Origin of the sequence: Halioglobus sp. HI00S01 (genome assembly GCF_001635445.1) — a bacterium.
GTDB classification, from domain to species: Bacteria; Pseudomonadota; Gammaproteobacteria; order Pseudomonadales; family Halieaceae; genus Halioglobus; species Halioglobus japonicus.
The window spans coordinates 1-114,747 of record NZ_LWEE01000110.1 but is presented as its reverse complement, the minus strand read 5'-3'; the positions used below and the strand labels follow the sequence as shown (position 1 = coordinate 114,747).

At 58.8% G+C, this 114,747-nt stretch carries 110 protein-coding genes and 1 pseudogene (1 of these 111 only partly in view); 49 read left to right on the top strand and 62 right to left on the bottom strand.

Features of this window, described 5'->3' with window-relative positions:
• From A3709_RS13225 to A3709_RS13200, 6 genes are all read right to left on the bottom strand, one after another.
• Positions 1-1,728, bottom strand: the beginning of a protein-coding gene (locus tag A3709_RS13225; protein WP_066055310.1) for a pilus assembly protein. Its footprint begins 2,235 nt before the window's first position; 1,728 of the gene's 3,963 nt are visible here — the first part of the coding sequence; the start codon lies at positions 1,726-1,728; its stop codon lies off the left edge, out of view.
• Positions 1,729-1,793: 65 nt separating this feature from the next.
• Positions 1,794-2,306 carry a PilX N-terminal domain-containing pilus assembly protein gene (locus A3709_RS13220; protein ID WP_066055308.1) on the bottom strand — a complete coding sequence of 171 codons (513 nt, stop codon included), beginning with the start codon at positions 2,304-2,306 and terminating at the stop codon, positions 1,794-1,796.
• Positions 2,303-3,304, bottom strand: a complete 1,002-nt coding sequence (locus A3709_RS13215; RefSeq protein WP_066055305.1) for a PilW family protein — start codon at positions 3,302-3,304, stop codon at positions 2,303-2,305. Before A3709_RS13215 ends, A3709_RS13220 begins: the two co-directional genes overlap by 4 nt.
• Positions 3,304-3,924: a type IV pilus modification protein PilV gene (gene pilV / locus A3709_RS13210; RefSeq protein WP_066055303.1), complete on the bottom strand. Its 621-nt coding sequence runs from the start codon at positions 3,922-3,924 to the stop codon at positions 3,304-3,306. Before pilV ends, A3709_RS13215 begins: the two co-directional genes overlap by 1 nt.
• Complete coding sequence (locus tag A3709_RS13205; RefSeq protein ID WP_156507758.1) at positions 3,908-4,483, bottom strand: GspH/FimT family pseudopilin; 576 nt, start codon at positions 4,481-4,483, stop codon at positions 3,908-3,910. Before A3709_RS13205 ends, pilV begins: the two co-directional genes overlap by 17 nt.
• A gap of 124 nt (positions 4,484-4,607) precedes the next feature.
• The gene (locus A3709_RS13200) at positions 4,608-5,675 is read right to left on the bottom strand and encodes a sensor histidine kinase (protein WP_082850104.1); all 1,068 of its coding nucleotides are present in this window, start codon (positions 5,673-5,675) and stop codon (positions 4,608-4,610) included.
• A gap of 169 nt (positions 5,676-5,844) precedes the next feature.
• Between A3709_RS13200 and A3709_RS13195 the strand changes: the two genes are divergently transcribed.
• A complete protein-coding gene (locus A3709_RS13195; protein ID WP_066055299.1) occupies positions 5,845-6,099 on the top strand; it encodes a DUF6316 family protein in 255 nt (84 codons plus the stop codon).
• Between the two features lie 3 nt (positions 6,100-6,102).
• Here the strand turns inward: A3709_RS13195 and A3709_RS13190 are convergent, their stop codons facing one another.
• Positions 6,103-6,834, bottom strand: a complete 732-nt coding sequence (locus tag A3709_RS13190; protein WP_066055296.1) for a LytTR family DNA-binding domain-containing protein — start codon at positions 6,832-6,834, stop codon at positions 6,103-6,105.
• 4 nt (positions 6,835-6,838) lie between these two features.
• Positions 6,839-9,685 carry an excinuclease ABC subunit UvrA gene (uvrA, locus tag A3709_RS13185; protein ID WP_066055293.1) on the bottom strand — a complete coding sequence of 949 codons (2,847 nt, stop codon included), beginning with the start codon at positions 9,683-9,685 and terminating at the stop codon, positions 6,839-6,841.
• Between the two features lie 119 nt (positions 9,686-9,804).
• Here uvrA and A3709_RS13180 point away from each other — a divergent pair, with 119 nt between their 5' ends.
• The 5 genes from A3709_RS13180 to glp all read left to right on the top strand — a co-directional run bounded on the left by A3709_RS13180 (position 9,805) and on the right by glp (position 14,402).
• Positions 9,805-11,016: an MFS transporter gene (locus tag A3709_RS13180; RefSeq protein WP_156507757.1), complete on the top strand. Its 1,212-nt coding sequence runs from the start codon at positions 9,805-9,807 to the stop codon at positions 11,014-11,016.
• 108 nt (positions 11,017-11,124) lie between these two features.
• Positions 11,125-11,643, top strand: coding sequence for a single-stranded DNA-binding protein (gene ssb, locus A3709_RS13175; protein WP_066055289.1), 519 nt, complete (start codon positions 11,125-11,127; stop codon positions 11,641-11,643).
• Positions 11,644-11,802: 159 nt separating this feature from the next.
• Entirely contained in the window at positions 11,803-12,666 is an 864-nt protein-coding gene (locus A3709_RS13170) for a sugar nucleotide-binding protein (RefSeq protein WP_066055287.1), read from the top strand.
• Between the two features lie 12 nt (positions 12,667-12,678).
• Positions 12,679-13,209, top strand: a complete 531-nt coding sequence (gene moaB / locus A3709_RS13165; RefSeq protein WP_066055285.1) for a molybdenum cofactor biosynthesis protein B — start codon at positions 12,679-12,681, stop codon at positions 13,207-13,209.
• Positions 13,206-14,402, top strand: a complete 1,197-nt coding sequence (gene glp / locus A3709_RS13160; protein WP_066055282.1) for a gephyrin-like molybdotransferase Glp — start codon at positions 13,206-13,208, stop codon at positions 14,400-14,402. The genes moaB and glp overlap by 4 nt, the downstream gene beginning before the upstream one ends.
• A gap of 20 nt (positions 14,403-14,422) precedes the next feature.
• Here glp and ubiD read toward each other — a convergent pair whose 3' ends face one another.
• The 4 genes from ubiD to trxA all read right to left on the bottom strand — a co-directional run bounded on the left by ubiD (position 14,423) and on the right by trxA (position 18,760).
• Positions 14,423-15,904, bottom strand: coding sequence for a 4-hydroxy-3-polyprenylbenzoate decarboxylase (gene ubiD / locus A3709_RS13155; protein WP_066055278.1), 1,482 nt, complete (start codon positions 15,902-15,904; stop codon positions 14,423-14,425).
• Positions 15,905-16,078: 174 nt separating this feature from the next.
• A complete protein-coding gene (rho, locus tag A3709_RS13150; RefSeq protein ID WP_066055275.1) occupies positions 16,079-17,347 on the bottom strand; it encodes a transcription termination factor Rho in 1,269 nt (422 codons plus the stop codon).
• Positions 17,348-17,527: 180 nt separating this feature from the next.
• Positions 17,528-18,427 carry a polyphosphate kinase 2 gene (gene ppk2 / locus A3709_RS13145; protein ID WP_066055270.1) on the bottom strand — a complete coding sequence of 300 codons (900 nt, stop codon included), beginning with the start codon at positions 18,425-18,427 and terminating at the stop codon, positions 17,528-17,530.
• 6 nt (positions 18,428-18,433) lie between these two features.
• Complete coding sequence (trxA, locus tag A3709_RS13140; protein WP_066055268.1) at positions 18,434-18,760, bottom strand: thioredoxin TrxA; 327 nt, start codon at positions 18,758-18,760, stop codon at positions 18,434-18,436.
• Between the two features lie 171 nt (positions 18,761-18,931).
• Here trxA and A3709_RS13135 point away from each other — a divergent pair, with 171 nt between their 5' ends.
• The 4 genes from A3709_RS13135 to A3709_RS13120 all read left to right on the top strand — a co-directional run bounded on the left by A3709_RS13135 (position 18,932) and on the right by A3709_RS13120 (position 22,367).
• On the top strand, positions 18,932-21,046 hold the full coding sequence (locus A3709_RS13135) for an FAD-dependent oxidoreductase (protein ID WP_066055265.1): 2,115 nt from the start codon (positions 18,932-18,934) through the stop codon (positions 21,044-21,046).
• A 45-nt stretch (positions 21,047-21,091) separates the two neighbouring features.
• Positions 21,092-21,745 (top strand): isoprenoid biosynthesis glyoxalase ElbB, encoded by a 654-nt coding sequence (elbB, locus tag A3709_RS13130; RefSeq protein WP_066055262.1) that lies wholly within the window; start codon positions 21,092-21,094, stop codon positions 21,743-21,745.
• A complete protein-coding gene (locus A3709_RS13125) occupies positions 21,742-21,990 on the top strand; it encodes a GIY-YIG nuclease family protein (RefSeq protein WP_231871177.1) in 249 nt (82 codons plus the stop codon). Before elbB ends, A3709_RS13125 begins: the two co-directional genes overlap by 4 nt.
• Positions 21,991-22,112: 122 nt before the next feature.
• The gene (locus tag A3709_RS13120; RefSeq protein ID WP_156507756.1) at positions 22,113-22,367 is read left to right on the top strand and encodes a hypothetical protein; all 255 of its coding nucleotides are present in this window, start codon (positions 22,113-22,115) and stop codon (positions 22,365-22,367) included.
• Between the two features lie 31 nt (positions 22,368-22,398).
• Here the strand turns inward: A3709_RS13120 and A3709_RS13115 are convergent, their stop codons facing one another.
• Positions 22,399-24,291, bottom strand: coding sequence for an ABC-F family ATP-binding cassette domain-containing protein (locus A3709_RS13115; protein WP_066055254.1), 1,893 nt, complete (start codon positions 24,289-24,291; stop codon positions 22,399-22,401).
• A gap of 128 nt (positions 24,292-24,419) precedes the next feature.
• On the opposite strand from A3709_RS13115, the gene A3709_RS13110 reads away from it, so the two are divergent.
• Positions 24,420-25,169: an FKBP-type peptidyl-prolyl cis-trans isomerase gene (locus A3709_RS13110; protein ID WP_066055249.1), complete on the top strand. Its 750-nt coding sequence runs from the start codon at positions 24,420-24,422 to the stop codon at positions 25,167-25,169.
• A gap of 15 nt (positions 25,170-25,184) precedes the next feature.
• On the opposite strand, the gene A3709_RS13105 is transcribed toward A3709_RS13110, so the two are convergent.
• The 4 genes from A3709_RS13105 to A3709_RS13090 form a co-directional block, all read right to left on the bottom strand.
• Positions 25,185-25,652: an Rsd/AlgQ family anti-sigma factor gene (locus tag A3709_RS13105; RefSeq protein WP_066055246.1), complete on the bottom strand. Its 468-nt coding sequence runs from the start codon at positions 25,650-25,652 to the stop codon at positions 25,185-25,187.
• A 69-nt stretch (positions 25,653-25,721) separates the two neighbouring features.
• Positions 25,722-26,318 (bottom strand): ACP phosphodiesterase, encoded by a 597-nt coding sequence (locus A3709_RS13100; RefSeq protein ID WP_066055243.1) that lies wholly within the window; start codon positions 26,316-26,318, stop codon positions 25,722-25,724.
• A gap of 4 nt (positions 26,319-26,322) precedes the next feature.
• The gene (gshA, locus tag A3709_RS13095) at positions 26,323-27,903 is read right to left on the bottom strand and encodes a glutamate--cysteine ligase (protein ID WP_066055240.1); all 1,581 of its coding nucleotides are present in this window, start codon (positions 27,901-27,903) and stop codon (positions 26,323-26,325) included.
• Positions 27,904-28,025: 122 nt separating this feature from the next.
• On the bottom strand, positions 28,026-29,093 hold the full coding sequence (locus tag A3709_RS13090; RefSeq protein ID WP_066055237.1) for a phosphotransferase family protein: 1,068 nt from the start codon (positions 29,091-29,093) through the stop codon (positions 28,026-28,028).
• A 143-nt stretch (positions 29,094-29,236) separates the two neighbouring features.
• On the opposite strand from A3709_RS13090, the pseudogene A3709_RS13085 reads away from it, so the two are divergent.
• Positions 29,237-30,289 (top strand): annotated as a pseudogene (locus tag A3709_RS13085) (PilT/PilU family type 4a pilus ATPase); the annotation flags it as partial.
• 332 nt (positions 30,290-30,621) lie between these two features.
• Here the strand turns inward: A3709_RS13085 and A3709_RS13080 are convergent.
• The 5 genes from A3709_RS13080 to moaA all read right to left on the bottom strand — a co-directional run bounded on the left by A3709_RS13080 (position 30,622) and on the right by moaA (position 36,303).
• The gene (locus tag A3709_RS13080) at positions 30,622-30,996 is read right to left on the bottom strand and encodes a PilZ domain-containing protein (protein WP_066055234.1); all 375 of its coding nucleotides are present in this window, start codon (positions 30,994-30,996) and stop codon (positions 30,622-30,624) included.
• Positions 30,997-31,003: 7 nt separating this feature from the next.
• A complete protein-coding gene (locus A3709_RS13075) occupies positions 31,004-32,710 on the bottom strand; it encodes a DUF1631 family protein (protein WP_066055231.1) in 1,707 nt (568 codons plus the stop codon).
• A 135-nt stretch (positions 32,711-32,845) separates the two neighbouring features.
• Positions 32,846-34,267, bottom strand: coding sequence for a VWA domain-containing protein (locus A3709_RS13070; protein ID WP_066055228.1), 1,422 nt, complete (start codon positions 34,265-34,267; stop codon positions 32,846-32,848).
• Positions 34,268-34,273: 6 nt separating this feature from the next.
• Complete coding sequence (locus A3709_RS13065) at positions 34,274-35,212, bottom strand: MoxR family ATPase (RefSeq protein WP_231871176.1); 939 nt, start codon at positions 35,210-35,212, stop codon at positions 34,274-34,276.
• 80 nt (positions 35,213-35,292) lie between these two features.
• Positions 35,293-36,303: a GTP 3',8-cyclase MoaA gene (moaA, locus tag A3709_RS13060; protein ID WP_066055222.1), complete on the bottom strand. Its 1,011-nt coding sequence runs from the start codon at positions 36,301-36,303 to the stop codon at positions 35,293-35,295.
• Between the two features lie 190 nt (positions 36,304-36,493).
• On the opposite strand from moaA, the gene A3709_RS13055 reads away from it, so the two are divergent.
• Genes A3709_RS13055 through A3709_RS13045 form a run of 3 tightly spaced genes read left to right on the top strand, consistent with a single transcriptional unit; the run spans position 36,494 to position 39,073 of the window.
• Positions 36,494-37,864 carry a DASS family sodium-coupled anion symporter gene (locus A3709_RS13055; protein ID WP_066056165.1) on the top strand — a complete coding sequence of 457 codons (1,371 nt, stop codon included), beginning with the start codon at positions 36,494-36,496 and terminating at the stop codon, positions 37,862-37,864.
• 47 nt (positions 37,865-37,911) lie between these two features.
• On the top strand, positions 37,912-38,547 hold the full coding sequence (locus A3709_RS13050; protein ID WP_066055219.1) for a paraquat-inducible protein A: 636 nt from the start codon (positions 37,912-37,914) through the stop codon (positions 38,545-38,547).
• Positions 38,537-39,073: an SRPBCC family protein gene (locus tag A3709_RS13045; RefSeq protein ID WP_066055216.1), complete on the top strand. Its 537-nt coding sequence runs from the start codon at positions 38,537-38,539 to the stop codon at positions 39,071-39,073. The genes A3709_RS13050 and A3709_RS13045 overlap by 11 nt, the downstream gene beginning before the upstream one ends.
• 1 nt (position 39,074) lies before the next feature.
• Here A3709_RS13045 and A3709_RS13040 read toward each other — a convergent pair whose 3' ends face one another.
• Positions 39,075-39,554 (bottom strand): peroxiredoxin, encoded by a 480-nt coding sequence (locus tag A3709_RS13040; RefSeq protein WP_066055212.1) that lies wholly within the window; start codon positions 39,552-39,554, stop codon positions 39,075-39,077.
• A gap of 52 nt (positions 39,555-39,606) precedes the next feature.
• Here A3709_RS13040 and A3709_RS13035 point away from each other — a divergent pair, with 52 nt between their 5' ends.
• Entirely contained in the window at positions 39,607-40,254 is a 648-nt protein-coding gene (locus A3709_RS13035) for a class I SAM-dependent methyltransferase (protein WP_066055209.1), read from the top strand.
• Here the strand turns inward: A3709_RS13035 and A3709_RS13030 are convergent.
• From A3709_RS13030 to hslO, 5 genes are all read right to left on the bottom strand, one after another.
• On the bottom strand, positions 40,251-40,907 hold the full coding sequence (locus tag A3709_RS13030) for a TetR/AcrR family transcriptional regulator (protein WP_066055206.1): 657 nt from the start codon (positions 40,905-40,907) through the stop codon (positions 40,251-40,253). The genes A3709_RS13035 and A3709_RS13030 overlap by 4 nt on opposite strands.
• A 13-nt stretch (positions 40,908-40,920) precedes the next feature.
• Positions 40,921-41,409, bottom strand: coding sequence for a phasin family protein (locus tag A3709_RS13025; RefSeq protein ID WP_066055203.1), 489 nt, complete (start codon positions 41,407-41,409; stop codon positions 40,921-40,923).
• Positions 41,410-41,596: 187 nt separating this feature from the next.
• A complete protein-coding gene (locus A3709_RS13020; protein ID WP_066055200.1) occupies positions 41,597-42,148 on the bottom strand; it encodes a hypothetical protein in 552 nt (183 codons plus the stop codon).
• A 249-nt stretch (positions 42,149-42,397) separates the two neighbouring features.
• A complete protein-coding gene (locus tag A3709_RS13015) occupies positions 42,398-43,963 on the bottom strand; it encodes a phosphoenolpyruvate carboxykinase (protein ID WP_066055197.1) in 1,566 nt (521 codons plus the stop codon).
• Positions 43,964-44,099: 136 nt separating this feature from the next.
• A complete protein-coding gene (hslO, locus tag A3709_RS13010) occupies positions 44,100-44,981 on the bottom strand; it encodes an Hsp33 family molecular chaperone HslO (RefSeq protein ID WP_066055195.1) in 882 nt (293 codons plus the stop codon).
• A 179-nt stretch (positions 44,982-45,160) separates the two neighbouring features.
• On the opposite strand from hslO, the gene A3709_RS13005 reads away from it, so the two are divergent.
• From A3709_RS13005 to A3709_RS12995, 3 genes are read left to right on the top strand one after another with little or no spacing between them, the layout of a single operon-like run.
• Positions 45,161-46,027, top strand: a complete 867-nt coding sequence (locus tag A3709_RS13005) for an LLM class flavin-dependent oxidoreductase (protein WP_066055192.1) — start codon at positions 45,161-45,163, stop codon at positions 46,025-46,027.
• Between the two features lies 1 nt (position 46,028).
• The gene (locus tag A3709_RS13000) at positions 46,029-47,489 is read left to right on the top strand and encodes a hypothetical protein (protein ID WP_066055188.1); all 1,461 of its coding nucleotides are present in this window, start codon (positions 46,029-46,031) and stop codon (positions 47,487-47,489) included.
• Between the two features lie 57 nt (positions 47,490-47,546).
• Positions 47,547-47,822 (top strand): polyhydroxyalkanoic acid system family protein, encoded by a 276-nt coding sequence (locus A3709_RS12995; protein WP_082850099.1) that lies wholly within the window; start codon positions 47,547-47,549, stop codon positions 47,820-47,822.
• Here A3709_RS12995 and A3709_RS12990 read toward each other — a convergent pair.
• Both A3709_RS12990 and A3709_RS12985 read right to left on the bottom strand, forming a co-directional pair.
• On the bottom strand, positions 47,819-48,889 hold the full coding sequence (locus A3709_RS12990; protein WP_066055185.1) for a patatin-like phospholipase family protein: 1,071 nt from the start codon (positions 48,887-48,889) through the stop codon (positions 47,819-47,821). The genes A3709_RS12995 and A3709_RS12990 overlap by 4 nt on opposite strands.
• Entirely contained in the window at positions 48,879-49,877 is a 999-nt protein-coding gene (locus A3709_RS12985; protein ID WP_066055183.1) for an AraC family transcriptional regulator, read from the bottom strand. Before A3709_RS12985 ends, A3709_RS12990 begins: the two co-directional genes overlap by 11 nt.
• A gap of 110 nt (positions 49,878-49,987) precedes the next feature.
• Here A3709_RS12985 and A3709_RS12980 point away from each other — a divergent pair, with 110 nt between their 5' ends.
• Complete coding sequence (locus tag A3709_RS12980; protein WP_066055180.1) at positions 49,988-51,175, top strand: ferritin-like domain-containing protein; 1,188 nt, start codon at positions 49,988-49,990, stop codon at positions 51,173-51,175.
• Positions 51,176-51,370: 195 nt separating this feature from the next.
• Here A3709_RS12980 and rpsT read toward each other — a convergent pair whose 3' ends face one another.
• Entirely contained in the window at positions 51,371-51,637 is a 267-nt protein-coding gene (rpsT, locus tag A3709_RS12975) for a 30S ribosomal protein S20 (protein ID WP_066055177.1), read from the bottom strand.
• 72 nt (positions 51,638-51,709) lie between these two features.
• Positions 51,710-52,147: a diacylglycerol kinase gene (locus A3709_RS12970; RefSeq protein ID WP_231871175.1), complete on the bottom strand. Its 438-nt coding sequence runs from the start codon at positions 52,145-52,147 to the stop codon at positions 51,710-51,712.
• A gap of 77 nt (positions 52,148-52,224) precedes the next feature.
• Between A3709_RS12970 and A3709_RS24835 the strand changes: the two genes are divergently transcribed.
• Both A3709_RS24835 and A3709_RS12960 read left to right on the top strand, forming a co-directional pair.
• Positions 52,225-52,860: a TetR/AcrR family transcriptional regulator gene (locus A3709_RS24835; protein WP_066055174.1), complete on the top strand. Its 636-nt coding sequence runs from the start codon at positions 52,225-52,227 to the stop codon at positions 52,858-52,860.
• A gap of 36 nt (positions 52,861-52,896) precedes the next feature.
• A complete protein-coding gene (locus tag A3709_RS12960; RefSeq protein ID WP_066055171.1) occupies positions 52,897-53,901 on the top strand; it encodes a tyrosine-protein phosphatase in 1,005 nt (334 codons plus the stop codon).
• 54 nt (positions 53,902-53,955) lie between these two features.
• On the opposite strand, the gene A3709_RS12955 is transcribed toward A3709_RS12960, so the two are convergent.
• Positions 53,956-54,228 (bottom strand): hypothetical protein, encoded by a 273-nt coding sequence (locus tag A3709_RS12955; protein ID WP_066055168.1) that lies wholly within the window; start codon positions 54,226-54,228, stop codon positions 53,956-53,958.
• Positions 54,229-54,502: 274 nt separating this feature from the next.
• Complete coding sequence (locus A3709_RS12950; RefSeq protein ID WP_066055165.1) at positions 54,503-54,730, bottom strand: hypothetical protein; 228 nt, start codon at positions 54,728-54,730, stop codon at positions 54,503-54,505.
• 138 nt (positions 54,731-54,868) lie between these two features.
• Between A3709_RS12950 and A3709_RS12945 the strand changes: the two genes are divergently transcribed.
• On the top strand, positions 54,869-56,050 hold the full coding sequence (locus tag A3709_RS12945; RefSeq protein ID WP_066055161.1) for a 1-acyl-sn-glycerol-3-phosphate acyltransferase: 1,182 nt from the start codon (positions 54,869-54,871) through the stop codon (positions 56,048-56,050).
• Positions 56,044-58,170 carry an ATP-dependent DNA helicase DinG gene (dinG, locus tag A3709_RS12940; RefSeq protein WP_066055160.1) on the top strand — a complete coding sequence of 709 codons (2,127 nt, stop codon included), beginning with the start codon at positions 56,044-56,046 and terminating at the stop codon, positions 58,168-58,170. The genes A3709_RS12945 and dinG overlap by 7 nt, the downstream gene beginning before the upstream one ends.
• On the opposite strand, the gene A3709_RS12935 is transcribed toward dinG, so the two are convergent.
• Entirely contained in the window at positions 58,167-58,757 is a 591-nt protein-coding gene (locus A3709_RS12935; RefSeq protein WP_066055157.1) for an HdeD family acid-resistance protein, read from the bottom strand. The genes dinG and A3709_RS12935 overlap by 4 nt on opposite strands.
• Before the next feature lie 207 nt (positions 58,758-58,964).
• Here A3709_RS12935 and A3709_RS12930 point away from each other — a divergent pair, with 207 nt between their 5' ends.
• Entirely contained in the window at positions 58,965-59,282 is a 318-nt protein-coding gene (locus A3709_RS12930) for a YqcC family protein (protein WP_082850096.1), read from the top strand.
• Between the two features lie 47 nt (positions 59,283-59,329).
• Here the strand turns inward: A3709_RS12930 and fadA are convergent, their stop codons facing one another.
• The 13 genes from fadA to A3709_RS12865 form a co-directional block, all read right to left on the bottom strand.
• Complete coding sequence (gene fadA, locus A3709_RS12925) at positions 59,330-60,511, bottom strand: acetyl-CoA C-acyltransferase FadA (RefSeq protein ID WP_066055151.1); 1,182 nt, start codon at positions 60,509-60,511, stop codon at positions 59,330-59,332.
• Between the two features lie 30 nt (positions 60,512-60,541).
• Entirely contained in the window at positions 60,542-62,689 is a 2,148-nt protein-coding gene (gene fadB, locus A3709_RS12920) for a fatty acid oxidation complex subunit alpha FadB (protein WP_066055149.1), read from the bottom strand.
• A gap of 177 nt (positions 62,690-62,866) precedes the next feature.
• Complete coding sequence (locus tag A3709_RS12915; RefSeq protein ID WP_066055147.1) at positions 62,867-63,769, bottom strand: ABC transporter ATP-binding protein; 903 nt, start codon at positions 63,767-63,769, stop codon at positions 62,867-62,869.
• The gene (locus tag A3709_RS12910) at positions 63,759-65,411 is read right to left on the bottom strand and encodes an iron ABC transporter permease (protein ID WP_066055144.1); all 1,653 of its coding nucleotides are present in this window, start codon (positions 65,409-65,411) and stop codon (positions 63,759-63,761) included. The genes A3709_RS12915 and A3709_RS12910 overlap by 11 nt, the downstream gene beginning before the upstream one ends.
• Complete coding sequence (locus A3709_RS12905) at positions 65,402-66,424, bottom strand: Fe(3+) ABC transporter substrate-binding protein (protein WP_066055142.1); 1,023 nt, start codon at positions 66,422-66,424, stop codon at positions 65,402-65,404. Before A3709_RS12905 ends, A3709_RS12910 begins: the two co-directional genes overlap by 10 nt.
• A gap of 223 nt (positions 66,425-66,647) precedes the next feature.
• On the bottom strand, positions 66,648-67,217 hold the full coding sequence (locus tag A3709_RS12900) for a heme-binding beta-barrel domain-containing protein (protein ID WP_231871174.1): 570 nt from the start codon (positions 67,215-67,217) through the stop codon (positions 66,648-66,650).
• Between the two features lie 79 nt (positions 67,218-67,296).
• A complete protein-coding gene (locus tag A3709_RS12895) occupies positions 67,297-67,959 on the bottom strand; it encodes a VOC family protein (protein WP_066055139.1) in 663 nt (220 codons plus the stop codon).
• Positions 67,960-68,020: 61 nt separating this feature from the next.
• Positions 68,021-68,215, bottom strand: a complete 195-nt coding sequence (locus A3709_RS12890; protein ID WP_066055136.1) for a hypothetical protein — start codon at positions 68,213-68,215, stop codon at positions 68,021-68,023.
• A 101-nt stretch (positions 68,216-68,316) separates the two neighbouring features.
• A complete protein-coding gene (locus tag A3709_RS12885) occupies positions 68,317-68,505 on the bottom strand; it encodes a hypothetical protein (RefSeq protein ID WP_066056154.1) in 189 nt (62 codons plus the stop codon).
• 113 nt (positions 68,506-68,618) lie between these two features.
• Entirely contained in the window at positions 68,619-69,890 is a 1,272-nt protein-coding gene (locus A3709_RS12880; RefSeq protein WP_066055133.1) for a ribonucleotide-diphosphate reductase subunit beta, read from the bottom strand.
• Positions 69,891-69,948: 58 nt separating this feature from the next.
• Entirely contained in the window at positions 69,949-72,822 is a 2,874-nt protein-coding gene (locus A3709_RS12875; protein ID WP_066055131.1) for a ribonucleoside-diphosphate reductase subunit alpha, read from the bottom strand.
• 558 nt (positions 72,823-73,380) lie between these two features.
• Positions 73,381-74,295, bottom strand: a complete 915-nt coding sequence (gene argF, locus A3709_RS12870; protein ID WP_066055128.1) for an ornithine carbamoyltransferase — start codon at positions 74,293-74,295, stop codon at positions 73,381-73,383.
• A 30-nt stretch (positions 74,296-74,325) separates the two neighbouring features.
• The gene (locus A3709_RS12865) at positions 74,326-75,489 is read right to left on the bottom strand and encodes an aspartate aminotransferase family protein (RefSeq protein ID WP_066055125.1); all 1,164 of its coding nucleotides are present in this window, start codon (positions 75,487-75,489) and stop codon (positions 74,326-74,328) included.
• Between the two features lie 218 nt (positions 75,490-75,707).
• Between A3709_RS12865 and grxD the strand changes: the two genes are divergently transcribed.
• Positions 75,708-76,037, top strand: a complete 330-nt coding sequence (gene grxD, locus A3709_RS12860) for a Grx4 family monothiol glutaredoxin (protein ID WP_066055122.1) — start codon at positions 75,708-75,710, stop codon at positions 76,035-76,037.
• Between the two features lie 132 nt (positions 76,038-76,169).
• On the opposite strand, the gene A3709_RS12855 is transcribed toward grxD, so the two are convergent.
• Positions 76,170-76,376 carry a bacterioferritin-associated ferredoxin gene (locus A3709_RS12855; protein ID WP_066055119.1) on the bottom strand — a complete coding sequence of 69 codons (207 nt, stop codon included), beginning with the start codon at positions 76,374-76,376 and terminating at the stop codon, positions 76,170-76,172.
• A gap of 296 nt (positions 76,377-76,672) precedes the next feature.
• On the opposite strand from A3709_RS12855, the gene A3709_RS12850 reads away from it, so the two are divergent.
• Entirely contained in the window at positions 76,673-77,275 is a 603-nt protein-coding gene (locus A3709_RS12850) for a peroxiredoxin (RefSeq protein ID WP_066055116.1), read from the top strand.
• A gap of 6 nt (positions 77,276-77,281) precedes the next feature.
• Here A3709_RS12850 and A3709_RS12845 read toward each other — a convergent pair whose 3' ends face one another.
• A complete protein-coding gene (locus tag A3709_RS12845; RefSeq protein WP_066055113.1) occupies positions 77,282-77,698 on the bottom strand; it encodes a nuclear transport factor 2 family protein in 417 nt (138 codons plus the stop codon).
• Between the two features lie 491 nt (positions 77,699-78,189).
• Here A3709_RS12845 and A3709_RS12835 point away from each other — a divergent pair, with 491 nt between their 5' ends.
• From A3709_RS12835 to lipB, 11 genes are all read left to right on the top strand, one after another.
• Entirely contained in the window at positions 78,190-79,446 is a 1,257-nt protein-coding gene (locus A3709_RS12835) for a glutamate-5-semialdehyde dehydrogenase (RefSeq protein WP_066055109.1), read from the top strand.
• Entirely contained in the window at positions 79,443-80,099 is a 657-nt protein-coding gene (nadD, locus tag A3709_RS12830) for a nicotinate-nucleotide adenylyltransferase (protein ID WP_066055106.1), read from the top strand. Before A3709_RS12835 ends, nadD begins: the two co-directional genes overlap by 4 nt.
• A gap of 36 nt (positions 80,100-80,135) precedes the next feature.
• Positions 80,136-80,477 (top strand): ribosome silencing factor, encoded by a 342-nt coding sequence (rsfS, locus tag A3709_RS12825; RefSeq protein WP_066055103.1) that lies wholly within the window; start codon positions 80,136-80,138, stop codon positions 80,475-80,477.
• Positions 80,477-80,947, top strand: a complete 471-nt coding sequence (gene rlmH / locus A3709_RS12820) for a 23S rRNA (pseudouridine(1915)-N(3))-methyltransferase RlmH (RefSeq protein WP_066055100.1) — start codon at positions 80,477-80,479, stop codon at positions 80,945-80,947. The genes rsfS and rlmH overlap by 1 nt, the downstream gene beginning before the upstream one ends.
• A 39-nt stretch (positions 80,948-80,986) precedes the next feature.
• A complete protein-coding gene (gene mrdA / locus A3709_RS12815) occupies positions 80,987-82,843 on the top strand; it encodes a penicillin-binding protein 2 (RefSeq protein WP_066055097.1) in 1,857 nt (618 codons plus the stop codon).
• Positions 82,843-83,985, top strand: a complete 1,143-nt coding sequence (gene rodA / locus A3709_RS12810; protein WP_066055095.1) for a rod shape-determining protein RodA — start codon at positions 82,843-82,845, stop codon at positions 83,983-83,985. Before mrdA ends, rodA begins: the two co-directional genes overlap by 1 nt.
• 29 nt (positions 83,986-84,014) lie before the next feature.
• On the top strand, positions 84,015-85,007 hold the full coding sequence (gene mltB, locus A3709_RS12805) for a lytic murein transglycosylase B (protein WP_066056151.1): 993 nt from the start codon (positions 84,015-84,017) through the stop codon (positions 85,005-85,007).
• Positions 85,004-85,837 (top strand): septal ring lytic transglycosylase RlpA family protein, encoded by an 834-nt coding sequence (locus tag A3709_RS12800; protein WP_197484187.1) that lies wholly within the window; start codon positions 85,004-85,006, stop codon positions 85,835-85,837. Before mltB ends, A3709_RS12800 begins: the two co-directional genes overlap by 4 nt.
• A gap of 79 nt (positions 85,838-85,916) precedes the next feature.
• The gene (locus tag A3709_RS12795) at positions 85,917-87,077 is read left to right on the top strand and encodes a D-alanyl-D-alanine carboxypeptidase family protein (RefSeq protein ID WP_156507755.1); all 1,161 of its coding nucleotides are present in this window, start codon (positions 85,917-85,919) and stop codon (positions 87,075-87,077) included.
• Between the two features lie 2 nt (positions 87,078-87,079).
• Positions 87,080-87,349 carry a YbeD family protein gene (locus tag A3709_RS12790; protein ID WP_066055092.1) on the top strand — a complete coding sequence of 90 codons (270 nt, stop codon included), beginning with the start codon at positions 87,080-87,082 and terminating at the stop codon, positions 87,347-87,349.
• On the top strand, positions 87,349-87,966 hold the full coding sequence (gene lipB / locus A3709_RS12785) for a lipoyl(octanoyl) transferase LipB (protein ID WP_066055090.1): 618 nt from the start codon (positions 87,349-87,351) through the stop codon (positions 87,964-87,966). Before A3709_RS12790 ends, lipB begins: the two co-directional genes overlap by 1 nt.
• Before the next feature lie 166 nt (positions 87,967-88,132).
• Here lipB and A3709_RS12780 read toward each other — a convergent pair whose 3' ends face one another.
• The 4 genes from A3709_RS12780 to A3709_RS12765 form a co-directional block, all read right to left on the bottom strand.
• Positions 88,133-88,663, bottom strand: coding sequence for a response regulator transcription factor (locus tag A3709_RS12780; protein WP_066055087.1), 531 nt, complete (start codon positions 88,661-88,663; stop codon positions 88,133-88,135).
• Entirely contained in the window at positions 88,656-89,939 is a 1,284-nt protein-coding gene (locus A3709_RS12775; protein WP_066055084.1) for an ATP-binding protein, read from the bottom strand. Before A3709_RS12775 ends, A3709_RS12780 begins: the two co-directional genes overlap by 8 nt.
• Before the next feature lie 246 nt (positions 89,940-90,185).
• Positions 90,186-90,521 carry a hypothetical protein gene (locus A3709_RS12770; RefSeq protein ID WP_066055082.1) on the bottom strand — a complete coding sequence of 112 codons (336 nt, stop codon included), beginning with the start codon at positions 90,519-90,521 and terminating at the stop codon, positions 90,186-90,188.
• 152 nt (positions 90,522-90,673) lie between these two features.
• Positions 90,674-91,003 (bottom strand): hypothetical protein, encoded by a 330-nt coding sequence (locus A3709_RS12765; RefSeq protein WP_156507754.1) that lies wholly within the window; start codon positions 91,001-91,003, stop codon positions 90,674-90,676.
• A 149-nt stretch (positions 91,004-91,152) separates the two neighbouring features.
• On the opposite strand from A3709_RS12765, the gene A3709_RS12760 reads away from it, so the two are divergent.
• Positions 91,153-92,730 (top strand): peptide chain release factor 3, encoded by a 1,578-nt coding sequence (locus tag A3709_RS12760; protein ID WP_066055076.1) that lies wholly within the window; start codon positions 91,153-91,155, stop codon positions 92,728-92,730.
• A 1-nt stretch (position 92,731) separates the two neighbouring features.
• On the opposite strand, the gene cmoB is transcribed toward A3709_RS12760, so the two are convergent.
• Both cmoB and cmoA read right to left on the bottom strand, forming a co-directional pair.
• A complete protein-coding gene (gene cmoB, locus A3709_RS12755) occupies positions 92,732-93,721 on the bottom strand; it encodes a tRNA 5-methoxyuridine(34)/uridine 5-oxyacetic acid(34) synthase CmoB (RefSeq protein WP_066055073.1) in 990 nt (329 codons plus the stop codon).
• Positions 93,718-94,458, bottom strand: a complete 741-nt coding sequence (cmoA, locus tag A3709_RS12750; protein WP_066055070.1) for a carboxy-S-adenosyl-L-methionine synthase CmoA — start codon at positions 94,456-94,458, stop codon at positions 93,718-93,720. The genes cmoB and cmoA overlap by 4 nt, the downstream gene beginning before the upstream one ends.
• A gap of 151 nt (positions 94,459-94,609) precedes the next feature.
• Between cmoA and A3709_RS12745 the strand changes: the two genes are divergently transcribed.
• Positions 94,610-95,434: a triacylglycerol lipase gene (locus A3709_RS12745; protein WP_066055067.1), complete on the top strand. Its 825-nt coding sequence runs from the start codon at positions 94,610-94,612 to the stop codon at positions 95,432-95,434.
• Between the two features lie 101 nt (positions 95,435-95,535).
• Here A3709_RS12745 and A3709_RS12740 read toward each other — a convergent pair whose 3' ends face one another.
• Positions 95,536-95,721 (bottom strand): hypothetical protein, encoded by a 186-nt coding sequence (locus tag A3709_RS12740; RefSeq protein WP_066055063.1) that lies wholly within the window; start codon positions 95,719-95,721, stop codon positions 95,536-95,538.
• Positions 95,722-95,879: 158 nt separating this feature from the next.
• On the opposite strand from A3709_RS12740, the gene pepD reads away from it, so the two are divergent.
• Genes pepD through A3709_RS12725 form a run of 3 tightly spaced genes read left to right on the top strand, consistent with a single transcriptional unit; the run spans position 95,880 to position 99,174 of the window.
• A complete protein-coding gene (gene pepD / locus A3709_RS12735; protein WP_066055060.1) occupies positions 95,880-97,319 on the top strand; it encodes a beta-Ala-His dipeptidase in 1,440 nt (479 codons plus the stop codon).
• A 16-nt stretch (positions 97,320-97,335) separates the two neighbouring features.
• Entirely contained in the window at positions 97,336-98,523 is a 1,188-nt protein-coding gene (locus A3709_RS12730) for an amino acid aminotransferase (protein ID WP_066055057.1), read from the top strand.
• Positions 98,524-98,568: 45 nt separating this feature from the next.
• Complete coding sequence (locus A3709_RS12725) at positions 98,569-99,174, top strand: cadmium resistance transporter (RefSeq protein WP_066055054.1); 606 nt, start codon at positions 98,569-98,571, stop codon at positions 99,172-99,174.
• Between the two features lie 5 nt (positions 99,175-99,179).
• On the opposite strand, the gene A3709_RS12720 is transcribed toward A3709_RS12725, so the two are convergent.
• The 5 genes from A3709_RS12720 to A3709_RS12700 form a co-directional block, all read right to left on the bottom strand.
• Positions 99,180-100,376 (bottom strand): serine hydrolase, encoded by a 1,197-nt coding sequence (locus A3709_RS12720; protein ID WP_066055051.1) that lies wholly within the window; start codon positions 100,374-100,376, stop codon positions 99,180-99,182.
• A 14-nt stretch (positions 100,377-100,390) separates the two neighbouring features.
• Positions 100,391-102,268 (bottom strand): ATP-binding cassette domain-containing protein, encoded by a 1,878-nt coding sequence (locus A3709_RS12715; protein ID WP_066055047.1) that lies wholly within the window; start codon positions 102,266-102,268, stop codon positions 100,391-100,393.
• Between the two features lie 85 nt (positions 102,269-102,353).
• The gene (locus tag A3709_RS12710) at positions 102,354-103,541 is read right to left on the bottom strand and encodes an acetyl-CoA C-acyltransferase family protein (protein ID WP_066055044.1); all 1,188 of its coding nucleotides are present in this window, start codon (positions 103,539-103,541) and stop codon (positions 102,354-102,356) included.
• A gap of 33 nt (positions 103,542-103,574) precedes the next feature.
• Positions 103,575-104,231 (bottom strand): CoA transferase subunit B, encoded by a 657-nt coding sequence (locus A3709_RS12705; RefSeq protein ID WP_066055041.1) that lies wholly within the window; start codon positions 104,229-104,231, stop codon positions 103,575-103,577.
• Positions 104,232-104,242: 11 nt separating this feature from the next.
• Positions 104,243-104,944, bottom strand: coding sequence for a CoA transferase subunit A (locus A3709_RS12700; protein ID WP_066055039.1), 702 nt, complete (start codon positions 104,942-104,944; stop codon positions 104,243-104,245).
• 127 nt (positions 104,945-105,071) lie between these two features.
• Between A3709_RS12700 and A3709_RS12695 the strand changes: the two genes are divergently transcribed.
• The 6 genes from A3709_RS12695 to A3709_RS12665 all read left to right on the top strand — a co-directional run.
• The gene (locus A3709_RS12695; RefSeq protein ID WP_066055036.1) at positions 105,072-105,977 is read left to right on the top strand and encodes a LysR family transcriptional regulator; all 906 of its coding nucleotides are present in this window, start codon (positions 105,072-105,074) and stop codon (positions 105,975-105,977) included.
• A 48-nt stretch (positions 105,978-106,025) separates the two neighbouring features.
• Positions 106,026-107,048: a COX15/CtaA family protein gene (locus tag A3709_RS12690; RefSeq protein WP_066055033.1), complete on the top strand. Its 1,023-nt coding sequence runs from the start codon at positions 106,026-106,028 to the stop codon at positions 107,046-107,048.
• A 538-nt stretch (positions 107,049-107,586) separates the two neighbouring features.
• Entirely contained in the window at positions 107,587-109,710 is a 2,124-nt protein-coding gene (locus tag A3709_RS12680; protein ID WP_066055027.1) for a type I secretion system permease/ATPase, read from the top strand.
• The gene (locus A3709_RS12675) at positions 109,707-111,113 is read left to right on the top strand and encodes an HlyD family type I secretion periplasmic adaptor subunit (RefSeq protein ID WP_066055024.1); all 1,407 of its coding nucleotides are present in this window, start codon (positions 109,707-109,709) and stop codon (positions 111,111-111,113) included. The genes A3709_RS12680 and A3709_RS12675 overlap by 4 nt, the downstream gene beginning before the upstream one ends.
• A complete protein-coding gene (locus A3709_RS12670; protein WP_066055021.1) occupies positions 111,113-111,742 on the top strand; it encodes a response regulator transcription factor in 630 nt (209 codons plus the stop codon). Before A3709_RS12675 ends, A3709_RS12670 begins: the two co-directional genes overlap by 1 nt.
• Positions 111,743-111,987: 245 nt before the next feature.
• The coding region (locus tag A3709_RS12665; protein ID WP_156507753.1) for a retention module-containing protein at positions 111,988-114,747 on the top strand (2,760 nt) is incomplete at its 3' end.

Below are 114,747 nucleotides of genomic sequence, written 5' to 3'. Positions count from 1 at the left end.
GCCAATGGTATAGGTAATGCCGTATTGGTCGCCGTTGGTGGAATCACCGTCGAGGTCGTTATTCGCCATGTATTCGGCGAGTTCAGGCATGCAGCTTTCCTTGTTCCCCTGGCCAGCGAATGGATAGCTGCTGCACGAGGAAGCGCCGGTCAATGCCTTGATATACGAATTGGCCGAGATATCATTCTGAGGCGCTCCATCTGTCATGAGAATGACATAAGTGTAGGCACAATTGGTACTGGGTTGTACGTAAGTGCCCCCGGATTCTGCGGAGGAATCTTTGGGGGCATTGTCTGAGGTGGCATAGTTGCTGGTAGGAGCTCTGCTGTTGCCCCATAGCACAGCCTCGCCGGCTATATATCGGTAGGCCTCATAGAAGGATTCACACAGCGGGGTACTTCCCGAAGCCTGAATACCCTCAACCAACGTGACAAGGTTTTCGCGCTGGGTCTCTGTCATATCAGTGTTAATGCGCTGAATGATTCGACCTCCGTTATAGACATTCTCGTCGCCTATTGAACTATAGGCGTTGCGATTGAACTCCATGAGTCCAAAATCGATGCTGGTATTTGTTTCGATCATGGTGCCAATCACATCCTGGGCGATCTCCAGGCGTGAGCGGGTGATGATCAGACTGTCGTCATTCAGGTAATCAATATAATGAGAGGTGAAAAACGTCAGTGCTTCGTCGCCCCAGTCGACATTGTTGTCGATCGCGTCGCCATATTCACTGCCATTTGGGACATTGTCCTGTGGGTAGCCGTCGGCTTGCCCGGTGCCGTTCGCCGGGTTTGCGTCGACGACATCATTGCGACACTCGACGTGACTTGTGGTGCGCGAAGATGAACTGGTGCTCAGGTCCTCCCAGGAACCCGGCACGACAGTGTCTTCATCACAGACCTGCACTTGAGGGCCTGACCAGGTCCAGGTTTCTTCATAAACCGGGCCAGTAGTCACCCGTTCGTAGCAATCGTCTCTGGTGCCATCGCTGTAGTGTGGTTCGCCGGTAATCAATCGCGTAAGTCCAGATGAACAGTTGTTGCTGCTGTCGGGCTCGCGATAGACATAACCTGTGACACCGGGACCAGTGTCTTCCCATGCATAGCATGCGTCGTTGTTTGAACCCGGAGGGTCCACATAGATCATGCCATTTGGACACCAATTGTTATTGCCGTCATTTCGCTGTCTGACCAATGCCTGTACGGGGTCTGTGCTTGTTGTAAGCGTATAGCAGCCGGCGTTATTGGGGCCTGGGGGGTTGCGGTAGGTTGTGCCTTCCGGGCACTGGTAGGTGCACTGTCCTTCTTCAATAGAGGAGTCGACCCAGCGCAGGGCGCGCTCTGGTGTAAACCGGCCGAAGCTATCCAGTGAACTATATGATGCATCACAGCGGTTGGCGCTGGCGGAAAAATACTGATTACTGGTAGGTGCAGGCGCAGAAACTTCGCCATTGGCATCCCGTGTTGCCCAGTAAATCCGCCCATCCGGTGCACCGCCATCATAAGAGGCAGTAGGGTCATACGGTGGCCGCTCACCTGTTACCTGTGTGCCCATACTTCCAGAGTCATCAAAGACAATAAGAACCTTCGGACGCGCCCCGGAGGCGGCATCAAATTCTGATTTGTAAATCTCAGTGTCATCGGCACTGGTGCCTAGACTGGCTGCCAGGAAGGTCAACGCTGCGCCTCGGGCGAATTGCCCGAGGGTGGAGATATTACGGTTAATCATCGAGGTATCCTCCGATGCCTTTGAATAGCTGCAAAGAGTTTTGTCGAGTTGTGTTCATGGAAGTATCAGCCACCGCCGATCACGGTTTTAACGACACCCAGCTCCACCTGGGTGCGTGCACGGCCTTCCTGCTCGTGCTCCGAACGAATCTGGTAGTAATCGCAATCGAAGACGCCAATACTGCTGCCGCCGGTGGTGGAGGGTGGGCGTGGGCAGGTGCGATCCATTCCCATCAGGGAAATTTCGACTTCGACATTGCTCGTTGTCGGATCATTGGGATCGTCGGCGATATTGCGCAGTGGATGCGTCGTGGTCAGGCCCGCAAAGGGGTCCGTGACGGATGAGCGTCGATCAAACGGCTCTGTGGCGGCGCCGGAGCCTGCAAGTGCCAACGTGCCATAGATGCCTGCTTCCGCGGCCTGGAATGAGCGATAAGAGTCCTGCATGTTGGAAGACATCTTCAAGCCTAGGGCACTGTTGTTCGCGGCGGTGATGGCGATAATGGTCACGACTAGCAGAAACAGCAGCGCAATAGCTAGGGCGATACCCGATTGTGATCGATGGGGGGAGGTCTTCATGTGCCTGCTCCGCGAAGAATAATTCTGGGGTTACGCAGGGTGATATCTGCGTGCAGTAGTACCCGTCGGAACGTATCGTCAGGCGTGATCACGCGATCACCCAGGGTGTAGGTCTTGTCGTTGGTGTAATCGTAGTCATCGTTTTCGGCGCGCAGCAGAATATAGGCCTGCATGGAAGTAGCCTGGTCCCAGCCTGAAGCGCCCACATTGTTGGGATCATCCGCGGCCATGGTGTCCGCAGTACCGTCTATACCTGTGTTGAAGCTGAACAGAAAACGCATGTTCTCAACTCCCTGGACCAGATCCTGGGGAGGTTCATTCATTGCCATCTCCGAACCATTCCAGGTCAAGACCTTACGGCTCAGCGTTGTGTTGGGGGTCGCAGGGTTGTTGCGTACATAATATATTTCGACATTGTATGGCCAGGCATTGGCCATAGCGTAGGCCGAACCAACGGCGATATCTGGCATGGTATCCGCGCCATCTACCAAGATGCCGTTTTCGTTGTTGGTGACGAGGTAGGTGGTTTCGCTATCTATGTCTGCAATCGGGAATGTATTCCCGCTGGCGTCATTGGGGTCTGCGGCGATCGGATCTGGAATCACGTTTTTGATGACGAGTACGTCGCTGCCGGGCAGCGCGTCGGTGATACAGCCGAACACGGTGGCGCTGGTTGCGGTGGTTGCCACCAGCGATTGCTCGGTATCGTAGGCAGCTGCGGGGCCAGTGCAGTCACCGGTAACGTCGGTTAACGAGCCGTCTTCGGTAATATCTTCGAAGTAAGCACCGCCGAAGAAGCCGACATGCTTAGCGGAATAGCTGATCATTTGCAGGGCAAACTGGCCATTCTCTGAAATGCCCGCTACCTGGTCACCCTCGGTGAGTGATTGTTTCGAAGCGAGATAGACTGAGGCGGCGCCGGCAATCACTATAAGGCCGAGCAACATCGCTACCATGAACTCGATCAGTGAAAAGCCCTGTTGTTGGCGGTTGCTCATCACATATCGCCCTCATCAAAGATAAAGCTGCTAATCACTACCTGGCGGCGGTAGGGCTTATCGTCGCTATTCCAGTCGGTACCGCAGATGGTGTCATCGGTAGCTCCGTCAAAGGTCTCACTGAGACCGCGCCACTGAATAATGACGTCGATAGTGCCCGTATTGGTCATACCGGTGTTTGTGGTGACGTTAACGCAGGCAGAGACATCGCGCAGTAAGGCGGTGCTGACGGGATTGCCATTCGGGTCGGGAACGGTCACGGAAGAACCTGCGAGCAAATTCTCCCATTCATTCAAGTCGTACTTGGCCATGTCCACAGCAGAACAACTGACTGTGCTGCAATCTGTGCCAATGGCAGTCGGAGCTGCACCGTTCATGGGGTTGTGGGCAGTGTACTCAGCGACTCCCTCCGGATTGCGCCGAATACGCTCCAGCAAGTCATCTGCCAGCGACACCGCTCGGGTCCGCTGCACGGTGTCGTGCTGAGCTACCTTGGAAATGCCGAGCAGGCTGACAATGCCCAGAATGCCAATCGCGAGAATAACCGCCGCGATCAGCGCTTCGATCAGCGTCATGCCGCGCTGACGTAGGACAGAGTTCAGATCAGGTGCAGGTGACATCAATGCCTCCATGGTCGTTCACTGTGCCGCTGGCATTGGTGTCGGTGGCAGAGCGCACCGAACCTACCGCGTTGAGGATGAGGGCGCGGGCACCATCAGCACCGCGCTCGTCACAGAATTCGAAGGTGCCTTCGTAATCAAGCGCAGTGCCGCGCGGGTTGAAAATTACTGCCTGCTCCGAATTGCTGTACAGAATATTCATGGCGCGTTCGCGGGGCTCCCATTGGATTCGTTCTTCGTTGGGATCATTGGGATCAGGCGCTGTATTGGCGTCCATGTCCACGAAGCTCATATAGCCGCCCCCCCAGTCACCGGTGGCGAGGCAATTGGTTCCGTCATTGGTCGGGCATACAACCACCCTGGCGCGACGCGCCATGGCCTCTGAGCGGGCGTTGCTCAGTGTGGCCCGCAATGCGTAGACATCAGTCACCATCTGATTGTTGCGGATCAGATCTAGCAGTCCCGGCACGGCGAGCAACAGCGTCGCTGCTAGCACTGCCAGTACGATCATGAGCTCGACTAGGGTAAAGCCGCGTTGTTGTCTTCTTGTTCTGAGCAATTCGCACTCCAAAAGTACTCCCCCCGACGCGTAGTTTAGAAACTCGCCTAAGACAAGCAATATGCTTATTGATAAACGGTAAGAAACCGCGATAAGCGGTGGGAATCAAAGGAAAAATGTGATTTTAATCACTTTTTTTGGTGGGGTAGCGGAGTTCGGCGACAAACCTTCCGGCGGCGTGGCTGGCGACCAGGGTGGCGCTGGCGCCGAACATGGCCTTCAGGCGCAGCTCCACATTGGCCAGGCCCACCTGATTTCCCTCAGAGGCCGGTGCTTTAATGGGGGTAGGGTTCTCAATGCGGGCGTGAAGACAGTGGTTCTCCCACCAGATGCGGATGGCTATTTCGCCACCCGCGGGAATCGCTGCCACGCCGTGGTAAACCGCGTTTTCCACAAGCGGTTGCAGCAGCAGTGATGGCATGGCAACCGGGAGACAGTCAGGTTGTATTTCCCGGGTTACCTCCAGTCTGCCTCCTAGACGGAGTTTTTCAATCGCCAGATAAAGATCGACCAGATGCAGCTCGTCTGCCACGGTCGTGGGATTGTTGCTGTCCTTGAGGCTGGCTCGAAATAGCTCGGCCAGGTCCTCCACAGCCTGTTCGGCCCGCTCCGGGCGGGTTTCGATGAGGCTGGCAATGCTGTTTAGTGTATTGAATAGGAAATGCGGGTGGATTCTGGCGCGCAGCGAGTCCAGGCGGGCCTGCAACTCGGCGCGTTGTTGGATCTGTAATTGCTGTTGCAGGGAGAAGTACCGCAACACTATACCGCCTAGCACGTTGGCGATGACCACGTTGCGCACAATCCAGCTGACCTGCCGGGGCACCTCTGTCAGCGGCGCCAGCAGGGTCTGGCCGAGATAGCTGCTCAACGCAGTGACCAGACTGATGATGATCAGGCACAGGATGGTGGCTATGGGGAGCGAGAAGCCGGAGAGGGGTTCACGCAGCCAGCACAGCAAGGCACCGCTAAGCAGTACAATCCACTGCGCCAGCATTGAACCGCCGGCCAGCAGGGGCCAGTCGAAGCCCCGCAGGCTGCTGCTCGCCAGTACATGGACCATCACAATGAGCTCGGTGAGCAGTACCATAAACAGCACCGCATGGGGGCTGCACAGATTGGGAATAAAGAGTGCGCCGCCCTCGCTGGCGTCACTGCCAGTGGGGTCTGTTTGCGAGGGCAGGCCTGCGGACATGCCAATTCCTTCGTTCGAGGGTTTGGCATCATCATGACCGGGCTTGCTCCAGTCGTCCAGTGCGGTTCAAAACGTGCGCTGGGTCACGTTTTTTGACCGAGGGTTGGCGGGTGCTTGTGCTACAGTTTGAGGTGTATTCACTGACTCTCTCAGCGACAGATAAACGGCCATGACAGAACGACGCAAAAGCGACCAGGAAGAGAAGAGCTTTTTTCGCTCAGATCGCTTTTTCGAGCACAATGGACAGTGGTTTTTCGCGACCCGCGAGGGTACGACGGAGGGGCCTTTTGGCGACCGAATACAGGCTCAGGCTCGCCTTGAGGCCTATATCAAAGTCGCTAACTCAGGGATTCTCGGCGATGGTACCACGGACGACCACGCGGCGACGCCAGGGCACAGTGACTGGTCGCTGAAGCCCAAGTAAACCCTACTCGGGGTTCGCGACTCTCGCTTTGACTTCACTCAAATGGCGGCGGCTGATAATCGGTTTGTCGTCCATGCCACCCAGTACCACGCACCAGCTGCCTTCATCGCTTTTTTCCAGGCGTTGAATATGGGCAGTTGCTACCAGTGTATTGCGGTGGACGCGTAAAAATCGGTCACCGTAAATCTCTTCAAGATCCCGCAGGCTATGTTGAAGCACCAGCTGTGAAGCGGGTGTGTGCGCGGTTACGTATTTGTGCTCCGCGACGAAACAGCGAATATCTTTGAGTGGCAGGGTGGCGACACCCCGGTGGGTCTGGCTGGAAATCAGCTCGATATCGCCGCTGCCAAGGCTATTCAGCTCCGCCAGTTGCAGGCGGTTGACCTTGCCTGCGGNTAGCAGCGCTTTTTCCAGGTCGGCCTCGCGCACCGGTTTCAGCAGGTAGGCCACGGCCTGCTGCTGGAAGGCCTGTAGTGCGTATTCGTCATAGGCGGTGCAGAACACGATAGCTGGCGGGGCTTCCAGTTCTGCCAGTGCCGCAGCAACCTCGATACCGCCCAGTCCGGGCATGCGAATGTCGAGCAAAATCAGTTCGGGCAAGTGTTGCCTGGCTAGTTGCAGTGCGGCCTCCCCGTCACTGGCCTCCAGGCAGTCTGCGTCGGGGCGCAGGCGCGCCACTAGTCTCAGTAACCGCTCGCGCGCCAGGGGCTCGTCGTCGACGACCAAAATTTTCATGGCTTCAGGCGGCCTTTTTGCCCCGTTTGGGTTTGAGCATGGGGGCGAGAAACTGGCCGGTGAAGGAGCCCTTGGTCTTGGCGACCTCTTCGGGCGTACCAGTGGCGATGATCTGGCCGCCGCCGGAGCCACCCTCGGGGCCGAGGTCGATAATCCAGTCGGCGGTTTTAATCACGTCAAGGTTGTGTTCAATGATGACCATGGTGTTGCCGTGGTCACGCAGGCGGTGAAGCACCTCCAGCAATTGCTTGATGTCCTCGAAGTGCAGGCCGGTAGTGGGTTCATCAAGAATATACAGGGTTTTGCCTGTGTCGCGCTTGGAGAGCTCGCGGGATAGCTTGACTCGCTGGGCTTCCCCGCCAGAAAGCGTGGTCGCAGCCTGGCCCAGGCGAATATAGGACAGGCCAACATCCATTAGTGTCTGTAGCTTGCGGTTGATGGCGGGCACGGCTTCAAAAAACTCCAGCGCGTCTTCCACGGTCATCTCGAGCACTTCGTTGATGTTCTTGCCCTTGTAGCGGATTTCCAGGGTCTCACGGTTGTAGCGTTTCCCCTTGCACACGTCGCAGGGTACATAGATGTCCGGCAGGAAGTGCATCTCCACCTTGGTCACGCCGTCGCCCTGACAGGCCTCGCAGCGTCCACCTTTCACGTTGAAACTGAAACGTCCCGGCTTGTAGCCGCGTGAGCGCGCTTCCTGGGTGCCGGCGAACAGCTCGCGCACGGGCGTGAAAATGCCGGTATACGTGGCCGGGTTGGAGCGCGGTGTGCGGCCGATCGGGCTCTGGTCGATGTCGATACATTTATCGATATGGTCCATGCCCTCGATACTGTTGTAGGCCGCCGGGGTAAGGGTCGTGGCGCCGTTGAGCTCGGTGGCCGCCAGTGGGTAGAGCGTGCTGTTAATCAGCGTGGATTTCCCTGAACCTGAGACGCCGGTGACACAGGTGAGCAATCCCACCGGCACCTCCAGAGTGACGTCCTGCAGGTTGTTGCCGCGCGCACCGGACAGGACCAGTTGTTTCTTCGGGTCTGCTTCGGTCCGCTTTTTCGGTACCTCAATTTTGCGTCGCCCGGAGAGGTAGTCACCGGTGAGGGACGCTTTATTGGCCACAATGGCTTTCATCGGGCCTTCCGCGACTACCTGCCCACCGTGCACACCGGCGCCGGGGCCAATATCGATAATGTGGTCGGCGGTGCGAATCGCGTCCTCATCGTGCTCGACCACCAGCACGGTGTTGCCGAGGTCACGCAGGTGCGTCAGGGTGTTGAGCAGGCGTTCGTTGTCGCGCTGGTGTAGGCCAATAGAGGGTTCGTCGAGGATATACATGACGCCGACAAGCCCGGCGCCAATCTGTGACGCCAGACGGATACGCTGGGCTTCGCCGCCTGACAGCGTCTCTGCGCTACGGTTCAGGGTCAGGTAGTTGAGGCCTACGTCGACCAAGAAGCGATATCGGGCGCGCAACTCCTTTAGAATCTTGTCGGCAATTTCGCCTTCGCGACCCTCCAGTTCCAGTGCATTGAAGTAGTCCTCAGCTTCACCCACAGACATATCGGTAATGGCCGGCAAATTTCGCTCATCCACGAATACGTGGCGGGCATCCTCGCGTAGGCGCGTGCCGCCACAGTCGGGGCAGGGGGCTGTGGTCAGGAACTTGGCCAGGTCCTCGCGCACAGAGTTCGAATCGGTGTCGCGATAGCGCCGCTCCATGTTGGGGATAATGCCCTCGAAGGGATGGGTGCGCTTGAACACGTCGCCGCGATCGTTCACATAAGCGAAGGCGATCTCAGTCTTGCCCGACCCGTGCAGGATTACCTGGCGATGTTTCTTGCTCAGTGATTCAAATGGCGCATCGATGTCAAATCCGTAGTGCTCAGCCAGCGACGTGAGCATGTGGAAGTAGTAGACGTTACGCCGGTCCCAGCCGCGAATTGCGCCCTCGGCGAGGCTCGCCTCGGGGTGCAGGACAATACGCTCGGGGTCGAAGTACTGTTTGACACCCAGGCCGTCACAGCTCGGGCAGGCCCCTGCTGGGTTGTTGAATGAGAACAGGCGTGGTTCCAACTCGTCGATGCTATGGCCACAGGTGGGGCAGGCAAAGCGAGCCGAAAAGGCGATATCGTCGCCTTCGCCGTCCATCCACGAGACGGAGGCCAGGCCGTCAGTGAGGCCGAGTGCGGTCTCGAAGGACTCGGCCAGGCGCAGGCCTAGGTCAGCACGGACCTTGAATCGGTCTACCACCACCTCAATGCGGTGCTTCTTATTCTTCTCCAGCTCTGGCACGTCGTCCAGGTCGGTGACGATGCCGTCGATGCGCGCGCGCACAAAGCCCGATGCGCGAAGTTCCTCAAACACGTGCAGATGCTCACCCTTGCGGTCGCGGACAACGGGCGCCAGCAGCATCAGTTTACTGCCCTCTGGCAGTGCCAGCACGCTGTCCACCATTTGGCTCACCGTCTGCGCCTGCAGGCTGAGCCCGTGCTCAGGGCAGCGGGGCTCTCCCACCCGTGCAAACAGCAGACGCAGGTAATCATAGATCTCGGTGATGGTGCCCACGGTGGACCTTGGGTTGTGCGAGGTCGACTTCTGCTCGATCGAAATCGCTGGCGACAGACCTTCGATGTGGTCCATGTCGGGCTTTTCCATCATTGACAGGAACTGCCTGGCATAGGTGGACAGGCTTTCCACGTAACGTCGCTGCCCTTCCGCGTACAGGGTATCGAAGGCCAGTGATGACTTGCCCGAGCCAGACAGACCCGTAATCACCACTAGCTTGTCGCGGGGGATGTCCAGATCGATGTTCTTAAGGTTGTGCGTGCGTGCGCCGCGAACGTGAATAGTGTCCATGTCTGGGCCTTGATACCGCTGTGAAACCGAAACGGATCAGTGTACTGCTACCGGTACTGGGCATGCAAAGAGTAGTTGGGAACTGTTATCATTGAGCTCTGTTTTTTGGCCACCAACCCATGATTACTGAACACCCCATGAGCCAACAGGAGCGGCGCACCGTCAGCTCCCTGGCGCTGCTTTACAGTTTCCGTATGCTCGGCCTCTTTATGGTCCTGCCACTGCTTGCGCTCTATGCCGAGGGGTTGGAGGGAGTATCGCCCACTGCCATTGGCCTGGCGCTGGGTATATATGGCTTGAGTCAGGCGCTGTTGCAGATCCCCTTGGGTTGGTTATCCGATCGCATCGGTCGCAAACCGGTGATTATCGGTGGCCTGCTGGTGTTTGCCCTCGGCAGCGGTCTGGCCGCGATGGCCGATGATATTTACGGCATTATCGCCGGGCGCGCGCTCCAGGGAGCCGGTGCCATTGCCAGCACTGTCATGGCTCTGGCCGCAGACCTGACCCGCAATGAGCAGCGCACCAAGGCTATGGCGGTGATAGGGATGAGTATTGGCATGTCGTTCGCGCTGGCGCTGATCCTGGGGCCTGTACTGGCCACGGCCGGTGGTTTGTCGCTGGTGTTCTGGTTCACCTCGGTACTGGCGCTTGGCGGTATCCTGATTGTGGTAGCACTGGTACCCACGCCGCCGCGGGGCATGCAGCACGATGAGGTTGGCCTGCGCGGCGCCTTGTTGGCACGCAGCCTGGCCAATACCCATCTGCTGCGTCTGAATTTTGGGGTGTTCTGCCTGCATTTTGTCTTGATGGCCTGCTTTCTGGTGGTGCCCCAGCTGCTCCGCGATGTGGCGGGNCTGGGGCGAGACAGTCATTGGCAGGTGTATCTACCGGCTCTCGTCCTGTCGCTGCTGGGTATGGTGCCATTGATGATACTCGCCGAGCGCAAGGGTAGGCTCCGCGAGGTCTTTCTGGTGGCAATTACGCTGGTGGTAGGCGCACTGGGCCTGATGGCGAGCACCCCGGCGCCGCTCGCGATCTACCTTGGCCTGTGGGTGTTTTTCATCGGCTTCAACTACCTCGAAGCCACGCTGCCATCTCTGGTGAGCAAGGCTGTATTCCCCGGCGGCAAGGGAACCGCGTTGGGCGTGTTCTCCACCTGCCAGTTTCTCGGTGCTTTTGCCGGTGGCGCGGCCGGTGGCTGGCTGCTGCAAACCGGTGGCCAGTCGGCCTTGTTTGCCGCCTGCGTGGCGCTGGGCGGGCTTTGGTGGATGCTGTCACTGCCCGGGTTCGCGAGCGTGAACCTGGCGGCTTCTGCGCCCGCGAGAGACTAGGCGCACGCCGCCTTTTGATGACAGGCGGCGGTCGCTTTCACGGCAGGGGATTGTTATAGTCCTGCGTTCGCAAAAATAATCTTTTTACCAGTATTGAGAGGAACCTCCATGGCGTCACGCGGAGTCAATAAAGTGATCATCGTCGGCAATCTGGGTAACGACCCGGAGACCCGCTTCTTCCCGGACGGTGGGGCAGTGACCAACGCCAGCATCGCCACCAGTGAGACCTGGAAGGATCGCCAGACCGGCGAACAGAAAGAGCGCACCGAGTGGCACCGGGTCGTGTTCCGCGATCGGGGCAACTATCGTCTGGGCCAAATTGCCGGTGAGTACCTGAAAAAGGGCTCCAAGGTGTATGTGGAGGGTTCTCTGCAAACCAGGAAATGGCAGGATCAGTCCGGCCAGGACCGTTACACCACCGAAATCGTCGTCAACGAAATGCAGATGCTCGACCCCCGCGGTGCTGGCGGTGGTCAACAGGGTGGTTACGGCGGTGACAGTGGCTTCAGCCAGGCACCGCAAGGACAATCCGGTGGCGCCGCGGCAGTGCCGCAGAGCGCGCCGGCTTCCGCGGCACAACCTGCCCCTCAGGATTTCGGCGATTTCGACGACGATATTCCGTTCTGACGAAACCGTGTTTCGCTCCCTTGAAAGGCCGCATTTAGCGGCCTTTTTGGGTTTTGGGGGCTCCCACCGGTACTTTTTCCAAATTTACCGGCCGCGACGCCCACTGGCCGGCAAATATGTTACCTTTCAGGCTTCCATACTCACGACAGTTGTTACATTTTGCGCGTTCTTCTTCTCGGTTCTGACAGCCCGCTGGGGCGTGCCCTCGGCGAATTTCTCGCTTACAAGGGGCGGCACGAGGTCACCAGTGTGACGTGGGCGGCATCGCGTTGGAAAAGTGAGCGCCAGGCCAAGAAGGCCATTCGCCGCGTTGACGCAGAATTGGTAGTGGATATTCGTATTGAAGCGGTGGCTGACAGTGGTCAGGAGATTGGCGATCTCGATCTGAAACGCAGTCACTGGGTGGCAAAGTGCTGTCAGCGTGATGGCGCCGCCCATTTGTTTGTGTCCAGTGCCCGGGTGTTCTCCGGGAAGCTCGACCGCATGTACAACGAAGACGATATTCCCGATAGCGAGGAGGGGGTGGGCCCGTTACTGGCTGCCGCTGAACAGGTCGTGCGAGAGAATTGTGACCGTCACCTTATTCTGCGGCTGGGGCCGGTCTTCGCCAGTGATGGACCCAACCTGGTGACGCAGATGCTGGGGGATATGCGCCGCGGCAAGCAGCTGGTGCTGGATAACAACCTGCGCGGTTGCCCGGTGTCTTCGGATGACGGCGCCCGGGTGGTCTCGGCGATTATCGACCAGCTCAGCAGGGGGGCTGAACTGTGGGGCTTTTTCCACTACTGCAGCTCCGAGACGGCGACCTACTACGAATTCGCCGAATCCGTGCTGGCCGCGGCTATGCAGTTTAGCGACGTCAGCCCTGAGCCGGTGGAACTGAAGCGATTGTCGGAAGATGCTCCCAGTCTCAACCGCTCTCTGGAGTGCAGCAAAATCCGCAATACCTTCGCGATCAAGCAGTTGCCCTGGCGCAATACGATCGGCGATATGGTCAAGCAATACTACGAACAGCAAGCATAAGGAGTTCTCTCCATGGCCAAGGCCACCGACGACAGCCCCCAGTCCCTGGGTGTGGCTGTGCTGACAGTTTCGGACACCCGTACCGATGAAAATGACACCTCCGGACAATTTCTGGTGGATGCATTGGGCGACGCCGGCCACGCGCTGCGGGACAAGCAGATAGTGATCGACGATATTTACCAGATTCGAGCGGTACTCTCGGCCTGGATTGCCGATGATGCCATTGAGGCGGTGCTGGTGACCGGCGGTACCGGCTTTTCAGGGCGTGATTCGACTCCGGAAGCGGTTGCGCCGCTGTTCGATAAGTCCATCGACGGATTTGGCGAAGTGTTTCGCGCCCTGTCTTATGAGGAAATCGGTTCCTCCACAGTCCAGTCTCGGGCACTCGCGGGCCTGGCCAATAACACGGTGATCTTCTGTATGCCGGGCTCCACCGGTGCCTGTCGCACTGCCTGGGGCGGCCTGATCCGCGACCAACTCGATTCGACTTACCGCCCCTGTAATTTTGTCGGTGTATTGCGCGTCAGGAGCCAGCACGCTTGAGCGGCCTGACTCCGCTGGCTGATGCGTTGGCCCAGGTAGTCAGCCAGGCACCTGTGCCGCCCCAACCTCAGTATGTCTGCGTTATGGATGCCCTGGGGCTGACCCTGGCGGAAGATGTCGCTTCGCCGATAGATGTGCCGCTCAATGACAACTCTGCCATGGACGGTTATGCCCTGCGCGCTGCTGATGCGGGACAATTATTGCCGGTCGCGCAGCGTATCGCGGCGGGTCAGGTAGGTGAACAACTTGAGCCGGGTACGGCAGCCAGAATATTTACCGGTGCTGAGATCCCTCCCGGCGCTGATGCTGTGGCCATGCAGGAAAACTGTACTGAGGAAGAAGGCCAGCTGCGTATTCATCATCCCCTCGAGGCGGGGGCCAATGTCCGCCCTCGCGGCCAGGATATTGCCCGCGGCGCAACCGTGTTGGTGCGCGGCCGCCGTCTCAGGCCGCAGGACCTTGGCCTGCTGGCCTCGGTCGGGCGTGCGCAGGTGGCGGTGTACCGGCCGCTGCGCGTGACCGTGCTGTCGACCGGCGATGAGCTGGTTGAGCCCGGGCAGGGCGAACTCGCTCCGGGTCAGCTCTACAATTCCAATCGCTATACCCTGGCGGGCCTGGTGCGTTCGCTGGGTATGGAGTTTGTCGACGGTGGCATGGTGGCGGATACCCCTGAGGCTACCGGAGATGCCCTGGAGGCTGCGGCACAGCGCGCCGATGTGGTCATCACCTCTGGCGGCGTTTCCGTTGGCGAAGAAGACCACGTGAAAGGACAGGTAGAGCGCCTTGGTGCACTGTCGCTGTGGAAACTCGCCATTAAGCCCGGCAAGCCCCTGGCCTTTGGCCGCATCGGTGACACGCCGTTTATTGGGCTGCCCGGCAACCCCACATCGGTATTTGTCACCTTTCAACTGGTGGCAAGACCTTTTCTGCAGCGTATGCAGGGCCTGGCGGAAGCGCCCGCACCATCGCTGGTGGCGCGGGCCGACTTTGCCGTCAAGCGCGCCGGTAGCAGGCAGGATTACCTGCGGGTGATTGTCGAGCGAGACAGCACTGGCCTGGTTGCAAAGCGCTTCTCCAACCAGAGTTCAGGCGTGTTGAGTTCTGTCAGCTACAGCAATGCCCTGGCGGTCATTCCTGTGGGGACAACGGTTGCCCCTGGTGATGAGGTCGAGGTCTTGTTGTTGGATTTGTGAGGTCTGTCGAGCTGGGGCGGTCAGGAGATGCCCAGCTCGTCCCATAGCTCGTCGACCCGGTCTTTCACGGCCTGGTCCATGGCAATCGGCTCACCCCATTCGCGGTCGGTTTCTCCTGGCCACTTGTTGGTCGCATCAAAGCCCACCTTGGAGCCAAGGCCAGCCACAGGTGACGCGAAATCCAGATAGTCGATGGGGGTGTTCTCGATGAATACGCTGTCGCGCTGCGGGTCCATGCGCGTGGTCATGGCCCAGATCACGTCTTTCCAGTCGCGGGCATTCACGTCTTCATCGGTGACGATGACAAACTTGGTGTACATGAACTGGCGCAGGAATGACCACACGCCGAGCATGATCCGTTTGGCGTGGCCGGGATATTCCTTGCGCATGGTGACGACGGCCATCCGATAGGAGCAGCCCTCGGGCGGCAGGTAGAAATCCACGATCTCGGGAAACTGCTTCTGCAGCAGCGGCACGAAGACTTCGTTCAGGGCGACGCCGAGTACGGCCGGTTCATCGGGCGGTCTGCCAGTGTAGGTACTGTGGTATATGGGATCTTCGCGGTGCGTAATCGCCTCAACGGTAAACACCGGGAAGCGCTCGACTTCGTTATAGTAGCCGGTGTGATCGCCAAAGGGGCCCTCGTCGGCCTCTTCTCCGGGTTCCAGATAGCCTTCGAGTATGTACTCTGCGCTAGCGGGTACCTGCAGGCCGTGTTCCCTGCATAGTGGTGTGAAGCACTCTGCTAGCTCGGTTTTGGAACCGCGCAGCAGGCCGGCGAAAGCGTACTCAGACACCGGGTCAGGAATAGGCGTTACCGCTCCCAGCGTCGTGGCCGGATCTGCGCCCAGGGCAATCGCCACAGGGTAGCGTTTGCCCGGGTGCTTCAATTGCCATTCGCGATAGTCCAGAGCGCCACCGCGGTGCGAGAGCCAGCGCATGATCAGCTTGTTTTTGCCGATCAACTGCATGCGGTAAATGCCGAGATTCTGGCGTTCCTTATCGGGACCGCGGGTAATCACCAGCGGCCAGGTGACCAGCGGGCCCGCATCGCCGGGCCAGCAGGTCTGGATCGGCAGTTGATACAGATCGACTTCGTCGCCCTGCTTGGCGTGATACTGGCAGGGTGGGTTGCGGACAATCTTCGGGCCCATGTTGAGGACTTTTTTGAGCACAGGGGCCTTGTCGGCCAGGTCTCGAAAGCCTTTGGGGGGGTCCGGTTGGCGTAGATAGGCCAGTAGCTCCCCGATCTCGCGCAGGGCGGTGACATTCTCTCCACCCATGCCCAGTGCCACCCGCTGCTCGGTGCCGAACAGGTTGGCCAGCACCGGTGTGTCGAACCCCTTGGGATTTTCGAACAGCAGCGCCGGACCGCCGGCCCGCAGGGTGCGGTCGGCGATTTCCGTCATCTCAAGATTAGGGTCGACCTCCGCGGTAATGCGCACCAGCTCGCCGCGCTGTTCAAGCTCGGCAATAAAGTCGCGGAGGTCTTTGTATTTCATTGCTGCTCCCCGTCATTCCCGCGCAGGCGGGAATTCAGTGGCCTTTTGGACAAAGAACAAGTATTCATCGGGAATTGAACCGGCTCTTTGATTAATTGTCGGGTTCGAGATGATCTATGACTGCAGAACCCCTGGATCCCTGCCTTCGCAGGGAAGACATTGCCGTGGGCAACGTCACTTGCGCTTCATGGACAGGAAGAACTCGTCGTTGGTCTTGGTGTCCTTGAGCTTGTCGATCAGGAATTCCACCGCGGGCAGATCTTCCATGCCGTGCAGCAGCTTGCGCAGGATCCACATGCGCTGCAGTTCTTCATCGCCGGTCAGCAGTTCTTCGCGGCGAGTGCCGGAAGAGCGGATGTTGATTGCGGGATACACGCGCTTTTCAGCCACCTTGCGATCCAGATGCAGTTCCATGTTACCAGTGCCCTTGAACTCCTCGTAAATCACCTCGTCCATTTTGGAGCCGGTATTGATCAGGGCGGTAGCGATGATGGACAGGCTGCCGCCTTCCTCGATGTTCCGCGCGGCGCCAAAGAAGCGCTTGGGGCGTTCCAGGGCGTGGGCGTCTACACCACCGGTCAGTACCTTGCCGGACGAGGGGATAACCGTGTTGTACGCGCGTGCCAGACGGGTGATGGAGTCGAGCAGGATCACCACGTCACGCTTGTGCTCCACCAGGCGCTTGGCCTTTTCGATAACCATATCCGCCACCTGCACGTGGCGCGAGGGTGGCTCGTCGAAGGTCGACGCAACGACCTCGGCACCGCGGGCACCGACAGAGCGCTGCATCTCTGTCACTTCTTCGGGACGCTCGTCGATCAGCAGTACGATGATGTAGCACTCAGGGTTGTTGCTGATAATCGCCTGGGCGATGTTCTGCATCATGATGGTTTTACCGGCCTTGGGCGGTGCTACTAACAGGCCACGCTGGCCTTTACCAATCGGGGCCACCAGGTCGATGATGCGGCCGGTGAGGTCCTCGGAGCTGCCGTTGCCCTTTTCAAGAGTCAGGCGCTCATCCGGGAACAGCGGCGTCAGGTTTTCGAACAGGATCTTGTTCTTGGATTGTTCAGGTTTACTGAAGTTAACCTCGCCAACCTTGAGCAATGCGAAGTAGCGCTCGGAATCTTTCGGCGGGCGAATCTTGCCGGAAATGCTGTCGCCGGTGCGCAAGTTGAAGCGGCGGATCTGGCTCGGCGAGACATAAATGTCGTCGGGGCCAGCCAGGTAAGAGCTGTCAGCGCTGCGCAGGAAGCCGAAGCCGTCCTGGAGAATTTCCAATACACCGTCACCGTAGATATCTTCACCGCTTTTGGCGTGTCGCTTGAGAATGGCAAAGATGATGTCCTGCTTCCGTGAGCGGGCCATGTTTTCAATGCCCATCTCCTTGGCAATATCGATGAGTTCCTGGGTGGGTTTGTTCTTCAGATCAGTAAGATTCATAAATGCGATGCAATAGAGGCGTGAAAGGAAAAAGAATTAGAAACATGCGCGCGGCTGCTGCCGGCCGGGTGAAGCTAAAAAGTTGAGTAGCAGAGTTATTATTGCTGCACAGAAATGTGCGACAGGCACAAAATGTAGCACGGGTCGGTAAGGGCGTCTATAGCTATTTTAGATCGTTTTTTAGCCGATTGCGTATTCGCTCTGACCGACGATAAGCGGGTCCATATGGAGCAAATCGTCACGCTTTTCCGGGTATTCCAGTGAGCTCAGAAAGTGTTGCAGGCAGGCGATGCGGGCGCGTTTTTTGTCTGAGGATTTCACAATCGTCCAGGGCGCGTGGGCCGTATCGGTATAAAAAAACATATCTTCTTTTGCCTGGGTATAGTCATCCCAGCGGCTTTGGGCCGCCTCGTCGATAGGTGACAGCTTCCACTGCTTCAGCGGATCCTGGCGACGTTCATTGAACCGCGCTTGCTGCTCCTCCTGGCCAACGGTCAGCCAGAACTTGAACAGGTGGATGTCGCTGCTAACCATCATGAGTTCCAGTGCAGGCGCCTGCAGCATAAATTCCTGATACTGCTCCTGAGTGCAAAAATCCATTACCCGCTCGACCCCGGCGCGGTTGTACCAGCTGCGATCAAACAGCGCGATATGACCGTTGCTGGGAAAGTGGCGGATGTAGCGCTGGAAATACCACTGGCCCTGTTCCTCGGGGGTGGGCTTGTTCAGGGCGACCACGTGGGTGTGACGCGGATTGAGATGCTCGATAAAGCGCTTGATGGTGCCACCTTTGCCGGCGGCATCGCGGCCCTCAAACAGGATAACGATTTTCTGCTCTGTGGCGATGGCCCAGCGCTGCGCCTTGAGCAATTCGATCTGCAGCAACTGGAGATGCGATTCGTAGGCCTTCTTGCGGAGTCGGTCAGCGTAGGGGTGCTGGTCGCTGGCAAAGTGGGCGATGATGTCTTTGGTGCTGAGCAGCTGCTCAGCGAGGCCGGGGTGCAGCGCGTCGCGCGCTATGGCCTGGGGATTGATCGCACGGCGCGCGGGTCTGGATGAAGGCGCCGTGCGAGAGGTCATCGCGGGTTATACCACTTCCTGGATGAACTCGGTGAGCTGTGACTTGGACAGGGCACCCACTTTGGTCGCTTCAGCGTTACCGCCTTTGAAGACGATCAGCGTGGGGATGCCGCGGATGCCGAACTTGGGCGGAATTTCCGGGTTGGCGTCCACGTCTACTTTGGCAATCTTCAGCTTGCCTTCGTACTCGGCCGCGATTTCGTCCAGCACGGGCGCAATCATTTTGCAGGGACCGCACCATTCGGCCCAGAAATCCACCAGCACGGGGATATCGGAATTGAGGACTTCGGCATCAAAGGATGCGTCGGTAACGTGTACGATCTGGTCTGACATTGTGTTCTCCGGTTGATCTGCGAGGCCTGGCCCCGCGTAGTTTTGACGTCGGTCATCATAGCCAGCCACCCGTAGCGGCACAAGCAGTGCATCCAGAGTTTTTCGGAATGCTCTAATTGCCCTATGTTATAAACACAGCTGGCTATCTCTTGCGATTTTTATGGGGGCGTCTTGAATAAAAAACAACTGTTGCTGGGCATTATTGTCGCGGCATTCATAGCCTGGTTCGGCCTGGATCTGGGGCAGTACCTGCAGCTGTCCTGGGTGCAGGGCAAAATGGGTGAACTGCGGAGCTGGTACGCGGCCAATCCGCTCCTCGCGGGCGCCCTATACTTCGGCCTCTATGTGGCCGTGACGGGCTTGTCGATACCCGGGGCTGCGGTCATGACCCTGGCGGGCGGCGCGCTGTTCGGCTTCTGGTACGCCCTGGTGCTGGTGTCTTTTGGCAGCAGCATCGGTGCCACTATTGCCTTCCTGATCTCCCGCACGCTACTGCGAGACTGGGTGCAGCAGCGCTTTGGGCAGCAGTTGCGGCCGGTGAATGAGGGGTTTGCCAAAGACGGTGCCTTCTACCTGTTTGGCCTGCGCCTGGTGCCGCTGTTTCCGTTTTTCGTGATCAATCTTGCCATGGGCTTACTACCCATTGGCACCTGGCGTTATTACTGGGTATCGCAGCTGGGCATGTTGCCGGCCACGGCGGTCTACGTGAACGCGGGAACCCAGTTGGGGCAACTGGATTCGCTGGCCGGCATTGTGTCTGCGCCGCTGCTGATTTCCTTTGCCCTGTTGGGCGTGTTCCCGCTGCTCGCGCGGTGGACGCTCAATGCACTGCAGAATCGCCGGGCGCTTGCCAAGTGGGATAAACCGAAGTCGTTCGATACCAATATGGTGGTGATTGGCGCCGGGTCCGCCGGGCTCGTCTCGGCCCTGATTGCCGCTACTGTGCGAGCGAAGGTGACCCTGGTCGAGCGCGACCGCATGGGAGGCGATTGTCTGAACACCGGCTGCGTGCCCAGCAAAGCGCTGATTCGCTCGGCGCGCATGGCCCATTATGCCCAGCGCGCCAGCGAGTTTGGTCTGGTGCCGATGGACGTTCAGGTGCGCTTTGCAGACGTCATGAGCCGGGTGCGCTCGGTGATAGCGACTATCGAACCACACGACTCGGTAGAGCGTTTCACCGGTCTTGGTGTCGACTGTGTTCAGGGCGAGGCCCAGCTTGTATCTCCGTGGGAAGTGGAGGTGAACGGCGACCGCATTGCCGCGCGAAACATTGTCGTCGCCACCGGTGGCAGGCCCCGGGTGCCGGATATTCCCGGGCTTGAGGACGTGGGGTACCTGACCTCAGATACCGTCTGGGAGCTGGAACAGTTGCCCGAACGCCTGCTGGTGCTGGGCGGTGGCCCCATCGGCTGTGAGTTGGCTCAGGCCTTTGCCCGCCTCGGCGCATCAGTGAGTATCGCCACCCGCGGCTCTCGCCTGCTGCCGCGCGAGGACAGCGAGGTCTCTGACGTGGTCGAAGCTGCGTTCACCGCAGAGGGTATTTCACTTCACCTGGGCAAACAGCCCGAGGCGTTTGCGCCAGGCGTGTGCCGGCTCGAAGGCGGCGAGAGCATCGCCTTCGATGCCGTATTGCTGGCGGTGGGCCGCAGTCCCAATGTCGAGGGCCTGGGTCTCGAAGCGCTTGGCGTTGAGCTGAATCCGGCCGGTCATCTTGATGTGGATGACTTTCTGCGCACTCGAGTGCCCTCCATTTATGCTGCGGGCGATGTTGCGGGCCCCTACCTGTTTACCCATATGGCCAGCCACCAGGCCTGGTATGCCTCGGTCAATGCGTTGTTTGGGCGCTTTCGCAAATTCCGGGTCGACTACTCGGTGGTGCCCTGGGCGACGTTTATCGACCCCGAGGTTGCCCGGGTGGGCCTGAATGAGGCCGATGCTCAGGCTCAGGGTATTGCCTACGAGGTCAGCCGCTACGATCTGGATGATCTCGACCGCGCCATCGCCGACGGCGAGGCGAAGGGCTTTGTGAAAGTGCTGACCAAGCCAGGCAGTGACCGTATTCTGGGTGCCACTATCGTTGGCTATCATGCGGCTGAATTGATCAACGAGTTTGTGCTGGCGATGAAACACGGCCTGGGACTTAACAAAATTCTCGGCACTATTCATATTTATCCCACGCTGTCCGAGGGCAACAAATTCCTCGCCGGTGAGTGGCGCAAGGCGCGCAAGCCGGAGAAACTGCTCGATATCGTGGAGCGCTATCACCGCTTCAATCGCGGTGCTTAGCTGCTAAAGTAAGGTTTTTAAGCGGTAACTATTGGAGAAACAACAATGGCAAATGTAGCGGTTATTCTCGCCGGCTGTGGCGTGTACGACGGCGCCGAGATTAACGAGGCAGTGTTGACCCTGCTCAGTCTGGAGCAGCAGGGCGCGAGCTACCAGTGTTTCGCGCCCGACCGCGAGCAGTTGCATGTGATTAATCACCTCACCGGTGAAGTGGTGGAGGGAGTGACACGCAATGTGTTGGTGGAGGCGGCACGGATTGCCCGTGGCAATATCAAACCGCTGACCGAACTGAATGTGATTGACTACGATGCGCTGGTGGTTCCGGGCGGGTTTGGTGCTGCCAAGAACCTGTGTGACTTTGCGGTGGAAGGTGCGCAGATGTCAGTTCAGGAGGATTTTTTGGCCGTTGCGCGGGGATTTCAGCAGGCTGACAAGCCGATCGGGCTGATCTGCATTGCGCCGGTCATGGCGGCGGCTATTTGCGGTGCAGGCACTGAGTGCACCATTGGTAATGATGCCGATACCGCGGCGGCGATTACGGCGATGGGCGGCGTGCATCTGGATTGTCCGGTCACAGAGGCTCGTGTTGATGCCGCCAAGAAAATGGTAACGACGCCGGCCTATATGCTGGCCGGCCAGGTGTCGGAGGCGTATACCGGCATCGCTGATTGTGTCAAAGAAGTGCTCGCCCTGGCTTGAGCTGGCAGGTTTACATTCTCGCCTGTAGTGACGGCACGCTGTATACCGGCATTGCCCGCGACCTGGAGCGGCGCCTGCGACAACACAATGGAGAGCTTGCTGGCGGGCCGAAATATACCCGGGGACGCAGGCCGGTGCAATTAGTGTGGTCAGCCGAAGCGGTTGACCGGAGCGCTGCGTCACAGCGCGAAGCGGCGATCAAACAGCTTTCCCGCGAGGAAAAACTGAGGCTGATAGCACAATGAATGGGCAGGATACTCTGGCGGGTTTGGGCTGGTAGACCCGCTTTCAACAGCAATTGAGCCTCGATGAGTGGGAGGATGCAGTACCTGTACGGGTAGTCGCCTTTCACCGCAGCGAGATGCAGGTGGCCACTGAGGATCTCCAACTGACCGTGCCGCTGCACAAGGATATGCCAAAGATGGTGGTCGGAGATTGGGTGCTGCTGGATGCCGAGCAGCGTTTAGTGCGTCTGTTGGACAGAAAACCCCTTTTTCAGCGCCGGGCGGCGGGCACCGAAATGCGCAGCCAATTAATCGCCGCCAATGTCGATACCGCGCTGGGCAAATACTACAAGCGCACCCAGAGCGAGGCGGGAAAATTGAAAGGGCGCGATAGCTGAATCGCCGCGCTAGACCAGCCTCCAGGCGAGCTCAGCTGGCTTCAAGTTGCTCCAGTTCTTCCTGTAGCTCCAGCCATTCCATCTCCAGTGCCTCAGCCTGTGGTTTCAGATCGGCCTCCTGCGCCAGTAGTGCAGCCAAATCGTCTTTGCGCGCCACCTCATACAGGCTGGTATCCGCGAGCTGTTGCTGGATCGACTCTAGTTCGCGTTCAACCCGGGCCATGTCCTTCTCCACCGTGTCGAGTCGCTTTTTGAGAGGCCGCAGTCGCTCTCGCTGGGCGGCGGCCTGCTGGCGCTTCTCTTTGGCGCTAGGCTCATTGGCGCTACTGGCCTGGGTTGCGGGTTTGTCGTCTCGCAGCTGCTTGAGAATCCACTTCTCGTAGCCTTCCAGATCGTCCCGGTATTCCTCTACACAGCCGTCGTGAACCAGCAGCAGTTCTTCCACGGTGTTGCGCAGCATGTGGCGGTCGTGGCTCACCAGAACTAGCGCACCCTCGTAGGCCTGCAGCGCTACTTCCATAGCGTGGCGCATCTCCAGATCCAGGTGGTTGGTGGGTTCGTCGAGCACCAGCAGGTTGGGCTTTTGCCACACGACCATGGCCAGCGCCAGACGGGCTTTTTCGCCTCCTGAGAAAGGAGCGACGGCACTGGTGGCAGCGTCGCCGCGGAAATTGAAGCCGCCGAGAAAGTTGAGAATCTCCTGCTCGCGCACGTCCGGGCTGAGTCGCTGGATATGCTGGGTGGGACTGGCCTCCATGTCGAGGGCCTCGAGCTGCTGCTGATCGAAGTAGCCAATGCGCAGGTGTTCGCCCGCGCTGCGCTCACCCGCGAGCAGCGGAAGCTCGCCGACCAGCGATTTGAGCAGAGTGGATTTACCCGCGCCGTTGCGTCCCAGCAGGCCGTAGCGGCTACCCGGGCGCAATTGCAGCTCGACCTGGTTGAGAATGCGCGTGTCACCGTAGCCCAGGCTGGCCTCGTCCAGCCGCAACAGGGGATCGCTGAACTTGTCGGGCACCGGGAAGCTGAAGTCAAAGGGTGAGTCAGCGTGGGCCGGGGCGACTGTTTGCATGCGCTCCAGTTCCTTGAGTCGGCTCTGGGCCTGCTTAGCCTTGGTCGCCTTGTAGCGGAAACGGGCGACAAACGCATCAATTTCGGCAATCCGGCGCTGCTGTTTCTCGAAGATGGCCTGTTGATTGGCCAGTCGCTCTGCACGCTGGGCCTCGAACTGCGAGTAATTGCCCTTGTAGCTCTGCAACTGTTGTTGCTCGATATGCAGAATGCGTTCGCAGGTGGCGTCGATGAAATCGCGGTCGTGAGAAATCATCAGCAGGGTGCCCGGATACTGCTGCAGCCACTGCTGTAGCCAGATAGTGGCGTCGAGATCCAGATGGTTGGTTGGCTCGTCGAGCAATAGCAGGTCTGAAGGTGTCATCAGTGCGCGGGCGAGATTCAGCCGAATACGCCAGCCGCCGGAAAAGTCGCTGACCGGGCGCTCATAGGCCTCGTCAGCAAAGCCCAGCCCTTGCAGCAGCAGCCGCGTGTGACGCTCCGCACTGTAGCCGTCCATAGCTTCAAGTTCGCTGTGGATACGGGCCGCTGCGGTGAAGTCCTCGCGTGCCTCGCAGGCTGCCAGGCGGTCGAGCAGGTCGGCCAATTGTTGGTCGCCGCGCCAGACGTATTCGCCGGCGGGCAGGTCGGTAGCGTGCACCTCCTGAGCCATATGAGCCAGGCGAAGCGTGGACAGGCCTTCAATGTCGCCCTGGTCCTGGTGCAATTTACCCAGCAACATGGCGAACAAGCTGGATTTGCCGCTGCCATTGGCGCCGATTAATGCCAGGCGTTGGCCAGGCTGGATAGTCGCACAGGCGTCACCGAGGAGCAGTTTGCTACCCCGGCGTAATTCGATGTCTTTGAGGATGATCATAAGGCCGCGAATTCTACGCGGGTGCCCGCTTACCTGCCAGCCCACAGGGGCTGGTACTGGCTGGGGGCGGGTAGTATAGTATTCCGCCATCGCGATCGCGGTTTTTCAACAAATAACGGAATGATTCTATGAAGAAGTATGCACTGCCTCTTGCGCTGGCCGGCGTGGTCAGCCTGCAAGCGTGTAATCAACAAGAACCCGCCGCCGAAGGTGCCGCTGCAGCTGCGCCCGCTGCGGAAGTCACCCTCGAAGGTGCTGAGTCCCGCCTGAGCTACGGCATGGCCTTTGGCCTGGGTAAGCGCATGTCCATGGACGCTATGCCCCTGGATGTTGAGGCGTTTGTTGCGGGCTTCCGCGACGGTATTAGCGGTGCTGAAGGTCGCATGAGCGAAGAAGAAATCGCCGCCGAAATGCAGGCTTTCCAGGAAAAAATGATGGCCGAGCAGCAGGCTGCCCAGGCGTCACTGGCTGACGCCAACCTGGCTGCAGCGGTCGCTTTCCTTGAGGAAAACAAGGCCCGTGAAGGCGTGGTAGTGACAGAGTCTGGTCTGCAGTACGAAGTGATTGAAGCCGGCGAAGGCGAAATGCCTGGTGCTGAGGACACCGTTGAAGTGCACTACACCGGTACTCTGGTGGATGGCACTGAGTTCGATTCCTCACACAAGCGTGGCGAGACGGTAACCTTTGGTGTTGGCCAGGTCATTGCCGGCTGGACTGAGGCCCTGCAGTTGATGCCTGTTGGCTCCAAGTACAAGCTGTACATTCCGCCAGAGCTTGGCTATGGCGCAGGTGGTGCAGGCCAGATGATTGGTCCCAACGCAGCGCTGGTATTTGAAGTTGAGCTGATTTCTATTCCCAGCCAGGCGGCTGCGGAGTAAACGGTTGTTCCGGCGTCAGCCTGCCTGACGCCGGTGACTGTTGTGTAGGCCGGCAATGAGCTGGTCTTCCAGGGCGAAGCGCGCTTCCAGTGCTTCACCCAGGGCGGAGAGGTCGCGCTTCAGCTTCTTCTCCGTACCCACACTTTCCCCATATTTTTCATCGTAGGCCATGATCACCTCAGTGGTGTCAGCAATGGCCGGCATAACATTCTGAGCCAGTGAGCTGGTGCCGTCGCCAAAGCTTTCGGCCTCGGCCAGCAATTCGTGAAAGACTTCGAAGTGCCCGACGGACACGTAGTCCACCAGAATCTGGCAAAGCGCTGCCTGGCGGGTGGCGACACCATCGGGGCCAAGTACGCCATCGATCGCGACCGCGATCTCTGTGTATTTGCCCAGGACTTCGCGGCGTTCTTTCAGCCATCGGGTGAGGAGTTCCTCCACTGCGGCAAATTGTACTTGGGGGTCCGGGCTGGCATTGGGCATGGCACTTATCCTTTGCATGTTCAGTGAAAGTCTGCCACAGCCACGGGGCTGTGACTACGGTGAGGTGGGTCAGTTGTCGGCGGCTAAATCGCTGCGCTGTTGGCCGGCATAGGCCAGTAGCTTGGGGTAGAAGTCCAGAAAGGCAGATTCGAGCTCGGGTCTGAGCTTTTCCAGGGCCGGGGCGGTGGCCGTCAGCGGATTGCCGCGACGCAGCTTTTCACCAACGCGGCTGGCGCTGGCCGGTACTGCATGCCAGTCGCCATACGCGCTCAGAATGTCGTAGTCCTGCATGCGCTGTGCCATGCGCCGGGCTGGCGGACTGAGCAGTGAGCGGTGCTCCTGCAGGCTCAGGTAAGTCATTTGGGTGAAGTCCTCGAGCCTTAAGTCTGAGTATGTCTCCCAGTGTCTTGTCAGGTAGTGGTCGAAGGCAAGATCCGTGAGAATTCCGGCAAAGCGACGCAACTCCGGCGGAAACTTTGCGCGCAGCGCCGCAATCGTGGGGTGATGATCCGTATAGGCGTCGACAAGGCGATGCAGGCGAACGCCGCGGCGTAGCCCTGCATCAATGTCATCCGGCAATGGCCCTTTGAGGTAATCCCCTTCCAGGCCGCCGACCACGAGCGCCCGGTCAGGCCAGGCGAGGTGGAAGTGCGCCAGGTGATTCAAGGCGCTACACGAGTTGGTACTGGGCGTAGAAGTTGCGCAGGTACTGTTCGAAGCTGATGTCGTCAGTCGCCTCAATCTCCGCCTGGCGAACCAGGGAAGCGTCGGCCTCCTGCTGCAAGCGCGCCACTGCATCTTCGTCCAGTTCCAGCTCCCGGAAGTACTGGGCCCACTGTTGACTGTACGCCATGGCGAGACGGAAGAAGGGCAGGTTCTTCTCGCGCATCTCCCGCAGCACCCGTGCCGACGGGGTGAGCTCAGGGTCCTCGACCTTGGCCTGTTGGGTGGCCATGGACTCGCTGTAGTCGACGGTCTCGTGGACGTCGTCGAGCAGGGCAGCAATTGGCTGCATCTCTTCCAGCAGGGCCTGGGCCCAATCACTGAGGGCGCGGGGGCCGTCATCACCCTCGAGCATGAGTTCAGGGTCACGGCCGCGATTGACGACGGCAGTGAGGTTCGCCGCCTGTATTCTCTGGACATTCTCATTGCAGGCATCGCTGGGGGTCAGCAGGCAGTGCAACAGGAAAATATCCATGAAGCGGATTTGTTCAGCGTCCAGGCCCAGAGGTGCGAAGGGGCTAACGTCGACGCATCGCACTTCGATGTACTGGATGCCCCCACGGCGCAGCGCTGACAGGGGCGTTTCTCCCGAGTTGGCCACACGCTTGGGGCGGATGGGGCTGTAGAATTCGTTCTCGATCTGCAGCAGGCTGTCATTCAGCTGCTGATAGTCGCCGTTCTCACCGTGGGCAATGTCGGCGTACTCCGCGTGCGGAGTGGTAATGGCCGTGCGCAGCGTTTCGACGTAGTTGTCGAGCGAGTTGTAGCAAATACTGAGGCCGGACTGGGCGTTGCTGGTGTAGCCGAGATCGCCCATGCGCAGCGACGTGGCATAGGGCAGATACAGGCTGTTGCCGTCGTCGCTTTTCTTGAGGGTGTGCTCGCGCCCTTGCAGGAAGCTGGGGCAAAGAGCTGGTGATGCACCGTACAGGTACACCAATAGCCAGGCGTGGCGACGAAAATTTCGTATCAGATCAAGATAGCGCTCGGTAATGAAATGCTTGAGCTTGCCGGGGCTGCCCGCGGCTTCCCATTCCAGCTCCCAGTAGCGATGGGGCATGGAAAAGTTGTAGTGGATACCGGCAATGGTCTGCATGGCCCGACCGTAGCGATGCCCCAGCCCATAGCGATAGGCTGTTTTCATCTGGGCGACGTTGGAGCTGCCATAGCGGGCGACCGGAATGCTGTCGTCACCGCCAACCACGCAAGGCATGGACGTCGACCAGAGCAACTCCTCGTCGATATTGCGGTAGGTAAAGGCGTGGATGTCCGACAGTTGCGCAAGGCTCTGATCGATATCTGCACTAACGGGCGTAATAAATTCCAGGAGTGCTTCCGAGTAGTCGGTGGTAATCGAGCCGTGGGTCAGCGCCGAGCCCAGTGCCTGCGGATGGGGTTGTTGGGAGAGCTTGCCGGAGGTGCTGACTCTCAGGCTTTCCTTCTCAATGCCCCTGCCGATCTGGCCGAGTAGCTGCTTGCGCTCGGGTTGCGCCAGTTGGGTGACTTGCGCTTGCAAAAATGAGGACAACGGGAACTCCTTGTGCGGGGAAGAGAGCGGTGCTATCGGGGTGGCGCCGATCTTCGAGTGGGCCAATTCTAGCCCTCATTGCCAGGGTAGTACAGAACCCCGCGCAAGGCTGCTTTCTCGGCTCAGGCGCCGACTTGGTCGAGATGGCGCGCCAGTAGCTGGCAGACAAAGTTGCCCTGGACCTCGCCATCCTGACCGGTCGCCAGCATGATACGCGAGAGGATAAGCGCAAAACGGGCGCCGGCGAAAATCAGGTAGTAGTCGTAGTGTTCAGCACTGAAGCCCGATGCCTGCTCCCAGCGTCTGACGGTTTCCTCGTAGGATGGCAGTCCCTCCAGCCGCGGCAATCCCAGCCCTTCGGCGAAGGCGGCATCGAGGAAGTTGTACCAGGCGATGTCCTGCACAGGGTTGCCGAGCACGGCCATTTCCCAGTCGAGCAGGGCCGCAACGCCGTCCAGGGACTTAGTGAAAATGACGTTGCCAATGCGCGCATCGCCCCAGCACAGCACCGTGGGTTCCTGCGCGGGCTGATTCGCTCGCAGCCAATTAAGCGCCCGCTGGCCAATCTCATGTTGTGCCCCCTCCAGGCCCCAGTCGTGGTAGTTCTGCCAGTACGTTAACTGGTGCTGCAGTGGGGTCACGCCTGGCTGGCCAAGGTGTTCGAAGCCCAACGCTTGATAGTCGAGTTGGTGGAATTTTGCCATGGCGTCGACGGCGGCGAACCACACGGTTTCGCGCTGCTCTTGGTTGGCTTCGTGCATGAGCCAGCCGTCCATATTGTAGGGTGGCATGTCGGGCGGAATGCGTCCCGGTGTGTGGGCCATGACGTAGAATTGTACGCCCAGTACAGTGAGGTCGGTCTCCAGGCCTAGTAGTGTCGGTACGGGCACATCACTGAGCCTGCCAACGCTTTCCATCACCTGATACTGCAACGTGAGGTCGTAGTCGGGAAACACCGGGCGTTCAATTTCGGGCTGCAGGCGACCGACACAGGGCATGGTGTGCCGCTCGCCGTGTTCTTGCCACTCAATATCGAACAACAGGGTTACGTTGGACATGCCGGTGCCTTCGGGGGTGGTCAGGTCGCCAATCGTAATGTCGGTGCCGCGGCGTTCACTGAACCAGGCTTCCAGTTTGCGACGGGTGCCGCCGATGTCGTCCACCAGTGGCGTGGGGCGTTCGCTGTCCATTGAGTGTCTCCCCGTTATTAACTATACGCTTGTATAGTCTAATCCCAGGCAGTGGTGCTCGCCAACTACCCCGTATGGGACGGTAGGAGGCGGGCGGGCAAACTGCTAGAGTAAGAGCATCGAGTGCGCAATCAGGGATTGAAATGCGAATTGTCGAATGGCTCAAAATCCTTTCCCATGAGAATGGATCCGATCTCTATCTGAGTACCGGGGCGCCTCCCTGTGGCAAATTTGAAGGCCAGTTGCGGCCGATTGCCAGCGGCATTCTGCAGCCGGGTGAAATCAAGGACATCGCCTACGAGGTGATGGACGCCACTCAGCGTGAAGAGTTCGAGTGCGAGCTGGAGATGAACCTGGCGACGTCGATCCCGGGCTTTGGCCGGTTCCGGGTGAATATATTTGTGCAGCGCAATGAAGTGGCCATGGTGTGTAGGAATATCGTTGCCGATATCCCCCAGTGGCAGGACCTGGGGCTGCCGGCGATTCTTCCTGAGGTTGTGATGCGCAAGCGTGGCCTGGTGCTGTTTGTGGGCGCGACGGGTTCGGGGAAATCCACATCGCTGGCCGCACTCATCGATTACCGCAATGCCAATAGCGCGGGCCATATTGTCACCATCGAAGATCCCGTGGAGTTTGTGCACACCCATAAAAAGAGCCTGGTAAACCAGCGCGAGGTGGGGGTGGATACGCGCTCCTGGCACAATGCCCTGAAGAATACCCTGCGCCAGGCCCCGGATGTCATCCTGATAGGAGAAATCCGTGATCGCGAGACAATGGAGCACGCTATAGCATTTGCCGAGACCGGGCACCTCTGTCTGTCTACGCTGCATGCGAATAATGCCAACCAGGCACTGGAGCGCATTATCAACTTTTTCCCTGAAGAGCGTCGTTCCCAGTTGCTGCTGGACCTGTCTCTTAACCTGCAGGCCTTTGTGTCGCAGCGCCTGATTCCCACGTTAGAGGGAGGTCGTTGCGCAGCGGTTGAAGTCCTGCTGGGTACGCCACTAGTTGCTGACCTGATTTTACGCGGCGAGCTGGAGAGCCTCAAAGAGGCGATGGAAAAGTCAGCCAACGTTGGCATGAAGACGTTTGATGCCGCATTGCTGGAGCTCTACCAGCAGGGCCGAATTACTGAAGAAGAAGCGCTGCGCAACGCTGATTCACCGAATAATCTGCGATTGAAAATCAAATTTGTCCAGGAAGAGGGTAGGGCACCCCTGCCCGGTGGACCGCTTGGCACTGTTCAGCAAGAGGCCCAGTCATTGAGCCTGGATGTTGCTGCCGACGACAACGAGGGCGGCGAGGAGTTGGTGTTTGAGACGGAGTCGTATGCCGGGACAGATCTGGTGATTGAACCATCGCTGGAAGAGCCACTCATACCCCCGCTTGCCCCTGCATCAACGGGCGCGGCAAAGCCACCGCCGGTGTTTGAAACGTCAACCTCAATGGAGGAGGTGGCGGTGACCCGCAGTGTCACCAGTGAACCGGAAGACGCCGAAGCAGATAACCGGGGGCCGGGGAGACTGTTCTAGTGATCCGGTTCCATGGCGGTAATCAGGCTTATCCAGCTCTGAATGTCTGACTTTTCCGCCTGCTGTAAAGAGAAACCCGCCAGCCAGGGGTAGTCGGGGTCGTCGCTTGGTTTGCACCAGCGAACTTGCCCCAGCAGGTAGAATGCGTCGCTGCCGGTCGCGCTTGGGGGTGGTTCGACGCCAATTTGCAGAAAGGCTTCTACCGGGAGCTCGTGCTGCAGTGCCACCATCAGGCCGCCACTGGACACATTCAGGGTTTTACATATGGCAATGGTGGCATCTTCGCCGCTGCCAACTGGCGCTGCCTCCAGTTCGATAAACACTCTGCTCTGCATGGGCAGGCGTTGATGCTTTCGTTCAGTCCAGCCCATAGCTCACTCACCCCTGACCTTGCTGCAATTGCGCGCGCGTTCTTTCAACTTGCTCGCGGAAGTTGTTTCTGGCTTCCAGGATATCAATCTGGCCGGCCTCAATGAGCGCCAGGTATTCGCGCTCGTCAAGCCGGCGCAATTCAATGCCCTGGCGATTTACAAAGATGAGTATGCCCCGCACCTTGTCGTGGAGTGCCAGCTTGGCCAGGAGCGGCGTATCGGTGTCGTGAAAGCCAAGCCATGTGCCGATGGGGAGATCGGGGACACCGCTGTTAGTGGTGGTAGTGGAGGTATCGGTCTCGCTTGGGGTCGGAGCGGCGTCAGGGTTCAGGAGGCGGTCCAGGGCGGCGTCCGAGTCAATGCCGGCAGCGGCGGCTACCGCGCGACTGAAGGCGGCACCGGTTGCCAGTGGCTGGGCGTCGCCTGAGCCCACCTTGGCGTTGAAGTCAGCCATGGGCATAGACAGTGCTTTTGCACCACTGAGATTACATAGGAGTACTTCGCCACTTTCGATCATGGCCAATCTGAGGCGGAATACATCCGTGTCACTGCAGACCTCATACCATTGGCCGACTGCGACGCCCGCTGTCATTTTGGGAATGGCTGCGGCGGGCTGGCCCGAGTCTACTGTCAGTAGGTGGGAAAGTTCCGGGGGACGATCCTGGGCGACGCGCTGCAGTAGGTACTCGTAGGCTGCCATTTCGCGCTGCAGTAGATCGTCCTCATGCTGAATGCTGAGCAGTAATCGACGCAGTTCTGCGGGCAGAATGCGGGCCAGTCGCAGCCGTTCCTCGCGGGCATCGTCCCCGGCAGGGGCCAGCGGATGCATGGCAAGCAGGAGCTGGCCCGTGGTGGCCTCGAAATCGCGCCATTGTTGAGACTGGTCGCCAAATTTCAGGTAGGTGAGCTGGGCGCTGTCGTACCAGGGTCCCCTGATAAACGCGTTCAGCTCGCTGGGCGCAGTGTATTTCAGTAGCTGTCCGTTAATCAGGTCGGCGGCAATGGTCTTGGCCATGGCAGCGCGCAAGCGGCCGTGCTCTGCAGCGATGGTGCGCTCGGTTAGTTTTTCGGCGCGGGCACGCAGGCGCTGCGCTTCCGCGACAATCTGGCTGGCAATGGCCGCCATGTCGCCGCCCTGGTCAAGGCAGCCGCGCACGTCGGCAATGGCCTTGTCGATCAGGTTGGTGACGGGTTGACCTATGCGCCCCAGGTCGCCCTGCCAGCCAATCGCGGCACTGTGGATCGCGTCCAGCATCTGGTGCAGCGGGTGCTGTCCGGGGCGGAAAAACGTTTCTTCACTGAGGGAGGCCATTGCCACTGCCGGTTTGAAAGCGCGCAGCTTGTGGGTTAGCTCCCATTCCAGTGGGAAAGACTGCTCCCACTCTTGGAACACGCGCTCAATCCAGCGCAGTACGGCACACTCTGCCGGTTTAGGCATGGCCGGGTCGCCGACAACGTCGGTTTGTGCCAGCAGGGCATCCAGCGGAGGCAGATTGAAGTCGTCTATGGCGCGCAGGTAGCCAAGCAATTCATCCCACTCCAGCGCGGGGGCGCTCTGGCCCGGCGGTTCGGGTACAGCAAAACTACGGGTCACGGCCTTTTGCAGCGACACTTGCAGCGGTATCTTGTTCTCGCTCAGTTTCAGTTGACTAGCTTCCCAGCAATCATGACCAGTAAAACGGCCCACAGCACCACGAGCAAATACACTCGCCAACGAGGTCGCGGCTCCTGTGTCTTGGTGCGTGGTTGTTGCTTCTGGATATTGAAAGAACCGCAGGCAGGGCACTGGCCCCCGTGACCACTTCTCACTCCGCGGAAGCTGCACTCCTTGCAGATGAAAGCCATAGCGTTATCGGGTGCTCTTAAGCAGCTGGTCTACGACACGTTCCAATTGCTTGAGATTATTGCACTCGGCCGAGAAATGACAAGCACTTAAGTAGCGAAACATCTCGGAATCTCCAGTTCCCCAGGCGCGACGTGACTCAGGGTTTAACCAGATGACCTGCTTGGCGCGCTGATACACAGATCGCATGATATCGATCCGGGGGTCGCCATTGTTGTTGCGAGCGTCGCCGAGAATAAGCACCGTGGTGTTGTTGTTGATGTCATCCAGGGCCAGCTGGGCAAAATCTTCTAGGCTCTTGCCGTAGTCGGTGGCGCCACCGTATTTCCAGTTCACGATCTCGATGGCTTTTTCCACGGGGTGCTCATCAAACAAATCACTGACTTCTCCCAGCTGCCCTGAGAAGGCAAAGCTGCGCACCTTGGGCAGCACATCCTGCAGGCTATACAGGAATAACAGCAGAAACTTGGCATACGCCGCCACGGAACCACTGACGTCGCAAATGGCGAGAAGTTGTGGTTTCTCGCGTTTTACCTGGCGCCAGTAGGTGTTGAACATGACTCCATCGTTGGCGATGCCCCTGCGCATAGTGCGTGGCATGTCCAGATGACCGCGGCGGTACTGTCGCCGTTTGCGCGCGTGTCTGGTCGCCAGTTTGCGGGCCATTTTGCGCACCAGCTCGTGTACTCGATGCAGGTAGCTGTGTTCGATATTGCTCAGGCGGGTTTTGCTGAGGACGTCCTCCATGAACTGCTGGTTACGACCTGCTGCATGCAGCAGGTATTCGCGGTCCACAAAGTCGCGCACCTGTTCGCGCAACAGGTCCCGATAGCGTTGCAGGCTGGCAAGCGCCGGGTCAGCGGCGCGCTCAAGTTCGATAATTGCGCCGCGCAGCTGCTGCTCGCCCATGGCGTCCAGCATCTTGCGGGTGTACTGGCCCTTTTGTGTAAACATCTGAATTTGTTGCAGACCTGCCCCTTCACCCGCCTGGGTGATGGCCATGGTCAGGGCGTTGCGATCGTTATTGAGCAGCGCCTGCATCAAGTCTGAGTTCATCACCGCTGCGAGCTCGGGATTGTTTAGCGCAGCTGCCTCCAGTGCCGCGGCGTCAGAGGTCGATGGATCTGCCTCAGCAGCATCGCCGGGCTCCTGTTCACCGGCTTCTGCCTGCTCTTCGCCCGGGTTGTCCTCGGGGTCGAGACTGAAGTCGGCCAGTCCGCGGTTAAAGTAGGAGTCAAAGCAGCGGTTGAAGACGGCTTCTTCCGCCGGGGTTTTGGCCAGTGCCATACCAAGACCATCGCGCAGGCGCATGCGATCACGGTAACCCAGCGTGGTGGCGACATGCATGGCATCCAGGGTTTCGGCCGGCGATACCCTGACATCGTGGCTGCGTAGCACCTGGATGAAGTTTACCAGATTGGCCGGCATCTGGGACTACTCCCTGGCCTCGCGCACCAGTTTACCCAGCTCGCCGTCGGTGGATTCTATGTCGTCTTCGAATTTGAGCAGTACGTTAAGCGTGGAGCGCACCAACTCTTCTTCCAATTGATCGGCGTGCAGTAGCAGCAGACTGCGGGCCCAGTCGATAGTTTCGGAAATAGCGGGAATCTTCTTGAGGTCGAGCTGGCGTAGAGAGTGGACAAACTCTACGAGCTGGTGACGCAGGTGTTCCTCCACATCGGGTACCCGGCTGCGCACAATACGCTCTTCGAGTTCGACGGTAGGAAAGGGAATGTACAGGTGCAGGCAGCGTCGTTTCAGGGCGTCGGAGATGTCCCGCGTGTTGTTACTGGTCAGGAACACCATGGGCGAGGTGCGCGCCTTGACGGTGCCGATTTCCGGAATGGATATCTGGTAATCGGACAGTATTTCCAGCAGTAATGATTCAAATTCGTAGTCGGATTTGTCCACCTCATCGATAAGCAGGATGGCCCCGCGCTCTTGCTGCATGGCTTTGAGTAGCGGACGGGGCTCGAGAAATTCTTCCGAGTAAAAGATGTCGCCGAATTGGTGCAGACGTTCTACAGATTCCGCCAGCCCCTGAGCACCCTGGAGAAGGTCGCCCAGTTTTTCTTTGAGAACCTGCGTGTACAGCAGTTGCTTGCCATACTTCCATTCGTACAAGGCTTTCGCTTCATCCAGGCCCTCGTAGCACTGCAGCCGGATGAGTGGTGTTTCCAGCAACTGCGCGGTGGTCTTGGCGAGCTCGGTCTTGCCGACGCCGGGCGGGCCTTCGACCAGAATAGGTTTGCGCAGCTGGAAGGCCAGGAATACGGCTGTTGCGATTTTGTCGGAACAGATATAGCCGAAGGATTCAAAGCCCTCCTGTATTTTTTCTACGGAGGCAAGTTGGGGAAAGTCTTGAGTGTGCACGCTTGTCGATTCCTGGTTGCGGTCGGCCATTGTAGCGAGGCAGTGGCCGACTCGGTAGTTGTGCTCGTGGGGCGCTGCGGTCAGCCGCCGGTGACATTCATAAAACGCAGTATCTGCGGTTCGCCTGCGTTGTCGAAGTGGTGCTTCTCTGGTTTGAGCGCCATGGCGTCAACAATAGCCCGCTTGAGGTGGTCAGCCTTGTAGTGATCCGCTCGCAGTACTTCGCGCAGATCGACCGAGTGTTCGTTGCCGAGGCAGAGTAACAGGCGCCCCTCAACGGTGACGCGAACCCGATTACACAGGTGGCAAAAATTATTGCTGTGCGGCGAGATGAAGCCCACCCGGCTGGGCCTGTCGCCAAGCTGGTAGTAACGGGCAGGCCCTGCTGTACCGGTTGGATCGCCCAGCGAGGTTAGCGCATAGTGCGCCTCAATCTGTTGCCGGATCTCATCGCTGCTACAGAGTGTGATTTCGCGATCGTGCTCGACAATGCGGCCCAGGGGCATCTCTTCAATAAAGGCTATATCAATGTCGCGCTCACGGGCGAATGCGACCAGGTCCAGCACTTCATCTTCATTGCGGCCCTTGAGGATAACCGCGTTCAGCTTAATTCCGTCGAACCCCGTGGCAACGGCCGCATCAATGCCGGCAATGACCTGGTCGAGGTTGCCGTGGCGGGTGAGATGGCGAAATTTACGCGGGCTGAGACTGTCCAGGCTGATGTTAATCCGCTTTACCCCGGCCGATTTCAAGGCAGGGGCCAGCCGCTGTAACTGCGAACCATTGGTTGTCAGTGCCAGTTCATCGAGGCCTTCCAGTGCACCCAGCCGCTCGATGAGCGACATGATATTGGGACGGATTAGCGGTTCACCGCCGGTGAGCCGAATTTTGCGCACCCCCATGTCGGTCATCGCCTTGGCAATGCTGTGCAGCTCCTCCAGATTGAGGACTTCGGACTTGGGGGCAAAGGTCATGTCCTCTGCCATGCAGTACACACAGCGGAAGTCACAGCGGTCGGTCACCGACAGTCTCACGTAGTCTACGCTGCGGCCAAAGGTGTCTATCAGGCCGCTGGGGGTCGAATTTTCCATGGCCTCCAGTGTAGGGACTTTGGTTGGGGTGAGCCAGCGCTTTACAGTGCAAAGCGGTTACGACAGGATAGGTGCAGACAGAGGTTTGGGCCTGCTAGGACGTGAAGATCTAGCGTCACCAGCCACACAGTATAAGACACTATGGGGACAGACATGCGGCCATCGGCTGAGCATGGGCGGGGAATTCAACATGCGTAACTGGGCGCTCTGGGTAGGGCCACTGGTGGCGCTGGTAGCGGCGCTGTCGTTGAACGCAGCGGGCTATGATCGCGATATTGCTGTGGTCAGTTTTGTAGCGACCCTGTGTATCGCCTGGTGGGTGTTTGAGCCCATTCCTATACCCGTCACTTCGCTGTTGCCACTGGCTGTACTGCCGCTGTTGGGGATACTGACGCCAGCGGAGGTGGGTCAATCCTATGGCTCGCCGATTATTCTGCTGCTGCTGGGCGGATTCCTGCTCTCCCAGGCGATGGAGCATGCCGGGGCTCATCGGCGTATTGCGCTCGGTATGGTCACGCTGGTCGGTGCTGACAGTGGCACTCGACTGGTGCTTGGGTTTATGGCCGCTGCCGCGTTGCTCAGCATGTGGATTTCGAATACGGCGACGACGCTCATGTTGTTGCCGGTGGTGCTGGCCGTCCTGGACGCGGCACCGAACAAGGACAAACTGGCCGTGCCGTTGTTGCTCGGCGTTGCCTATGCGGCCAGTGTCGGCGGTATTGGTACCCCTATTGGTACCCCGCCCAACTTGATTTTTATGCAGGTCTACGAAGAGACGGGTGGCGACCCTATCAGCTTTACGACCTGGATGAGCTGGGGGGTGCCGGTGGTGCTGCTGATGGTGCCGCTCATGGCGCTGTATCTCACCCGCAATCTGCGCGGTGAATTACAGGTGAATCTTCCTGAGGTTGGTCGCTGGCGCACGGAAGAAAGGCGCGTGTTGCTGGTGTTTGGTCTGACTGCGCTGGCCTGGATTACCCGCAGCGAGCCCTTTGGCGGTTGGCGTACCTGGTTGGATCTGCCGCAGGCCAATGACGCCTCTGTGGCCCTATTGGCGGTGGTGGNCATGTTTATTGTGCCCAACGGCAAGGGCGGTGCGCTGCTTACCTGGGAGCGCGCGGTCAGAATCCCCTGGGGTGTGTTGCTGTTGTTTGGCGGGGGCATCTGTCTGGCCAAGGGCTTTGTGAATTCTGGCCTCAGCGAGCTGATGGGTGGGTTGTTCAGCGATGTGCACGCGATTCCGCTGTTCCTGCTGATACTGTTGATCGCGCTGGTCGTGACTTTTATGACCGAGACAACCTCGAACACCGCGAGCACGACGCTGTTGATGCCGGTGCTTGCCGCGGGCGCGGTGGGGGTTGGCCTGGCGCCGGAAATCATGATGGTGCCGGCGGCTATGAGTGCAAGTTGCGCGTTTATGTTACCGGTGGCTACGGCGCCCAACTCGGTGGTGTTCGGCAGTGGGATGATCACCACCGCCCGTATGGCGCGGGAAGGGTTTGCCCTGAACCTGCTCGGCGCGGTGGTCATAACTACTGTCTGCTACCTGCGGCTCACTTAGGCGCATTGCGGTATGATGCGCGCTTAGATAACGCTCAGGACAAATACATGCCACTCTCTCGTCGCCTGTTGGCGCTGGCCGCCATCGTCATCTCCATCGCCCTGTTATATCCGGGCGTCACTCAGCCCGTGCTGACGCTCACCGGGACGATCGAGAAGTCCATGATTGCTGAACTGGGCATAGATCTGATTGCCGGCGAGGACGCCGACCCCCAATCGCGCCAGATGCTGGCCATGTTTTCCAGTTTTCTTGGTTTCGATCGCATTGAGGGCCAGCTCCAGGCCTATGCGACAACTCGCTCGATCTGGAGTACGGTGGAGGAGCTCGCCGCCACGGGTAATCTCGCTGTCGCCCTGCTGATTGTCCTGTTCAGTGTGGTCATTCCCGTATTCAAGTTGTGCCTGCAGGCAGGCGCCCTGGTCCTGCCCCGTGCCGAGTGGCGCGGGCCGCTGTTGTGGCTGAACGCGACGCTGTCCAAATGGTCGATGGCGGACGTCTTTGTGATGGGATTACTGGTTGCCTATATGGCCGGCAGCGCGTCGGGCGAGATGGGTGATCTGTTGACCATGGACGCGGAATTGGAATCGGGATTCTGGTTCTTTGTCGGTTATTGCCTGTTCTCTATTGCCGCTGGTGCCCTGGTCAGAAACGCTGATTTGGAGGAGGCGACGCATGCAGCCTGATGCTCCACTGCAACAAGCTTCGGTGACCACGGTTATTGACGTGCCGCTGAGTGCGGCCTGGGCCCGACTCGAGGACTTTTCGGCGGCCCACTACTATGTGCCTCGCCTCACAGCTACCGAAATTGTCTCTGCCCAAAGCAGTGGCCTGGGTGCACACCGCCGTGTATACAGCGGCAAAACCTATCTCGAAGAAACCATTATTGAATGGAATGAGGGGAGTGGCTTTGTGATTCGTCTGCACAAGGGCAGCAAGCCCATGCCGCCGTTTCGCGATGCCCGCTTTGTCTATGCGCTCGGTGAGGAAGGGCCTGAGCAGACCCGAGTCAATCTAGCGCTACAGTTTCTAATGCCCCTGGGCGGTGTGGGTCGCTGGCTGGGCGCGAACCTCATCAAGTTCCCCATGGAGAAGCAGCTCGTGCAAGTTGCCGCAGGTATGAAGCACTACTATGAGACGGGTGAGCTGGCCACGGATGCCGATCGCAAACGGCTCGCGGGCACCGTGAGCACGGCGCCCGCGGACGATTGATTTACAGCAGTGCCAGCATGGTTTCGGCGCTGCTGACATCGACACCGGGACCCGGTTCGACGTTCAGGTGAGTGATGACGCCGTCTTCAGCTATCAGGGCAAAACGCTGGCTGCGGGTGCCCAGGCCGAACGCGCTGCCATCAAGTTCCAGGCCCAGGGCGGCAGTGAACTCCCCCATGCCGTCGGCCAGCATCAGCAGGTGCTCAGCATTTTGAGACTTGCCCCAGGCGTCCATAACGAATACGTCGTTGACGGCCATGCAGGCAATAGTGTCGATGCCGGCCGCTTTGATTTTGTCGGCGTTGACCACGTAGCCGGGGAGGTGGGTGAGTGTGCAGCCTGGAGTGAAGGCACCGGGTACGGCGAACATCAGCACCTTCTTGCCGGCAAAGATGTCGTCGGTGCTGAGATCCTGGGGCCCTTCGGCGCCCATGGTTTTCAGTGTGCCGGCGGGGATTTTGTCACCTGTTTGAACGGTCATTTATAACTCCTGGTAATGGGGTGTTTGCAATGTTGCAGAGGGAATATAGCAGATGAAGGCCCAGATACATTGCCCGCTCTGTGGCGATGCTGCGCCGCGTGACTATTACCGCGATCGGCGCCGCGACTATCTGCAGTGCAATACCTGTGAACTGGTGTTTGTGCCACTGCAGTATCACCTCGACGCCAGCGCAGAGAAAGCGGAGTATGACCTGCACGAAAACGCTGTCGATGATCCGGGCTACCGACGTTTTTTGGTACGCCTTGCCGATCCATTGCTGCAGCGTCTGGCAGTATCATCTAATGGCTTGGATTTTGGCTGTGGTCCCGGGCCGGCACTAGCCGCCATTCTCAGCGAAGCCGGGCACAGCATGAGCCTCTATGATCTCTACTACTACCCTGACCAGAGTGTATTCAGCGAACAGTATGACTTTATCTGTGCGACTGAAGTGGTGGAACATCTTGCCGTCCCGGGGGATGAGTTGGCCCGATTATGGAAGTGTCTGCGCCCAGGAGGGGTGCTGGGGGTGATGACTAAGCTGGTACGCGATGTCGATGCCTTTGCAGGGTGGCATTACAAGAATGACCCCACCCACGTCGCTTTTTTCAGTGTTACCACCTGGCAGTGGTGGGCTGCCCGGTGCGACGCCAGTCTGGAATTTCAGGGCGACGACGTCATTCTGCTGGAGAAGCAGCGCTAGGCTTCCTGCTCCAACATCGTGTGGTAGATGGCCTCACAGTCGCGATAAAAGCCCAACTGGTCGTTGCCCAGATAAGGGGCAACCATGGTGAGCAACTGCAGCACGCCCTGATGGATGGTGATGGCAGGCTCCCGGCCCTCCTGGAGCAGGCTGTCATAGCTGAACCAGAACGTCAGGTTGAGGGTCATGTTGTCCACCAGTCCCAGTACCTGTTGCTCGCTCACCTCGATGACTGATTCCTCGATAAGTGCCTGGCAAATCGCGTAGAGGGCGGCTCTTTTTAGCTGAATGAGTCGCTTGAAGCGACGTCGGATGTCTTGATAACGCTGCAGTAGATTGTCGAGATTGTGGTACAGGAAACGGTATTGGTACATCTCCTCCATAACCACATACAGGTAGTACCAGTTGTCCTCGATGTTGCCCTGGCCAGCGCTCAGTGGGCTTTCAATGGGTGCTGTGAGCGTGCTCGAGAGGGCCAGCTCGTACTGGTTGAACAGCTCCGCGATGAGCTCATCTTTGCCTTTGAAGTGGTAATAGAGATTGCCCGGACTGATATCCATTTCGTTGGCGATATCAATCGTGGTGGTGTGCTCTTCTCCCTCTTCGTTAAATAGCTTCAGGCTGGTGTGCAGGATGCGATCGCGGGTTTTCATCTACGAAGAAAGATCAACCTTTGCTGCGCCTGGCAGGTGCTTTCTTGCGCGCGGCTGTCTTCTTCGCCGGCGCTTTCTTTGCGGCGGGCTTTTTGGCCGCTGCCTTTTTCTTTCTTGCCGGCGTTTTTTTGGCCGGCTCGGCCTGGGCCTTGACCAGTTTGGTTAAGGCGTCGACTTTGCGGCTGAGCTGATCGACTTTGCGATGCAGGTCTTCGATATCCTCGGCCTTTGCGGGGCGGGCCATGGCAAAGTTGTCGCGGACCCTGGCAATACGCTCCTCCACAGAGCTACGGGCGTTGGCCCGGGCTTCGCGGGCCTCCTCTTCGAGTTCCGCACCGGCCTTGACCAGATCGCGGAACAGTTTGGGCGGGGTAGGGGTGGCCTTCTTCAGGCTGTCCTGGGCTTCGTCCACGGCCTTGCCGTAGGCGCCTACGCCGGCCAGCCAGATGTTTTTGGCGATTTCACCCGCCTTGTCGGTCACTTTGTTTTTGTCGTCGCTCATGGCTTGTGTCCCGCAATAGAGAGGTTGGGTCGCCAAGTATACCCTCGTGGCGATGGTTTTTCTCTTCGAGCGCACGGGGTGGAACAGGCCAGGAATCAGGCATAAAAAAAGGGCTGCAATTGCAGCCCCGAAAAAACACCCTGGAAGACCAGGGATAAGTGGTCCTGGATGGAACCGCTACCTGAAATCAGGCAGCGGATTTGAAGTTAACGGTTTCTTTCAGTTCTTCGAAACGCGCTTTGGCTTTGTCCAGCTGAGCGTCCAGCTTCTTGCGATCGGTCAGGCTTTCCAGCTCAAACTTGGGCAGCTCAATGTCGCTGGCTGCTTTCTTGGCTTCCTTCTCGACCTTCTCACCGCGCTTTACCAGTTCTTTGTAGGTCTTTTCTGCATTCTTGCGACGCTCTTCCAGCTGCTTCTGCAGGTTGTCGAACTGCTCTTGAACCTGATCGAAAGCCTTGCCGTAGAAGCCCAGGCTAGCCAGAAATGCGTTGCGGCCAGATTCTTTGGCACGCGCTGCAAAATCGGGAGTGGCCTTCTTCGGTGCAGACTTCTTGGCCGTTGCTTTCTTGGCAGCAGGCTTTTTGGCAGCAGGCTTGCGCTTTACTGCAGGCTTCTTCTTGGCAGGTGCCTTTTTAGCGGTCGCTTTACGCTTGGCGGGAGCCTTGCGCTTGGGGGCAGCTTTCTTGGCAGCGGTCTTTACAGTTTCAACTGCATCTTCGATGGTGATCTGTTCAGCCATGGTGTCACTCCTTCATAGTGGTATGGGCGGATTATCCGCCTGAACAATCACAGGTTACGGCGAAAAATTAGAATAAACATACTAATCGGGGTTCAGGCACCGGCTGAGGGGTAGGGGCAGGTAGCGGTCTGCGAAATCGTCGGGAGGCCTTTCCTGCTCAGGCACTTGCTTCTTGAATCGGAGCTCAATTGGCTAAAAATAAAAAGGCCCGCAAGTGCGGGCCTTTCAACGATGGTTGTGAATTCTCGCTTAGCTAGCTGTGGGGCCCGCGGCGATAATTGCATCGGAGACATCAAAGTTCTTGATGTTCTCGCTGAACAGGCCGGCCAGCTTGGCAGCCTGTTCTTCGTAGGCTGCATCGTCGCCCCAGGACGCTTTCGGGTCGACGTACTTAGCATCGACGCCAGGAATCTCCTTGGGGAAATCCAGGTTCAGGGTGTCGATGTGAGTGGTGTCAGCGCCCAACAGAGCGCCGCTCTGGCAGGCGTGTACAACAGCGCGGGTGACCGGGATTGGGAAGCGTGAACCGCTGCCGCCGGGTGCGCCTGAGCCACCGGTCCAGCCAGTGTTTACGAGGTAGACCTGTGAATCGAAATCTTCCACGCGCTTCATCAGCAGCTCGGCGTAGTCGCCGGCCGGACGAGGCATGAAGGGCGCACCGAAACAGGTGGAGAAGGTCGGGTTGATACCCGCTTCAGCACCCAGCTCGGTAGATCCCACGCGAGCGGTGTAGCCACTCAGGAAGTGGTATGCAGCTGCTTCCTTGGACAGAATCGATACAGGAGGCAGTACGCCAGAGACGTCACAGGTCAGGAAGATGACGCACTTAGGTTCGCCGCCGGCGTTGGTGTCAGTGCGCTTTTCCACGTGTTCCAGCGGATAGCAGCAGCGGCCGTTTTCGGTCAGGGAGGTGTCATCGTAATCGGCGTGACGTCCACCGTCGACGACTACGTTCTCGACGATGGCGCCAAAGCGGATCGCATCCCAGATGATCGGCTCGTTCTTCTGTGACAGATTGATGGTCTTGGCGTAGCAGCCGCCTTCCAAGTTGAAGACAGAGCCTTTGGCCCAGCCGTGCTCGTCGTCGCCGATCAGGTACATGTCAGGGTCGGCAGACAGGGTGGTTTTACCTGTGCCGGACAGGCCGAAGAACAGCGTGGTGTCGCCGTCTTCGCTGACATTGGCGGAGCAGTGCATGGGCATGACGTCTTTTTCGGGCAGCAGGAAGTTCTGCACCGCGAACATGGACTTCTTCATTTCGCCTGCGTAGCGCATGCCTGCCAGCAGGACTTTGCGCTGGGCGAAATTGACGATGACAACGCCATCGGAATTGGTGCCGTCGCGCTCGGGCTCACAGACGAAGCTGGCGACATTGAGAATGCTCCACTCCTCTTTGCGGCCAGCGTTGTAGCTGCCTGCTTCAGGACGGATAAACATATTGCGGCCGAACAGATTCTGCCAGGCGGTCTCGGTGGTGACTTTTACCGGGATGTAGTGGTCGTCGTGGGCACCCACATGGAGGTGGGAGACGAAGCGGTCGCGCTCGGCGAGGTAGGCTTCAACGCGGTCCCATAGAGCGTCGAATCTGTCGGCGTCGAAGGGGCGGTTAACGCTCCCCCAGTCGATGCTTTCCTCGGTGCTGGGCTCACGTACGGTGAAGCGGTCAGCCGGAGAGCGACCAGTGCGTTTGCCGGTGGTGACCAGCAGGGCGCCGGTGTCGGTGAGGGTGCCTTCGCCGCGCTGAAGCGCTTGTTCAATCAGCAGGGCTGGCGCAAGGTCGGTGAACTCTTGCGGAGTCTCGGTTGTGGCGGTCATTGTGTATCCTGTTTACGGGCCGAAATCAGTGTTTCGGCCTTCGTTGCGGCTATTTCGGGGCGCTAATTATGTCAGAATCGTTCCCATTTGCGAAATCCAGACGGTATGAAATAGCTGATTGTCGCCATAAAGAAGATCAATGTACGACAGGGTCGCTATCCCCAAGAATACCGTCCAGATCCTCCCGAACGAATTGATATTGCTGGTTGCAGAATTCGCAATCCATGGTAATGGTGCCAAGCTCCTCCAGCAGGGATTCAATTTCCGCGGTTTGAATGCTTGCCAGGGCATTCAGGGTGCGCTGGCGGGAGCAGCTGCAGTGGAAAGTGACTGGCAGCGGCTCGAACAATCGCAGCGGGTCTTCGTGGTAGAGGCGATGGGCGATTTCCGGGGCTGCCAGGGTCAGTAATTCCTCGTCTTTCAAGGTGTTGGCCAGCGTGGTCGCGTGCTCCCAGTGGGCTCGGCGTTCCGCCGCGTCGGTGACCAGCTGGGCGGGCAACTGCTGCAGCAGCATGCCCGCTGCGCTGTCTTCGCTGGCGCTGAGCCAGAATTGGGTGCCCAACTGCTCCGATTGCTCAAAATAATTCTCGAGGCTGGCTGCCAGAGAGTGCTGCAGGGGTACGATGCCCTGGTAACGCTGGCCGGAGAACGGGTCGATGGTAATTGCGAGCTGGCCCTCTCCGAGCAACTGTTCGAAATTGTCGGCGGTGGCTTCCTGGGCGCCGCGGGCAATACCGCGTACCTGCAGCTGGCTATCGCACTCCACCATCAGCAGCGGAATCTGCCGCTCTGAACGCGCCTGGAGGATGAGCTTGCCTTCAAACTTCAGTGTCGTGGCCAGTAATACCGCTGCGGCCATGAATTCACCGAGCAGGCTGCTGACCCCCGGCGGGTACTGATGAATGGCCAGAATGTCGCGGTAAGTGGCGTCTAATTGGACGATTTCTCCGCGGATATCGGTTTCTTCGAATAGGAAGCGCTGGGCGCGGTCCCGGCTTGGCAGGGTTTTGTCGTTCATGGGTCTAGTTTAGTCGCTCTGGCGATAAGTGAACCCGAAACCTGGCCTGGGGCGTAAACAGGTAGCGGGTATTGGGTTCAGTATTTGAGGCCGAAGCCCGGAAATTTCAAGGCGTCACTGACCGCTAGCCGCAACCGGGATAGAGTAGGGCGCAGCGAATCAATCACAGGAGTAATACCATGAAATTCAGCCTTCAGGTAGGCATGTGCGACCCCGATCACTACTTCCCCATGGCGCGGGCTGCAGAAGCAGCAGGCTATGACGGTATCGTGATACCCGACAGTATCTGTTATCCGAAAGAGGCCAGCTCCAAGTACCCTTACAACAAGGATGGTTCGCGGGAATTCCTGGAGAGCGTGCCCTTTCTGGAATCATTGATTGCTGTAGCCGGTATGGCAGCGGTGACCGAGCGCATCCGCTTTGCGACGTTTGTCTACAAGCTTGCAGTGCGCCAGGTTGCGCCGGTGGCCAAGCAGGTACAGAGCATCCAGGCACTGTCAGGTAACCGTTTTGATTTTGGTATTGGCATCAGCCCCTGGGAAGAGGACTTTGCGGTGTGCGATGTGCTCTGGGAAAAGCGCGGTAAGCGTTTCGATGAGCAAATCGATATCCTGCGTGGCCTGGAGAGCGGTGAGTTCTTCGGCTATGACGGTGAGATGATTCAGATGCCAGCCAATAAAATGTGCCCCGTGACGGGCACCCCGACGCCGCTGATGATTGGCGGACACGCAGAGGTCGCGCTGAAGCGGGCAGCGCGCGTCGGCGACGGCTGGATGTGTGCCGGGGCCGATACTGAACAGGTGGAGTCCTACATCCGCCGCATCAACCAGTTGCGCGACGAGTACGGCACCGCAGACAAGCCCTTCCGGTTCTATACCACCGGGCAGGATGCCTTTACCGACGAAGGCATCGCGCGCCTTGAATCAATTGGGGTGACCGATGTCGTCATCGGTTTCCGCAACGTCTATGAGATGGAGCCCGACAAGACGCTCGACGAGAAAATTGCCATGCTGCAATGGTACGCATCCACGTTTATCAAGGACTGAGATGTATCCAAATACTCCGGTACTGGTTGGCGTAGCTGCCGTTCAGCAGAAAGAAGCTAATTACGAGAAAGCTGATGAAGCCATAGCGCTGATGGAGCGCGCCCTGCGCGATGCTGCAGCAGACGCTGGCGGTAACGCGTTGTTGACCGAGGTCGATGAAATTGCTGTTACCGAGGGGATTTGGGGATATACCGACCCCGGGCGGTTGCTGGCCCAAGAGTTGGGGGCAGACCGAGCCACCACGGTGTTGGCAAAAATAGGTGTATCACAGCAAACCCTGATCACGCGTGCCTGCCAGCGCATTGCCAGCGGCGAAATCTCGGTGGCAATGGTCACCGGTGGCGAAGCCAAGTATCGCGCCCTGTGTGCCGTCAAGGCCGGTGCCGAGGTCAGTGAAACGGCGCAACAGGCGACTCCGGATGTGGTACTCGAGCCAGATTCAGAGATCTGGTCGGAGGTGGAGTCGGCCGCCGGACTTGGCATGCCGGTGGGTTACTACGCAATCATGGACAGCGCCCTGCGCTTCAAGCAGGGGCTGACTCCCGATGAACACCGCGCTCAAATGGGAGACATGTACCAGCGCTTCAGTGAAATTGCGGCAAGTAACCCCGATGCCTGGAGCGAGACGCCGGTCGCCGCCGACGACATTGCTCAGCCAAGCCCGGCCAATCGGATGCTCGGCTTTCCTTACAGCAAGCTGCACAATAGCCAGTGGAATGTCGATCAGGCCGCGGGCCTCATCCTGTGCAGTGTTGCCCGGGCAGAAGCGCTGGGTATTCCGCGTTCGCAGTGGATCTTCCCGCGGGCCTTTGCCGAGGCAAACTTTATGTCGGTGGTGGCCAGTCGCGGTGACCTGGGCGGCTGTCCTGGCTTCCACCTGGCGGGTGAGGCGGCGGCACAGCGCTCCGGAGTGAACTTCGACCATATTGAGCTGCGTGAACTGTATTCCTGCTTTCCCATGGCTGTGCGTTCCCAACTCCACGAGTTTGGCATGTCCGGTGAAGGTGATCTTAGCGTCACGGGCGCCATGCCATTCGGCGGTGGACCACTGAATAATTTTGTTTACCAGGCGACGGTGCGCATGGCGCAGTTGTTGCGCGAGCAGCCTGATGAAATTGGCCTGGTGACAACGGTGAGCGGCATGCTGACCAAGCAGGGGGTGGCGTTGTGGTCTGCCACGCCCGGCGAGCAGGCCTGGGGCTTCGATGATGTTACCGATGCCGTGCGCGCCGCCTCTGATATCCGTGAACTGGTGGCAGACGCCAGTGGAGAGGGCAGCGTGGCGGGATACACGGTGCTTTATCAGGGGAGCGAACCCTGGCGCGGTATTGCTGTATTTGATCTGCCGGGTGGCAAACGCACCGTTGCCTATACCGAAGACGCGCAATTGATTGCCGTGCTGGAGGCCAAGGAAAATGTCGGCCTGACTTATACTCTGGAGCATGGCCAGTTTCGGGCCTAGGTAACGGATGCCCCGTTTAGGCGGTTGATCTATACTGGGGCGAAAACGAGGTGATCAATGGCCGGTTTCCGCATAACCAAACCCTATACCATGCCCAAGGAAGACGTACGCGCTGCCGCTGAGGGGTTGGTCGAAAGCCTCGCTCGTGAGCACGGCGTGCGCTCGCGATGGGATGGCGACCAGGTCCGTATTAAAGGCGCGGGCGTCGATGGCCAGCTGTCATTTCACGACGACTTGATCGATGTGTCGGTCAAACTGGGGCTGCTCACCTCCATGTTTGAATCCACGCTGCGCAAGGAAGTGCAGCGCTACCTCGACGAGCACGTCAGCTAGCGATAAACGCGCACCCCTGCCAGGGGGTCGCTGCCCTGAACCAGTTCAGCAAATTCCTCTGCCATGGCCCGTGCGGCTTCGACGCACGCCTGCCAGTACGTGATGCGCTTCTCCTCGCTGAAGCTCTTGAAGTCCGAACGATCGGGTATTTTGCCGTGTGGCAGTCCTGCCACAAACGTCTCGTCCGGGCAAAGTAAGACCAGCCGCCTGGATTTCTCCAGGGGCGCTTTGCGCCAGGGCAGGAACTTGTCGAACCAGCCGGGTACCACGCTGGCACTGAAGTGGGGGTAGAGAATCAACCCGTCGCCACAGTATTGATCGAGGTCGAAGTGGTAGTCGATGATGCCGCCATCCCAATACTGCCCCGGTGGAGCGCCGGTAATGTCTAGTTCACCTGCCAGCACGAATGGAATGGAGCCACTGGCGTGCAGTGCCGGTGCGACGTTGGCGGCCTCCAGGGCGGTGTATTGGGTGTCAAAATCCGAGAACGTGAAACCGGCTGCAGGGCTGGCCCCGCTGTGAAACACCACGCGCTGGAAGGCGTGGCGCAACAGCTGGCGACTGACAGTATTGCCGAGTGCTGCAGCCCCCATGCCGGTAGCCAGCAGCGCGCCGGAGCGGCTGCCGGTGGCACCTCGGCCGCGGGCGGTGACAATGTGGCTGCGAATACGCTGGTGCTCTGCAATGGCACTGGCGCCATTATCACCCAACACCGCCTCAAGGATTTCCAGGCTGCAGGCGCTGATTTCTGCCGGCCCGGGTTTGGCGGATTGGTAGCGCTGGTAGGTGTAGTGATGAATCATGCGATCCACCGCAGCAGCAGGGTCGTCCTGGGCCAGGCAGGCGTGGCGCCAGGAACCTATCGAGGAGCCCAACGTGCTCAGTGGCCGATCGGTGCGCTGCAGGAAATCGCTGAACAGAAACTTATCCAGTTGGCTCAGAATAAAACACTTGGGACCACCCGAAGCACCCAGCAGCAGAGAAAAGAGCTCGGGTGTCCAGCCCTGCTGTTCAATCTGCGCCGCCGCTTCGGCGCCCATGTGTACAGCCAGGGCTTTACTCGCCACGTCTTACCTCGCCCGGTGCGCGTCCGGTCCACTTGGCGTAGGCGCGGCGAAAATTGGAAGAATCGTTAAACCCGACCATGTAGGCAATGGTTGACATCGGCAGGCGGGAATTGAGCAGGTAGTGGGTGGCGTGCTCGGCTCGAACCTGATCCAGCAGGGTCTGGTACGACTGCTGTTCCTGCTGCAGGCGCCGCCGATAGGTGCGAGGGCTGAGGTTCAGCATGTGCGCTACCTGGGGCATTTGTGGATATTGGCCTTCCAGCTTGCGCAGTAGCCGCAGGGTTTGTTCCTCAATCGATTCCTCACCCTCGAGATCCGCCAGCAGGCGGGCGCACTCCTGCTCGTAGAGATTGCGCAGTGCCGGGTTGGAAGCGGGTAGTGGTCGGTTCAGTAGTTGGGTCCGAAAGCGCAGGGCGGGCTGCGCGCAATTGAAGCGCACGCCGTCGCCAAATACCCGATAGTAATGCTCGGCGTGGGCAGGTTCTGGGTACGGGAAGTCCACCTCTGCCTGCATCTGCGGGTCGTTGATCAGGCCGCGCAGCGTATTGAGCATCGCGGCAAACAGCATCTCGTAAGAGAACTGTTCTGGCAGGTCCTGGGGGCGGTCCACGCTGACCAGTGAGCACCAGCCCTCGTTGACCGAGTAGGCCAGGCTGAGGTTCGAGGAGAGCAGATGGTGGTATTTGAGGAACAGGTTGACGGCTTCCCCCAGATCGCGGCAGGTCATAAAGGCCTGCCCCAGAATGGCGTGAGCCCCGAGGTTGAGGCTCATGCCCAGGCGCAGCCCTAGCGCCGGGTCGCCGGTGAGTGCAAGGGCGTTATTGGCCAAGGTGATGAAATCACGGTCTTCCACCCGGGCACCGATGCTGGCGAAGTCGCCCTCAGCCATGCTGGTCCCGTGGAGTAATCGCTGGCGTTCGCCCGTGCTGTCCTCGACCATGTCGATGAGGATGAGAGCGTATTGGGCGGGTGTTGTGTGTTTGGGCATGGCCCTATTTGGCCATATATGACCTCAATTTGACAATACTTCACCTTGTTGGAATGGGGACTTTGATCGATATTTGATCGCGAGATTAACGATAACGAGGGTGATTCCAAATGCAGATAGAATGGACCGACAATGCGCCACGCAAAATTCAGACCTTTGCCGGTGCCGATAATCCGGATATCACGCCGGATATGGAAGAAGTGCTGACCTCAGCAGACGTCGAGCATATTGCCGAGATTTTCCAGACTCCCCTGACCGGTGCCTACAACTGGAATTACACCGTGCAGGACGATCGGATCAAGAAACTCTACGATTTGGGCAAGCAGCTAAATTGGGATCCCGAGATCGATATTGACTGGGATCGCCCCTGGCCGGAATTTGATGCTGCCCAGCAGGCAGATCTGATGAATCTCACCGACTATCCGCCCTATATGGCGCTGTCAGATGAGCAGAAAGAAGAGTTCTGGCTGCACACCAGCGCCTGGAGCCTGTCGCAGTTCCTGCACGGCGAGCAGGGTGCGTTGTTGGTGGCCTCCCAGCTGTGCTCCTGTGCCCCGACGTTGAATGCCAAGCTGTACGCGGGTTCTCAAACCTTCGATGAGGCCCGCCACGTCGAGGTGTTTAATAAGTACCTGCAGCAGCGCCTGGGCATGATGTACCCAATAAATACGCACCTGAAGAGCATCATCGACAAGATTCTCACCGATGAACGCTGGGACATGAAGTTCATCGGCATGCAGATCGTCATCGAAGGCCTGGCCCTGTCGGCCTTTAACACCACCCGGGAAACCACGCCGGATCCGGTGCTCAAGGACGTGGTCTACCTGGTAGTACGCGATGAGGCCCGCCACGTCACCTTCGGCGTGAACTATCTGGAGGAGTTCGTTAAGACCCTTTCCGAGGAGGAGCGCAATGAGCGCGCCCAGTTCGCTTATGAGGCCTGTGTCATCAGCCGCGAGCGCCTCATCATGACCGATGTATTCGCTCACTTTGGTTGGGATGTGGAAGACGCGCGCCGCCGTGTGCTGGATGGTTTTGTCATGTCGACATTCCGCAACTTGCTGTTCCAGCGCGTGGTGCCCAACCTGGCGCGAATCGGATTGCTCACTGACGAGATTCGGCCCAAGTTCGAGGAACTGGGTATTCTTGAGTACGAGAACCTGGCCACCGATGGCGATATTGACTGGGCGTCACTGGAACGCCCGCTGGACACCGGCGAAGCCCAGGCCTACGAGCAGAGTATGGTGGAGCAGTTTAAGGACGAGCACGCCTCACACGAGGCCGAGACTGCCGCCTAGCTAAAGGGGGGCAAGTCATTAATTGGGGATAGACCACGTTTTTTTAGAAGAGAGCACACTAAATGGGGACAGACCACGCTTCTACAAGAGCGTGACCATGCCCCAATTCAGAGCAAAAAAACGTAGTCTGTCCCCACTTAGAGTAGAGCAAAAAAAAGCCGGCCCAAGGGCCGGCTTTTTTGTAACTCGCAAGAATTACGCAGACAGTGCTTTCACCTGCGCATTCAGACGGCTCTTGTGACGAGCGGCCTTGTTCTTGTGGATAATACCCTTGTCGGCCATGCGGTCGATCACGGGTACAGCCGCGGCGTAAGCAGCCTTGGCCTGGTCGGCGTCGCCAGTGTCGATAGCGGCGATAACCTTCTTGATGTTGGTGCGAACCAGCGAGCGCAGGCTGGCGTTGTGGACGCGACGCTTTTCTGCCTGGCGAGCGCGCTTCTTAGCTTGTGGAGAATTGGCCACTTTGATGTCCTCTGGGGGTCAAAATTCAAGAGGCGCGATTATTCACATTAGGGTGGCGCTTGTCAACCGGATTCAGCCCCCCCGGAAATAATGCCAAGTACTCATTAACCAGACGAATGAAAACAGGCTCAAGGTCACAAAAACAGCGGCGGAGCCGAGGTCCTTGGCCTGGCCCGACAGTGGATCGTGTTCGGGGCCTATGCGATCGACAATCGACTCGATGGCCGTGTTGATGACCTCGGCCAGAATGACCAGGCCACAGGTGATAATGAGGGCGATCTGGTGGGCGATGTTCTGACCCAGGACAAAAGCCATGGGGATGAATGCGAGCGCCAGAGAGGCCTCGATACGGAAGGCCTCCTCGTTCAGCCAGGCGGCTTTAAAGCCCCGCCAGGAGTAGCGAGTGGCCGCTATCAGCCGCGCAAAGCCCTTGCGCCCGGGCTTGGACATCATACCGTCAGTGCTTTTCTCGGAGCCGTTGGCAGGTTGCTTGGGTGGCTGCTGTGTCATCCGTTCGGTCCTATGAGTATACTAATGGCTATTAGTTGTTATCTGAGCGCCGGACAAGCCGAGTATACATCGCCGCCATGTCAATTGAAGCAGCCCCCCCACAAGTGCCCCCCACGACCGCAGAGCGTATTCTGGACGCGGCCGAAGACCTGTTTGCCGAAAAGGGCTATCGGGCCACATCGCTGGGCGACGTGGCGGACCGCGTAGGTATCCGGTCGCCCAGTCTGTATAACCATTTCCGCAACAAAGAGGCGCTGTATCAGGCGGTGCTGGAGCGGCTGATTACGGAATTCAGCCAGCCCCTGGCCGCACTGGAGTCCCAGGAGGTGCCGGACCAGGAGCGGGTCATGCAGTGGTTGGAGATGATTGTTCGCCAGCACCACGCCAACCCCAATCTGGCCCGCCTGCTCCAGCATGCGGCACTCTCCGGAGGCCCTCACACCAATGAAATCATCGAGCGATTGTTCCGCCCGATGTTTCAGCCTATGGACGCTCGCCCAGACGTCGGCGACCAGTTTGGTCAGTTACACCATCTGGGCCTGCAGCCCTGGGCGGTGATGGGGTTTAACAATCTGGTGATGTCCTATGTCACTATGGCGCCGATGTACCGGGATTTGCTGGGTCAGGACCCGTTCAGTGAAGCGGCGCTGGACAATCAGTTAACCCTGGTGCGCACCTTGCTGAAAGCTGTATTTGCCTATCGCGATCACTAGCGCAGGCACATTCCCCTTATTAAGAGTTGTAGCAATATGTTGATACCCGATGCAGTGCATGTCTGGCGCGATGCCGACGGCGACTACCACCTGGAGTGGGACACCGAATCCACGGATGCCGCGGTGATGATTGAGCTGCTGGCCGAAGTGCCCCACGACATAGATGTCCACTCGCAGCAGCGGGCCCGTGTTTCTGGCCTGCCCCATGGTCGCCGCCATTTTTTCCGCCTGCGCGATGAGCATGGCAACGAAGTTTTGGCGACTGAGCGCAAGCTAGGTATGGAAGGTACGCCCAACTTCCGGGATTTCGGCGGTTATCGCACTGGCGACGGGCGCCAGGTGAAGTGGGGCTACCTGTACCGCTCGGGACAGTTATCTGCCCTGACTGACCGTGATATTGATCTGCTGGCCACCCTTGAGCTTGATCTGGTGTGTGACTTCCGGCGTGAAGAAGAGCAAGCCAGTGATCCCAGCCGGCTGCCTCCAGAGCGGGCTCCGAAAATCGCCAGTCTGCCGATTGTACCCGGCAGTAACTCGCGGTTTATCGAAGAGGCGCAGCAGCGCGGCGATGGTCAGCTGGCATTTGGCCGGGATGCGATGTTCGAGTTCATGCGCGAGATCAACCGCGATTTTGTCGAGGGGCAGCAGGAAACCTATGCCCGCATGTTCCGGGAGATTCTCGCTATCGATGAGGCAAGATTCCTGGTGCACTGCGCCGCTGGGAAGGACCGGACTGGGTTCGCCGCGGCGATGATGTTGCTGGCACTCGGTGTCCCCAGGGAGGTGGTGATGCGCGACTATATGCTGACCTCACGGTTCTTCCTGCCGGATCGTGAGATCGCCCGTCTGCAAGCCAAGTATGACATGGAGCACATGGAGGCGGCTGCGGTGCGGCCCATGCTGGAGGTGCACGAAGACTATCTGGCCATGGCGCTGGCCAGCATTGATGAGCAATATGACTCAGTGGAGCATTATCTGCAGAGTGCGCTGGGCGTGGGGAGCCCTGAGATCGCCGAACTGCGGCGGCGCTATTTACTCTGAGGTAGAAATGAAAACGGGCCCAGAAGGGCCCGTTTCAGGAAAGCAGAACGCTGATCAGGCAGCTTTACAGGCTTTCTTGGCGGCCTTGATCTGCTTTTTCTCGCAAGTTTCGCTGGCTGCATCGCCGACACACCACTTCTTGCGGCCGTCCCAGGCAGTCAGTTCTTTCTTCTTGCCGTTGGAGCACTTCACGTAGTAACTGGCGAACGTAGTGCCGTCAGCAGTCTCGTTGTTGGCGTCGAAAACAATGCTTGTAGGTTTTGCAGCGAAGCTGCTGGCAGAAGCAGCTGCCAGGGCGGCAAATGCCGCGACTTTGATGAATTTCATCGTTGATAACCTCAATATTTCACTATGGAACCTGGAATGGGTGGTGCTATGCACAATACGAACCCGTCGCAAGTGTTCGAATTATACGCCCAGGGGGTCGAATTGGAGTGTTACTAAAAGGTAATTTTTTGGGTATTGAGGTAACGCGGATTGGCTGCTATTCAGGTAATTTTGGTTTATATCTTTGATTTTATTGAAATAAATATTGCTTATGATGCGTTTTTTCGGGAAACATTACGTATCGTTAATGCTTCCCGAAAGTAACAGGGTGGGCCTAGCCGAGGCCGAACCAGATCAGGACCATGCCCAGTACAGCGACCAGCCAGGCCTCGCCAGCCTTGTCGAGACGGGCCAGCCCGTAGAGGTAGGAGAGCGGTGGCAGGAACAAGGTGCACAGGCCCCAGGCGTAATCTTCCTTCCAGGAAGCAATCATCATCAGAATGTAGCTCACCAGCAGGGATGCTGCGCCGAGGGTGGTCAGTGAGGCGGTTGCCGCGTCCATATTTCCTCCACAAAGGGTTAGTTATTGGTATACGCGCGGCAGGTTAGCAGAAAGGTGTATTTAAGTCAGTCCCGAGCATGACTCATGCGGTAATTTTAGTTATTGTTTACGGCTATTTTTCAGGCTGAGGAGCCGGTTTTGTCTGATCCCTTCGCAGAGATTCGCCCCTACCAGGACGACGAAGTTGCCGACGTACTTGCAGGGCTGCTGAAAGAGCCCGAATTGCTCGATCTGCTCGGCGAACGCGCCGGTGGATTTGCGGCGAGCCTGCCCGCAATGTTGCGCCGTCCACTGGTGCGCATGGCGCTGAAAAAGCAGCTCAAAGGCGTGGCGGACATCCACGACATGCAGATGGTGATCAAGACCCACGTGGAGCAGATGATTGCTGAAACCACCGGCGGTTTCACGGTGTCCGGCCTGGAGAACCTGGATCCCTCGCGCGCCTACCTGTTCATCAGTAATCACCGCGATATTGCCATGGACCCGGCGTTTACCAACTACGCGCTGCACCAGGGCGGGCACCAGACGGTGCGCATTGCCATTGGTGACAATTTGCTGACCAAACCCTGGGTATCCGACCTGATGCGCTTGAACAAAAGCTTTATCGTCAAGCGCANCCTCGGTGGCCCGCGCGAACTGCTGGCTGCGTCGCGCAATCTGGCCAACTACATCCGCCACTCCATCCGGGCCGACGGTAACCCTGTGTGGCTGGCGCAGCGTGAGGGGCGGGCCAAAGACGGCCACGACCGCACCGAACCGGCAGTGATCAAAATGCTGAGCATGAGCCGCGACAAGGCCAACCAGAGCTTCGGTGAGCACATTGCCGGTCTGGGTATCGTGCCTGTGGCGATATCCTATGAGCTGGACCCTTGCGATGCGCTCAAGGCCAATGAACTCCACCAGTTGTCCGAGCATGGCAGTTACGAAAAAGGCGAGCAGGAAGATGTCGCCTCCATCGGCCAGGGGATTGCCGGCCAGAAAGGCCGGGTGCACGTGTCCTTCGGCACCCCTCTGGGTTCACAGTTTGAAGACGCCGATCATGTTGCCCAGGAAATCGATCGCCAGGTCTTTGACCTGTACTGTTTGCATCCCACCAATCGCTATGCCTACGAGATGTTGTACGGCGAGTTCGCCCCGGCAATTCCCGATGACTTTTATTCCGAAGACGGCGACTGTACCCGAGCGGAGTTTGAGGCCCGGATTAATGCCATGCCCGAGGCGCACCGTCCCTTTGCCCTGGCGATCTACGCCAATGTGGTCATGAACAAACTGGACCTGGTGGAGCAGCAACAGGCTGAGCCCATTCAATACCCTTGCTGACCGACCAGCTCAAGGACGATATCCGCGTCGCTTACACGGCGCTGATGGACAGTAAACAGCTCACCCCGCGCTGGGGACAGCGCCAGATGATCGCCGAAATCGCCAATGCCCTGGGCAGGATTCCCGCCCCCGGCGAAGCGCCCTCTACTGAGCCGGCGGTCTGCGTGATCGAAGCCGGTACCGGTACCGGCAAAACTATTGCTTATGCAGTCTCTGCGATTCCCATGGCACAAGCCCGGGGCAAGCGGTTGGTCGTCGCCACCGCCACCATCGCCCTGCAGGAACAGTTCATCAATAAGGACTTGCCGGATATTCGCCATCACAGCGGTCTCGCCTTCAGCTTTGCCCTGGCCAAGGGGCGCCGCCGCTATGTCTGCCTGTCTAAGCTTGACCGCCAATTGATGGAAGGGCAGGGCGAAACCGGCATGTTGGCGCTGTACCCGGATGAAATGGCGTCACCGGCCAGCGCCGATGCTATGCCAGTCTATAGCGCCATGATCGACGCACTCGGACGCGGCCAGTGGGATGGCGACCGAGACAATTGGCCGGATACCATTGCTGAGGAAGTCTGGTGGGGAGTAACGACGGACCACGCCCAGTGCACCGGGCGACGCTGTCCGAATATTTCCCAGTGCAGTTTCTTCAAGGCCCGGGAGCAGCTGCAAAACGCCGACATTATCGTTACTAACCACGACCTCGCTCTGTCGGATCTGGCCCTGGGTGGCGGCGCGATTCTGCCCGACCCCGACGATTGTATTTATGTCTTTGACGAAGGGCATCACCTGCCGGATAAGGCACTGTCGCATTTTGCGAGCTTCTGCCGGCTGCATACCACGATGAGCTGGCTGCAGGACTGCAAGAAGGCCTTCGCCCAGGCGGCGCCGGTACTGACACCGCTCGATAATCTCGAGCGCCTGCTGAACGCATTGCCGGCGGATGTGGACGAGATGGTGCTGGGACTGCAGGGCGCGGAGCAACAGGTGGCCCAGTTGTTCGAGGATGTCGATCCCGAGGCCAGCCGCGAGGATCCGCAGGTGCGCTTTGATCACGGGGTGGTGCCCGAGGAATTGCGTCAACTGTCAGTGTCACTGGCGGAGCGGTTCAACCGCTTTGTAGGGGTGCTGAGGCGTATGGAGAAGGTGCTCGAAGACGCCCTCGAGGACGATTTTTCAGGTATGGATCAGTCGGAGTTGGAAACCTGGCATATTAATCTTGGTGGCATGCTGGGCCGGGCCGAGGGTGTGTTGGCACTGTGGCGCGCCTTCGCCGAGGGCAGCCAGCCCAGTCAGCCGCCGGTCGCCCGCTGGGTTACCATGGTCACCAGTGGTGGCCAGTACGCCTTTGATCTGCGCTGCAGTCCGGTGTTGGCCTCAGACATATTGAGCGACAACCTCTGGTCGCGCGCCGCGGGTGTCGTCATTACCTCGGCAACAATTACCGCACTCAACTCCTTTGAACGTTTTATTCTCCACTCCGGTGCGCCGCGCGAGGGGCGCTACAAGCAGGTCATGAGCCCCTTTGATTACGGCAACGCGGTGTTCAGCGTGCCGGCCATGGATTGCGACCCGGGTGATGCCCAGGCTCACACCGAGGCCATTATTGACATGCTGCCACAGCTGTTGGACCTGAACGAAGGGTCGCTGGTGTTGTTCTCATCCCGGCGCCAGATGCTCGACGTGCACACCGGGGTGACAGGCCTGCTCGGCGATCGAATCCTGATGCAGGGTGACTACTCCAAGCAGGAGATTCTCAGGCGTCACCGGGAAGAGATTGACGGCGGGTTTGGCAGTGTCATTTTTNGCTTGGCGAGCTTTGCAGAGGGGGTCGACCTGCCCGGCGACTACTGCCGACATGTGGTGATTGCTAAGATACCCTTTGCGGTACCGGACAGCCCGTTGGAGGCGGCCCTGGCGGAGTGGATGGAAGCCCAGGGCAAAAACCCCTTTATGGAAATCAGTGTGCCGGATGCAGCCCTGCGTTTGGTGCAGGCGGCCGGGCGGTTACTGCGCACCGAAACCGATATCGGCCGGGTCACCCTGCTGGACCGGCGGGTTAGAACCCGCCGCTACGGTCAGGCAATTCTGGATTCCCTGCCGCCCTTTCGTCGCGAACTGGGCTAGTCGGCCTCAGTGCTCAATGCATAAGTCGGCGCAGTTGCCTGGCGTGCACTCAGGGCGATGATGACACCGGTCCAGCCAGCGATCATCATTTCCAGTGCAATCAGGGTACCGATGACATTAAGGCCCTGAACAGGCCATTGGGTAGCAATCACTGTCCCCGACATAATTGTCAAGCCACCGCCGAACACGCCCCAGCCCCAGCCGCGCGCACCTCTCAATTGCACCGCGGCGGNAATACGCAGCCCGCCGATGACGATTAAGGCAGCCGCGATCAACAGTATCAGGCCGGCAGAGGGCAGCGCCGGGTTAAGCATCGTGATAACGCCGATATAGACGTAGAGAAACGCCACTACCACGTTCCAGACCCGTATTTGCCAGCCCTCGGATTGGAACAGCTCTGTAAATTGGGCTGCGCCTGCCATGCACAGCAGTGCTCCCAGAAGCATTATTCCGGACATGGTCGCGGTGACACTCATGCCCAGGCCTAGTTTGCCTAGAATCATCAGTGTCACACCCATGCCCATGGTCCAGGCCCACTGGCAGCCAATAGCGTCAAAGGCGGATTTTCCGGTTGCTACAGAGTGCATGTGTTCACTTCCCAGGGTAAAAAAGAACCCTCGTCGATAGGGGCTCAACGAGTGCGTCCAGTCTAGGGGGAGCTTCGGCTTGCAAGCATGGCTGTGGGCGCCACAAGGGTGACAGGGAGCGCCAATATCGCATGACCGTGTGTGCGGCCAGGGACGAACCGAGGGGCATGTGTGTAGAATGCTGCCCTGATGACAATGAGAGACCACATGCACACTGACATTGCTGAAGTTCTGATCGATATCGAAGCCCATCTCAGGCAGCTTGGGTTGTGGGACAAGATTCCCCCGTCTTCAGAGGCACTGGCTTCTACGGAACCGTTCTGTGTCGATACGCTGACATTGCCGCAGTGGCTGCAGTTTATTTTTATTCCAACGATTTACGGCATGCTCGAAGCACAGTCGCCGCTACCTGATAAATGCAGTATTGCACCCATGGCAGAGGAATTTTTTCGCGGTACGGAGCTGTCAATCGACGAGCTGATCGCTGCGCTACAGCGGGTTGATCAACTTATTAGTGACGCATAAAAAAAGGCCCGCAAATGCGGGCCTTTTTCGTTGTCACTGAAACAGCGTTAGACGCGTTCAACCACGGTGGTAATACCCTGGCCGAGGCCGATACACATGGTGGAGATACCCAGGGTCAGGTCCCGGTCTTCCATCACATTCAGCAGCGAGCCAGTGATGCGGGTACCGGAGCAACCGAAGGGGTGGCCCAGGGCAATGGCGCCGCCGTGAACGTTCACTTTCTCGTCCATCTTGTCGAGCAGGTCGAGGTCTTTCAGTACAGGCAGAGCCTGGGCGGCAAAGGCTTCGTTGAGCTCAACCATATCGATATCGTCGATGGTCAGGCCCAGTTGCTTGAGCGCTTTCTGGGTAGAGGGCACAGGGCCGTAACCCATGATGGAGGGGTCGACACCGGCGAGGGTCATAGCGCGGATCTTGGCGATCGGCTTCAGGCCCAGCGCCTGGGCTTTCTCCGCAGACATGACCAGCATGGCGGAAGCGCCATCGGAGATCTGCGAAGACTGGCCGGGAGTGACGGTACCGCCCTGTGGGTTGAAGCTGGGCTTGAGCTGCGCCAGACCTTCCAGGGTGGTCTCCGGGCGAATGGTTTCGTCAGCGGTGACCGAGACCAGAGCGCCGTTTTCATCGTGGCCATCGATGGCGATGATTTCGCGATCAAACTTGCCTTCTACGGTGGCCTTATGGGCCAGCTGGTGCGAACGCAGGCCCAGCTTGTCCTGATCTTCGCGGCTGATGCCGTGCATGATCGCCAGCATCTCAGCGGTCATACCCATCATGCCCGCCGCCTTGGCCACAGAGCGGCCCATGCGCGGATTGGGATCGACGTTGGCGGGGTCCATCATGGGCAGGTGACCCAGATGCTCGACACCACCGACCAGGTAGACATCGCCGATACCGGCCATGACATTGGCCGCTGCGGTGTGCAGTGCGCTCATGGAAGAACCACACAGACGATTGACGGTCTGGCCGGGAACGGTATGTGGCAGACCTGCATTCAGGGCCACAAAACGCGCCAGGTTCATGCCCTGTTCGCCGCGCTGGATTACGCTGCCCCAGATCAGGTCGTCGATCTCGGCGGGGTCCAGTCCCTCGTGGCGGGCCAGCATGCCGTTAATGACCGCGGCCGACAGATCGTCTGCACGTACGTTGCGGAAGCAACCGTTCTTGGAACGCCCCATGGCTGAGCGGGCGTAATCTACAATCACTGCGTCTTTCGGATTCAAACTCACAGTATTTCTCCTTTAATTCTCGCGCCTAACTCAGTAGTAGGTCTTGCCGTTAGCCAGCATGTCTTTCATGTTGTCGGTCAGCTCGTAGGCTTTGCCCAGGTGAGCGAACTTCGCGGAAGCATCGGCAATTGCCTGCATGCCAACAGTGTCCATCCAGCGGAAGATGCCGCCGCGGAAGGGCGGGAAACCTACGCCGTAGAGCAGTGCCAGATCGGCCTCAGAGGGCGTGCCGACAATGCCTTCTTCCACACAGCGGGCCATTTCGATGGCCATGGGCAGCATCATGCGCATGATGATGTCGTCCTTGTCGAATTCAGCGCGCTCGCCGCACACCGGCGCGATCAGGTCGTAGACTTCTTCGTTGACCACTTTCTTCGGCTTGCCGCGTTTATCGGTGACGTATTCGTACATGCCCTTGCCATTCTTCTGGCCGTAGCGGTCGTTCTCGAACAGTACCTCGGTGGCGCTCTTGAAGTCGGGCTGCATGCGGTCGGGGAAACCTTCTGCCATTACATTGGCTGCATGAACACCAGTGTCGATGCCAACGACATCCATCAGGTAGGCCGGGCCCATGGGCCAGCCCCAGCGTTCCATGACCTTGTCGATGGCCTGGAAGTCGGCTCCGTCACGCAGCAGCGCATTGAAGCCGCCGAAGTAGGGGAACAGCACCCGATTGACCAGGAATCCTGGGCAGTCGTTCACCACAACCGCTTTTTTACCCATCTTGTTGGCGTAAGCCACGGTGCGGGCGATCGCGTTGTCGGAGGTCTTTTCACCGCGAATCACCTCTACCAGGGGCATGGCGTGAACGGGGTTGAAGAAGTGCATGCCACAGAAGTTTTCCGGACGCTCCAGGTTTTCTGCCAGGCGAGTAATGGAAATGGTCGACGTGTTGGACGCGAGCACGGCGTCTTTATCGATTTCCTTCTCGGTTTCGGCCAGCACAATGCCTTTGACTTTTTCGTTCTCGACAACCGCTTCAACCACGATGTCTACGCCATCAAAGCCAGCGTAAGTCAGGGTGGGGTCGATGCTGTTGAGGATGTCGCCCATCTTGTCCGCGGTCATACGGCCTTTGGCCACGCGCTTGGCCAGCAGTTTGTTAGCTTCAGACAGGCCCAGGTCGAGGCCGTCCTGGTTGATGTCCTTCATCTTGATCGGGGTACCTTTCAGGGCACTCTGGTAGGCTATGCCGCCACCCATGATGCCCGCGCCCAGTACGGCGGCGTTCTCGATCTTTTTGTCGGCTTGCTTTTCCCAACCCTTGGCTACTTTGCCCAGCAGCTGGTCATTCAGGAATACACCGACCAGCGCAGCGGCGACCGGGGTGGTCGCCAGTTCGGCAAAGCCTTCGGCCTCTACGTCCAGCGCGTCTTCCAGGCTCATGCTGCGGGCCTGTTCGATGACGTCGACCACTTTCAGCGGCGCGGGGTAGTTCTTGCCCGCCTGCTGGCCCACCATGGACTTGATGGTGAAGAAACTCATCATGGCTTCGATGTCATTCAGGGGCAGTGGGCCGTGCTTCTGGGCGCGGCGGCCCTTGTAGTCCAGGCCGCCTTCGATGGCGTTATTCAGGGTAGTCAGCGCAACCTCGCGCAGCTGTTCAGGTGCAGCGACTGCGTCTACGGCCCCTGCTTTGAGCGCGGCGTCGGGGCGCTTGTCGGCACCGGTGGCCATCCACATAACAGCCTCGTCGACACCGATGATGCGCGGCAGGCGCACGGTACCGCCCCAGCCTGGTAAAATGCCCAGCTTGGTTTCCGGCAGGCCGACCTTGGCCGCAGTGCTCATGATGCGGAAGTCACAGGCCAGGCAGATTTCCAGACCACCGCCCATGGCGAAGCCATTAATGGCCACAGCTGAGGGGTAGGGCAGGGCAGCGAGGCGGTTGAAGTTGGCGTTGTTAATCCCGGTAAACGGTTTGATCTCTTCTTTGCTGGAGCCGAACAGCTGAACGAATTCAGTAATGTCGGCGCCGACGATGAAGACCGGCTTGCCGGAAGTCACGAGCAGGCCTTTGATGCCGCTTTCCGCTTCCAGGGCATCGAGGCCGGCGGTCAGGCTGGCCACGGTGGCCTGGTCGAATTTGTTGACGGATTCGCCCTGCAGGTCGAAGTTCAGCTCGACGATGTCGCCCTCGAGGCGTTTAATCGTGAGCTGGTCACTCTGGTAGATCATGTCAGTGTCCTGTCTCAGGTTGATGGGATGTTATTCGGGGCAGGGAGTGTAGCCGCTGCCGTGTGAAGGGGCCATAAGTGTAGTCGATGCCCGACATAAGTGGGGCGACTGGCACAGGGGCCACAGATTCGGGAGATGAAGTTTACAGCGATTACATTGCCCGGGTAAAGCCCCGGCTCAGGGGCTGAGGGCCACGGCGTTATCGAGGTCGATATAAACGCTGAGCAGCTCGCCCACCGCCAGATCGATGTCCGGACCGGTGCGGCAGGGAATGCGTTGATCTGCAGTCAGTGCCAGTTCATAGAGAATATGATCGCGGCCATCGGTGCGGTTCACGATTTCCAGCGGCAGCAGGGCGCCGCGGGTAATGGCGTTCGCGACAAATGGCGTCGCGGGCGCGCGGAACAGATTCAGTGGCGTGTCGTATTGAACGATGTGGCCCTGCTCCATCACCGCAATTCTATCGGCCATGGCAAAGGCCTCGCGCCGATCGTGGGTCACCATGAGTGCTGTGGTGCCGGTCTGTTTCAACAGGCGCCGTACCTGGCCGGCCAATTGTTCGCGCAGCTCGGTATCCAGGCTGGAGAATGGTTCGTCAAGTAGTAACAGCTCCGGGGCAGGGGCGAGCGCGCGGGCCAGGGCGACACGTTGCTGTTGGCCCCCGGAGAGTTCATGGGGATAGGCGCGGGCAAAGTCACCCATCTCTACCAGTTCGAGCAGTTCCTGAACCCTCGCGGCTTGCGCCTTGCGGTCCAGCCCGGTCAGGCCGAAGCCGACATTGCGGCGCACGCTCAGGTGGGGGAACAGTGCAAAATCCTGGAAGACCATGCCGACCTGGCGGTGCTCCGGCGGGGTCGTAGCCTGCGCGGAACTGATTTGGCGCTGGTGGAGCACAACCGAGCCGGCACTGACAGGCTCAAAGCCAGCGATGGCTCGAAGCAGTGAGGTTTTGCCGCAGCCTGATGCCCCCAGCAAACAGCCAAGCTCACCTCGGGCCAGCGTGAGAGAGGCCCCTTTCACGGCCTGAAACTGGCCGTAGTGCACATCGACGGCGTCAATCTGGAGTTGTTCAGTCGCCATCGCGTTGCATTCCTCGATTGAGCAGGATAACGGGGAGTAAGCCTAGCAGGACAATCGCCAGTGCGGGGGTGGCCGCATCGGCAAGGCGCTCGTCGGAGGCGAGTTCGTAGGTGCGCACCGCCAGGGTATTGAAGTTAAAGGGGCGCAGAATCAAGGTGGCTGGTAGCTCTTTCATGACGTCTACAAATACCAACAATAGCGCGGCCAGCATGCTGCCACGCAACACCGGTAAATGCACCCGGCGCATTACGCCGGCGCCATTGTGGCCCAGGGAACGAGCTGATTCATCCAGGCTGGGGCTGATCCGGCTGAGGCCGGATTCCACGCTCTGCAGCGACACGGAGAGGAAGCGCACCACGTAGGCAAACAGTAGAGCCGCCAGTGTGCCGCTCAACAGTAGCCCGGTTGAGATGTCGAAGGTGGCGCGCATAAACGTGTCGAGGCGATTATCGAACCAGGCCAGCGGGATCATCACACCAACGGCGATTACCGTGCCTGGAACGGCGTAGCCAATGGCGGCGGTGCGCACGGCAACAGTTTCCACGGGGCCGGGAAAGCGGCGCTTGCCGTACCCCAGCACCAACGCCGTGACCAGGCATAACAAACTGGCAGCAACTGCCACGGCCACACTGCTCAACGCGAGGCTTAGGAACGTGCTGTCCAGAGCGTCGCGCCAGGTGTTGACGACCCAGCCCAGCAGACGCCCTGCCGGCAGGGCAAATCCCAGCACCACCACTGATGCGGCAAAAACCGTGCAGCCCACGCCGCGCCAACCGGTGAGCGCAATACGCCTGGGGGCACGTTGTGCTGTCCGCTGGTGGTAGCGCAGTCGTGAACGCGACAAGCGCTCGAGGGCAAACAGCGCGAACACAAACAGCAACAGAAAGGACGCCAGCTGGGCCGCAGTAGTGAGTTCGCCCAGCCCGTACCAGGTGCGAAAAATGCCGGTGGTGAACGCGCTGACACCGAAATAATCCACCGTGCCGAAATCAGCCAGGGTTTCCATCAGGGCCAGGCTGATGCCCGCCGCAATTGCCGGCCTGGCCAACGGCAGGGCAACGGTGAACAGGGTTCCCCAGGGGCCCCGGCCGAGGCTGCGGCTCGCTTCCAGAACGGCTGTGGACTGTTCGCGGAAGGCGACCCGGGTCATCAGGTAAACGTAAGGGTAAAGTACCAGCGACAGCATGCAGATGGCGCCGCCCAAAGAGCGAATTTCGGGGAACCAGTAGTCGCCATAGCGCCAGCCAAAAACGTCGCGCAGTGCTGTCTGGACCGGGCCGGCGAAATCCAGCATGCCGGTATAGGTGTAGGCGATGATGTAGGCCGGCATGGCCATGGGTAGCAGCAGTGCCCAATTGAAGAAGCGTCGACCTGGGAATTCGCACATGGCCGTTAACCAGGCGCCAGACACCCCGAGCACGAAGGTGCCCAGTCCCACGCCGGCCATGAGTAGAAAGGAATTGCTGACATAGTCGCTGAGTACGGTGTCGCGCAGATGTTGCCAGACATCGCTATAGGGTTGCGCGAGGCTGGCGACAATGACCAGCACCGGCAGCGACAGCACCAGTGCCAGGCTCACCAGCACCAGGCGCCAGCCGAAGACGGCGCCGGTGTGGTGTGATTTGGGCAGACTTATTTCCAACCAGCGCGATCCATGGCCATGACTGCTGCGGCATTGCGCTCACCAAGTTCGGTCACATCCACCTGGTCGGCTTTGAACTCACCCCAGGATTCCAGCAGTTCACTGGCTTGCACACCTTCGCGAGCGGGGAATTCATTGTTGGTTTGTGCATACCAGGACTGGCTGTCTTCTGTGGTCAAAAACTCAATCAGGGCTATCGCCTGTGCCACGTTGTCGCTGGCGGCGGTCACGCCGGCACCACTGACATTGATGTGTGTGCCGCGGTCGTTCTGGTTGGGCCAGAAAATCGCCACCTTGGCGGCTGCCTCGCGCTGGGCGGTATCAGAGCCGTTAATCATGCCGCCGAAGTAATAGCTGTTCACGACAGCGACATCACACTGACCGGCGGCGACGGCTGCGATCTGATCGCGGTCACCGCCCTGGGGTGGGCGGGCAAAGTTGGGGACGAAGTTTTCCAGCCAGGCGGCAGTTTTGTCTGCGCCCTGGGTGGCGAGCATGCCTGCGACCAGTGACTGGTTGTAAATGTTGCCGGAGGAGCGGATACACACACGGCCCTTCCATTCGGGGGTGGCCAGTGCTTCGTAGGTACTCAGCTCGGAGGGCTGGACGCGATCTTTGGCGTAGACGATGGCGCGGGCGCGCACCGACAGACCATACCAGTAACCATCATCACTGCGCAGGTGCTCGGGAATAGCGGCATCGAGTTTTTCGGAGCTGATGGCTTGCAGCACACCGGCCTCCTCGGCGCGGTAAAGCCTGCCCGCATCGGTAGTGATCAGCACATCCGCAAGTGTATTGCGCCCCTCGTTCTTGAGGCGGGTCAGTAGCGCGTCACCTTTGCCGGTAACGAGATTGACCTTAATGCCGCTGGATTCGCTGAACTGGTCCAGCAGCGGCTTGATCAGCGCTTCCTTGCGCGCCGAGTAGACGTTGACATCGGCAAGTGTGGTGGCGCTGACGGCAAAGAGTAGGGCCCCGGCCAGCAGGCGGCGGGTGTTGCTGTACACATTCATAGTTTCCATCCGGTGGTCGCGGCGAATAGGGTGTCCGCCAGTTTATGGTTGTCGCCCTTGGACGCCGGCGATAGCACAGCGGCGCTGAGCCAGGGCTCGGTGGGGCGATTGCATGTGAGTGTACTGGATGACTTGTGGGCTAGTAAACAGGAATGATTCTCGATATCGAAAAGCAGGGCTGCTCCCTGCCCGACTCTCGCGCCGTGCAGGCAGGGGGAGGGCGTCAGTCGTAGACGATACGGTGCAACGTGGCGCCGTCAGTGTGTTCGAACTGGCGGCCGTATATATCCAGAGAAGTGATTTCCTCGTAGACCAGCTCGTCGCCGCTGACCTTCATGGTCATCTTGAATGCCGTCGTCTTTGCCTTCTCGAGCATAAACGGTGATTGCACAATGCCGAAGGTTTCGCTGCCCTGGGTTGCTGTCACGTCAAAAATGGTCTCTTCTCCCGCCTGCTGCAGCTCGCCGCCCGCCAGTACGCAAACCGCCCGGGGAATAGTCAGGGAGTGCATGATCATGCCGCTGCCGGGTTCATACATCCAGTGGCCGATCTGGTCGTGGAAAATCGTGCCCTTGTTACGCTTGCGCACCACCTGGTGGTACTTCACGCACACGAGGTTTTGTTCCTCGGCGTTTTCTGCTGCGCCCGCGGGCGTGAATACGATCTGGTCGTAATATGCGTGTTTGTCTTCGCCATCGGGTTCCGGTGCCACGTCCAAACCGCGGTCACCCCACCAGGTGCCGATCAGTTGGTGTAGCGGGCCATAATCTACGCCGTCAATAATAGTGCTCAATGGTGTCTCCTTATCTGGACGTCTTTCGTGTTTTCAAGCTTAGTACAGTCGTGTCGAATTGCCGGGTCTGGGCGGCACTTCAGGCCGGTTCGATAATCAGGGTCGGGATGCCCAGCGTGTGACTCTTGATCGTGGCGACCCGCGTGCCCGGTTTGCGACCGGTGCGTATTGGTGAGTGTGCCACTGTGCGCTCGTCTAGCGCGGCGATGGTCTGATCAATGTCGTGACACAGGTAGGTAATGCCCCAGAAGAAATCGCGCACCGGGGGCTCTTTCAGGTTCTGTATGACCTCCAGGGTCATTTTGCCGTGCCGGAAGAACAGCATGCGGCCGCCCCATTCGGGGACTTTCTGGTCCAGCGCCAGGCGCAGACCCAGTTGCTCGCCAAAGAGTGCGATACAGGCATCGGCATCGCGTGTTTGCAGGACCAGATGATCCACGGCGTAGATGCCGGTGGCAGAGTTGATCTGGCGATACTCGGGGTCACGGTGATGAGACGCCGCCATGGCTATAGACAGGGCGGCTGTATCCAGCGCCTGCTCGGTACCTACCGCCAGGTCGTCATCCAGCAGGTTGAGCCCGGCAATGCCGGGTTCGCCCGCAGTCTCTCTCAGGCAAATGTCGAGATTGGACAGTGACAGGCAGTTCCCCTGTGGGGCAATGCCTAGCAGTGATGTGTATTCGTTAAGGGCGGCGTCAGGTGAGGGTATATCGAGGTAGGCTCGGTCAAAAGCGGCGAACACGGCAGTCTCCAGGCAATATCAACAGCAGGGATGATACGCGGATGGCTGCCGCTGCCAAGGGTTAGTGTACTGTGCGCTCGGAAGGGATATCGAAATCCAGGCGGATTTGTTCTGCTTCCTGTTCTTCGCTCAGGCGCGAGTGGACGTGCTGTTCCAGGTGTTGGAACAGACTCTCCATAAGCTGCAGGGTTTTGCCGATTTGCTCCAGGGCAATCAGCACGGCCTCGTCGGCGTGGTGGTTTTTCTCGGGTTTCATGACTGCACTCCTGTTTTTGCTCACAGTGACAGTCTGAGGGAGCGAGCGCTATTGGCGAATGGCGCTGGGCGCCATGCGCATGGCTTCAGACGACAGCGCGCTCAGTGGATAATACGGTCGCCTTGCATATCAGCCGCCAGTTCCCGGGACTGCTCTGCGGCAGCCTCCTGCTGATGGACGTAGTTGCGCAGTCTGTTCACCACGCTGGTCATCACTTCGATGGTCTGGCTGATCTGGTCCAGTGCCATCAGTATGGTCTCGGTTTCCGTTGGCCTGTCGTTATCTGACATGGAAAGTCCTCGCTTTTCGCCGTACCACTGTTGGTGCCATCCAGCCGCCCCAGGTACAACAGGGGCGGCCGGCTGGGCTTGGTTCATCGGTAACTCGCCAATATCAGCCGGAATTAATCCCAGCTTAGCGCGCCGCCGGTCTGATATTCGATCACTCGTGTCTCGAAGAAATTCTTCTCCTTGCGCAAGTCCATAATTTCGCTCATCCAGGGGAACGGATTCTGGGCGCCGACAAACTGCTCGGGCAGGCCGAGCTGCGACAGGCGCCGGTTGGCGATGAAGTGGAGGTACTCCTCCATAATCGCTGCGTTCATGCCCAGTACGCCGCGCGGCATGGTATCCCGGGCGTATTGAATTTCGAGTTCGGTGCCCTCGAGAATCATCTGTACGACTTCGTCCTGGAAAGACTCGCTCCACAACTGTGGGTTCTCCAGCTTGATCTGGTTAATCACATCAATGCCGAAGTTCAGGTGCATGGATTCGTCGCGCAGGATGTACTGGAACTGCTCGGCGACGCCGGTCATCTTATTGCGGCGGCCCATGGACAGAATCTGGGTAAAGCCACAGTAGAAGAAGATGCCTTCAGTTACCGCATAGAAGCCAATCAGGTTGCGCAGTAATTCCTGATCAGTCTCCAGGGTGCCGGTAGTAAATGTCGGATCGCTAAGGCTGTGCGTGTGGCTCAGGCTCCAGGAGGCCTTGGCGGCAACGGACGGAACCTCGCGATACATATTGAAGATTTCACCTTCGTCCATACCCAGTGACTCAATACAGTACTGGTAGGCGTGAGTGTGAATGGCTTCCTCAAAGGCCTGGCGCAGCAGGTACTGGCGGCATTCGGGGTTGGTGATCAGGCGATAAATGGCCAGCACCAGATTGTTGGCCACCAGCGAGTCTGCGGTTGAGAAGTAGCCCAGTGAGCGCATCACGATGCGGCGCTCATCCTCGGTGAGGCCATCGGCACTCTTCCAGGTGGCGACATCCGCCGTCATGTTAATTTCCTGGGGCATCCAGTGATTGGCGCAGCCATCCAGGTATTTCTGCCAGGCCCAGTCGTACTTGAAGGGCACCAACTGATTGAGATCAGCGCGGCAGTTAATCATGGCTTTTTCGTCCACGGAAACACGGGAGGCGCCCATTTCCAGCTCTTCCAGACCAGGTGCCACATCGATATTGGCCACCGTCTCAGCTGCGCGTGCCACGGGATCGGCCGGCGCCGCCTTGGGTTCCTCGCGCTTCGGTGCTGCCACCGCCCCGGGTGGCATTTCCATTTCGGCTACCAGTGATTTGGGGGCCGCAGTCTCGGCCGCCGGCTGCGTCGCCATCTGCTCTTTGACAGGCTGTGGTGCAGTTTCGTCTTTGTGGTAGTCATCCCAACTCAGCATCTATTGTTGTCCCCTGGCTTTGGTTTCTGTTGTTGTCTGTATCACGCTGCCGACCATCTTACTGGCAGGCCTCGCAGTCCGGGTCATCCAGTGAGCAGGCTGCCGGTACAGGTGCCGGTGCTGCCGCTTCATTGGACACCGCGTTCAGTGCCCCGGTATCAATTGTGGATTTCTCGGTGCCGGTGGCCGCCAGCGAACGCAGGTAGTAAGTCGTTTTGAGACCGGAATACCAGGCCATGCGATAGGTGATATCGAGCTTCTTACCGTTGGCGTTATTGATGTACAGGTTGAGTGACTGGGCCTGGTCAATCCACTTCTGGCGACGGGAGGCAGAGTCAACCAGCCAGCGTGGGTCCACTTCAAAGGCGGTTGAGTAAATTGCCTTCAGGTCTGCCGGAATGCGGTCGATGGCCTGTACGGAACCGTCGTAGTACTTGAGGTCGTTGACCATCACTCCATCCCACAGACCCCGGGCTTTCAGGTCGTTGACCAGATAGGGGTTAACCACGGTGAACTCACCTGACAGGTTCGATTTCACGTACAGGTTTTGATAAGTGGGTTCGATGGACTGGGAGACACCGGTGATGTTGGCAATGGTCGCGGTGGGTGCAATTGCCATGACATTGGAGTTGCGCATGCCGTTCTGCTCCACTAGAGCGCGCAGTGTGGGCCAGTCCAGAGTCTGGTCACGATTCACCTGGATATATTGCTCGCCACGCTCTTCCACCAGCTTGTCGAGGGAGTCGATGGGGAAAATACCCTGGCTCCATAGTGAGCCCTCGTAGGAAGAGTAGGTGCCGCGCTCGGCTGCCAGTTCACTGGACGCCTCAATGGCGTAGTAGCTAATCGCTTCCATAGAGCGGTCGGCAAATTCCACGGCCTGCTCAGAGCCATAGGCGAGGTGTTGCTTGTACAGGGCATCCTGGAAACCCATAACACCCATGCCCACTGGGCGGTGTTTCATATTGGAATTACGCGCCGTATCTACCGAGTAGTAGTTGATGTCGATGACGTTATCGAGCATGCGCACGGCGGTGCGAATGGTCTTGCGCAGCTTGGCCTGGTCGAGGCCGTTGTCGCCAATATGCTGGGGCAGGTTAACGCTGCCGAGGTTGCACACGGCGATCTCGTCGGCGTTGGTGTTGAGGGTGATCTCGGTGCAAAGGTTGGATGAGTGCACCACGCCCACATGTTGCTGTGGCGAGCGGATGTTGCAGGGATCCTTGAAAGTCATCCACGGGTGGCCTGTTTCAAACAGCATGCCCAGCATCTTGCGCCACAGGTTCTCGGCTTTGACGGTCTTGTGCAGTTTGATCTCGCCCGCGGCGGCCATGGCTTCGTACTGGGAGTAGCGCTCTTCGAAGGCCTTGCCGTACAGGTCGTGCAGGTCGGGTACATCGCTGGGTGAGAACAGGGTCCAGTCCTCGTCGTTGAACACCCGCTTCATAAACAGGTCAGGAATCCAGTTGGCGGTATTCATGTCGTGGGTGCGGCGGCGATCGTCGCCGGTGTTCTTGCGCAGCTCGACGAATTCCTCAATGTCCATGTGCCAGGTTTCAAGGTAGGCGCACACTGCGCCCTTGCGCTTGCCGCCCTGGTTTACTGCCACTGCGGTGTCATTCACCACCTTGAGGAAGGGCACAATGCCCTGGCTCTTGCCATTGGTGCCCTTGATGTAGGCACCCAGTGAGCGCACCGGAGTCCAGTCGTTACCCAGGCCGCCGGCAAATTTGGACAGCATGGCGTTGTCCTGGATGGCGCCATAAATGCCGTGCAGGTCGTCCGGCACCGTGGTCAGGTAGCAGGACGACAGCTGCGGGCGCAGCGTACCCGCGTTGAACAGGGTCGGGGTGGAACTCATGTAGTCAAAGGATGACAGCAGCTCGTAGAACTCGATAGCGCGAGCGTTCTTGTCCGCTTCTTCGGTCGCCAGGCCCATGGCCACGCGCATGAAGAATACCTGTGGCAATTCGAAGCGTACTTCGTCGCTGTGGATAAAGTAGCGGTCGTACAGTGTCTGCAGGCCGAGATAAGTAAACTGTTTATCACGCTCGGGCAGAATGGCCTGGCCCAATAGCTCGAGATCAAAGTCGAGCAGATTCGGGGCAAGCAGCTCGAGCTCTACACCCTTGGCGATATACGCAGGCAGCGCTGCCGGATACAGGCGCGCCATGTCTGCGTGGGTGGCGCTGTCGGCGAGCCCCATAAAGGCCAGTGCTTCCGCGCGCAGGCTGTCTTCGAGCAGGCGGGCGGCCACATAGCTGTAGTTCGGGTCCTGCTCGATCATGGTCCGGGCGGTAATCACCAGCGATGTCGACAGTTCGTCGGCAGTCACACCGTCGTACAAGTTTTTCAGCGCCTCATCGAGGATGTCCGCTTCGCTGACATCGCTCAGGCCCTCACAGGCTTCGCTGACAATCGTATGCAGGCGATCGAGATCCAGAGGGATGCGGCTGCCGTCGGCCTGTACCACGCTGATGGCATTGGCCGCTTCCTGTGTTTCCTGGGACAGGGATGCCTTGGCCGCCCGCTTGCGGGCCTGCTCTTCGCGGTAGATTACATAGTCGCGGGCGATCTTGTGCTCGCCGGCGCGCATCAGCGACAGTTCTACCTGGTCTTGGATGTCTTCGATATGAATGGTGCCGCCGGAGGGCATGCGCCGTTTGAATGTCGCGGCGACCTGATCGGTCAGCTTGGCGACGGTTTCGTGAATGCGACTGGACGCCGCAGCAGTACCGCCTTCCACTGCGAGGAAGGCCTTGGTGATCGCAACGGCAATTTTACTGCCCTCGAAGGGAACCACCGTGCCATTGCGCTTGATGACGCGCAGCTGGCCGGGCGCTGTCGCCGCGATGCCGCCGCTGACGGGGGTGTCCTGGTCGGTGGGAGTAGCGCCGGTGCTGGTGCCGCTGGGATTGGTCTCTGTCTGCATATCTCTCCGATTCCTTGAGTGGCTTGCGCCTTATAGTTCTGATGTCAGGTACAGCGTTTCGGATATGGGGGGTGGCCGCCCTGGGAGGGCCTGTTAAGACAGCCCCCGGTCGGGTGGCGGGAAGTTCCCCTACATGTTTCGCAGCCGCTGGATATGCCTACCCCGGTCAGTGGGTGAGCACGGTTGCGATCTCCTAATTCTGTTCAGCGGTGTGTAGCGGTGGCTTCAAACTGCGCAAAAGGGTAACAATTGTGTTACATCCCGATGCTTTTCGATTGTTTTTTGGTCACCGGTTATCCCATATGTTGGGGTGTATCGCTGGAATGAATACAAGATAGTGCGCAGTGTCCGCTATTGCAAGGCATCAGCCTGGGTTTATGCTGTGGACAACTTGTTGATAGATGGCCAGGTGGGTGAGTGCTAACGCTAAAACCCAAGCCGATGGGGGGCTGGCGGCCAATGCAGCAGGTGATGGATTTTTTTCTTCTATAAAAAGGCAGGAATATACAGATTTGTTATTAAGCAGCGGGCCCTGTGGGGCAGGGCCCGTGCGGGGCCTTAGCGATTTGCCAGTAGCAGGGTTTCCATGAGCGCTTTCTGCGCGTGCAGGCGGTTTTCCGCCTCGTCCCAGATGACAGTATCCGCTGCGTCCATCAGCTCAGCGCTGATCTCTTCGCCGCGGTGTGCGGGCAGGCAGTGCATGTAGAGCGCGTCACTGGCGGCACGCGACATCAGCTCGGCATTGACCTGGTAGCCGGCAAAGGCAGCTTCGCGCTGCTTTTGCTCTTCTTCCTGGCCCATGGAGGCCCATACGTCCGTCACCACCAGGTCGGCGCCTTCGGCGGCGGCCTTGGGATCGCGAACTAGGCGCACGCGGTCACTGTTGGCCTCGAGCAGGTCGCTGCGCGGGTCATAGCCCTCGGGGCAGGCCAGGCGCAGTTCGAAATCGAATTGGCGCGCGGCGTTTATATAGCTCTGGGCCATGTTGTTGCCGTCGCCCACCCAGGTCACGGTTTTGCCCGCAATGCTGCCGCGGTGTTCAACGTATGTTTGGATGTCCGCCAACAGCTGGCAGGGGTGGAAGTCATCTGTCAGGGCATTGATAACCGGCACCGATGAGTTGGCGGCAAAGGTTTCGACAATGTCGTGGCCGAAGGTGCGGATCATGACGATGTCGACCATCGATGAGATAACGCGCCCGGAGTCTTCAATGGGTTCGCCGCGCCCCAACTGGGTGTCGGTGGGCGACAGGAACATCGCGTGTCCGCCGAGCTGGGCCATGCCGGCCTCAAAAGAGACGCGAGTGCGTGTGGATGACTTGGCGAAAATCATGCCCAGGACGTGGCCGGGGAAGGCGCGTTGGTCCTCGCCGTTGCGGTGGGCCTGTTTCATCTCGGTCGCCCGGGCAATGATGGAGTTCAATTCCGCAGGGCTGAAATCCAGAAGGGTCAGGAAGTGCTGTGTTGAAGCCATAGTTCTTTCCTTAAAAATTCGCGGTGTCGGCTACAGGCCAGCGATCAGATTGGCGACGCCCTGGGCCAGCTCGCGCGCTTCGTCTTCGCTGATGATCAGGGGGGGTAGCAGGCGCACGGTATTGCCGGCAGTGACGTTGATCAGCAGGCCAGCATCGAGCGCTGCCTTCACCAGCTCCGGGCAGTCACGGTCGAGTTGGAAGCCCAGCATAAGGCCGCGTCCACGGATGTCCTTGATACGCGGTGCCGCTGCCGGATCGGCGCTAATCGTGTCGCGAATGAGGGCGCTCATGCGCTCGACGTTGGCGAGAATGTCTTCGCCGTTAATGGCTTCAACCACCGCCAGGGCTGCAGCGCATACCAGCGGATTGCCGCCGTAGGTGGAACCGTGGTGGCCCGGACCGAATGTGTTTGCCGCCTCACCGCGGGCCAGGCAGGCGCCAATGGGGACGCCGTTACCCAGGCCCTTGGCCGTGGTCACGAGATCCGGGATGAACCCCATGCCCTGATAGGCAAACCAGGTGCCGGTGCGGCCGTTACCTGTCTGCACTTCGTCGAGCATCATCAGCCAGCCCTGGGCGTCGCAGATTTCGCGCACGCCGCGTAAATAGTCCTCGTCCAATGGGTTGACGCCGCCTTCGCCCTGAATCGGCTCAGCTAGAAACGCCACCACATCTGGGTTGTTGGCCGCGATCTGGCGAATGGCCTCAAGGTCATTGCGCGGAGCGCGCACAAAGCCGCTGACCAAAGGCTCGAAGCCGGCCTGGATCTGGCGGTTACCGGTGGCGCTCAGTGTGGCCAGGGTGCGGCCGTGAAAGGCTCCTTCCAGTACGATGATGGTGGGCTTTTCCACACCGCGGTTGTGGCCGTGCAGGCGGGCTATCTTGATCGCCGCCTCATTGGCCTCGGCGCCTGAGTTGCCAAAGAAACAGCGCTCCATGCCGGAGATCTCTGTCAGCCGCTCTGCCAGTGCCTCCTGTGGTCCGACCCCATAGAGGTTGGATGTGTGGACCAGTTTGCCGGCCTGATCCTGGATGGCGGCCGTCACGCTCGGGTGATTGTGACCCAGGCCGTTGACCGCAATACCGGAGATGCCGTCCAGGTATCGTCGCCCTTCAGTGTCGAAGAGATAAACACCCTCTCCGTGACTGAAAGTGACTGGTAACCTGGCATAAGTGGGCATCAACGCCGACATGGTGTGTTCTCCTTGTAATTCGCGGACCCCGTCCCCATTTCATGCGGTGGCCCAAACAAAAAAGGCAGCTTGGGCTGCCTTAGGGACCGAGCACTATAGACGCCGTCACTGCGCTTGTAAATCATCCGCAAAGCGCGTGGATATTTTGAGCGTGGAATAGGGTAGAATGCGCGGCCTTGATATCGTCGGCCCCACCGACCCCAGCTACAGGATTTGACATGGATACTATCGAAACTATCAAAGAACAGATCGGCAACAACCCCATTCTGCTTTACATGAAGGGCTCCCCGAACCAGCCCCAGTGTGGTTTCTCTGCGCGCACTGTGCAGGCGTTGATGCAGTGCGGTGAGCGCTTTGCTTACGTTGACGTGCTGTCCAACCCTGAGGTGCGCGCCGAACTGCCCAAGTACGCCAACTGGCCGACGTTTCCGCAGCTGTGGGTAGGTGGTGAGCTGATCGGCGGCTGCGATATCGTTACCGAGATGTTTGAATCAGGCGAACTGCAGACCCTGGTCAAGGAAACTGCAGCGGCGCAGCCGGCGGAGTAATCGGGCTTCGACCTTAGCCGCCGAGGCTTATTCAGCCATGTGACACTGGCGTGAATGGTCTGTGCGAAGGACTTCGGCACAAAAAAAAGCCCGGGCATTGCCCGGGCTTTTTGCTATCTGGTGCTGCTGTTTTCAGCTCACGGCGTAGAACAGCTGCTCTTCGCGTTCTGCCAGGTCGTTCAGTGATTCCTGGACGATCTCCTTGGCCATGATGCCGCACTTGCCGCACTGGCTCGCTACGCCGAGGTTGCGATTGACTTCACGCAGTGAACTGGCGCCGTCTTGAACCGCAGCGCGGATCTGGGTGTCGGTGATTCCTTTACAGAGGCAGACGTACATGGTGCTGAATTAACTCGTGATAACTTGGTGTGGCTAAGATGATGCTTACGTTAATAATAACGAGAATGATTGTCAACAACATTCTCGTCTCTATCGCCAGTCAGCCGCAGCATCTGGCGAATACCCCCGTAAAAACAAAGGTTTAACAATGGGGCGGGCGTTGGCAATAGTTATTTTCTATATATCTGATGCGCATAATCAAATTGCGCTGCCCCTCAGCCTGTGTATTATTCACATCCGAACTGCGAGGCGGAGCTTCGCGTTATCTGTGACCCCCAATATTGGAGTAAGAGCAAATGGGCGTACTAGTTGGCAAACCTGCACCTGATTTTGATGTAGCCGCGGTTCTGGGCAATGGCGAGATCGTTGATTCCTACAAGCGTTCCGAGGCCATGGCTGGCAAGTACGGCCTGGTATTCTTCTATCCCCTGGACTTCACCTTTGTATGCCCCTCTGAGCTGATCGCTCTGGAACACCGCATGGAGAAATTCCGCGAGCTGGGCGTTGAAGTGGTTGCTGTGTCCATCGACTCACAGTTCACCCACAACGCATGGCGTAACACCGACATCAACGCCGGTGGTATTGGTGCGGTCACCTACACCATGGCTGCCGACGTTCGTCACGACATCTGCCGTGCCTACGACGTTGAAGCCGAGGGCGGTGTTGCCTTCCGTGGCGCATTCCTGATCGACAAGGAAGGCACTGTCCGCTCCCAGCTGGTTAACGACCTGCCTCTGGGCCGTAACGTCGACGAACTGATTCGTCTGGTTGAAGCGCTGCAGTTCCACGAAGAGCACGGTGAAGTGTGCCCGGCTGGCTGGAACAAAGGCGACAAGGGTATGGACGCCTCTCCCGATGGCGTTGCTGCCTACCTGTCTGAGAACTCCGAAGAGCTGTAAGTTCGCTTACACCCTCAGACGAAAAAGCCCGGGCATGTCCCGGGCTTTTTTATGCCTGCCTGAAAGCCCTCGGGGCTTGCGGGGCTTTTCGGGCACCACGGTGGACTGGAAGTGCACGATATTCCATTCACCGTCCTGCTTGCGCCACACCTTGGTGACGACTTCGCGCATCTTGTTGTCCTGAGCGTCCTCCCACAAGAAATTACGCACGGTATAGCCGTGCTCGGGCGTCACCAGATACGGCGTGACGGTGTCTTCAATCGGCGCGCGGCCGGCGCCGAAGGGGCGCTTGATGTTGCGGCAGAATTTACCCACCTGAGCATGGCTCCAGCGTTGTCCATTGGCATATAACGTAACGTCTTCATCGATAAGGGTCAGCAGCTTGTCGCACTCGCCATCCTCGAAGGCTTGTTGTTCGATCATGACGGCTTGCAGCAGTTCGTCGGTAGAGCCGAGTGCGGTGGGGCAATGAGTGTCAGGGCCAGGGCGCAGGTGTGGAGGCTACGAATCATTGGGTCTCCGTGGCGATTATTTTTGTCGTGTGATTGTTTCTAATTAAGCGTGTGTTGCTTTGCAATCGTTGGTTGTTTGAAAGCTAAGGTTTTGAGGCGGTGACGGTTCTATACCCGACGGCGGCGGACGTACTGAATGCTTTCAGGACCGCTTCAAGGCCATCCATGGCACGCTTCGGCGTCCGCCATCCCTGGCTTCCGACGATCCTGAAAGTATCCAGTACTCCCGCTGCCTTGGGCCCGTGATTGACTGCCTGGATGCTGGGCATATCAATAAAAAGGAGAACGATGCTCTTTCCCGGATCGTCGCTAACCACCTTCAATATGCACACAGCCTGAGGTGGAGAACGCCAATAGGTCGGGTATAATTGCCGGCCGTTTTCACAAGCAGAAATATTCGAGATGGATGTAGAGCAGTACATGCAGCAGTTAGGCAGCCAGGCCCGCGCCGCAGCGCGCCAAGTGGTTGCTTCCAGTACCGCCGCGCGCAATAACGCCTTGCTGGCCGCGCGTGATTTTCTGGATGCCGCACGACCGGAGCTCGCCAAAGCCAATGCCGAGGACCTCGAGCGTGGCGCTGCCAATGGTCTGGACGGTCCGTTGATGGATCGCCTCGAGCTCACGCCTGCGCGTATCGACACCATGCTCGAAGGGCTGGTGCAGGTAGCGTCGCTGCCCGATCCCGTGGGTGCCATCTCCGATATGAATACCATGCCCAGTGGCATCAAAGTGGGGCGCATGCGCGTGCCGCTTGGTGTGATTGGCATTATTTATGAGTCGCGCCCGAACGTGACCGTCGAGGCCGCCAGTCTGTGCCTCAAGTCTGGCAATGCCACTATTTTGCGCGGTGGCTCCGAGGCGATTGCCTCCAACCTGGCCATTGCCCGCTGCCTGGCCGCGGGTCTGGAGCAGGCCGGTTTGCCGGCGGCGGCTGTGCAGGTGGTGGAAACCGCAGATCGCGCTGCCGTGGGCCGTCTGATTGCCATGCCTGAATATGTGGACGTGATTGTGCCGCGCGGTGGCAAAGGGCTGATCGAGCGCATTAGCAACGATGCCAAGGTGCCCGTGATCAAGCATCTCGATGGTGTGTGCCACGTGTATATCGATGCCGGTGCCGACTTGGATATGGCGGAGGCGATTGCCATCAATGCCAAAACTCAGCGTTACGGCACCTGCAACACCATGGAGACGCTGCTGGTACACGCCGCAGAGGTGCAGGCCATACTGCCGCGCCTGGCGGCTGCCTACGGTCAGGCTGGCGTGGAGCTGCGTGGCTGTGAGCGCACGCGAGCGATTGTTGACAGTGCCAATGTGGCGACCGAGGAAGACTGGTACGCCGAGTATCTCGGGCCGATTCTGGCGGTGCGAGTGGTCGACGACATGGAACAGGCTATGGCGCATATCGATCAGTACAGCTCCCAGCACACCGAGAGTATTGTCACGACCGATCACGGCCGGGCCATGCGCTTCCTGCGTGAGGTGGATTCCAGCTCGGTGATGGTCAATGCCTCCACCCGCTTTGCGGATGGCTTTGAATATGGGTTGGGTGCCGAGATCGGCATTTCTACCGATAAGCTTCATGCCCGCGGTCCGGTAGGGCTGGAGGGGCTCACCTCCCAGAAGTATGTGGTGATGGGCGAGGGTCAGGTTCGCACTTGAGTGCTGATGCCCGTCGTCTGACCGCCGTCGGTGTCTTTGGCGGCACGTTTAATCCGATTCACTACGGCCACCTGCGTTCTGCGCTGGAACTGGTGGAGCGGCTGGGGCTGGATCATCTGCGGCTAATGCCCTGTGCAGTCCCGCCGCACCGGGAAGCACCCAGTTGTAGTGCCCAGGACCGCCTGGCCATGGTTGAGCTGGCCGTTGTCGGTGAATCGCGATTGCGCTGCGACCGGCGTGAGCTGGATCGGGATGGGCTTTCGTATACCTACGACAGCCTGGTGGACTTGCGTGGCGAGCTCGGCGAAGGCCACAGCCTGAGCATGGTGCTGGGGGCCGATGCGGTGCAACGCATCAACACCTGGCACCGCTGGCTTGAACTGCTGGATGTGGCCCACGTGGTCGTGCTGGCACGGCCGGGCTGGGAATTTCCCCGCGAGGGTGAGGTGGCGCAATGGCTTGCCACCCATCGGCTGGCTAGTGCCGCGGCACTAAACGAACAAGCCTGTGGGGGTGTGCTGATCGAAGAGCTACGCCCATTGGCCATCTCCTCGACGGAAATTCGCTCGCTTTTGGCTGGCGGTCACTCGCCGCGATATCTGCTCCCTGAGCCGGTATTGGACTATATTCAGGAGAGACAACTTTATCTATGAACAGGAATGGCAACACTATGAACAGCCAATTGCGCAATGCAAGCTGAGCAACTGAAAGAAATCGTCATCGAAGCCCTCGATGACCTCAAAGCCGTCAATACGGTGACCATGGATGTGACCGGGCTCACCGATGTTATGGATTATCTGGTGATCGCCAGTGGCACCTCCAACCGCCACGTGAAGTCGCTGGCAGACAATGTCTGTATGGAAGCGAAGAAGCAGGGCGAGCGCGCCCTGGGTGTGGAAGGCGAAGATGCCGGCGAATGGGTGTTGGTGGACTTTGGTGATGTGGTCGTACACGTCATGTTGCCCGCCACCCGTGATTTTTATGATTTGGAGCGTCTGTGGGCTGAGCAGCCCAAGCCTGAAGCCGACTGATGCGCATCAGCATCATCACGATCGGCACCAAGATGCCTGCCTGGGTCAGCCAGGGGGTTGAGGAATACAGCAAGCGCATGCCGCGCGAACTCAAGGTGGAATGGAAGGAGCTGCCGCTGGCCCAGCGCGGCAAGGGGACCAGTGCTGCCAAGTTGCGCGACAAGGAAGCCGAGCAGATTCTCAAGGCCATTCCGGTGGGCGATCGGGTGATTGCCCTGGATGTGCGGGGCAAGAGCCTGTCCACAGAGCAACTCGCAGAGCAGTTGTCCAACTGGCAGATGTCCGGCGTGAACTACAGCTTGCTTATCGGTGGGCCCGATGGGCTCTCCCAGGCCTGTCTCGAGCGGGCCGAGCGGCGCTGGTCACTGTCGGATCTGACCCTGCCACATCCGCTGGTGAGAATTTTATTAGCCGAACAGTTGTATCGGGCTTGGACAATTACCGTCAATCACCCGTATCATCGCGAGTAATAGCCACTCACCAAAGTACGTTCCAGGCCAAGCTGTTTCATGCCCCAGCCCATCGCCCTGAAGGATCCTCACCGGGAGTCCCGCATTTACAGCGCGAGAACGGTGGCCGCGATAGTCGTGGTGCTGGGTATGCTGGGCGTCATCTTTGCACGCTACTACAGTCTCCAGATCACCGATTACCAACAATATGTCACCCAGTCGGACCGCAATCGGGTTCAGCTGCAGCCACTGCCGCCCAAAAGAGGCCTGATCTACGACCGCAACGGCATTCTGCTGGCGGACAACCGCCCCAGCTTCACCCTGTCGGTCATCAAGGAGCGGGTGGGTGACCTGGAGGATACGCTCTCGGTACTGGGCGAGCTGGTGCCCATTAGTGACAGCGAATTTGAACGTTTCCAGACCCGTCTCAAGCGGCGCCGTCCCTATGAACCCGTGGCCCTGCGTTTCCGGCTCACCGAGGAAGAGCAGGCGGCTCTGGCGGTCAATCGTTACCGGCTCCCCGGGGTGGTCGTAGAGGCCCAGCTGTTGCGTCATTACCCCCATGGTGAGTTGTTCTCCCACGCGCTCGGCTATGTGGGGCGCATCAACGAGCGCGAGGCCCTGGAGCTGGACGAGAGCGACTATGCCGGCACCGATCACGTCGGCAAGGTGGGTATCGAAAAATACTATGAAGACATGCTGCACGGTGACGTGGGTTACCAGAACGTGGAAACCAATGCCCACGGCAGAGTGCTGAGAGTTCTGGAGCGCAATTCACCCAAGCCAGGTGCGGATATCAAGTTGCACCTGGATATCCGATTACAGCAGGCGGCTTTTGACGCCCTGGGCGATCGCCGCGGGGCGGTGGTGGCTATGGATCCGAAAACCGGCGGCATTCTCGCGCTGGTCTCCACACCCGGTTATGACACCAACCTGTTCGTCAACGGTATTAGCAGCAAGAACTACAGCGCGTTGCGCGACTCACCTGACGTCCCGCTGTTCAATCGCGCCGTGCAGGGACAATATCCCCCGGGGTCTACGATCAAGCCCATGATGGGCATGGCCGGACTGGAGTCAGGGCTGGTGACGCCCGAGACCACAGTGCCCGATCCTGGCTGGTATAGCCTGCCCGGTGATCGGCATCGCTACCGCGACTGGATTCTGCGGATTCGCGGCACCGGCCATGCGCCGGAGGTCGATCTGAAGATGGCGATCGCGGAGTCCTGCGACACGTATTTCTATGACCTGGGGCGCAGGCTCACCATCGATACCATGTACGAGTACCTGGCGCCTTATGGGTTGGGCGATCGTACCGGTGTTGATACCACCAATGAGCGCAAGGGCGTGTTGCCGTCTCGGCGCTGGAAACGCGATGCGCTCGGCCAGCCGTGGTATCCGGGTGAGACCATTAGTGCCAGTATTGGCCAGGGTTACATGCTGGCCACACCGATGCAGCTGGCAGTGGCCACGGCCGTGGTGGCCAGTAAGGGCGAGCGCCGTATTCCCCGCTTCCTGCAGTCGATTAACGGCGAGCCTCAGGCGGCCACGGAACTTGCGCCCATGCAGGCCAGCGAGGACAACTGGGCGGTGGTATACGACGGCATGCTCGAGGTGGTGCATGGCAAGAAGGGCACTGCCAAGGCCCTCGCCGAGGGTATTCGCTACAAGATGGCCGGCAAGACCGGCACAGCACAGGTGATCGGGATCGCCCAGGGCGCCGTGTACAACGAAGATGAAGTGGATGAGCGGCATCGCCATCATGGCCTGTTCATAGCCTTTGCGCCCGCCGAAGCGCCGACCATTGCCGTGGCGATTATTGTCGAGAACGGCGGCGGCAGCTCCGCCGCCTCGCCGATTGCCCGCAAGGTGATTGATACCTGGCTGTTTGGCAGCACTGATTTCGAGGACCCGGCTTGATGGGCGATTACGTCCGCCAGATGCCCCACCACGGCAGCGCCGATCTCGCTCGCCGGCCCAGCGCCTTTGCCCGCTTTCATATCGATCTGCCGCTGTTGGTGCTGCTGCTGATTCTGACTGGCTACGGGCTGTTCGTGCTTTACAGCGCCTCAGGGCAGAGCATGGGGGCGGTGATTCGCCAGGGCCGCTATTTTGCGGTGGCCTATGTCATCATGATTGTCGGCGCGCAGTTCAGCCTGCAGCGCTACACGCGTTGGGCGCCCTGGCTGTATCTCGGCGGTGTGGCCATGTTGGTGGGGGTGATGTTTTTCGGGGTGGGCGCCAAAGGGGCGCAGCGCTGGCTGCAGATTGGCGGCTTCCGCTTTCAGCCCTCGGAGGTGATGAAGCTGGTGGTGCCGATGGCGGTGGCCTGGTACCTGGCTGATCGCCCGCTGTCGCCGCGCTTCAGGGATATTCTGGTGGCGCTGGTGCTGGTGGCCATCCCGTTCCTGTTAATCCTGCAGCAGCCGGATCTGGGGACCTCTTTACTGATTGCCTCGTCGGGTCTGTTCGTATTGTTCGTCGCCGGGATTGGCTGGCGTTATATTCTCGGGGCGGTGGTGCTTGCCCTGGCGTCAGCCTGGCCCGCCTGGATGTTTGTGCTCAAAGATTACCAGAAACAGCGCATTCTCACGCTGCTGAACCCGGAGAGCGACAAGCTCGGAGCCGGCTGGAATATTATTCAGTCCAAAACCGCCATTGGCTCCGGTGGCTGGACCGGCAAGGGCTGGCTCGAAGGCACTCAGTCGCAACTCGATTTCCTGCCCGAGAGTCACACCGACTTTATTATCGCTGTGCTGGCCGAAGAGCACGGCCTTCGCGGTGTCGCCGTGCTGCTGGCGATTTACGTACTGATTTTGTTGCGCGGTTTCTGGATTGGGGTGAATGCCCAGACCAGTTTCGGCCGGATGATGGCGGGCAGCCTGACCCTGACCTTCTTTGTATACATCTTTGTCAACATGGGCATGGTGGCTGGGTTGCTGCCGGTAGTGGGGGTGCCGTTGCCTCTGGTGAGTGCGGGAGGCACCTCGGTAGTTACCCTGATGGCCGGTTTCGGTATCCTGATGGCGGTGAGTACCGAACGAAAACTGGTGATCCGCTAGCCCGCGTACTAATAAGTGAGAACATGATTATGCATACCCTCCTGAAAAGCGCCCTGGCGGCGGCCCTAATGGTTGCGCCGCTCGCGTTGGCACAACCCCATTACGGTGACAATCCCGCAGCCCTGGCGGTCATTGATCAGCTGGTCGAAGAGGAGGGGTTTGATCGCGACGCCCTGGTGGCGATTATGAGTGACGCCGAGCGCCAGGAGAGCATTATCAATGCCATGAACCGGCCGGCAGAGAAGACCAAAGCCTGGCACGAGTACCGCAAGATATTCCTCAATGATCAGCGTATTCGCGACGGCCAGCAGTTTTACCGCGACAATCGCGAGGCCCTGAAACGCGCCGAGGCGGAGACCGGCGTACCTGCTGAAATCATCGTCGCCATCATCGGCGTGGAAACCCTTTACGGGAAAATTCGCGGCAGCTACCGGGTTATCGATGCATTGTCGACGCTGGCATTTGACTACCCCAGGCGCTCGGAGTTTTTCACCAGTGAGCTCAAGCACTACCTGATTCTGACCCGCGACCAGGGCATGGATCCGCTGACCCCGGTCGGCTCATACGCCGGCGCCATGGGCTATGGTCAATTCATGCCCAGCAGCTATCGCAACTACGCCATCGACTTCGATGGCGACGGCAAGGCAGATATCTGGGAAAACAAAACCGATGCCATCGGTTCTGTGGCTAATTATTTCGTGGAGCACGGATGGCAGCCGGGCGAGAAGGTGGTGTTGTCTGCCGAACCTCCGGCCGAAGTGCCCGAAGAGATGCTTAGCCGGGGCCGCAAGCTCAAACCGCGCTACACGCTCTCAGAGTTTGCCGCGGCGGGCTTTGAGTTCAAACCCCAGAACGATGACAAGGCCATGGCGATTGCCATTGAATTCGAGCAGCCGGCCAGCCTCGAGTACTGGTTGGGCCTGGAGAACTTCTACGTGATTACGCGCTACAACCACAGTGCGATGTACGCTATGGCGGTGTATCAGCTGAGCATGGCCATAGGCTCGGGCATGCGCGAATGAAGCTGGTCCCACTCGCTGCGGCGTTGATGACCGCAGCTTTACTTCAGGCCTGCTCGGGCAATGACTCACGTACGACATATGGGCCCAGCGCCAGCGACCGCTATCAGGCCGCGCGCTACAGCCAGCAGCAGGATGCGGCGCCGCTTCGACATATCGGTCCCGACGATGTCCAGGATGCGGTCCCTCGCGCAGACCCGATTCTGGCTGCCGGTAACAAGAGCCCTTACACCGTCAATGGCGTCACCTATAGGATTATGGAGGACTATCAGGGCTACCGGGAGAGGGGCACGGCGTCCTGGTACGGCAGTAAGTTCCATGGCCACAAGACATCCAATGGTGAAATTTTCGACCTCTACGCCCCCACGGCGGCGCACAAAACCCTACCATTGCCGAGCTATGCGCGAGTCACCAATCTGAATAACGGGCGTAGTGTCGTCGTCAGGGTAAACGACCGAGGCCCCTTCCACGGTGATCGGCTGATCGACCTGTCCTATGCCGCCGCAGTCAAGCTCGGCTATATGGAGCAGGGTACAGCTCCCGTGGAAGTTGAAGTTGTCAGTGTTACCGGCACCGATGATCATCGCGGCGCCCCTGGCACCCACTATCGCTTCCTGCAGATGGGGGCCTTTGGCGCCGAGGCCTCTGCGCGGCAATTACAGAGCGAACTGCAGGGGTTTGTTCAGGCGCCGGTGTTTATCGCCCCGGTGGAAGCCGGTGGTAGAACACTGTACCGGGTGCGGATCGGGCCGGTCGAGAGTAGTGCTGATCTGGCCCTGGTGCAGCAACAGCTGCGTGATGGCGGCTACGCCGAAGGCCAGCCGCTGCCCTGAGGGCCCGCTTTCTTCCGCTGGCCCGACGCATGCGTTACCATGCCCGCATAGCAACACTCATTCCCACGGTTCAATCACTATGATGCGACTTTCTCAGGTCCTGTTTCTCGCTTTTTTCAGTTTTGCTGCGCAGGCCGCCACGATTATCCCGGCCCCGCCGCAAATTGCCGCCAAGGCCTGGCTGCTCGTCGATGCCGATAGTGGTGAGGTGCTGGCCGAGCACAATGCTGACCTGCCACTGCCCCCGGCCAGCCTGACCAAGATGATGACCAGCTATGTGCTCGCTGCTGAAATCGCCGAGGGTAATGTCGCAGAGACCGATATGGTGGCGATCAGTGAAAACGCGTGGTCACAAAACCCGCGCTTCGCCGGTTCCTCGCTGATGTGGATCGAGCCAGGCAAGGACGTGTCCATCGGCGACCTGCAACGCGGCATTATCATTTCCAGCGGCAACGACTCCACGGTGGCGGTCGCCGAGCACCTGGCCGGCAGCGAGGAAGTGTTCGCCCAGATGATGAACAGCCACGCTGAAAAGCTGGGTATGGTCGACACCTTCTATGTGAATACGCACGGTCTGCCGCATCCGGAGCACCTGACCACGGCGCGCGACCTGGCCACCCTGGCCAACGCGATGATCAAGGAGTATCCCGAGCAGTATGCGATCTACAAAGAGCGCGAGTTCACCTACAACGACATCAAGCAGTACAACCGCAATTCGCTGCTGGGAGAGGATCCCACCGTTGACGGTATGAAAACCGGCTACACCAAGGAAGCAGGGTACTGCCTGGTGGCGTCCGCCGAGCGACGCGGTATGCGCCTTATTTCTGTGGTGATGGGTGCTTCCAGCCCGCGTTCACGTAAGAACGAAACCCGCTCTTTGCTCAACTATGGCTTCCGCTTCTTTGAGACCACCACACTGTTCGAATCCGGGCAGGAACTCGACCAGCCGCGTATCTGGAAGGGCCAGGAAGACTATGTCCCGGTCGGTATTCTCGATGAGGCGGTGGTGACCTTGCCGCGCGGTAAGAAAAAGCACCTGGTGAGCGATGTCCAGATCAATGAGGATCTTGAAGCGCCCTTGGCCATTGGCGACGAGGTCGGTACCGTGATCATGACGCTTGACGGCGAGACGGTGTATACCGGTCCGGTAGTGGCTCTGCAGGCAGTTGAACCAGGCGGTTTATTTGCGCGTATCTGGGATATGATCCTGATGTGGATTGCCGGCCTGTTCAAGGTGTAGTGATGACCGATCAAGAACCCCCCAAGATAGAATTTCCCTGCGAATATCCCATCAAGGTGTTGGGCCGCAGCTCAGAGCAATTCCGAGGTGTCATCCTGGAAGTCTTTGAGCGACATGCGCCCGGCTTCGATGAGGCCGCCATTACCGTCAAGGACAGTGCCAAGGGTACGTTCACCTCGATGACGATAACGATTACCGCCACGGGTAAGGACCAGCTGACCGCGCTACACGAGGATCTGATGGCCACTGGCCACGTGCAGATGGTTATCTGATGGAGATTGTCAGCCGCGAGCTGGGCCTCGCGGACTACCAGACCGTGCTCGACGATATGCGAGCCTTCACTGACGGGCGCGACGCAACGACCCCCGACGAACTGTGGTTGCTGCAGCATCCCCGGGTCTTTACCCAGGGGCAGGCAGGCAAGGCTGAGCACTTATTGGCCCCGGGCGATATTCCGGTCATTCAGGTAGACCGTGGTGGTCAGGTTACCTATCACGGTCCGGGTCAGTGGGTGGTGTATCTGCTCATAGATCTCAAGCGTCGCGGTATGGGTGTGCGCGAGCTGGTGACCCTGATCGAGAATGCTATCGTCGAAGTGCTCGCCGAGTTTGATATCGATGCAGCGGCCGATCCCAAGGCGCCGGGCGTTTATGTCGATGGCAACAAGATTGCGTCGCTGGGCCTGCGGGTCCGCAAAGGTAGGTCCTATCACGGGCTGTCGTTGAACGTGGACATGGACCTGGAACCCTTCCAGCGTATCAACCCCTGCGGCTACGAAGGTTTGCAGGTGACTTCGATGGCGAAGCAGCTGCCCGATTGGATCCCCGACGCTGATCTGGTTGGCAGGCGCCTTATTGAGCGTCTCAAGCAGTTACTGACGGCTGCCTAGTTATCCCTGCAAAATTTGCTGCTGCGTCGCCAGAGACGCAAGCCGTGCGTTGTTCCAAGCGTGCTCGTAGCTGATTCGCAGACAGTGCCTCAACTGACCTGACGCGGAAAAGAACGGCCCCTTACTGACCGTTTTGCCGTATGACTAGCGCCTGGTTAACCCCCGCCTAACGTCTAACCGGGCGCTTCTGCAGCTTGCGCTGTAGTGTGCGTCGATGCATGCCCAGCGCCCGCGCGGTTGCTGAGACATTGCCATCATTGTCATTGAGGACACGCTGAATATGTTCCCACTCGAGGCGGTCAACAGAGATGGGGTCACTGGGTACCGTGACTTCCGCTTGGGCCTGGGTCTCACCGAAGGCCGCCAGTATCTCGTCGATGGTTGCAGGCTTGCACAGGTAGTTCTTGGCTCCCAGCTTGGTAGCCTCTACCGCGGTGGCAATACTGGAATACCCGGTGAGAACCACCAGTTTTGCCGACGCAGCTGCGGCTAGCAGCTCCGGTAATACGACCAACCCTGAAACCTCCGGCATGTTGAGGTCGAGCAGGATGTGGCTGGGCTGGAAAGTTTCAGCTTCGCGCTTGGCTTCGGCGCCGTTAGAGCAGCTGTGTACCTGAAAGCCCCGGCGCTCGAAACCGCGGGTCATCACTGCGGTAAAGGTGGGATCGTCATCGACCAGTAGTATCTTGTTACTCACGGCCGGCCTCCAGCAGGGGCAGGGTCAGTGTGGCGATGGCGCCAGTATCCTCGGCGTTGCGCAGCTCCACCCGGCCACCGTATCGCTCCACAGTGGCATGACTGAGGAGCAGACCAATGCCCAGGCCATTGCGGCTGGTGCGAATAATAGGCTTGCCAATGTCCTTCAGCAGATCAGGGCTAATACCCTCGCCCCAGTCGCGTACTTCGATGCTGGCGTTGCTGGCGTCCCAGCTGAGTGAGACCTCGACACGTTCAGATTCCGCATCGGCCGCATTGTTGAGCAGGTTTTCAAAGGCCTGAGCAAGCGTGGGGTCAAAAGGAATTTGCGGTGCCTTGCCGGCGACCAAGGTGCGCGTCTGGTATTGAATGTTGGGTCTGCGTACCGCCCAGCGGTCCACGCTGTGGGCAACGAATGCATCGACCGGCAGCGGCTGGCTCTGGGTGGTGGTTTTCAGTTCAGCAGTGCGGGTCAGGTCAGTTAAGGTGTTGCGGCACAGTTGTAGCTGCGCTTGTAACAGTTCGCAGTCCTCGCGTGCCTGCCCTGACAGCTCATCGTCCGCGAGCATTTCATCCAGTAGCACCGTCATGGTCGACATTGGCGTGCCCAGCTCGTGGGCAGTGCCGGCGGCCAGGCTGGCCACGGCCATAATCTGGTCGTTGCGCAGTTGGTCTTCGCGTTGTGCGACGGCACGCGCTTCCTGCTGCCGCAGTTGGGCGGCCATTCGCACCACAAAATAGGTGATCAGTCCGGCGCTGAAAAGGAAGTTAAACCACATGCCGAGAATATGGACATTGGCGTTGCTGTCGTGACCCATGTGGGCGTGCGGGGTAAATAACGGGAATGGCCGGTAGTAGTAAAGCAACAGGCTGTAAGCTGCCAGTGAGGCTACCGCTACCAGCCAGGTGTGACGCCAGGGCAGTACGGCGGCGGAGATCACCAGCGGCACAATGTAGTAGGAAATAAAGGGGTTGTTGGCGCCGCCGGTGAAATACATGAGTACCGTCCAGGCGCCTACGTCGATGAGTAACTGCGCCAGGAATTCACCGTCCGACACCGGCCAGGCCTGGTGGCTGCGCCAGAATGTGGCCATGGTAAACAGGCCCAGCACGGCGAGGCTGGCAGTCATGCCCCACAAATCCTCGGTGGTGCGACTGCTGTAAAGCACATAGCAAAGCACCCCGATCTGCCCCAGCAGTGCAATGCTGCGGATGATCAGAAGGCTGCGCAGATTTTCCAGCGAGGGGCTGGCCGGCTTGGCGACTATCGTGTTCACGTCGGCATTATACGCCGGTGTTCAGGTTGTGGGCAGCGACCGAGTGTCGCATATTCCTGCAGCCACGTAGGCCTGATCTCAGTCCTATTGTCCCTTGGTCATCGTATGCTGGTAGTTTTTGGGCGGCGGTGTCCAGCCGCGCTCGCTGCGGCTCAGGCCACCATCGCGGTCTGGTCCGCTGGTTAGGAGACCAGAAAGATAGCCCAAAAAGGCCCGTCGTGGGTGCTAACGAGCCCCTGTCGCGATTCAGGCCGGGAATATTTCCCCAGCAATACACGCTGCTTCGGTACTCTCGCCGAAGCGGCTGATTTGTTTTTGCTGGTCGCGCGATGTGCTGCTGCGTTCGACGGTCCAGGCTTGCTGCACCAGGGCCTGTGCGGACGCCTGTTCGGCGGCGGTGTCAAATTGGTAGCGCACGCTTTCCATCTGGCTTTCGATAGGCTTGTCCATCTGGCGGATAAACATGACCTGTTCAGCGTAGCTGGAGATGCTTGCGCAGTATCCGGCACGATCAGTTGCACTAGCAGCGGCTGCGCCACTGGCGAGGGAACAAACAACGAATAATGCAGGGAAAGTCTTCATGATACTTCCTCCGTGTTATGTGTTATTTGCCTAAAATTTAGCCTATTCGCTCTGTGCTTGCCAAAGCCAGAGCGTGACCAGGTTGGCAAAAAAATAACTATAGCGGCTTTTTTGCGCCCTTTTTGGTGATTTTTGAGCGGCTCAGAGTGCGCTCAGGGGAAGATTTTGCCCTTGAGGCAGTATTCTTCAGCATTGTCGCGGAAGCGATTGGTCTGGATTTGCTGGCGTCGCGGCGTGCTCGCCTGTTTCTTTTTCCACGCGGATTCAACCAGTGCATTTGCGGCCTCGCGCTCGGCATCGGTGGTGAAGTACAAACGAATATTATTGATCTGGCTTCCGGGGGGTAGGCCTGCCTGGCGGTTTTGCATGGCCCGCTCAGCGAAGTTGGCGATATTACTGCAGTACGAATTTCGGTCTATTGGTGCATCTTGCGCCTGGCTCGCGATAGCGAACAACGCCAGCACAATGGGGGAATACCTCATTTTCTCCTCCATGATGAATAGCCTGTCAATATCCCACAAAGCGTCCCGGCGTGCCATTCGGCTGGTCCGACTTGTTGACTATTCACGGCCAGATAGTGGTTAAAGCAGCAAATTCGGTTAAAATCCGCGCTTTTCCCCCGGATACCCTCATGTCAGATCTCGGCAAAGACATCGCCGCCCGTCGTACCTTCGCGATTATCTCGCACCCGGACGCCGGTAAAACCACCATTACCGAAAAGCTGCTGCTGTGGGGCAGTGCTATTCAGGTGGCCGGTAGTGTGAAAGGCAAGAAAGGGCCCCACGCTACCTCTGACTGGATGAGCATGGAGCAGGAACGGGGCATCTCAGTGACGTCCTCGGTAATGCAGTTTCCGTATAACGAACGCACCGTCAATCTGCTGGATACGCCGGGACACGAGGATTTCTCGGAAGATACTTACCGTACCCTCACCGCTGTGGATTCAGCGCTCATGGTGATTGACGGCGCCAAGGGTGTGGAGGATCGCACTATTAAGCTGATGAACGTGTGCCGCCTTCGCGACACGCCGATCTTCAGTTTTGTGAACAAGATGGACCGTGATATCCGCGATCCCATCGAGCTGCTCGATGAAATCGAAGAGGTGCTTGCTATTCAGGGCGCGCCGATCAACTGGCCCATCGGTATGGGGAGCTTCTTCAAAGGTGTTTACAACCTTTATACCGATACGATTCATTGCTTTCAGCAGGGGCAGGGCGCCGTGCTTCACGACGACGTGCAGATCAAGGGCCTGGATAGTGACGAGGCGCGGGCGCTGCTCGAAGATGAGTACGATGACTTTGTCGAAGAGATTGAACTGGTCCGCGGCGCCAGCCATGAGTTCGACCTTGAGGCATTTCTCGCGGGCAAATTAAGCCCGGTCTTTTTCGGTACGGCCCTGGGGAACTTCGGCGTGCGCGAGCTGCTTAATGACTTTGTTGAGTGGGCACCAGAACCGCTGGGTCGTGAAACGACCTCGCGCAATGTGCCTGCCACCGAGGAAAAATTCTCCGGCTTCGTATTTAAAATCCAGGCGAATATGGATCCCAGGCATCGCGATCGTATCGCGTTCATGCGCGTGTGTTCCGGTCGCTACAGCAAGGGTATGAAAATGCGTCACGTGCGGATTGGCAAGGATGTCAAAATTGCCGACGCTGTTACGTTCAAGGCCGGCGAGCGTGTATTGGTTGAGCAAGCGGTATCCGGCGATATTATCGGCTTGCACAATCACGGCACTATCCAGATCGGCGACACCTTCACTGCGGGTGAAGATTTGCAGTTCACCGGGATTCCGCATTTCGCACCGGAGCTGTTTCGTCGTATCCGCCTGGCGGACCCGATGAAGTCCAAGCAGTTGCAGAAGGGTTTGCAGCAGCTCTCCGAAGAGGGGTCAACCCAGGTGTTTGCACCGATTAGTTCAACCGACCTGATTGTCGGCGCGGTCGGTCAGCTGCAGTTCGATGTGGTGGCTTACCGCCTCAAGGACGAGTACAAGGTTGAGGCCATTTACGAGCCAGTGAATGTCTACACAGCTCGCTGGATTAGCTGCGATGATCCGCGCAAACTGGAAGACTTTCGAAAGAAGGCAGCCGAGCACTTGTCGGTGGACGGCGGTGGCCACCTCACGTACCTAGCACCGACCCGGGTGAATCTGTCACTCATGGAAGAGCGTTGGCCTGATCTGGATTTCCGCGCGACGCGCGAACACTAGCCTATAGCGGCTGCCATTTGCCGGGGGCATTGGCTGTCACGACCGCGCGACGTGGAGCGGGGTAGCCTTCGATCGATTTGCTGGGGTCTTCCGGATCCAGGAAATTGGCCAGCGAGTGGAAGGTCATCCAGTCGGTACTGCGCTGCTCATCGGTACTGGTGTTACTCACATCAATGACCTGCGGGTTGACAAAACCCACTTTGCGCAGCCAGCCCTCGAGGGTGGCACAGCTGGGTAGAAACCACACATTGCCCATGCGTGCGTAACGCCCCTCAGGTACCAGCACTTCTCCTGCTTCGCCCTCGATGACCAGGGTTTCCAGCACCAGCTCGCCGCCGGGACGCAGACAATCACGCAGTTCCATCAGGTGGTCCATGGGGGAGCGCCGGTGATAAAGCACACCCATGGAGAAGACGGTGTCAAAGGCCTTGAGTGCCGCGGGCACATCTTCGATGCCCGCCGGAACTACCCAAACGTGATCCTGCAGCAGATATTTCTGCAGGGCCCAGAACTGCACAATGAACAGCGGCGTCGGATCGATGCCAATCACCTCGCGCGCGCCCGCACCCGCCATCCGCCAGCAGTGATAGCCGCTACCGCAGCCCACATCGAGGACACGGCGCCCTGTCAGCGGCGCGATGCTTTCTGCCAGGCGCTCCCATTTCCAGTCCGAGCGCCACTCGGTGTCAATGTGCACGTCGAACAGTTCAAAGGGGCCCTTGCGCCAGGGGTGCAGGCCCATCAGCGTTTGTCGTAGTTGGTCGTGGGCCTCTACAGAGAGCGTTTCAGTTCCTGCCGCCCCCACTCGCGACGTGTTTAGCGTCCGCTCCCCGACCTCAAGGTTTGGCAATGCCGCGAGTGCTTCCAGCCAGCGAGCCAGGTCGCCGTAGCGTTGATGAGAAAGACCTTTTGCTAATTGTTCAGGCAGGCGCTCTGCCCAGGCATTCATCTCCGTGCCCTGCCAGCGCTCAATCAGCGGCTGATAGTTCATGCTTTGAGAGCAACCAGAGAAGCGAAGTTAAAACACTGGAACCACACATCGCATGAGCTGAAGCCTGCGTCAGCGATACGTTGCTTGTGCCGCGCCAGGGTCTCAGGCAGCAGTACATTCTCCAGCGCCGCCCGTTTGCCGGCGATCTCCATATCGCTGTAACCATTGGCGCGCTTGAACTCGTGATGCAGCTCGATATTCAGTTCATCCAGATGCGGGTCTTCAAACGTAACTTTCTCCGACAGTACCATGACGCCGCCGGGGCGCAGGCCCTCGAAAATGCGCTCGATAACGGCGTCGCGCTCGGCCACGGGAATAAACTGTAAGGTGAAGTTCAGTACCACCACGGAGGCTTCCTCAATGGCAATGTCCTGCAGCTTCGCGCACACCAGATCAACCGGCGTGTCGTGAGTGTCCGTGTCGATAATGCTGCGGCAGCGCTCGAGCATGGCGGCGGAGTTGTCCACCCCGACGAGACGGCAGTCGGCAACCTGCAGGTTCTGGCGCATGGCGAGTGTGGAAGCGCCCAGTGAGCAGCCCAGATCGTAGAGCCGTGAGCCCTCTGCGGCGTACCGTTGGGCGAGCAGGCCCGTCATGGCCACGATGGTGGTGTAGCCCGGGACAGAGCGTTTGATCATGTCCGGGAAGACCTTGGCGACATTGTCGTCAAAGCGAAACAGACCTGCCTCCTTGAGCGGGTCTGCTGCGGCGTAAATGTTGTCCCTGGTGTCGGTCACGGTGCTCCTGCGCGGCCCCTGGGGGCCCGTTTGAAAGGCCGCGATTCTAGCATAGTTATTTAAACCGGTGCGGGTGGCATGGCCTATCCTCGCGAACCTTAAGAAGCCACAATTGCATCAATAAAAAACAATAGCTCGCAGGACCTTACGCATGCCTTTGAACGCACTCCAAGACCCGGTCGATCTCTCCCCACCCAAGCTCCGTCACACCGTCAGTGAATTGGGACGGGTATTTCTCGAGGCCAGCACCAGTTTGTGCATGGCGCCGCTCATGCGTTCGTTGCCCAAAGGCGATGGCCATACGGTCATGACAATTCCCGGTTTTATGGGGGCGGACGGCTCGACAGCTATGTTGCGGCGCTTTCTAAAAGGCCGTGGCTACCGCGCGGTGTCATGGGGCCTGGGGCGAAATGCCTCTGAGGCCAGTGCCGATACGCTCGAGGAGTTCATGGAACACCGTGCTGTCACTGAAGCGGAAATTGCCCGCCGTATTGGTCGCGAGTATCGGGCCAGCGGCCGCAAGTTAACGCTCGTGGGATGGAGCCTGGGCGGCTTGTATGCCGTGGCGCTGGCCCACCGTTATCCGCAGTGGATACGTCAGGTGATTACGCTGGGAACGCCCTATGGTGACCCGCGCGGCACCGCTATTTATAAGATCATGAGCCGCCTCAATGGCACCGAGGGCCATGTTGCCGAGGAATCACTCAGGGCCTGGGTCGACTCTACCTATTGCGGTGAACTGGAAGTGCCGGTGCTGGCGCTGTTTAGCGAAACGGATGGCGTTGTCGGCACAGGTATTGCGCGCTGCGAGGCGGATCCCCGCTTTGTGACAAATCTGGCGGTGGCCGCAAGTCACGTCGGTTTTCCCTTTAATCCGGTGGTGTTTGCCGTGATTGCCAATCATATGGTGATCAAGGATCGCCGCTGGCGATCCTGTGGCGACGCGCGCTGGGCGCCGCTGGTGCGCGCTGTTTAGTCAGTATTGGACGGGGCAGTAGTTGTAATGTTGACAGCGCTTACTGGAGGGTGCTTTAAGGCGCGGCAGGGCTGCCGCGCGTTTCGTGAGTGATTCTCCGCCTAGTTGGCGCTGCGGATCAGGTGTGACTCTTCGAGGTTAAGCTGGCCGTGGGCGCGAGCGCGGGGAGTAAACCCGGCGAACTGGGTTGTATGTTCATCGCGCTTGAACGCCTGGCGCGGACGGGCAAATTTAATCGCCGCCATAAATTCCACCAGGCTCACTTTGCCGTCATCAATTCTTTTCATTGTTCACTCTTAAATCGAAAGCTGTTCTATGGCCTTTCTACGACTCCAGTGTATGCCAGCGGCTCCCCTGCAGTGGCGTAAAAATTACCGGGAAATTGTGTGAAAAAAGCCCGGCAGGGCTATAATCTCCGGCCCTGACAAATCGCCAGATTGGATCCATGAAACCAGAAAATTACCCTGCCGAACCCGCGCATGTGTGGGAGCATTTTTATCAGTTCACCCAGACTCCCCGTCCCTCCAGGAAAGAACAGGCTGTACGGCAGTATGTGCTTGATCAGGCAGAGCAGGGTGGCCACAGCTGGAAGATGGATGCCGAAGGCAATGTAGTGGTGTCCGTAGCCGCCAGCCCGGGCCGTGAAGATCGGCCCACGGTAATTATTCAGAACCACCTGGATATGGTCACAGTGAAGACCTCCGACAAGGCGCACGATTTTGACACTGACCCTCTCACGCTGCAGGTAGAGGAAGGTTGGTTGAGTGCGGATCGCACCACGCTCGGTGCCGACAATGGCCTGGGGGCCGCGGCGGCGCTGGCGGTCATGACCGATCCGTCGGTGGAGCATCCACCCCTGGAGCTGCTGTTCACCGTGGATGAAGAGACCGGTCTGGGCGGCGCACTGAACCTGGATGCCTCGCTGCTAAGCGGTACCGTGATGCTGAATCTGGATACGGAAGACTGGAACGAACTCTACATCGGCTGTGCCGGTGGTGGCGGTTGGCAGTTTGCGCGCAGCTTCTCGAACGATGCCGTCGCCAATGGCGAGGGCTGGGCCCTCACATTGCGCGGCCTGGCCGGTGGCCACTCTGGTGTGCAGATTCACGAGCAGTTGGGCAATGCCATTAAACTCGCCGCGGAGTATCTGCGCGAAGTGCCCGGCTTGCGTCTGGCGATGATTGATATTGGCGTGGCCCACAATGTGATTCCGCGCGAAGGCAATATCAGCTTTGTCTGCCCGCCCGGGCAGGAAGCATTGCTGCAAGAGCGCCTGCAAACCTGTGTGGCGCGCTGGAACAGCTATTTGCCGGCGGTTGATCATGGCATTGAGGCGACGCTGGCGCCGGCTGCCATCGACAGTGCCCTGGATGAGGTGGACACCTTGCAGCTGCTTGACCTGGTCAGCGCCTGGCCTCACGGCGCGCAGTCCTACAGCCTGACTCAGCCCGCGGACCTGGTCGATCTCAGTATCAATCTGGCCATTCTGCGCCTGGGTGACGGTGAGCTCTTCCTGGAATCGAGTTACCGTTTCTTTAACGAAGAGCAGTCAGTGCCCTTGCAGCAAGCGGTGCTGGCACTGGCTCGCGCCTTTGATCTGGAGGTCACTCCCGATGTCGGTTATCCCGGCTGGCAACCAGATTTCGAATCACCTCTGCTGGCTCGGGGTATTGCCCTGCATGAGAAGCTGTTTGATGTCACACCTGAAGTGAAAGCGATACACGCCGGGCTGGAGTGCGGTATTCTTAAGGGTAAGAAACCCGATGTCGACATTCTGTCCTTCGGTCCCACCATTCGTGGTGCCCACTCGCCCAGCGAGCGTCTCGACATTGCTACCGTGACGCCTTTCTGGCAGTACTTGAAAGCCCTGCTGGCTGATATTTGAATGAAAGGAACCAACCATGCTGGATAAACTGGAACGTCTTCCACCCGATCCCATTCTCGGCCTCGCCGCTGCGGCCCGAGAGGACAGTCATCCCAATAAAGTGGACCTGACTGTTGGGGTCTACAAGGATGAGCACGGATTGTGTCCGGTCTTTGAAGCCGTGACCAAGGCCCAGGAGCTGCTCGCCCAGGAGGAAGTGACCAAGGCGTATATGCCGCCTGCCGGCAGTGAAGATTTCAATGCGGGTATGCAGCGTTTGCTATTGGGTGCAGGGCATCCAGCCCTGGCCGGTGGTCGGGTCTCCAGTGTCCAGGCCCCTGGTGGTTGTGGTGCGCTGCGCATCGGCGCTGAACTGGTGTATGCCGCCAACCCGAGTGCCAAAGTATGGGTGAGCGACCCTACCTGGCCGGTGCACATCCCGCTGCTCGGTAGTGTGGGGTTGGAGTTTGCGAACTACCGTTACTACGATCCCGCCACCCACGGTGTGAATTTCGACGCGATGGTTGAAGACTTGCAACAGGCAGCGGCGGGCGATGTGGTATTGCTGCATGGCTGTTGTCACAACCCCTGTGGCGCCGACCTTACGCTGGAGCAGTGGGGCGTCATTGCCGACATGGCCGAAGCGCAGGGCTTCCTGCCTTATGTTGACATAGCCTATCAGGGGCTGGGCGATGGCCTCGACCAGGATGCTGCCGGCTTGCGCCTTTTGGCGGAGCGTGTGCCCGAGATGATTGTGGCCGCGTCCTGCTCCAAGAACATGGGGCTGTATCGTGAGCGCACCGGAGCCACGATCTTTATCGCCAAAACACCGGAAAGCGCCGAGGCCCTGGTCAGCCAGGCACTGGTGGCGGCGCGGCGCGTCTACTCCATGCCGCCTTCGCATGGCGCCCTTATTGCCGGACGTATTCTCGTTGACCAGAAGCTCGACGCCTTGTGGCGCAGCGAACTGGTCGCCATGTGCGGCCGGATCAACGATCTGCGTAAAGCTATTCGCGACAAGCTTGAAGCGGCGATCCAGCGCGATTTCGCCTTCATTGAAAACGAGAAAGGCATGTTCTCCTTCCTGGGACTCAGCGCAGAGCAGGCCATTCGCCTGCGCGAGGAGCACTCGGTTTACATGCTCAATTCCTCGCGTATCAATATTGCGGGCGTTAACGCGAAGAACATCGACCACTTCGCCAGTGCTGTCGCGGCGGTGCTATAAAGCGCTCATCCAGCCCCGTTCGCGCGGGGCTGTTTTGTCCCGCCTATGATCTCCGTCAACGAGCTTAGCCTGATCGGTCTGGCGGTGAGTAGCTTTGTGGCCACCAATACCGACAACCTGCTGCTTCTCGTGCTGTTGCAGGGTGCCTACCCTGCACAGCGCAAACGTATTGTGCTCGCGTATCTCGCCGCGGTGATACTGGTGATTCTGATGTCGCTGTTGGGCCTGGCCATTGGCCGTGTGCTCGATGCGGGGTTGGTTGGCTACTTTGGGCTGGTGCCGATTGCGCTGGGCCTGCGCATGCTCCACCTGGCTCGCAAGGACGCAGCGAATGGTGTGACCAATAGCCTCCCGGCAACCACTGCCGGCCCCGTGCTGGCGACCCTGACGCTGATGCTGGCCAACAGCAGCGATAGCTTACTGGTGCTGATACCATTACTTGCCGATACCAGTATCGCCGGCGAACTGGTGCTTATCGTGTCTTACCTGGCGTGTGGCATTCTTTGGGCGGGGCTGGCTCTCAAAATTGGCACCCAGCGCGCGCTGGCCGAGGTGGTTGATAAGTGGGGGGCGAAAATTGTGCCCTGGATTTTGATTGGGGTCGGTGTTTATATCCTGCTGGATACGGCCACCGACACCCTGTTGCGCTAACGCTGCTATTCCGCAGCGTTTTCTGAATCAATCGCGGCCTGCACCGCGAGATAGAACGCGTCCCGCTGCTGGCCCACGGTCGGATGGTGCGATGCCCGTGGCCAGTTACTGTTCGACGCCACTACCAGCTTACGCTGCGGGTCGATAAAAATACCCTGGCCAAAAATACCCTGAGCGGCGTAGCTGCCGTCGCTGTAGGTCCACCACTGGTAGCCATAGCCCTTGCTTGAGTAGTAGGTGTCGACTGAGGTGACGGTGGCCTTCTCGATCCAGCCTTCAGGCAGCACAGCGTTGCCATTCACTTTGCCGCTGTCGAGCATGAACATACCAAAGCGGGCATAGTCGCGAGTCGCTGCTTGTATGCAACAGCCGCTGATCTCGTGGCCGGTAAGCCCGAGCAGCCAGGTCGCGTCCTGTTGCATGCCATAGGGTTGCCAGATTTTCTCCGATAGATAATCCGACAGGGTTTTGCCCGTAGCGGAGCTCACGAGTACACCGATCAGGTTGGTCTCTCCCGTCTTATACACCCACTTGCTGCCTGCTGGCGCTTCCCGTGACAGGTTGCGCATGTAACTGACAGTAGCGTCCACGCCAGGCGCCGGCTGGTGATTATTGAACCGGGCCACATCGCTGTCGGGGTCTTCGTAGTCTTCGTTCCATTGCACACCGGAGGTCATGGTCAGCAGTTGCTCGATTGAGACATCGTCGTATACCGAGCCGCGCAGGTCCGGGATGTAGTCAGACACCATGTCGTCGATACTCTTGATATGACCGTCGGCAATCGCCGCGCCTACCAGCGTAGAGGTAAAGGACTTGGCCACCGAGAAGCTGGTCCAGCGACCCTCGGCCGTGAAGTCCAGCCCGTATTTTTCAAAGCGCACCTGGCCGTCATGAATAATGACAATGGCTGCGCTGCGCTGGTCCTGCATGTACTGATCGATGTCTACATCCAGCTCTAGCGGGCGTCCTTCCGGCAGAGCTTTGACGTCGTCACCGGCAGCAATGACATTGGCGCCAGCGAGGAAGGGAAACCAGTCCATGGTGCGGAACGCCCCGTCGCGCTGCTCAATACTCCAGAACAACACGTCCCGGTCGGTGGGCAGGTGCGTGACGAGATGGCGAACGTGTTTGTCTGTGTTAAACAGCGCAACCGTTACCGCGATCACGAGTGCAACAACGATTCCTACAAGCCACTTCAGCATATGTGTTTCGCTCCTCAGTCTTCCAGTTCGGCCCAGCGCTCCATGGCCTGGTCTAATCGTTCTTGTACTTCGGTCATTGCGTCTAGCACTTTCTGCACCTCGACATGGTCCTGTTGATAGAAGTCCGCCGCTGAGGTCTGCGCCTCGAGCGTCGCCTGGCGGGTCTCCAGTTCATCGATCAGGGCGGGCAGGGCGTCCAGCTCGCGTTGCTCCTTGTAGGAGAGCTTCCGCTTCGCTGCGGCCGGTTTCTCAGGTTCAGCCGCGGGCTTAGCCGCTGGCGCGGCGGATTTTTCTTTTGCCTGGCCGAGCTCCAGAAGCTTGCCGCCGCGAGCTTCCCAGTCGCTGTAGCCGCCGGCTTGTTCGTTGACGACGCCATCGCCTTCGAGTACGAACAGGCTGGTCACGACATTGTCCATGAATTCGCGGTCGTGGCTGACCAGCAACACAGTGCCTTCAAAACTTAACAGAATTTCTTCCAGCAGTTCCAGGGTCTCGATGTCGAGGTCGTTGGTGGGTTCGTCGAGCACCAGCAGGTTGGCGGGTTTGCTGAACAGGCGAGCGAGTACAGCGCGGTTCTGTTCGCCCCCTGACAGCGCTTTTACTGGCGTGCGCACCCGGTCAGGTGAAAACAGGAACTCGCCCAGATAGGAAATGGCGTGTTTGCGCTTACCATCGATTTCGATGAAATCGCGGCCGCCACACACGTTGTCGATCAGGTCCTTCTCGGGGTCGAGGTGGCCGCGCAGCTGATCCGAGTAGGCAATTTCCAGTTTGGTGCCCAGCTTGACGGTGCCGCTGTCGGGCGTGAGTTCACCCAGCAGAATTTTTACCAGCGTCGATTTACCGGCGCCGTTGGGGCCGACAATGCCGATGCGGTCCCCGCGCTGCACAATAGTGCTGAAGTCGCGCAACAGGGTCTTGTTGCCGTAGGCCTGGCTGACATGTTGCAGCTCCGCCACGATCTTGCCGGAGCGGCTGGCATCTTCCACCGAGAAGCCGGCGCTGCCCTGGCGCTCGCGGCGCTGGGCCCTTTCATTGCGCATGGCTTTCAGGGCGCGCACGCGACCTTCGTTGCGGGTGCGGCGGGCCTTGATGCCCTGGCGGATCCAGGCTTCTTCCTGGGCGAGTTTCTTATCGAACAGTTCGTTGGCGCGCTCCTCGGCTGCCAGCTCCTGTTCGCGGTGCTTGAGGAAACCGCGGTAATCGCCGCGCCACAGGCTCAGGTGGCCCCGGTCCAGTTCGGCGATGCAGTTCACCACATTCTGCAGGAAGCGACGATCGTGGGTGATGAGGATCAGGCAGCCGCGGTAGTTGCGCAGCTGCTCTTCCAGCCAGGCAATGGCGGGAATGTCCAGGTGGTTGGTGGGCTCATCCAGCAGCAAGATATCAGGCTCACTCACCAGTGCCTGCCCCAGCGCCACACGCCGCCGCCAGCCGCCGGAGAGGTCGCCCATGGTGGCGTCCGCGGGCAGCTGTAACTGGCTGATCGTGGTTTCGACTTTCTGCTGCAGGCTCCAGCCGTCCTTCGCCTCCAGTTCGGTTTGCACCTGAGCAAGGGCATCCATATCGCCTTCCAGCACCAGGTGGTGATAGCGGGCAATGAGTTCGCCGACTTCAGCGAGTCCTGCCGCGACCACGTCGTAGACAGTGAGGTCGTCGGCGGCGGGGAGTTCCTGGTGTAGGCGCGCCATGTTGGTGCCGGGGCGCAGCCAGCGTTCGCCGCTGTCCAGCGGTTGCTCGCCCGCCAGAACTTTCAGCAGTGTGGTTTTGCCGGCGCCGTTGCGCCCGAGCAGGCCGAGCTTGTCGCCGCTGTCGATCGACAGCTCGACGTCGTCCAGCAGAACATGGGTGCCATAGTGCAGGCTGGCATTGGAAAGCGTGAGTAGGGGCATGCTCGAATCCGCGTTGAGAGGACGCGAATTCTACGTTACTCGGGGGGAGAATTGCAGGGGGCATGTGCCCCCTGCGGGAAGGGTGTTACTCGCAGCGCTCGAACAGGGCGGCAATGCCCTGGCCGCCGCCAATGCACATGGTGACCACGGCGTAGCGGGCGCCGGTGCGCTCCAGTTCGTAAACCGCTTTGACGGTCAGCATGGAACCAGTGGCGCCAATGGGGTGACCCAGGCTGATACCAGAGCCATTGGGGTTCACCTTGGCGGGGTCCAGATCCAGTTCCTTCACCACAGACAGGGCCTGGGCGGCAAAGGCTTCGTTGCACTCCCAGATGTCCACGTCTTCGATAGCAACGCCGGTTTTTTCCATCAGCTGGCGAACCGCAGGTGCCGGGCCAATACCCATAATCGCAGGGTCGACCGCCGCTACCGCGTAGCCCACCATTTTTGCCATGGGCTTGAGGCCCTTGGCTTCGGCTTCGCTGCGCTCCATCAGTACCACGGCGGCTGCGCCGTCGTTGAGGCCGGAGGCGTTGCCGGCAGTGACGGAACCGTCGTTTTTGAAGGCCGGACGGAGCTTGGCCATGTCTTCGACCTTGGCGTCATTGCGCACGTGTTCGTCTTTGTCGAACACCACGGTGCCTTTGCGGGTTTTGATTTCAATCGGCAGGATCTGGCTGTCGAAACGGCCTTCTTCCTGGGCCTGCTGGGCGCGACGGTGGCTCTCTGCAGCCAGTTCGTCCTGCTCTTCGCGGCTGACGCTGTACTTGTCGGCCAGATTTTCGGCGGTAATGCCCATGTGGGTGTCACCCATGGGGCAGGTAAGTGCGCCCATCATGGCGTCGACCATCTGACCGTCGCCCATACGTGCACCAAAGCGCGCATTGGGCAGCCAGTAAGGGACGCGGCTCATGGATTCGGCACCGCCGGCGACGGCAGCGTCACAGTCGCCCAGCAGAATCATCTGGGCGGCGGAAATGACTGACTGCAGGCCCGAACCGCACAGACGGTTAACGGTGAGGGCAGGGGTTTCAATAGGTAGGCCGCCTTTTAGGGCCGCGGTGCGACTCATGTACATATCGCGACGGTCGGAGTGGGTCACATTGCCAATCACTACATGACCGATGTCAGTGGGCTCGAGGCCGGAGCGCTTGACCGCCTCCGCGACAACCTGGCCGGCAACTTCGGTAGGGGCCACGTCTTTAAGGCTGCCGCCGAAGTCGGCAATGGCGCTGCGCACGCCGCTCAGTACTACTACTTCTCTATTACTCATGAATCTATCCTGTGTGTTGCGGTGGGTGCGCTGTTACAGCTGCATTTCGGGCACGTTGTCGGGGATTACCAGTTCCCCTTCTGTGAGGGCGGCGATGTCCTCGACGCTCACACCGGGAGCGCGCTCGCGGAGTATAAATTTCCCGTCCTCAATGTCCAGTAGGGCGAGGTCGGTCAGCACGCGCTTGATACAGCCCTTGCCGGTCAGCGGCAGGGTGCATTCCTTGAGCAGTTTGGAATCGCCGTGCTTGGAAGCGTGGGTCATGACCACGATGATGTTGTCGGCGCCGGCCACCAGATCCATGGCGCCACCCATGCCTTTAATCAGTTTGCCGGGAATCATGTAGGAGGCGATATTGCCATGCACATCTACCTCAAATGCGCCGAGTACGGTCAGGTCAACGTGGCCGCCGCGAATCATGGCGAAGGATTCGGCGGAATCGAACAGGGCTGCACCGGTGGCCATGGTCACGGTTTGTTTGCCTGCGTTGATCAGGTCGGCGTCGACCTCGTCCTCGGTGGGGAAGGGGCCCATACCCAGCAGGCCATTCTCTGACTGAAGCATGACATCCATGTCATCGGGGATATAGTTCGCCGCAAGCGTGGGAATGCCAATACCCAGATTGACATAAAAGCCATCTTGAAATTCCTGGGATACACGCTGGGCCAGTTGTTCTCTCGTGAGTGCCATGTCGTCTCTCCTCAGGCGCTGCGCACAGTGCGCTGTTCAATGGTTTTCTCAAAGTTGCCCTTGATCAGGCGATTGACGTAAATGCCCGGCAGGTGGATCTCGTCGGGGTCCAGTTCCCCGGGCTCGACAATTTCCTCGACTTCAACGACGGCTATCTTGCCGGCGGTAATGGCGCCGGGGTTGAAGTTGCGAGCGGTTTTGCGAAACACCAGATTGCCGTAGCGGTCGGCCTTCCAGGCTTTGCCAATGGAGAAATCGCCAACGATGGACTCCTCCAGAATATAGTGACGGCCATCGAACTCGCGCACTTCTTTGCCTTCACCCACGGGGGTGCCGTAACCGGTGGCGGTAAAGAACGCGGGAATACCGGCGCCACCGGCGCGCATTTTTTCCGCCAGCGTGCCCTGGGGTGTGAGTTCCACCTCCAGTTCACCGCTCATCATCTGCTGCTCGAAAAGCGCATTCTCGCCCACGTATGACGACACCATTTTCCGAATCTGGCGGTCTTCCAGCAGGATGCCCAGGCCTTTGCCGTCGACGCCGGCGTTGTTGGAGACCACGGTCAGGCCCTTGGTGCCCTTGCGCTTGATTTCTTTGATCAGGTTTTCCGGGATGCCGCACAGGCCGAAACCACCGGCGATGACCGTCATATTGTCTTCGAGGCCCGCCATCGCTTCTTCATAGCTGCCTACCACTTTGTCGAAACCGGACATGCTGTTCTCCTGATATTGCCCGCCAGTAGAGGGACCGGGCGTTGCCGCCAGGTCGGGATTGCCAAGACTGCAGCACAGCGCTATTTTTAACAAATAGAAAATAATGAACAATTAATAAGTATTGCAAATGAATGTAACCGTTAAGCAGATGCAGGCTTTTGTGGCGGTAGCGCGCTGCCAGAGCTTTGCCGAGGCCTGTGAGCTGGTGCACTTATCGCAGCCCGCCCTGAGCATCGCCATTCGCAAGCTGGAGGATGCGGTAGGCGGCCGCCTGTTCGCACGCTCGACGCGTTCAGTCACGCTGACACCGGAGGGCGAGGCTTTTTATCCGGTAGCCCGGCGGTTGCTGTCTGACTGGGATCAGGCGCTGGATGATGTACACAATCTGTTTGCATTGCGACGTGGCAAGCTGGATGTGGCCGCGATGCCTACCTTCACTTCCAGCCTGCTGCCAGGGTTGTTGAAACGCTTTCATGGCGACTACCCCGATATCAATGTGACGGTGCATGACGTCGTGGCTGAGCAGGTGGTGGATATGGTGCGAGAAGGCAGGGCGGAGCTTGGGGTGACCTTCGATCCCGGCGAGGCCTCTGACCTGGAGTTTCACCCGTTGTTCACCGATCGGCTGGTTGCCGTGTTGCCCCGCGATCACCCTTTGCTGGCGCTGGAGCGCGGCCTACGTTGGCGCGACCTGCAGGATCACAGCTATATCACCCTGCAGCGCCCCTCAAGTGTTCGGCTGTTGATCGATGGCATGCTGCGAGACAAAGGCATTGTGCTTAACCCCGCTTTTGAGGCCCATCAGTTAGTCAGTGTGGGACGTATGGTTACCGAAAACCTGGGTGTGAGTGTGGTGCCCTCGCTGAGTGAATCCCAGATGCTGGAGATGGGCGCCGAGGTCAGGCCGGTCGGCGCACCCGCGGTGACTCGTGAAGTGGGCGTCATTACCCGACGGCGCTACCCGCTGTCGGTGGCTGCCCAGGCAATGTTCGACATCCTGGTTCAATGTGGGGCACCTGAGTCCCCCCGTTAGCCCCTTGCATGGGGTATCATGCTACCTCGAACAAAAATGACCCTAGTTATGTTGTTATCCCAGCAAACCCAATACGACCGCCAGGTAGCTGCCTGGCTGCTACTTTGTGCTGCCGTTATTTTTGGCATGATTCTGCTAGGGGGGGTGACACGGCTCACCAACTCCGGGCTGTCGATGGTAGAGTGGAAACCGCTAATGGGTGTGATTCCGCCGCTGAGTGAGGCCGAGTGGCAGGCAACCTTTGACAAGTATAAGCAGTTTCCCGAGTACCAGAAGGTGAATCGCGGCATGGATCTGGACGGCTTCAAGTTTATTTTTATGTACGAATACCTGCACCGGGTGCTGGGGCGTTTGATTGGGGTTTTGTTTTTCATCCCCATGCTGTTTTTCGCCATTAAAGGGCGAGTGCGTCAGGGCGTTATGCCCAAACTCTGGATACTGTTTGTGCTTGGTGGTTTGCAGGGCCTGCTCGGTTGGTACATGGTGAAGAGTGGTCTGGTGGATAACCCCAGGGTGAGCCAGTACCGCCTGACATCGCATCTTGGGCTTGCCGTGATTATATATTCCTACATGCTTTGGGTGGCCTTTGACCTGTCGTTTCAGGGTAAAAGGGTCGCGGCGCCTGCGGCAGCGGCATGGGCGCGGGCGATACCTGTGCTGGTGTTCCTGATGATCTTATCCGGTGGGCTGGTGGCGGGTATTCGCGCCGGTTTTGCCTACAACACCTGGCCCTTGATGGGTACATCCTTCATTCCACCGTTGCTTTACTCGCTGGATCCCTGGTGGGTATCGGCGTTTGAAGATATCACCACCGTGCAGTTCAACCACCGCATGTTTGCCTATGTGTTGTTTGGCCTGGTACATGTGTATGCCTGGCGCGCGCTGGCGAGCGGCGCAGGCATGGCCGCCGGATTGATGGTCGCTGCATTGTGGTTTCAGGTGGTTCTGGGAATTAGTACTCTGCTACTTCATGTGCCGGTTTGGTTGGCCGCCCTGCATCAGGGCGGCGCGGTGTTGTTGCTCACGACCAGTCTATATACCAGCCATGTTTTGCTCAGGCAGCGGGGCTGACCTACCAGAACTGCAGGCTATTATCGTCTTCGTGCCGGCCGACATTTTGGCGGCGCTCGGATTTGGCATTCGCACCAAACCGCACTGAGTCCCTGCGATCTTCACCCGAGCGTCTTGTTTGATGCCGGCGTTCCTCGCCTACGCATTTCCGTTCCTGCCCATCGCTGCCGCTAAACGGTGCGGACAGGTCCCTGGCTTCAAAAACTGCCTTGTCACCCATGTCAGATAGCCCCATTTTCGTTTTTTTTTGCGGGCTCAGTATAGACCTGCCCTGAGCGCGCATTTCGGACAAATCGCCGGAAAAGTGTGATGCGCGTCACACTTTAAGTGGCGATCAGCCTAAAAAATGTACAGAAAACTGCCTGTAATCGGGCGAAATGTGAATTACAGCGCTTTCAGTCCATAGTTAGAACCCTTCTTCTGGCCTATGCTTTTTCGGCTGGATAACGTGTTTAGTTTCAGTCGGTTATACGCAAGGCCCCCATACGGCCAATAAAAAAATCGCGTAGGCCGGCTGTATCAGAGTGGATATCAAGGAATGAACCACGTGGACGACCCGCTGTTGCAGTGCTTGTTGGCGCTGTGCCGCTACCATGGCAACGCCTCGACGGCGGAAGCCGTGATGGGCGGCCTGCCGGCAGACGCAGGCAAATTGAGCCCTGGCCTCTTTGAGAGAGCAGCCAGTAGGGTAGGGCTTGCCAGTCGTCTGGTGCACCGCTCCCCGGAAGATATTGAGCCGGCCCTGTTGCCAGCAGTATTGCTGCTTAAAAACGAACGCGCCTGCCTGCTCATGGGCTGGAAAAACGACGGTGCCTTCGCGCGCGTTATCTATCCCGAGTTGAACGAGGCCGTGGTCGACGTACCGCGGGAAGAGCTACTTGCCTCGGCGACCAGCACGTTGATTGTGTGTCGTCCGCGGTTCAAGTTTGATCAGCGTGCGCCACGCACAGGGACTTCTGAGCGCGGCCACTGGTTCTGGGACGCCATGCGCGCCAACATGCCTGTTTACCGCGATGTATTGTTGGCCGCCTTTTTTATCAACATGTTCGCCCTGGCGCTGCCGCTGTTTACGATGAATGTCTATGACAGGGTCGTGCCTAACCACGCTGTTGAGACCCTGTGGATGCTGGCGGCGGGGGTGGTCATCGTGATGATTGCCGATATTGTGTTGCGTACCATGCGCGGCTACTTTCTCGATCTCGCCAGTCGGCGTGTCGATATCACATTGTCGGCAACGATTATGGAGAAAGTGTTGGGGATACGGCTCGAGCACCGCCCGGTGTCCGTGGGGTCCTATGCCGTAAATCTGCGCTCGTTCGAGACCCTGCGCGATTTTATCACCTCCGCCTCGGTAACCACGATTATCGACATACCCTTTGCGCTGATTTTTATTGGCGTTATCGCCTGGATTGCCTGGCCGGTGTTAATCCCCATTGTGATTGGCCTGGTGTTGGTACTGGGTTTTGCGCTGTCGGTGCAGGGCAAACTCAAAGAACTCGCCGAGACGACGTATCGCGCCGGCGCCATGCGTAATTCAACCTTGATCGAGTCGCTGGTCGGCCTGGATACGATTAAGGCCATGGGCGCCGAATCCCGCATGCAGCGGCGCTGGGAGGAAACCACCTCGTTCCTGGCGCACGTGGCCGTGCAGTTGCGTCTGTTGTCCTCCTCGACCATGAATGTCAGCCAGTGGGCGCAGCAGATGGTGACGATGTTTGTAATTGTCACCGGGGTTTATCTCATTACCGCCGGTGAGCTGAGCATGGGCGGGCTGATTGCCTGTACGATGCTGTCGGGACGAATCATGGCGCCCTTTGGCCAGACCGCGGGCCTGATTACCCAATACCACAATGCCGAGATTGCCCTGAAAACGCTGGACGAGGTGATGGACCAGCCGGTGGAGCGTCCGCCGGGAGCGCAGTTCCTGTCCCGGGAAATGTTTCACGGCGAAATCGAATTCAAGAATGTGTCGTTTGCCTATCCCGGTGCAGAGCTGGATTCGCTCAGCAACGTGTCGTTCAAGATCAGCCCCGGGGAGCGCGTGGCAATTCTGGGCCGGGTAGGCTCCGGTAAATCGACGCTGCAGAAGCTTGCCATGGGGCTGTACCAGCCCACCGAAGGCGCCATCATGATTGACGGCATTGACCTGCGTCAGCTGGATCCGACCGAGCTGCGTTCACGGGTGGGCTATGTGCCGCAGGACGTGACCCTTTTCTATGGCAGTTTGCGGGACAACCTGACGGTGGCCAATCCGCAAGCCTCCGATGCCGCCATAGTACGCGCAGTGGAGATCGCCAACTTGGCCGATTTTGTGAATCGACATCCGCAGGGTTTTGATATGCAGATCGGTGAGCGCGGTGACTCACTGTCAGGTGGGCAGCGCAAGTCGGTGGCACTGGCGCGCGGTGTCATTAATGAATCGCCGATTCTGTTAATGGACGAACCTACAGGCTCCATGGATCACTCCACCGAAATGGCCGTGAAGCGCAAGCTGGCGGAGTTTGTGGAAGGCCGGACCTGGCTTGTGGTGACCCACCGCAATTCACTGCTGGAAATGGTGGATCGCATTATCGTGATTGATAACGGCAAGCTGGTGGCAGACGGGCCGCGAGATAATGTGGTGCAGGCCTTGAAGCAGGGCAAGATAGGGAAGGCCCAATGACTGAGCAACGGGAAAATAACGTCGCTCAGGAAGCGGAGGCTCCGCGTCGAGGTATAGGGCGGAGTCTGGTCGACAAGTTGTTCGCGCCTTGGATGGAGGATGCGGCTGCCCCGGCAGGTTGGGAGCAGGATGCACACCGTGCCTATGTCGAGCAGCAGCCACTGCGGGCGCGCGCGTTGCTGTATGTGGTGGCAGTGATTGTTGTCGCGCTGGTTGTCTGGGCGTCGATTGCCGAGATCGACGAGGTTACCCGCGGGCAGGGGAAAGTGATTCCCTCGCGCCAGGTCCAGGTCATTCAGTCCCAGGACGGCGGCGTGGTCACAGAAATTCTGGTGCGCGAGGGCGATACGGTGGAGCAAGGCCAGTTGCTGGTGCGCCTCGACCAGACCCGCTCGCAATCGTCTCTGCGGGAAAACCGCGCCGAGTATCAGGCGCTTGCCGTGAAGGCTGGGCGGTTGCGTGCTGTCGCCGACGATACCGAGTTCCAGCCTGATCCTGCGCTGATCGCTGCGGTGCCACGCATCGTCGCCCAGGAGCAGGCGTTGTATGACTCCAGTCGCGCCGAACTGGGGCTGGAGAAAGGTATGGCGGGCGAGCAATTGTCCCAGCGTCGTGAGGAACTGGTGGAAGTCACCGCTCGTGAACGCCAGGCGGCCCGTTCACTTCAGCTTACCGAGCGAGAGCTTAACCTCACTCGTCCCATGGTGGTTTCCGGAGCGGTGTCTGAGGTGGAAATCCTGCGCCTAGAGCGCGAGGTGAATCAGCTCAGTGGCGAGCGCAAACAGGCCGCTGCCCAGATCAACCGCATCCGGTCTGCGATTCAGGAGGCCGAGAGCAAGGTCGCGGAAGTTGAACTTGAGTTTATGAACGAGGTTCGCGAGCAGCTCGCGGATACGATTACCCGCATGAATGCGTTGCGCGAAGCAGGGCTGGGGTTGTCGGATCGGGTAAAACAAACCGAAGTGCGCTCGCCGGTGAACGGTACGGTTAAACAGCTGCACTATCACACTATTGGCGGTGTGGTGCTTGCGGGTAAGGAGATCATAGAGGTGGTGCCCGCCGACGATACGCTGCTGCTGGAAGTGCGTATCCGCCCCAAGGATATCGCCTTCCTGGTGCCCGGGCAGCCCGCACTGGTGAAGTTCACGGCCTATGATTTTGTGGTCTATGGTGGGTTGGACGGCGTGGTCGAGCACATTGGTGCGGATACGGTCATGGATGAAGAGGGGAATCCCTTCTACGAGATTCTGGTGCGCACTCATGAAGCCGGTATCGCCGAAGACAAACCCATCATCCCGGGTATGACAGTGGAAGCCGATATTCTCACAGGTAAGAAAACGATTCTGGCTTACATGATGAAGCCGGTGCTGCGCGCCCGCCAATACGCCATGACGGAGCGATGATGGAGCATTTATTTGTGACATCGGCGGGCGAGATTCGGCAGCGCTGGCGACAGGCCTTTCCCCTCGCCAAGCGCGCCGCCAGCACTGCGGATATCGGCGCGTCCACCACCTGCGCCCGGGGCGTGATCTGGCTGGACCTGGCAATGACGGCACCCGAGGCCCGCAAGGGGCAAGTACAGGCCGCGGTGGAGTTTGGCTGGCCGGTGGTGGTGATGTCTGCTGCCCCTGGAGAGTCTGAGGCCTTTGAATTTCTCAGTCTGGGGGCAGTAGGTTACTGCCATTTCGGCGCGGCGCCCGAGCAACTGCGCGAGATAGCGCTAGTGGTGGAGCACGGCGGCTTCTGGATGCCACCGGCGCTGATGCAGCGCTTCCTGGCACTGTCACTGCGCGTTGTGCCTGGTACGGCGCCGCGCGAGCCGGAGCTGAATGAATTGACCTCCCGGGAACTCATGGTGGCGGAGCAGGTTGCCCGTGGGGCCAGTAATCGGGAGATCGCCCAGACGCTCAATATCACCGAGCGGACGGTGAAGGCACATTTGTCCGCTATTTTCGAAAAAATGGAAGTCCGGGACCGTGTTCAGCTGGCTTTAGCAATGAATAATATCCCCACCTATACCAGTATTAACTAGTGATAAATTGGGCGCTTAAAAATTATATAAATCAGGTGCTTAGCGATATCCGCTGGCTGTAGGGAAGGCCCGGCACATGGAGCTGGAGGGAGTAACTATGTGAACTGGTTCACATTTTGATTCGAGTCCGGGGCTAACATGTACAAAAGTACAATTTACGCTTGGCGGCACGGGTTTACGCTAGGCGGCATGGAGATGCGTCGGTCGGGCGCGCTAATACATTCGATTCACGGAGTAGTACGATCATGGATGAGGCTCAAATTGCGGTAGTGGCCGGCTTAACGGGCAAGGCCTATGTAAGGAGCGCCGAGGGTGAATTACGCGAATTGTCGGTAGGCGATGCGTTGTTCGAAGGAGAAACCGTAGTGACCCCGGATGGAGTCATGGTGGAGCTGACTCTCACCGATGGCTCGCTGATGGGTGTCGATGCACCGGAGATGATGCTGAGCCCCGACCTGGTGGCTGAGACGGCCCCCGGCCCCGACGAGAGCGCTTTTCAGGACGAGACGATAGAGGCCGTGCTGGCCGCTCTGGAAAGTGGCGAAGACCTCGGCGAAGTGCTCGAGGCAACTGCCGCAGGCCCCAGCAGCCTGTCTGGCCCCAGTGGCGAAGGTCACAGCTTTATCCGACTCGGCCGTATCGCCGAGTCCACGTCGGAATTTGATGGCATTGGCGGTACCACCGGCAACGAAGCCGAGGCCGGCGCTGAGCAGGACAGCACACCCGTCGATGCGATTGATGATGAGGCCGCCACCGATGCCGGTGTGCCGGTCGTCATCTCGGTAGAAAACAACGATATCTTCGCTGAGGGTGAGGACGTTATCTCTATCTCCCAGCCAGAGAACGGTGTTGCGATTCTCAATGACGACGACACAGTGACCTATATTCCCAACGAAGGATTTAGCGGCACAGACACCTTTACCTATACTGCGACCAATCCCGATGGCACCCAGGGTGATACCGCGGTGGTCACTGTTGAGGTGAATCCTCCCGCGGATCCGCCTCCGCCGCCCCCTGTTGAGCCCCCCGTGGTTGAACCCCCGGTGGTTGAACCCCCGGTGGTGGAGACACTGCCGGAAATCAGCATTGGCGATGACGTGGTGATCGAAGGTGGTACCGCCCAGGTGGTCGTGTCCATCGACAAGCCCTGGGATGAACCGATTTCCGTGGCCTTCGAAACCGAAGACGACACCGCGACAGTCATCGGCGGCGACTACGACCCCGAGACAGCCACCATTACTTTCGCGCCCGGTGTGACCGAGCTGGTGATTCTGGTGTCCACCAACGAGGACAACATCCGCGAAGGCTCTGAGTTCTTCAATGTCAACCTCAGCGACCCGGTGAATGCCACCATTGCCGATGGCGAAGGCGTTGTGGAGATCATTGATGTTTATGAAGATCCCACCATTACGATTGGCGATGACATAGTTGTTGAGGGCGACACCGCCCAGCTGGTTGTGAGCCTGTCCCGTGCTATCGAGGAAGAAGTCACCGTGGACTTTGTCAGTGCCGACGGTACTGCAATTGAGGTGAATGGCGACTATCTGGGTACATCCGGCACATTGACCTTCGCGCCTGGTGACACCGAGCTTGTCATCAATGTGGTAACCCTCGATGACGCGGAGGATGAAGCCTCCGAGAATATGTTCATTGATCTGAGCAACCCCACTAACGCAGAGATCGAAGATCCGCAGGGTCGGGTTACTATTCGTGATAATGATTCACCTCCGCCTCCGCCCCCGCCACCAAACGAGCCGCCCACGGCAGAGACGGAACAGGTTGCTGTCGACGAAGCAGCATTGGCGAGTGGTAGTAATCCAGGCAGCAATGCTGACACGGTTTCGGGACAGCTGGATGCCACTGACCCCGACGGCGATCCGCTCAGCTTTGTGCCCGGTGTGCAGGTAGGTACTTATGGCACTTTGGAAATCAATGCCGATGGCACCTATGTCTACACGCTTAATAGCAGGTTCGATACCAATCCTGATGCGGATGACGGTCCGGTTACTGCTATTGGCGCAGAGCAATTCCAGTACACGGTGTTGGACGGCAATGGCGGGAGCGATATTGGCCTGGTCACAATCAACATTATTGATGATGTACCACAGGCTGTTGATGATGGTGCCTACGCCGTAGAAGAAGATACAACAGAAAGCATCAGCTTCGCTTCGCTGCTTGCAAACGACACTGAAGGCGCGGACCAGCCAGTCAGTGTTAGTCTTGGTAGCAACGCTGCCAATGGTGTTGTGATCGTGGTCGGCGATACCTTCGAGTACACACCCAACCCAGGGTTCGAAGGGGCCGATAGCTTTACCTATATCCTTACTGACGCTGACGGTGATACGTCTGAGGCGACCGTTTTGCTTGTCGTAGACACAGATTCTGAGCCAACAGTCTCGGTTGTCTACGCGGGTGAGCGCGATTGGGTGGCTGAATCAGCACTGGCTGATGGCAGCAACCCGGGCAGCCCCGATGAAGCCACTTCCGGTGACTTCAATATCACCCACACTGGCACTGATACTACCGACAAGTTGGAAGTGCAGGACAAGGACGGCAACTACATCGATGTAACTGCCGGTGGCGTGGTGCAGGGTGAATACGGTGAATTGGTTGTAGCCCAGAACGGCGACGACTACACCTGGACGTATACGCTCAACGGTGCAACCGATGAGCATACCGACGACGCCATGGTCGAGGAGAAAGATACGCTGCCAGAGAGCTTCGCTGTGCGCGTAACTGACAGCGATGGTGATACTGACGATGCCACGCTGGAAATCGATGTACGTGACGATGGTCCGCAAGCGGTGGACGATGGCGCCTTCGACGTTGAAGAAGACAGCACAGAGGTCATTAGTTTCGCTGATGTGCTGGACAACGATATTGAAGGTGCAGATCAGCCGGTTAGCGTCACACTGGGTGACGACGCGACCAACGGTACTGTGGTGGTAGTGGGCGAGACCTTTGAGTACACCCCGAACGAAGGTTACGCAGGTCCGGACAGTTTC

Coding starts and splice junctions, on each gene's coding strand:
- A3709_RS12675 (WP_066055024.1), top strand. CDS start 109,707: ATGACTGAGCAACGGGAAAATAACGTCGCTCAGGAAGCGGAGGCTCCG.
- A3709_RS13080 (WP_066055234.1), bottom strand. CDS start 30,996: ATGGGCTGGACTGAACGAAAGCATCAACGCCTGCCCATGCAGAGCAGA.
- ubiD (WP_066055278.1), bottom strand. CDS start 15,904: ATGAAATACAAAGACCTCCGCGACTTTATTGCCGAGCTTGAACAGCGC.
- A3709_RS12715 (WP_066055047.1), bottom strand. CDS start 102,268: ATGCCCCTACTCACGCTTTCCAATGCCAGCCTGCACTATGGCACCCAT.
- A3709_RS12845 (WP_066055113.1), bottom strand. CDS start 77,698: ATGATCGAACAACAAGCCTTCGAGGATGGCGAGTGCGACAAGCTGCTG.
- A3709_RS12905 (WP_066055142.1), bottom strand. CDS start 66,424: ATGAATGTGTACAGCAACACCCGCCGCCTGCTGGCCGGGGCCCTACTC.
- A3709_RS12995 (WP_082850099.1), top strand. CDS start 47,547: ATGGCCGGTTTCCGCATAACCAAACCCTATACCATGCCCAAGGAAGAC.
- moaB (WP_066055285.1), top strand. CDS start 12,679: ATGGCCAAGGCCACCGACGACAGCCCCCAGTCCCTGGGTGTGGCTGTG.
- A3709_RS12720 (WP_066055051.1), bottom strand. CDS start 100,376: ATGCTGAAGTGGCTTGTAGGAATCGTTGTTGCACTCGTGATCGCGGTA.
- rlmH (WP_066055100.1), top strand. CDS start 80,477: ATGCGCATCAGCATCATCACGATCGGCACCAAGATGCCTGCCTGGGTC.
- A3709_RS12915 (WP_066055147.1), bottom strand. CDS start 63,769: ATGGCGACTGAACAACTCCAGATTGACGCCGTCGATGTGCACTACGGC.
- uvrA (WP_066055293.1), bottom strand. CDS start 9,685: ATGGACACTATTCACGTTCGCGGCGCACGCACGCACAACCTTAAGAAC.
- hslO (WP_066055195.1), bottom strand. CDS start 44,981: ATGAACGACAAAACCCTGCCAAGCCGGGACCGCGCCCAGCGCTTCCTA.
- A3709_RS12855 (WP_066055119.1), bottom strand. CDS start 76,376: ATGTACGTCTGCCTCTGTAAAGGAATCACCGACACCCAGATCCGCGCT.
- trxA (WP_066055268.1), bottom strand. CDS start 18,760: ATGTCAGACCAGATCGTACACGTTACCGACGCATCCTTTGATGCCGAA.
- A3709_RS12955 (WP_066055168.1), bottom strand. CDS start 54,228: ATGAAATTCATCAAAGTCGCGGCATTTGCCGCCCTGGCAGCTGCTTCT.
- A3709_RS12765 (WP_156507754.1), bottom strand. CDS start 91,003: ATGAGGTATTCCCCCATTGTGCTGGCGTTGTTCGCTATCGCGAGCCAG.
- A3709_RS13005 (WP_066055192.1), top strand. CDS start 45,161: ATGAAATTCAGCCTTCAGGTAGGCATGTGCGACCCCGATCACTACTTC.
- argF (WP_066055128.1), bottom strand. CDS start 74,295: ATGGCTTCAACACAGCACTTCCTGACCCTTCTGGATTTCAGCCCTGCG.
- A3709_RS12760 (WP_066055076.1), top strand. CDS start 91,153: ATGTCAGATCTCGGCAAAGACATCGCCGCCCGTCGTACCTTCGCGATT.
- A3709_RS13015 (WP_066055197.1), bottom strand. CDS start 43,963: ATGACCGCCACAACCGAGACTCCGCAAGAGTTCACCGACCTTGCGCCA.
- A3709_RS13040 (WP_066055212.1), bottom strand. CDS start 39,554: ATGACCGTTCAAACAGGTGACAAAATCCCCGCCGGCACACTGAAAACC.
- A3709_RS12700 (WP_066055039.1), bottom strand. CDS start 104,944: ATGTCCGGTTTCGACAAAGTGGTAGGCAGCTATGAAGAAGCGATGGCG.
- rsfS (WP_066055103.1), top strand. CDS start 80,136: ATGCAAGCTGAGCAACTGAAAGAAATCGTCATCGAAGCCCTCGATGAC.
- A3709_RS13115 (WP_066055254.1), bottom strand. CDS start 24,291: ATGATCATCCTCAAAGACATCGAATTACGCCGGGGTAGCAAACTGCTC.
- A3709_RS12770 (WP_066055082.1), bottom strand. CDS start 90,521: ATGAAGACTTTCCCTGCATTATTCGTTGTTTGTTCCCTCGCCAGTGGC.
- A3709_RS12740 (WP_066055063.1), bottom strand. CDS start 95,721: ATGAAAAGAATTGATGACGGCAAAGTGAGCCTGGTGGAATTTATGGCG.
- A3709_RS12695 (WP_066055036.1), top strand. CDS start 105,072: ATGAATGTAACCGTTAAGCAGATGCAGGCTTTTGTGGCGGTAGCGCGC.
- A3709_RS12730 (WP_066055057.1), top strand. CDS start 97,336: ATGCTGGATAAACTGGAACGTCTTCCACCCGATCCCATTCTCGGCCTC.
- rho (WP_066055275.1), bottom strand. CDS start 17,347: ATGAATCTTACTGATCTGAAGAACAAACCCACCCAGGAACTCATCGAT.
- A3709_RS12875 (WP_066055131.1), bottom strand. CDS start 72,822: ATGCAGACAGAGACCAATCCCAGCGGCACCAGCACCGGCGCTACTCCC.
- mrdA (WP_066055097.1), top strand. CDS start 80,987: ATGCCCCAGCCCATCGCCCTGAAGGATCCTCACCGGGAGTCCCGCATT.
- ssb (WP_066055289.1), top strand. CDS start 11,125: ATGGCGTCACGCGGAGTCAATAAAGTGATCATCGTCGGCAATCTGGGT.
- A3709_RS13035 (WP_066055209.1), top strand. CDS start 39,607: ATGAAGGCCCAGATACATTGCCCGCTCTGTGGCGATGCTGCGCCGCGT.
- A3709_RS12800 (WP_197484187.1), top strand. CDS start 85,004: ATGAAGCTGGTCCCACTCGCTGCGGCGTTGATGACCGCAGCTTTACTT.
- A3709_RS12850 (WP_066055116.1), top strand. CDS start 76,673: ATGGGCGTACTAGTTGGCAAACCTGCACCTGATTTTGATGTAGCCGCG.
- A3709_RS13030 (WP_066055206.1), bottom strand. CDS start 40,907: ATGAAAACCCGCGATCGCATCCTGCACACCAGCCTGAAGCTATTTAAC.
- A3709_RS12880 (WP_066055133.1), bottom strand. CDS start 69,890: ATGCTGAGTTGGGATGACTACCACAAAGACGAAACTGCACCACAGCCT.
- lipB (WP_066055090.1), top strand. CDS start 87,349: ATGGAGATTGTCAGCCGCGAGCTGGGCCTCGCGGACTACCAGACCGTG.
- A3709_RS12705 (WP_066055041.1), bottom strand. CDS start 104,231: ATGGCACTCACGAGAGAACAACTGGCCCAGCGTGTATCCCAGGAATTT.
- A3709_RS13220 (WP_066055308.1), bottom strand. CDS start 2,306: ATGAAGACCTCCCCCCATCGATCACAATCGGGTATCGCCCTAGCTATT.
- A3709_RS12745 (WP_066055067.1), top strand. CDS start 94,610: ATGCCTTTGAACGCACTCCAAGACCCGGTCGATCTCTCCCCACCCAAG.
- A3709_RS13070 (WP_066055228.1), bottom strand. CDS start 34,267: ATGCCGGCCAATCTGGTAAACTTCATCCAGGTGCTACGCAGCCACGAT.
- A3709_RS13195 (WP_066055299.1), top strand. CDS start 5,845: ATGACAGAACGACGCAAAAGCGACCAGGAAGAGAAGAGCTTTTTTCGC.
- A3709_RS12725 (WP_066055054.1), top strand. CDS start 98,569: ATGATCTCCGTCAACGAGCTTAGCCTGATCGGTCTGGCGGTGAGTAGC.
- fadB (WP_066055149.1), bottom strand. CDS start 62,689: ATGATCTACCAGAGTGACCAGCTCACGATTAAACGCCTCGAGGGCGAC.
- A3709_RS13045 (WP_066055216.1), top strand. CDS start 38,537: ATGCAGCCTGATGCTCCACTGCAACAAGCTTCGGTGACCACGGTTATT.
- ppk2 (WP_066055270.1), bottom strand. CDS start 18,427: ATGACCTCTCGCACGGCGCCTTCATCCAGACCCGCGCGCCGTGCGATC.
- cmoB (WP_066055073.1), bottom strand. CDS start 93,721: ATGAACTATCAGCCGCTGATTGAGCGCTGGCAGGGCACGGAGATGAAT.
- A3709_RS13105 (WP_066055246.1), bottom strand. CDS start 25,652: ATGCCCAATGCCAGCCCGGACCCCCAAGTACAATTTGCCGCAGTGGAG.
- grxD (WP_066055122.1), top strand. CDS start 75,708: ATGGATACTATCGAAACTATCAAAGAACAGATCGGCAACAACCCCATT.
- A3709_RS12980 (WP_066055180.1), top strand. CDS start 49,988: ATGCAGATAGAATGGACCGACAATGCGCCACGCAAAATTCAGACCTTT.
- A3709_RS13215 (WP_066055305.1), bottom strand. CDS start 3,304: ATGAGCAACCGCCAACAACAGGGCTTTTCACTGATCGAGTTCATGGTA.
- A3709_RS12680 (WP_066055027.1), top strand. CDS start 107,587: ATGAACCACGTGGACGACCCGCTGTTGCAGTGCTTGTTGGCGCTGTGC.
- moaA (WP_066055222.1), bottom strand. CDS start 36,303: ATGGAAAATTCGACCCCCAGCGGCCTGATAGACACCTTTGGCCGCAGC.
- A3709_RS12865 (WP_066055125.1), bottom strand. CDS start 75,489: ATGTCGGCGTTGATGCCCACTTATGCCAGGTTACCAGTCACTTTCAGT.
- A3709_RS12970 (WP_231871175.1), bottom strand. CDS start 52,147: ATGACACAGCAGCCACCCAAGCAACCTGCCAACGGCTCCGAGAAAAGC.
- A3709_RS12885 (WP_066056154.1), bottom strand. CDS start 68,505: ATGTCAGATAACGACAGGCCAACGGAAACCGAGACCATACTGATGGCA.
- A3709_RS13025 (WP_066055203.1), bottom strand. CDS start 41,409: ATGAGCGACGACAAAAACAAAGTGACCGACAAGGCGGGTGAAATCGCC.
- pilV (WP_066055303.1), bottom strand. CDS start 3,924: ATGTCACCTGCACCTGATCTGAACTCTGTCCTACGTCAGCGCGGCATG.
- A3709_RS12795 (WP_156507755.1), top strand. CDS start 85,917: ATGATGCGACTTTCTCAGGTCCTGTTTCTCGCTTTTTTCAGTTTTGCT.
- A3709_RS12670 (WP_066055021.1), top strand. CDS start 111,113: ATGGAGCATTTATTTGTGACATCGGCGGGCGAGATTCGGCAGCGCTGG.
- A3709_RS12960 (WP_066055171.1), top strand. CDS start 52,897: ATGTTGATACCCGATGCAGTGCATGTCTGGCGCGATGCCGACGGCGAC.
- A3709_RS13000 (WP_066055188.1), top strand. CDS start 46,029: ATGTATCCAAATACTCCGGTACTGGTTGGCGTAGCTGCCGTTCAGCAG.
- A3709_RS12930 (WP_082850096.1), top strand. CDS start 58,965: ATGCACACTGACATTGCTGAAGTTCTGATCGATATCGAAGCCCATCTC.
- A3709_RS12950 (WP_066055165.1), bottom strand. CDS start 54,730: ATGGACGCGGCAACCGCCTCACTGACCACCCTCGGCGCAGCATCCCTG.
- A3709_RS12890 (WP_066055136.1), bottom strand. CDS start 68,215: ATGAAACCCGAGAAAAACCACCACGCCGACGAGGCCGTGCTGATTGCC.
- rodA (WP_066055095.1), top strand. CDS start 82,843: ATGGGCGATTACGTCCGCCAGATGCCCCACCACGGCAGCGCCGATCTC.
- A3709_RS13110 (WP_066055249.1), top strand. CDS start 24,420: ATGAAGAAGTATGCACTGCCTCTTGCGCTGGCCGGCGTGGTCAGCCTG.
- elbB (WP_066055262.1), top strand. CDS start 21,092: ATGGCAAATGTAGCGGTTATTCTCGCCGGCTGTGGCGTGTACGACGGC.
- pepD (WP_066055060.1), top strand. CDS start 95,880: ATGAAACCAGAAAATTACCCTGCCGAACCCGCGCATGTGTGGGAGCAT.
- A3709_RS12690 (WP_066055033.1), top strand. CDS start 106,026: ATGTTGTTATCCCAGCAAACCCAATACGACCGCCAGGTAGCTGCCTGG.
- A3709_RS24835 (WP_066055174.1), top strand. CDS start 52,225: ATGTCAATTGAAGCAGCCCCCCCACAAGTGCCCCCCACGACCGCAGAG.
- A3709_RS13050 (WP_066055219.1), top strand. CDS start 37,912: ATGCCACTCTCTCGTCGCCTGTTGGCGCTGGCCGCCATCGTCATCTCC.
- mltB (WP_066056151.1), top strand. CDS start 84,015: ATGCATACCCTCCTGAAAAGCGCCCTGGCGGCGGCCCTAATGGTTGCG.
- A3709_RS13090 (WP_066055237.1), bottom strand. CDS start 29,093: ATGGACAGCGAACGCCCCACGCCACTGGTGGACGACATCGGCGGCACC.
- A3709_RS12790 (WP_066055092.1), top strand. CDS start 87,080: ATGACCGATCAAGAACCCCCCAAGATAGAATTTCCCTGCGAATATCCC.
- A3709_RS12835 (WP_066055109.1), top strand. CDS start 78,190: ATGGATGTAGAGCAGTACATGCAGCAGTTAGGCAGCCAGGCCCGCGCC.
- A3709_RS12985 (WP_066055183.1), bottom strand. CDS start 49,877: ATGCCCAAACACACAACACCCGCCCAATACGCTCTCATCCTCATCGAC.
- A3709_RS13020 (WP_066055200.1), bottom strand. CDS start 42,148: ATGGCTGAACAGATCACCATCGAAGATGCAGTTGAAACTGTAAAGACC.
- A3709_RS12710 (WP_066055044.1), bottom strand. CDS start 103,541: ATGAGTAATAGAGAAGTAGTAGTACTGAGCGGCGTGCGCAGCGCCATT.
- A3709_RS13200 (WP_082850104.1), bottom strand. CDS start 5,675: ATGTCCGCAGGCCTGCCCTCGCAAACAGACCCCACTGGCAGTGACGCC.